Genomic DNA, 88314 nt, shown 5'->3' with positions numbered 1-88314 from the left:
CTGGGTTACAAATCGCCTGATCAATACGAAAAGCAGTTCAATCGCCTAGGGTATGTGCCCTAGGTTCCTTGTCCGAGAAACCCGGGGCACTCCACCTTGACCCTGTTTTCTCCGTCGACGTGGAGCTCGATTGCAGGCAGGCAGATGGCCGAGCGCCACGACGGCTATGCCTCGCGCGACGATGTGCTGGACTATCTGGCCGACTACGAGGCGCATTACGCGATCCCGGTCGAACGTCCCGTTCGGGTGGAATCCGTGCATCAGAGCGATGGCCGCCTTGTCGCGGCGGCCTCGGGTCGCCGCTGGTCGGCGCGCGCGATCGTCAGCGCCACCGGCACCTGGCGCAATCCCTTCGTGCCCCGGTATCCCGGCGCCGACGACTACACCGGCGAACAGATCCACTCCGCGCATTACCGCGCTCCGGACCGCTTTGCGGGCAAGAAGGTGCTGGTGGTGGGCGGCGGCAACTCGGGCGCGCAGATCCTCGCGGAGATCTCGCGGGTGGCCGACGCGCGCTGGGTCACCCAGCAACCGCCAGCGTTCCTGCCCGACGATGTCGACGGCCGCGTGCTGTTCGCCCGCGCGACCGAACGCTGGAGAGCGCAGCAGGCGGGCCGCGAGATCGAGGTGCCCGTGGGTGGGCTGGGGGACATCGTCATGGTGCCGCCGGTACGGGATGCACGCGAACGGGGCGTGCTCCACGCGGTCGCGCCCTTCGAGCGCTTCACCGCCACCGGCGTGATGTGGGCCGACGGCCGCGAGACACAGGTGGACGCCGTGATCTGGTGCACCGGATTCCGGCCTGCCCTGGACCATCTGCGACCGCTGGACGTCCTCGAGGCCGACGGTCGGGTACGTGTCGAGGGCACGCGCGCGGTGAAGTGCCCGCAGCTCTGGCTGGTCGGCTACGGCGACTGGACGGGGGCGGCATCGGCCACCCTGGTCGGCGTCACCCGCTCGGCCAGGGACACCGTGGCCGGCATCGGCGCTGCGCTCGATCCGACGGCTTCGACGCGGCACCACGCCCGGACGTGACCGGCCGAAGAGCAACGCGAACCCCGGAAGCGCGGACTGGCGTTCTGCATCACGGCGAGCCCGCCCCGCAGCTGCGCGCCTGCAACGCTGATCCGCTCGACGGCGGCCGCGAACGCGGGGACGGCCTGAGTGCGACATCAATCCGATTCGAGGACATCCATGGACGCGACCATCTACCACAACCCTGCCTGCGGCACTTCGCGCAACACGCTGGCACTGATCCGCCATGCAGGCATCGAGCCGACGGTGATCGAGTACCTGCGTGACCCGCCGTCGCGTCAACAACTCGCCGCGATGATTGTCGCCGCCGGCATCGGCGTGCGCGACGCGCTGTGCCGCAAGGGCACGCCCTACGACGCGCTCGGCCTGGACGATCCGGCGCTGGGCGATGACGCGCTGCTGGACGCGATGCTCGCGCAGCCGGTGCTGATCAACCGCCCGTTCGTGGTCACCGGCCAAGGCACGCGGCTGTGCCGGCCATCGGACGTCGTGCTGGAGATCCTGCCGCCGCTGACCCAGCCCTTCATCAAGGAAGACGGCGAGATCGTCCGGCCTGCCGGCTGACTGCAGCGTCGCCACAATAGGCGGCATGCAAGGCCTCGAGCACGCCGACGGCCGGCCCGTCGGCGAGGGAGTAATAGATCGACTGCGCTTCGCGCCGGGTGTGGACCAGCGTCATCTCCCGCAGTACGGCCAGGTGCTGGGACAGCGCGGATGCACCGAGACCGGTGATGGGCTGCAGTTCGCCCGCCGAGCGCTCCCCTTCCACCAGCTGGCACAACACCAGCAGACGCGCCGGGTGGGCCAGGGCCTTGAGCAGGCCCGCGGCCTCGCCGGCGTAGGCCGCCATGTCGTGCGCCGAAGCCGGGGCGCCGGGGGGCAGGATGGAGGACACGGGCATCGGCATCGGGCTCGCTTGACAGGGACGATGGGGGCTTCTTAATTTAGGACTTTCTAAATTACATGGAAAGCCCATGCTGGCGCCTCGGCCCCTGCCATTCGATGACGCGCGCGACGCGGCCGGCGGCGCCCCTGCCCGCGGATCCTCGCCGGAAGCCAATGGCATGCAGTGCCCGGGACTGCCGCGCGCCCTCGACCAGGACGCTAGCCGGTGACGTGGCTGCCTGCACTGATGGGCGGCGTGTTGATCGGACTCGCCGCGACCCTGCTGCTGTGGCTCAACGGACGCGTGGCCGGTGTGAGCGGGATCCTTGCCGGGGTCCTGTTTCCGCGTCGCGGCGAGGTGGCCTGGCGGATCGCGTTTCTTCTCGGGCTGGTGGCCGCAGGCGGCGTGGCGGTCATGCTGCTGCCGGGCATCGCCACCCCACGCAGCGGCTTTCCGCCACTGACGCTGGTGGCCGCGGGCCTGCTCGTCGGCTTCGGCACCAGCCTCGGGAGCGGCTGCACCAGCGGGCACGGTGTGTGCGGCTTGGGCCGCCTGGCGCCGCGTTCGCTGGCAGCGGTGCTGACCTTCATGGTCACCGCGATGGTGACGACCTGGGGGATGCGTCACCTCGGAGGCTGGGCATGAAGCGCATCATCGCCGCGGCGTTCGGCGCCGGCGCACTGTTCGGCACGGGCCTGGCGCTGTCGGGCATGACCGACGCGCGCCGGGTGCTCGACTTCCTCGATGTCACAGGGGACTTCGACCCCACGCTCGCCTTCGTGCTGGGCGGCGCCGTGATCACCACCCTGCTGTTGTTCCGTCCGGTGCTGCGGCGCGGCCGTCCGCTGTTCGCCGACGCATTCCGCCTTCCGGACCTGCGCCACATCGATGCGCGCCTGCTTGCCGGCGCGGCGCTGTTCGGCATCGGCTGGGGCCTGGCGGGCTATTGCCCCGGCCCGGCGTTGGTGGGTGTGGGCGTTGGTTCGATGGAGGCCGCCTGGTTTGTGCCGGCGATGGTCGCCGGGATCGTGCTGCACCGCTTGTCCCGCCGCGGCTGAGGGCACTCACAACAGCGGCCACGAAAAAGGCCTCGCGGGTGCGAGGCCTTCGGGCTTCATGGCGCGTAACGCACCACTTCAGAGTGCGGCTCCGCACCCGGACGGCACTGCTTGATCAGGCGAATGGATCCTGCAGCACCATCGTGTGCGCACGGTCGGGGCCGGTGCTGACGATGCTGATCGGGCAGCCGGCCAGTTCTTCCAGCGCGCGCAGGTAGGCGCGCGCCGCGGGGGGCAGCTTGTCCCACTCGGTGACGCCGTGGGTGTTCTCGTCCCAGCCCGGGAATTCCAGGTACACCGGCGTGCACTCGTCCCAGCCGGCGGCATCGAGCGGCGCGTACTCGGTGCGCTTGCCGCGGTATTCGTAGGCGATGCAGATCTTCAGCGTCTTCATGCCGTCGAGCACGTCGAGCTTGGTGATGCACAGGCCGGAGATGCCGTTGATAGCGACGGCGCGCTTGAGCGCGACGATGTCCATCCAGCCGCAGCGACGCGGACGGCCGGTGGACGCGCCGTATTCCTGACCGCGGTCGCGGATGCCCTGGCCGATCTCGTCGTCGAGCTCGGTCGGGAACGGACCACCGCCGACGCGCGTTGCATACGCCTTGGCGATGCCGAGCACGTAGTCGATCGCGTCCGCGCCCACGCCGGTGCCGGCGAGTGCGCCGCCGACGGTGGTGTTGGAGCTGGTGACGTAGGGGTAGGTGCCGTGGTCGATATCGAGCAGTGCGCCCTGCGCGCCTTCGAACAGCACGCGCTTGCCCTGCTTGCGCAGGTCGTGAAGGATGCCGGCCACGTCGGACTTCATCGGCTCGACGTAATCGCCGAACGCCAGCGCCTCGTCGTAGGTCCTCTGGAAATCCACCGCTTCGACGCCGAGGTACTTGGTCAGCACGAAGTTGTGGTAGTCGAGCGCGGTGCGCAGCAGTTCTTCGAGCTGCTTGGGGTAATGCAGGTCGGCCACGCGGATGCCGCGACGCGCCACCTTGTCTTCGTAGGCCGGGCCGATGCCGCGGCCGGTGGTGCCGATGGCCTTGCCGCCGGCGGCCTTCTCGCGGGCCTGATCGAGGGCGATGTGGTACGGCATGATCAGCGGCGTGGCCGGGCTGATCTTCAGCCGCGAACGCACTTCGACACCGGCGGCTTCGAGCTCGCCGATTTCCTTGATCAGCGCAGCCGGGCTGAGCACCACGCCGTTGCCGATCAGGCACAGTGCGTCGTCGCGCAGGATGCCGGAGGGGATGAGGTGGAGGACGGTCTTCTTGCCGGCGATCACCAGCGTATGGCCGGCATTGTGGCCGCCCTGGAAGCGCACGACGGCGCCGATGTCCTGCGTGAGCAGGTCGACGATCTTGCCCTTGCCCTCATCGCCCCACTGGGCGCCGATTACGACGACTGACTGACCCATCTTGTGACTCCTGATATCGCATTGCGGCCATCGGGGCCGCAGGAAGGGACCGGTCAACCTTGCGCGGGGATTGGCCGCTCCATCGGGGAGACGACCGCCTCGCAGGGCCGGACACGGAAAAAGCCGGCAGTCCCCTCATGCGAGATGGCCCGTCCGGCTTTTCCGCATTATCCGGATAAGGGGGGACGGGGGCCACCTGTTTCTGGGGCGCGTTCATGGGGATGGAGGGTCGATCGGTAGCGCCCCGACCCTCACCCGACGCGCAAAGCGCGTCGGCCTCTCCCGGAGGGAGAGGCCTTGGGTTCCGACGTGCGTGATGTTCCAGCGGACTCTGGATTCACGATTGCTGACGTATGCAGCCGCCTGTTGAGCCCCTCTCCCCTCGGGAGAGGGGTTGGGGTGAGGGCTGACGCGCGCGGGAAAGCTCGAATTCGCAGCCGGATTGCCGCCATTGGACTTCGCTTGGCCTACCGATCTACGAGGCCTCTATGCGACGGGCCTCTGTCCTTCCCGACATGGGTGCGCGTCGCCGCACCGAATATGCGCCGCTCGTTTCAGGCAAAGGCGCTGGGTCACGGCCTTCGCCGGGACGACGGTCGCGCGGCATGGATGGCCGACGACCAACCGGGTGGCCACAGGTCGTCGCGGCCAGCACAGAACCGCCCCATGTGGGTTCGTGACTCTAAGTAGAGCCCGCAGAGCGCAGAGCAAAACCAAGATCGATCCCAGCGTTCGCTGGGATGACGGTCAGGGGCGCCGACGACTGGTCGCCGCCGCTGTCTGCCGCGCGTCGCCCCAGCGAACGCTGGGGCCCATTTTGGTTTGGCTCCACGTGACGGTGGCGAGCGGAGGGCGGGTTTGGCTGGATCGCAGCGTTCGCTCGGCTCGGATGACGATTGACCCGACGCGGCCTCAGTGGAACGCGCTGAAGGCAGCTTCAGAAACAGAAGCAGAAGCACTCAGTGAATCGCTCTCGTGCCAGCTCAACCGCCGCATGGGGAATCCCGCCCCATCAACCCCGCACGAAATACAACGCAAGCAAGCCAACCGCCAACACGCCTGCGCCGATGCGGCGCAGGGTGGTGGTGGGCATCGTGAGCATCTGCTCGGCGTTGCGCTTCCAGAAGCCCGGGATGGCGAACAGGATCAGGCCTTCGAGTACGAACACCAGACACAGCGCCGCCCACAGATCCGACATCAGGCGCAGGCCATCAACGATCGCTGCGCATGTACTGCAGGAAGGGATCGTTGCGCTCGAGCACGATCACGCTGTCGCCCTTCTCGAACGCGGCGCGGTAGGCCTCGAGGCTGCGCTGGAACGCATAGAACGACGGATCGCGATTGGCCGCCTGGCCATAGATGCGCGCGGCCTCGGCGTCGCCTTCACCGCGCAGGGTCTGCGCGTCGCGCTCGGCTTCGGCGAGGATCACGGTCTGCTCGCGATCGGCCTGGCCGCGGATCGCGCGGGCGCGTTCCTCACCTTCGGCGCGCAGTCGCGTGGCCACTTCCTGGCGCTCGGCGCGCATGCGGTTGTAGACCTGCTGGATCACCTGGCTGTCGGTCGGCAGGTCGATCTGCTTCAGACGGATGTCGATGATGCGCATGCCCAGCGACTTGGCCGCCTCGTTGATGCCCGGCAGCTGGCGCTCGACGAACTCCGAACGGTTGCCCGAGACGAGTTCGGTCAGCGTGCTGGCGTTGATCTCGTTACGCAGCGAGTTCTTGATGATCGGCTCGAGGCGCAGATTGGCATCGGACTCGTTGCCGGACGTGGCGCGGTAGAACGCGGCGACGTCGCTGATGGCGACGATGGCCACGAAGTCCACGCTGACGTCCTTGCGCTCGGAGGTCAGCGAGCGCTCGGGCGAGAACGCGCTGGCGTTGAAGCGGCGGTCGAACACGCGCGCCGATTCGATCAGCGGCACCTTGAAATGCAGGCCCGGGCCGATGTCGGTCCGCGCCACGCGGCCGAGGTTGAGCACCAGGGCCACCTGGCCTTCACGGACTACGTAGACCGAGCCCATCAGGCCCAGCAGCACGATGATGATCAGGGGAATGACGAAATTGAGTCTCATCGGGTGGCTCCTTCACGCGACGGGCGCGGCAGCGTGCGCGCGGGCGCGGCCGGCGTCGCAGTGCTGTTGTTGCTGCGCGTCGCCTCGACGGACGGCGACAGCACTTCCGGCGGAATCAGCGAAGGCGCGGCTTGACCACCGGTGCCCTGCCCGGCCATCGGCACGTAGATCAGCTGGCGGCCGTCGCCACCGACGACGATGCGGTTGTCGGCCAGCACGCTCTGCACGGTTTCCAGCCACAGACGCTTGCGGGTGACCTCCTGCGCGCCGGCGTAGGCATCGACCAGCAGCGAGAAGCGGGTCGCGTCACCGGTGGCGCGGGCGATCTCGGCAGTCTTGTAGCCTTCGGCCTGCGAGCGGACACGCTCGGATTCACCGCGCGCCTCGGGCACGATCTTGGCGGCGTAGGCGCCGGCTTCCTTGACCAGCTGCTCGTTCATCTGCTGCGCGCTGTTGACGGCGTCGAAGGCGTCCTTGACCTCTTCCGGCGGACGCGCGTCCTGCAGGTTGAGTTCGTTGACGAACAGGCCCGTGCGGTAGCTGTCGAGCGAGGCCTGCAGGGAGGTCTGCGCCGCGGTCGAGATCGGGCCACGCGCATTGAGCGCGGCGTCGAGGTTGACGCGACCGATCTGCTCACGCACGGCGCTGAGCGCAGTCTGCTCGAGCATCTCGCGGGCATTGCGAGTGCCGAACAGGTACTGCACCGCATCACCGACGCGATACTGCACGTTGAACGACACGATGACGATGTTCTCGTCGCGGGTCAGTACCGGCACGGTGTTGCTGAAGGACTGGACCGTGGTCGCGTCGACCTTGGTCACGCGCTCGACCGGCCACGGCAGCTTGAAGTTCGGACCCGGCTGCATGACGCGGGCGACCTGGCCGAAGCGGAGCACCACGCCGCGCTGGGTTTCACCCACCAGCACGAAACAGTTGAGCAGCAGCACGATGACCACGACGACTGCGATCCAGCGCAGCGGATTGCCGCCACCGAAGCCGCCACCGAAAAGCCCGCGGAGCTGGTCGAGGATGCGGTCGAAACCACCACCGCCACCACCGCGCCCGCCACGGCCACCGCCGCCGGTCCGGCGTGGCGGCCACGGATTGCGCTCGCCCTGATTTCCGGAATCCTTGCGGTCCGGAGAATCCTTGTCCTTGTTGTTGCCGGGAATGTTCCAGGCCATGCCTGCTCCAGTTCTGGGCGCGCAGCCTGCGTCGGCAGCGGCGCGAGGGTCGCATAGTCTAACCGGCTCGCGCCTGTCGCAGGCCACGTACCGGAGGTCATGCCGGGAATACCTGTGGGGGCGGTTTCGGTTGCGATCGGGCTTTCCCTGGAAAGCCTGTTCGCGCGCCAGCGCGCCCCTACAGATCAATAGATGGTGTCGTCTTCGTCCGGAGGCAAGAGCGCGCGCAGCGGTTCGCCATCCGGCTGTGCAGCCAGGCGCGCCGCATCCGCATGGGCGAGGTCCACCTGCAGCAGCCAACCGGACTCGTCGAGCGTTTCCTCGCGCACGCCTTCCAGCGCATGCAGACGGGCATGCAGGCGACCGGATTCGGGCGGCAGGCGCACTTCGCCGGTCACGCGACGGATGCCGAGCCGGCGCGCCAGCGCTTCCGACAACAGGTCGAGGCCCAGTCCGTCGCGCGCGGAAATCCACACGCTCTCGCGCACGGCGTCATCCGCCAGCGCGCTGGGATCCTGGTCGTAGCGCGGCGTCGCGCCCTCGATGCGGTCGATCTTGTTGAACACCAGCAACTGCGGCAGGTCGCCGGCGCCGATCTCGGTCAGCACCGCATCGACCTGGGCGATACGCTCGTTCCGCAGCGGATCGGCGGCATCGATGATGTGCAGCAGCAGATCTGCCTCGCGCGCTTCGCTCAACGTGGAGCGGAAGGCGGCGACGAGCTCGTGCGGCAGATCGCGGACGAAGCCGACGGTATCGGCCAGCACCACGCTGCCGCCGGACAGGTCGACGCGGCGCACGGTGGGATCCAGCGTGGCGAACAACTGGTCGGCCGCGTAGGCATCGGCGCCCGACAGTGTGTTGAAGAGCGTCGACTTGCCGGCGTTGGTGTAGCCCACCAGCGCCACGCGTGGCATTTCGCTGCGGACGCGCGCGCGACGCATCTGGGTGCGCTGCACTTCCACCTTGTCCAGACGCGCCTGCAGCTGTTCGAGCCGCTTCTGCAGCAGCCGACGGTCGGTTTCGAGCTGGGTTTCACCCGGGCCGCGCAGGCCGATCGAACCACCGCGCTGACGTTCCAGATGGGTCCAGCCGCGCACCAGACGCGTGGCCATATGGCGCAGCTGCGCCAGTTCGACCTGCAGCTTGCCTTCGTGGCTGCGGGCGCGCTGGGCGAAGATGTCGAGGATCAGACCGGTGCGGTCGACCACGCGTCGCTCGAGAAATTTCTCGAGATTGCGTTCCTGGCCCGGCGTGAGCCGGTGGTTGACCAGCACCAGATCGGCGCCGGTCGCCTCGGCGGCGGCCTTGACCTCGTCGAGCTTGCCGCTGCCGAACAGCGTCGCGGCATTGGGCTTGTCGATGCGGGCCGGAATGACCGCGGCGACGCGGGCACCGGCCGAGCGGGCGAGTTCGGAAAATTCTTCCAGCGCGCCTTCGTCGGCCGGGCCATGCGAATGCGGCTGGATCAGCAGCGCGTTTTCACCCTTGCGGGAGCGTTCGAACAAAAGAGTTCACACCTCGGGTCAGTCGGTGGTCTCGGGCACTTCGTCCTCGCCTTCACCGGACTGGACGAATCCGCCGCCCGGCACGACGCGCACATTGCGGGCCGGCACCACGGTGGAGATGGCATGTTTGTAGACCATCTGGCTCACGGTATTGCGCAGCAACACCACGAACTGGTCGAACGATTCGACCGTGCCCTGCAGTTTGATGCCATTGACCAGGTAAATCGAGACGGGCACACGCTCGCGGCGCAGTGCGTTCAGGAAAGGATCCTGCAAGGATTGCCCCTTGGACATGGTGTTTCCCCAGCGTAGTTGTTGTTCTAATGACCTGTTGGCCGGGCCGTCACCCGCTCCCCGGACGACGACCGGCCGATGTTACACAACCGCGGTAGGTCTGGGCGGGAACGCAGAGGGCGATTGCTGTGCGGAATCGGGGATTCGTGATCGCAGCGAAGGAATGGCCTCGCCCTCGGAACGGCTTGAACAGCACTCCCCCGGACACGTGGGCGGGCTTGCGCCGAGGCCCATTGCTCATCCCAGAAACGCAGCGACCTCTGCGTCCAGCGCATCGCGCTGCGTCGCCGGGTCGAACCAGCGCGCTCCGCCGCGTCCACGCAGCCAGGTGAACTGCCGCTTCGCCAGTTGCCGCGTCGCGGCGATGGCGCGCTCGCGGAAGTCTTCAGCGCTGCCCTGCCCGTCCAGGAATTCCCAGGCCTGGCGATAGCCGACGGCGCGGATTGCAGGCAGTTCCAGCGGCGCGGGATGCGCCTGCAGCTGGGGCAAGGCGCGCAACGCCCGCACCTCATCGAGAAAACCGGCGACCAGCATCGCGTCGAAGCGGGTGGCGATACGCGCGTGGAGGGTTGCGCGCTCGGGCGGCGCGATCGCCAGTGCCAGCACCTGCGCGGGGAACGGCGGCGATTCGCTCGGGCGTTTCTGCCATTCGCTGATCGGAATGCCGGTCAGTCGATGGACTTCGAGCGCCCGCTGGATCCGTTGCGCATCACCTGACTTGATGCGCGCAGCGGCGTCCGGGTCGAGCATCGCCAGGCGCGCATGCAACGCGGGCCAGCCGATCTCCGCAGCCTCGGCGGCGATGGCCGCACGCGTTTCGGCATCGGCCTCGGGCATGGGCGACAGCCCGTCGAGCAAGGCGGCGAAGTACAGGCCGGTGCCGCCGGCCAGGATCGGCAGGCGCCCACGACGCAGGATGTCCTCGACCGCGGCGCGCGCGTCATGCGCGAATTCGGCAGCCGAGTACGTCTGCCACGGATCGCGCAGATCGAGCATGTGATGCGGCGCGCGTGCGCGTTCCCCTGCATCCGGCTTCGCCGCACCGATCTCGAGCCCGCGATAGACCAGCGCAGAATCGACGCTGACGATTTCTCCTCCGAACCGCTCTGCCCAGTCGAGCGCGAGCGCGGTCTTGCCGGAGGCGGTTGGCCCCATCACGGCGATGGCGCGGGGTTTTGGATCTGAAAGGATCTGATTTTTTGCGCTCATTGCGATCCAACTATCCCGTCATACCGATCCGCGACGTCACAGGCCGGACATGCGCCACGACATCGCGTCGCGCCGGTCATCCAGCGACTTCGTCTTCGGTCACATTGAAGGGAGAGACGCTGGGTCCCGGCTTTCGCCGGGACGACGATGCAGTGTGGGGGCTGCGTGTGCACCTCCCCCTTAGTACCCGGTCTCCTTGAGCGATAGCTGCACCTGCGCATGCGTAGCCTGCACCTCTGCCGGCGGCGCGCGGCCCAGCAGGCTTACCGCGACGATCGCGACTGTCGCCGACAGGAAGCCCGGAATGATTTCGTAGAGCTCGGAGTCCATGCGGTTGACCATGATCTCCTTCCAGAAGATCACCATCGCCGCGCCGGTCAGCATGCCGGCGATCGCGCCATTGGCGGTCATGCGCTTCCAGAACAGCGCCAGCAGCAGCACCGGGCCGAAGGCCGAGCCGAAGCCGGCCCACGCGTACGACACCAGGCCCAGGACGCGGCTGTCGGGATCGCGCGCCATGAAGATCGCGATCAACGCGACCAGCAGCACGCTCAAACGCCCCACCCAGACCAGTTCGCGCTGCGAGGCCTGCTTGCGGAAGAGGCCGCGATACAGATCCTCGGACAACACGCTGGAGCAGACCAGCAACTGGCTCGACAGCGTGCTCATCACCGCAGCCAGGATCGCCGCGAGAATGATGCCGGCGACCCAGGGATTGAAGAGCAACTCGACCAACGTGATGAAGACGCGTTCGGAGTTCTGCAGCACGGGCGCCGCGACCTCCGGATGGGCCTCGAAGTAGGCGATGCCGAAGAAGCCGACCGACATCGCGCCGATCATGCACAGCGTCATCCAGCTCATCGCGATACGGCGCGCGGTGGGAATCGTATGCACGCCCTGCGCCGCCATGAAGCGCACCAGGATGTGCGGCTGGCCGAAATAGCCGAGCGCCCACGCCAGCAGCGAGAGGATGCCGACGAGGCCCAATTCGCCGCCGCGGAACCAGTCAAGCTGCAAGGGATCGTGGGCGCGGATCAGATCCACGCTGGCGTCGAAACCGCCGGTGTGCATGAAGACCAGGACCGGCGCCAGCAACAACGCGAACAGCATCATCAGACCCTGCGCGACATCGGTCCAGCTCACGGCGAGGAAGCCGCCGATCAAGGTGTAGAGCACCGTGACCGACGCGCCCAGGAAGATCGCCTGCCAATAGGTCAGGCCGAACACACTCTCGAACAAGCGCGCGCCCGCGACCACGCCCGAAGCGCAGTAGATGGCAAAGAACACCAGGATCACCACTGCGGTGAACACGCGCAGGATGCGGCTGCGATCGTCGAAGCGATTGGTCAGGAAGTCGGGCAGCGTCAGCGCATTACCGGTGCGCTCGGTATAGACCCGCAGCGGACCGGCCACGAACCGCCAGTTGAGGTAGGCGCCCAGCAGCAGACCCACCGCGATCCACGCCTCGGACAGACCGCCCAGAAAGATCGCACCCGGCAGGCCCATCATCAGCCAGCCGCTCATGTCGGAAGCGCCGGCCGACAGCGCGGTCACGCCTGGTCCGAGGCTGCGACCACCGATGATGTAGTCATCGAAATTCTTGGTCCGGCGCCAGGCCACAACTCCGATCACCACCATCATCGCCAGGTACACCAGGAACATGACGATGGTCGGCGTATTGGATCTGAGCACGGAGCCTCCTGGGCGGGATCGCGACACGACAAACGCCGCGGCGGCTGCCGCAGCGGTGCGCCAGCCTAACGCACGGCTGCGCCGCGGTCAGCCTTGCGCACGCGGACGCAATCGACCATGGGAGCTGACGAGACGTGCTGATGCGGCAGGTCCCGCGCCGGGCGCTCAGGGATATAAGTGCACGCACTGGAAACCAGGCACGATCATCGGCATCCGCCGTCCCGCTACGGCAACCGGCGCCCTGCACCTGCCAGCGGGTCGCGAACCAGCCGCACTGCGATCAGGCGTCGTCGGGCCAGCTGATCGCGGGCTTCGGCGTGGCCGCTCGAGGCTTGGGCACCGCGTCCACTGCGGCCCAGATCTTCAAGGCATCGACCGTGTCCGCGACATCGTGCACGCGCAGGATGCGTGCGCCGTGCTGCGCAGCGATCAGGTGCGCGGCGACGGAGCCGGCCACGCGTTCGGCCGGCGCATCACGACCGGTCAATTCGCCGATGCTGCGCTTGCGCGAGAGACCGGCGAGCACCGGCACGCCGAGTTCGACGAAGCGCGACAACTGCGCCAGCAGCACCATGTTGTGTGCGGTGGTCTTGCCGAAGCCGAAACCCGGATCGACGATGATGCGCTTCTTGTCGATACCCGCCATTTCGGCGGAAAAAATCCGCTCGGCGAGGAAGCGGTGCACATCACCGACAACATCGTCGTATTCCGGTGCTGTCTGCATGTCACGCGGTTCGCCGAGCATGTGCATCAGCACCACCGGTACGCCCAGCGACGCCGCGGCCTCAAGCGCACCGTCTCGGCGCAGGCCGTAGACATCGTTGATCAGGCCCGCGCCCGCAGCGACGGCGGCGCGCATGACCTCGGGCTTGGAGGTGTCGACGCTGATCGGCAGCGACGTGCGCGCGACCAGTGCTTCGATCACCGGCAGCACGCGTCGCAGTTCTTCTTCCACCGACACCGCATCCGCACCGGGACGGGTGGATTCACCGCCGATGTCGAGCACATCGGCGCCCGCTTCCGCCAGCCGCAGGCCGTGCACGATCGCCGCCTCGGCATCATCGTGCGCGCCGCCATCGGAAAACGAATCCGGCGTGACGTTGACGATGCCCATCACGCGCGGGCGATCGAGCCGCAGGACGCGGCCGTTGCAGTCGAGCTGCGGCGCGGTGTCGAACATCATCGGTTTCTCCTGCACATGGCCGGTGCGCCCGTCATCATCCGACGACTCGTGCCGAACGCCACGTCCAGCGGAGCGCCGGGCCCGACGGGCGACAAGGGATCGCGGGCTTCCGGCTTCGGGTCGGACATCGTCTGCTCCAGATGGCGTTACGTCAGCGCAGACTCTGGCGACTCGTCGCGTGCACCGCAAGCAGGGGCATTACCGGCCTTGTGCGTGCGCGCGTTGGAAGTCCACCAGCGCATACATGCCCGCGCCCGATAGGATGCCATGCGTCCTGGCGAGGAACGCAGCTTGTTCCAAGCTGTCGCGACCTCTGGCACTGCCGAGCAATACGAGCCCATGCGCGACCGGCTTGCCGCAAGTCTTCCCGATTGACGGGAAGCAGGGTGCAGGGCCTCTGCCTTGTCAGTCGTCATGTGCTCCATCGACCGGGCACATCGTCTCGTGCACCAGTGAAGCGATATCGGGCGAGGCGTTTCGCTTCTCGCTGCCCGTTCCACGAGGCATAGGCGCTTGCGACGAAAGCCCTCGCCAAATGAAAAAGGCCAGGAATCCTCCTGGCCTTTTTCGTGAACGCTGCGACTGCGATCAGGCCTGTTCGGCCGGACCTCCGATCGGCGGCTGCAACGGGCGGTTGCCCGTGTCGCCGCTGTCGTCGTTCTTGTTGGCGTTCGACTTCGCCCAGCCCATCGGCGGCGGCGGATCGCGGCCTTCCATGATCGCGTCGATCTGCGGCACGTCGATGGTCTCGTACTCGAGCAGCAGCTTGGACATCGCGTGCAGCTTGTCGATGTTCGCGGTCAGCAATTCGGTCGTGCGCTCGTAGGCCTTGTCGAGGATCGTGCGCACGACCTCGTCGATGCGGCGCGCGGTGTCGTCGGAGACCGACTTGTGCTGGGTGACCGAACGGCCGAGGAACACCTCGTCGTCCTCTTCGCCATAGGCGATCGGGCCGAGTTCGTCGGACAGGCCCCACTTGGTGACCATGTTGCGGGCCATCTTGGTCGCGCGTTCGATATCGTTCGACGCGCCGGTGGTGACCTTGTCGCCGCCGAAGATCAACTCTTCCGCCACGCGGCCGCCATACAGCGAACACAGCTGCGATTCGATCGCCACGCGGTTCATCGAGTAGCGGTCGCCTTCCGGCAGGTACATCGTGACGCCGAGCGCGCGGCCGCGCGGAATGATCGTGACCTTGTAGACCGGATCGTGCTCGGGCACGAGACGACCGACGATCGCGTGGCCGGCCTCGTGATAGGCGGTCAGCGTCTTCTCGTCCTCGCTCATCGCCATCGAACGGCGCTCGGCGCCCATCAGGATCTTGTCGCGGGCGCGGTCGAAGTGGTCCATGCGGACCGCCTTGCCGTTCTCGCGCGCGGCGAACAGCGCCGCCTCGTTGACCAGATTCGCCAGGTCCGCGCCTGAGAAGCCGGGCGTACCACGGGCGACGACCAGCGGCTGCACGTCTTCGTCCAGCGGCACCTTGCGCATGTGCACCTTGAGGATCTGCTCGCGGCCCTTCACGTCCGGCAGTCCCACGACAACCTGGCGATCGAAACGGCCCGGACGCAGCAGCGCGGGATCGAGCACGTCGGGGCGGTTGGTCGCAGCGACGACGATCACGCCCTCGCCGCCCTCGAAGCCATCCATCTCGACCAGCAACTGGTTGAGCGTCTGCTCGCGCTCGTCATGCCCGCCGCCGAGACCGGCGCCGCGATGACGACCGACCGCATCGATCTCATCGATGAAGATGATGCACGGCGCCTGCTTCTTGGCCTGCTCGAACATGTCGCGCACGCGGCTGGCGCCGACGCCGACGAACATCTCGACGAAGTCGGAACCGGAAATCGAGAAGAACGGCACCTTGGCCTCGCCGGCGATCGCCTTGGCGAGCAGCGTCTTGCCTGTGCCCGGCGGGCCGACCATCAGCACGCCGCGCGGAATCTTGCCGCCCAGCTTCTGGAAGCGCGACGGATCGCGCAGGAACTCGACCAGTTCCGACACTTCTTCCTTGGCCTCGTCGCAACCGGCGACGTCGGCAAAGGTGATCTTGGTCTGCTCTTCGTTGAGCAGCTTGGCGCGGGACTTGCCGAAGGACATCGCGCCCTTGCCGCCGCCCTGCTGCATCTGCCGCATCATGAAGAACCAGAAGCCGATGATCAGCGCGACCGGCAGCAACTGGATCAGGATGTAACCCAGCGAAATGCCACTCGACGGCGGTGCCTGGTCGATCGCGACGTTGTGGTTCATCAGGTCGTCGATCATGCGATCGTCGCGACGCGGGGCGATGACCGTACCGCTCTGGCCGCCCTTGGTCTGGAACGTGATCGTGCGTTCGTCTTCGGCGATCTTCACCGCGCCGATCTGGTCACGACGGACCTGTTCCATGAACTGCGAGTACTGGACATCCTGCCCGCCTGCGCCGGTTCTGGGGCTGAAGCTCTGGAAGATCACCATCAATACGACGGCGACAACCACCCAGAGCAGCAGATTCTTGACCAGATCGTTCATGTGTCGGGGTTCTCGTGAAGAGTGCGGTGGAGCGCTTGATGCATCGGGGCCATGCTACTTCATCGTCGCCAGCTTGCCCTGCGCGAGGGCATAGACCTCTGGCGAACGCTGTCTGGAGGCCGCCGGCTTGCGGATCGAGAGCTTGGTGTAACGCCGTCTCAGGTTGCGAACGTAATCGTCGAACTCGGTGCCCTGGAACAGCTTGATCAGGAACGTGCCGCCGGTGCGGAGATGGTTGTCGGCGAAGTCCATCGCCAGCTCCGCCAGGTGCATCGCGCGGGGCTGGTCGACAGCATCGATACCACTCTTGTTGGGGGCCATGTCGGACAACACAAGGTCGACCTGCTGCCCGCCGAGGGAGGACTCGAGCATCGAGAGGACCGCATCTTCACGAAAATCCCCGTGAAGGAACTCCACCCCGGCGAGTGACGGCATGTCCAGGATGTCCAGTGCAATGACCCGGCCAGAGTCGCCCAGGGCCTGCCGCACCCACTGCGACCAGCCGCCCGGCGCAGCCCCCAGGTCCACCACGACCATGCCCGGCTTGAGCAGACGGTCGCGTTCGACCAGCTCCTCGAGCTTGTAGGCGGCGCGCGAACGCAGGCCATCCTTCTGGGCCTTCTTTACGAAGGGGTCGGAAAAATGTTCTTTCAGCCAGCGCTGACTGCTTTTGCTGCGGGAGGCCATCAAGGGCTCGGGGGCGGGACGGGTGCGTCCGGTGGCCATGATATCCTGCCGACCGCTTTCATTTCCCCGATCGGTTCATCCATGAGTAATGCCCTGACCGCTGCCCAGACCCGTTTTCTGCGCGGCCAGGCCCATGGCATCAAAGCCATGTTGCAGGTAGGCGGCAAAGGCATCACCGATGCGCTGATCGCCGAAGTCGATGCAGCGCTCGAGCACCACGAACTGATCAAGGTCAAGGTCGGCGCCTCGGACCGCGATGCACGCGACGCGATGATCGCCGACATCGCCGCACGCACCGAGGCGGCGCTCGTGCAGCGCATTGGCCACGTGGCCGTGCTGTACCGCCAGAGCAAGGACCGTCGCCAGATCGTGCTGCCGCGGTCCTGATTGCAGCGCGCGGCCGATGCAGCTCAATCTCGAATCTCCTGATTTCGACTACGTCCTGCGCGGCGCCGATGGGCGTGTGGCGCTGGTCAACGACCGTCGCCTGGCACGCAGCTTCATCGTCGCGCCGCACAGCCTCGTCGAGGACTGGCCGGTCACCGATGTGCGCAACCTCGATGTCGAGGCCCTCGCCCCGGTGCTCGCGCTCGAGCCGGAAGTGGTACTGCTCGGCACCGGTGAGACCCAGGGGTTCCCGCCGCCCGCGACCATGGCCGCGTGCCTGTCACGCGGGATCGGCCTCGAAGCGATGACCAACGCCGCCGCGGCGCGCACGTTCAATGTGTTGGCCGGAGAAGGCCGACGGGTGGTGGCGGCGTTTGTGCTGGCCGAACGCGACGCAGCGTCGGGCACGTAGGCGCGCGATCGCCCATTGCGGGATCGGAGCGGCACGCCGCAGCCTCTCCATCGGAACGCACCAGGGTGGTGTCCTATCCCGTAGAAGCCTTGGCCCGTCGTTCCGCGTTGGTTCGTCATTCCCGCGTAGGCGGGAATCCATCGACGTCAACCTATTGAAAGAAAAGTCCCGGGATCCCCGCCTGCGCGGGGAAGACGGTCAAGACGCTTTCGGGGCAGCACACTAGGACGCAGCCAGACATCTGCCATCATCCCAGCAAACGCAGGGATCTTGCTTTGCCGCGCCTCACGGCTTGCCAAGATCAGGTAAACGTCAAAATAGGCCCCAGCGTCCGCTGGGGCGACGGCCCAAGGGCCCCTGCGGCCTGACCGTCAACGCCCCCACCCAATCAGCGGGCAGGCAGATACGTCAGCGGATCGACCGGTTTGCCGTTGTAGCGGATCTCGAAGTGCAGCATGTCCCGGGCGGCGCCGGTGCGGCCGAGTTCGGCGATCTGCTGGCCGGCCCGGACGCGCTCGCCTTCATTGACCTTGCGGGTGCGGTTGTGCCCATAGGCGGTGAGCCACTGCTCGTCGTGCTTGACGATGATCAGCTCTCCGTAGCCGACCAGGCCCGCGCCGGAATACACCACCACGCCATCGGCCGCCGCATTGACCGCCTGACCCGGCGTGCCTGCAATCCCAATGCCCTGCTTGGTGGGGTCGTTGCCGACGTAGCGGTTCACGACCTGGCCGGCCGTTGGCCACTGCCACCGGAACGGGCTGCGCACCGGCGCAGCGGCGGGCGCCTGGGGCGTGGTCTGGGTGGGCCGGACGGCCGGGCGTTGCGCCGTGGCGGTGCCCGACGCGGCGGGCCGCGCCGGACTGGCGCTGGCACCGCCGGGATAGAGGCGCAGGCGCTGGCCGGGATAGATGGTGTAAGGCGGGCGGATATTGTTCCAGGTCGCCAGATCGAGCGCGCTGATGCCGTTGCTGGTGGCAAGCCTGTAGAGCGTGTCACCGCGCTGGACGGTCACTGTCTGGCCGGGCCGGGGCGTCGAAGCCGGCGTCGCACTGCCGCCCTCGCGCACCACCGTACTGGTGCCGCACGCCGACAACACGCACACCGCGAACAACACCACCAGCTTCCTCATCCACGCATCTCCAACCAGACCAGTCCAACGATTACCAGCCCAACCATCAACCAGCCGAGCCATTCGATATACCGCTTGAGCACGGGTTCGAGCTTGGGACCGCCCCACGCCATCAGACCGGCGACCAGAAAGAACCGCGCGCCCCGTCCTAGCAGCGAACCGGCCACGAACGGTAGCAGCCCGACTCCGAGCGAACCCGACGCGATCGTGAATACCTTGTACGGGATCGGCGTGAATCCCGCGATGAACACGAACAGCAGCCCGTGTGCGACGAACAACGCCTGGATGTTCTCGAATGCCGGCTGCCAGCCCATGCGCACGATCCACGGCCACACCAGATCCAGCGCGAAATGGCCGAGCAGATAGCCCAGCAGACCGCCGGCCACCGAGCCCAGCGTGCACAGCAGCGCGTAGCGCCACCACGACTTCGGCTTCGCCAGCGACATCGGCGCGAGCATGACATCGGGCGGAATCGGGAAGATGACGGATTCGGCGGCGCTCATCAGCGTGAGGTACCGCGGTGCGTGGCGGTGGCGCGCCCACGCGAGCACGGTGTCGTACATCCTTGCAAACAGCTGCATCAGTCGACGTATCCAGACAACAGGGGAACAAAGGCGACCGCAGCGACATCCCGCTGTTCAATCTGCCCGTCGGCATGCTTGCGCAGCACCAGCAGACGTTGCGATCCAGGTGCGCCCACCGGCGCCACCAGCGTGCCGCCTGCGGCCAACTGCTCGGTCAAGGCCTCGACCAGCGCGGGGCCAGCGGCGGTGACGATGATGGCGTCGAACGGACCGTTCTCCGGCCAGCCGATGCGACCGTCGTCATGCTTGCTGCGCACATTGAGGCCCAGCGAGCGGAAACGCTTGCGGGCGACGCGGAGCAGTTCACCGATGCGCTCGACGGTGTGCACTTCGATCCCGAGCGCGGCGAGGATCGTCGCCTGGTAGCCGGAGCCGGTCCCGACCTCAAGCACCTTGCCGGGCATACCGTTGGCCAGCAGCGCTTCGGTCATGCGCGCGACCACCCAGGGCTGCGAGATCGTCTGGCCGTGGCCGATCGGCAATGCGGTGTCCTCGTAGGCGCGCGTGGCGAGCGCTTCATCGACGAACAGGTGACGCGGCACGGTGCGGATGGCGTTGAGCACACGCTCGTCACTGATACCGCCGCCCGGATGGGCACCATCGCGCAGACGTTCGATCAGACGATCCCGCACGCGTTGCGAGGTCATGCCGACGCCCACCGCTTCGGGCTGCAGGCGCATCCGCGCTGTCACGCCTGACTCGCCTTGAGGTCCGCTTCGAGTCCGCCGACCCAACTGGCCACGTGTTCGAGCGCCTGGTAGCGCGTGAGATCGACGTGGATCGGCGTGATCGCGATGTGCTGCGTGCGCACTGCGTGGAAATCGGTGCCCGGACCGGCGTCCTGTTCGGGGCCGGCGGCGCCGATCCACCACCAGGTGCGGCCGCGCGGATCATCGATCGACGTGCACGGCTCGGCGCGATGGCGGTTGCCCAGACGCGTGACCTCGAAGCCGGCGAGTGCGTCCCACGGCACGTCCGGCACGTTGACGTTGAGGATGGTGTCGGCGGGCAGCGGGTCGGCCTTCAGGCGCGCGACGATCTCGACCGCGGCGCGCGCGGCGGTCTCGTAATGCTTGCCGTCGTGATCGCGCGTGACCAGTGACATCGCGACCGCCGGCAGACCGAGGAAGCGACCCTCCATCGCTGCGGCGACAGTGCCTGAATAGATCACGTCATCACCGAGATTGGCGGTGTTGTTGATGCCAGAAACGACAATGTCCGGTTCGAGTTCGAGCAGGCCGGTGATCGCCACATGCACGCAATCGGTCGGCGTGCCATGGACGCGCCACGTGGAGGCATCCACCTGCACCGTGCGCAGCGGCATGTCGAGCGTGAGCGAGTTGCTCGCGCCGGAACGATCGCGATCGGGCGCGACCACCAGCACCTCATGACCAGCGTCACGCAGACCCTGGGCGAGAATCCGGATGCCGGGGGCGTCGACGCCGTCGTCGTTGCTGACCAGTACGCGCATGGATCGTTCTAGAGGCTCCGAGCCGTCGGACAAGAGCGCCATGATACCGGATGCATCCGCGCCCCACCTCGGCCCCGATGCGTTGCAGCGAGGGGGCTGCGCTGCCGTACATGACATGCATCTCGGTTGCAACCGCTCCACGGTGTTGCGACACACGATGGCTGCGTCTCGACGTGCGCGCCGCTACGCTAGCGGCATGCATCGAGGACGCCACCGCCCGGATCCGCCTGCGCCGCCCACTGATGACGACGATGCGGCGCTGTTCCGCAATGCGATCGGCCCGGTCCGCGAACTGCCGGCCGCGCCATTACCGCCGCCGACGCCCAAGCCTCGCCCCTCGACGCGCATGGCCGAACGCGACGATGCGCAGGCGCGCAGCGAGTTCAGGCAACTGCTCGACGGCCCATTGCTGGGCGGCGGCGACACGATGCAGTACCGACGCGACGAGATCTCGCCACGCGTGCTGCGTCGCCTCGGACGCGGTGAGTACGCCGCGCAGGAAGAGCTCGACCTGCACCACAGCGATGCGCTCCAGGCCACCGCCCTGCTACGCCTGTTCCTGCGCGATGCGGTCGATGCCGGTATCGGCTGCGTGCGCGTAATCCACGGCAAGGGACTGAACTCCTCGCCCGATGCGCCAATTCTCAAGAACCTCGTCGACCGCCTGCTGCGCCAGCGCGCCGACGTGCTCGCCTTCCACAGCGCACCCGGCGGCCAGGGCGGCGCCGGCGCAGTGCTGGTGTTGTTGCGACCGCGGCATCGCTGAGCGCATCACACGCGGTGGAACGCAATACGTCGGGCATGAAGATCCCCGCAATGGCGCTGGATGTCGTCGCAATCCGCCTTCCGGCACTGTCGAGGTCTGAGGGACGCACCAGGTTTCTGCCCAGCTGGCCTGCGTCGGCCCTGGTATCGATCTGTCCGACGCCCGATGGTTTCCGCCCATATGCGCGCTGTTGATTCGCAGCGCGTGGCTGAGGCATCGCGCTGGTTTCGCTGCTGCGGTACCTGCGCGCGCGACGTATCGGCCTGGCCTGAATTGCGACTGCCCGTCTTCCGCGCGATGTTGCGCGGCGCACACGTCGTCGCGTCATGCTGGAACATCCGGGGCTTGCAACGGCTGCATCACCGCCTATTGCCAACCCGCGCGATACGGGGGCAGGGGCACACAGCACGGCGGCCGCAATGAAAACGGCCGCCGCTGCAAGTGCAGCGACGGCCGTCGGTGTTCACCCGGTACGCGCCCGGCTCAGTGCTTGACCCGCGTCCGCTTGGCGCCTTCGGCGCGCGGCACGACCTTGCGCGCAGCCTTGGGTTCGACCTTCTGCCCGGGCGGCGGTGGCAACGGCCGCTCCAGCGCCAGATCCAGCACCTCGTCGATGTACTTCACCGGCATGATCTTCATGCCGTCGGTGACGTTCCTCGGGATGTCGGCCAGATCCTTGCGATTCTCCTCGGGGATGATCACGGTCTTGATGCCGCCGCGCAGCGCGGCCAGCAGCTTTTCCTTGAGTCCGCCGATGGCCGTGACGCGGCCCCGCAAGGTGATCTCACCGGTCATCGCCACGTCCGCGCGCACCGGAATCTTGGTCAGCAGCGACACAAGCGTCGTCGCCATCGCGATGCCCGCGCTCGGCCCATCCTTGGGGGTCGCGCCATCGGGCACGTGCACGTGAATGTCGTGCTTCTGCAGCACCTCGAGTTCGACGCCGAGACGCTCGGCGCGCGATCGCACCACCGACATCGCCGCCGATGCCGACTCCTTCATCACATCACCCAGCTGACCGGTGAGGATGAGCTGGCCCTTGCCCGGCACCTGCGTGGCTTCGATCTGCAGCAGATCGCCGCCGACTTCCGTCCACGCCAGGCCGGTGACCAGACCGATTTCGTTGTCCTGCTCGGCGCGGCCGAAATCGAAGCGCTGCACGCCCAGGTACTTGTCGAGATTCTTCTCGGTGACCTTCACCGTCTTGACGCCCTTGACCTTGCCCACGGCAACCGGTCCGGCGAGTGCGATTTCCTTGACCACCTTGCGGCAGATCTTGGCGATTTCGCGCTCGAGGTTGCGCACGCCGGACTCGCGCGTGTAATAGCGCACGATGTCGCGCACCGCGCCTGCGGACACGGTCAATTCTTCAGCCTTCAGCCCGTTCGCCTTCAGCTGCTTGGGCAGCAGGTAGCGTGTGGCGATGTTGAGCTTCTCTTCCTCGGTGTAACCCGGAATCCGGATGACCTCCATGCGGTCGAGCAGCGGACCGGGGATGTTGAGCGAGTTGGACGTCGCCACGAACATCACTTCCGACAGGTCCATGTCGACCTCAAGGTAGTGATCGTTGAACGTGTGGTTCTGCTCCGGATCGAGCACCTCGAGCAACGCCGATGCCGGATCGCCGCGGAAATCCATCGACATCTTGTCGATCTCGTCGAGCAGGAACAGCGGGTTCTTGGTGCCGACCTTGTTCATGCTCTGCACGATGCGGCCCGGCATCGAACCGACGTACGTGCGGCGGTGACCGCGGATCTCGGCCTCGTCGCGCACGCCGCCCAGCGCCATGCGGGTGAACTTGCGGTTCGTCGCCTTCGCGATCGACTGGCCCAGCGAGGTCTTGCCCACGCCGGGCGGACCGACGAGGCACAGGATCGCGCCCTTCATCTGCTTCACGCGCGTCTGCACCGCGAGGTATTCAAGGATGCGTTCCTTGACCTTCTCCAGGCCGTAGTGATCGGCGTCGAGCACGTCCTGCGCGGCCTTCAGGTCCTTGCGCACCTTGCTACGCTTCTTCCACGGCACGCCGAGCAACCAGTCGAGGTAATTGCGCACGACCGACGCTTCGGCCGACATTGGCGGCATCTGCTTGAGCTTGTTGAACTCAGCCTTGGCCTTGGTCTCGACGGCCTTCGGCATGCCGGCCTCGGCAATCTTGCGCGCGAGCTCGTCGATGTCGCTGGGCGCATCGTCGATCTCGCCCAGCTCCTTCTGGATCGCCTTCATCTGTTCGTTGAGGTAGTACTCGCGCTGCGACTTCTCCATCTGCGACTTCACGCGGCCGCGGATGCGCTTCTCCATCTGCTGCACGTCGATCTCGCCGTCGACAAAGCCCACCAGCAGCTCCAGACGATCGGCGGTGTCGGTCGCTTCGAGCAGGCGCTGCTTGTCCGCGAGACGCACGCCCAAGTGCGCGGCGATGGTGTCGGCCAGGCGCGCGGAGTCGTCGATGCCGGCCAGTGTCTGCAGCAGCTCGGGCGGCAGCTTGCGGTTGGTCTTGACGTACTGCTCGAACAGGCTCATCAGCGAACGCGCAATGGCCTCGACCTCGCGCGGTTCGCGCGATTCGAGTGGCGGAATCGCCACGCCGCTGCCTGCCAGCGCACCCTCGTTCTCGCGGATGTCGCGCAACCTGACGCGCTCGGTGCCCTCGACGAGCACCTTGATCGTGCCGTCGGGGAGCTTGAGCAGTTGCAGCACCGTGGCTAGCGTGCCGACCTCGTAGAGGTCCTCGGCCACCGGGTCGTCGGTTTCGGCCGACTTCTGCGCGACCAGCAGGATGCGCTTGTCGGACTCCATCGCCAGATCGAGCGCGCGAATCGACTTGTCGCGGCCGACGAACAGCGGGATGACCATATGCGGGAACACCACGACATCGCGCAGCGGCAGAACCGGCAGTTCGTGGGTTTCGGGAGTGCTGCGTGGGGGCATCGTCGTTCCTCGGTGTGGCGCCGCCCGGTGGGACGGCCCTGGCGGCCGTGCGGCCACCCTGCCCCCGTTTATGGGGCGGGGCCGGCCGGGATGCAAGCGCGTTTGAAGCGCCAGAGACAGAAGCGCCGCGGGCCCGAAGGCACGCGGCGCGTCGTGAAGCGGTCTGCGTCTGGAAAACCCGGACTGGCACGCTGCCGGAACGTTTCGTTCCGGCGGTCGACTCAGTCGCCGGACGCGACCTTCTGCTCAGTGGCAGGGGTCTCGTAGATCAGATACGGCTCGGACTTGTGCTCGATGACCGACTCGTCGACGACCACCTTGCTGACGTTCTCCAGCGACGGCAGGTCGTACATCGTGTCGAGCAACACCGATTCGACAATCGTCCGCAGACCACGCGCGCCGGTCTTGCGCTTGATCGCCTTCTTGGCGATGGCGGCGAGCGCGTCCTGGCGGAACTCCAGTTCCACGCCTTCCATCTCGAACAGCTTCTTGAACTGCTTGCTGATCGCGTTCTTGGGCTCGGTCAGGATCTGGATCAGCGCGGCCTCGTCGAGCTCCTCGAGCGTCGCCACCACCGGCAGACGACCCACGAACTCCGGAATCAGGCCGAACTTGATCAGATCCTCCGGCTCGACGTCCGCCAGCACCTTGCCCACTTCCGCCTTGCGCTCGGAACTCTTGAGCTTGGCACCGAAACCGATGCCGCTGGCGTCGGTGCTACGCGCCTGGATCACCTTGTCGAGACCGGCGAACGCGCCGCCGACGATGAACAGGATGTTCTTGGTATCGACCTGCAGGAATTCCTGCTGCGGGTGCTTGCGTCCGCCCTGCGGCGGCACGCTGGCGACCGTGCCCTCGATGAGCTTGAGCAGCGCCTGCTGCACGCCTTCACCCGACACGTCACGCGTGATCGACGGGTTTTCGCTCTTGCGCGAGATCTTGTCGATCTCGTCGATGTAGACGATGCCCTGCTGCGCCTTCTCGGCGTCGTAGTCGCACTTCTGCAGCAGCTTCTGGATGATGTTCTCGACGTCCTCACCGACGTAGCCGGCCTCGGTCAGCGTCGTGGCGTCGGCCATCGTGAACGGCACATTGAGCAGGCGCGCCAGCGTCTCGGCCAGCAGCGTCTTGCCCGATCCGGTCGGACCGATCAACAGAATGTTCGACTTGGCCAGTTCGACCTCGTCGTTCTTGCTGCGGCTCTCGATGCGCTTGTAGTGGTTGTAGACCGCCACCGCCAGCGTCTTCTTGGCCCGGCGCTGACCGATCACATACTGGTCCAGCACTTCGAGGATCTCGCGCGGCTTGGGCAGCGAACTGCGTGCCGATTGCGCCTTCTCCTCGAGTTCCTCGCGAATGATGTCGTTGCACAGCTCGACGCACTCATCGCAGATGAACACGCTGGGGCCCGCAATCAGCTTGCGCACCTCATGCTGGCTCTTTCCACAGAAAGAACAGTAGAGGATTTTGTTGCTGTCGCCGGAACGACCCTGACGGTCTTCGCTCATGCCTTGGCCAAATCTGTATTGCGGTTTCGTTTCGAGAATAGCACAGCGTCCGGCGCCTCCAACGGGAGGCCGCCGTCACACGGATGCATGCTGGATCAAGCGTTTAGCAGCGCTCAGGCGGCCGTGATGGAGTCGTCGGGGCGGCGCTCGAGCACCTGATCGACAAGGCCGTACTCGCGCGCGGCCTGCGCACTCTTGAAGTTGTCGCGCTCGGTGTCGCGGGCGATCGTCTCGAGGGGCTGGCCCGTGTGGTGGGCCATGATCTCGTTCAGACGCTGCTTCATCGAAAGGATTTCGCGGGCGTGGATATCGATATCCGTCGCCTGGCCCTGGAAGCCGCCCAGCGGCTGGTGGATCATCACGCGCGAGTTCGGCAGCGCATAGCGCTTGCCCGCCGCGCCCGCCGACAACAGCAGCGCGCCCATGCTGGCCGCCTGGCCAATGCAGATCGTGCTCACGTCCGGCTTGATGAACTGCATGGTGTCGTAGATCGCCATGCCCGCGGTGACGATGCCGCCGGGCGAGTTGATGTACAGGTTGATGTCCTTCTCGGGGTTTTCGGCCTCGAGGAACAGCAACTGGGCGACGATCACGTTCGCCATGTGGTCGTCGATGCCGCCGACCAGGAAGATCACGCGCTCCTTCAACAGGCGCGAATAGATGTCGTACGCGCGCTCGCCGCGGCTGGTCTGCTCGACCACCATCGGCACCAGGTTGAGGGCTTTCGTCTCGATGCTCATCAATCAATTCCCGTCGGTGGAGCGTCCGGCCCACATGGACCGGACGGGGTGCGCGTGGCTCAGCCCTGCGGGCCGATCGCGTCCTGGAAGCTCAGCGACTGCTCGGTGTGCTGGGCGCGCTCGGCGATCCAGTCGATCACCTGCTCTTCCATCACACGGTTCTGCAGACCCGACATCAGCTGGGGGTCGTTGCGGTACATCTCAATGACCTGCTGCGGCTCTTCATAGGTCGAGGCGATCAGGCGCATCGTTTCGTTCACACGCTTGGGGTCGAGCTTGAGTTGGTTGCGACGGGCGACTTCGCCGACCAGCAGGCCGACGAGCACGCGCTTGCGCGCCGGCTCGAGGAAATCATTGTGTGCGTCGTCGGCAACGGTCGGGTTCTGCCCGTTCCGCCGCGCCTGCTCGACGGTCTGGCGCAGCACCGACTTCGCCTCGGACTCGACCAGCTTCGGCGGCAGTTCGACGTGCGCGAACGCCGCGACCAGCTGCTCGCCGACTTCGCGACGCAGACGGTTCATCAGCGCACCCTTGAGTTCGCGCTCCAGATTGCTGCGGATCTCGCTGCGGAACTGCGCCATCTCGCCGCTCTTCACGCCGAAGCTGCGGATGAAGACCTGGTCGACTTCGGGCAACTGTTGCTCAGAGACCTGCTCGATCTTGACGTGCACGGTGGCCTGCTTGCCGGCGAGCTGCGGCACGCGCCAATCGGCCGGGAAGCTGACCTCGATCGCCTTCTCTTCGCCTTTGGTCAGACCGGCCAGCGCGTCTTCGATCTCCGGGTACATCGCGCCCGAGCCCAGCACCGTGACACCGCGCTCGGCGCCTTCGGCCGGCAGACGCTCTTCGCCGATCTGCGACCAGGTTTCCACGTCGACCGCATCACCCTTCTGCGCGCCGCGCGTGACCGCGCTCCAGCTGCGGCGCTGCAGACGCAGGTTCTCGATCATGCGGTCGATGTCGTCTTCCGCCACCTCGGCGGTGTGGCGCACGACTTCGAGCTTCTCGAGCGCAACGTCGCCGAAATCCGGCACGATCTCGAAGGTCGCGGTAAACGCGAGTTCGCCCTCGCCCGCTTCACCTTCCGGCGCAATGCGCGGCTGACCGGCGATCTGCAGTGCGTTCTCGCGGATGGCCTGGTCGAAACCTTCACGCAGCAGGCGGTCGAGCTCTTCGGCTCGGACCTGTTCGCCGAAGCGCTGCTCGACGACCTTGGCCGGCACCTTGCCGGGGCGGAAGCCCTTGAGACGGGTGGTCCGCGCGATCTCGCGCAGACGGCCACCGACCTGCGACTCCAGGCGTTCGGACGGCACGCGGAACGTCATCTTGCGTTCCAGGCTACCCAGCGATTCGACCGAAACTTGCATATCCACTCCTGCGCTTGCGGACGGTGCCGCATGACATCTGACTGTTGGGAATTGGTTCTGAACTCTGCCGCCCGCCCGAATCCAGCTGACCGGACGACGGAACGGCGTAGTTTGGCGGATTCGGGGGCTGGCCGCCACCGCTCCGGGTGCACGCCCTCGGGGCACGGGGATCAGGGGGGATGCTGCGCGAGACCTGACGCAGTGCCCGCAGGCCGCATCGGCGGGCGGTGCGTGCGAACACCCGCCTCGCCCGGCGGCTTGCCGCAGCCGCCCTGCCTCGATGGTGCGAAAGGGGGGACTCGAACCCCCACGCCTTGCGGCACTGGTACCTAAAACCAGGGCGTCTACCAATTCCGCCACTTTCGCGTTGCGCCCGCCGATGGCGAACCGCGGCATGTTAGTCGATCACCCTGCCGTTTGGCAGCGATGCCGCGAGATGCCTCATGCGGGACCGACGCTATCGCGCGCGGGATGCATCGCCGCCGGCGCGCGAGCGCCGGAAACGAAAACGCCCGGCCGAGGCCGGGCGTTTCGTGGAACTGGTGGGCCGTCAAGGATTCGAACCTTGGACCTATTGATTAAGAGTCAACTGCTCTACCAACTGAGCTAACGGCCCGATGAAGCGGGCGCGCATTGTAATAAAACTTTGCGCGCTTGAGCAACACTTTTCGAGTGCGACCCGGTGAAGCAATGGGGTGGAAGACGGGATTTGAACCCGCGACCCCCGGAATCACAATCCGGTGCTCTAACCAACTGAGCTACATCCACCACAGCAAAATTGTCTCGTACCGCGGGACGTGGCGCGCCCGACAGGAATCGAACCTGTAACCCCCGACTTAGAAGGCCGAGTCAATCTGGCGCCACGTCAACCGGTTACGTCTCGGAATAGTCAGGTCGACAGTGCCGAGGGCGCGCATTGTAGCGCGGAATTTCAAAAAATTGTCAGGAGGTTTTGAGAATTTTTCGATGACCCTCCGGCACCCTCGTGTGACCTCAGATGTCGCGTATTCGACAGCCCCTGCATGTGCGGACGCTTCGTCCAACCCCCCCCCTTTCAGCGCGCAGCAGGCGCCATGGCCCGAACTGGCTGATGACCTCATGGCGATGACAGCAAAGTACAACCTCGCGCCGACGCAGCGCGCCGCCGTGGCGCTGGACACGGCGGCGACCTCGCCGCGCGCCGGCTGCGGTGGGCCTGATTCCGCCTTGGGCGAAGGAGCTCGGCGGTTATGCCACCTTCAACGCGCGTATCGAGACGATCACTACGAAGCCGGCGTTCCGGCACGCCTGGCGCAACCACCGGTGCCTGATCCCGATAGCGGGCTACTACGAGTGGGAGCAGTTGCCTGGCGGCGTCAAACAGCCCTATTTCATCGCCCGCGCAGACGGTCAACAGCTCTACGCGGCCCAGTGGGAGCCGCGCCACCCACTGCAGGAACCCACTGAAGACGGGAGCTGCACAGTGGTCGTCCAGGACGGCGTCGGGCCTGCGGGAGACGTGCACCCACGCATGCCGGTGTTCCTCGATCCAGAGCAGACCGAGGTATGGATGACCGCTTCCCCTGACGACGCGATGGCGATGCTGCTCTCTGCCGAGGTGCCGGAGCTGAAGTTGACCCGGGTGTCTCGGTCCGTGAACAACCCCCGCAATCAAGGCGGTCGGGAGTTTCTGGAGCCGGTGGACGAGAGCGAGGGCTGACGCAGCGCATTCAGACGAAGCACTTCCCGTCTCGAGCAGTATTACTACTCATCGCAAGAACTGAGACCGGCGCCGAGCACCGTGCGCCCGTCGTTGGAGCCGGCGAGCGCGAGAAATACGGATGTACAGTTTCGGCGAGGGTACGTGGTGTGAGGAGATGGCGCACGGCCGCGTGTCGAACGCGGCCATGCGCAGGGTATGACGAGAGCTAATGGAATCAGACTGCTTGGCAGGTGCCGTCACGGTTGCAGAGCTGCACGAAGTACCAATCGCCTGCGAAGCACTCCCACACTTCATACGTACCGCCCAAGCGTCGCTCGACGGTCGCAGTTTGGCCATCGAACGAACAGGCGATATTTGGCTGGGCCACCGCGCTACCAGCTGTGACGACAGCGGCTGCAAAGGCCACAGCTGCGAGTGTCTTCCTGATTCTGCGCTTCATTTCGCATTCTCCGTAAAGTCGAGACGAAGAGCGGTCCGCCTCATGCGTGAGACGAGCCGCGAGGACAATTCGAGGTTTAGATATCCTGCGCAGTACAGCGCACCTGCGACGAAGCAGACCCAACGACTTGCCCACCAAGGCTGTAGTTCACCGTCATGTTGATGAAGCCCTGCCGTGTCGGGCAATAGAACCGGCAGAAGCTCTTGTTGGTGCAGTTCGCCGGGAAAATAGCCCCGGTGTTGAACGTGTTCGCCGACCACGAGATCGTGTCGTAAGAAACACCCTGAGCATCCGAGAAACAGAAATTGCTGGGTTCGCACGCGATCGAAACCGACTGAGCGCTTGCGATCTTGGGGGCCATAGCCAGTGCGACGACGGCGAGTGCAGCGATTAGAGTTCCTTTCATTACGCATTCTCCTTTGCATTAGTCCAGCGGCAACATGCCGCGCGAAGAACGTACCAGTGCGGTTGCAGTGGAAACTTGAGCGGGTCCACAGAACGGCGTGAGAGCGCATTAACCCGAATGAAGTTCGAGAAGCAGCGTGCGCTGGGCGTAGACCGGCGATCGCGGCGACATCCTTGGGAGGTGTAGGGCCGCTGCGCGCGCACGTGCTGTGCACTCAGGGTAGCGAGTGCACCGTGGCCCTCAATGCGACTGCTGCTTGAATCGGCGTCAGGAAATTTCTACACCGTGAGATTGATCACCGGCAGCCGCGGCGCACCGCCTGTGATGCGGCCGCCTGTGAGATAGGCGTTGTTGCCTATTGGTACGTCCTGCCCGATCGCGCGCATGTCTCGTAGCCCTCGGGCGCCTCAAGCGTCGAGGTGACGTCGGAGTTATGGGCGGTAACCGTGGCGACGAGGGTTGTCTCGCTGGCCTGCAGGCCGCGGAAGCGCGACCAGGTGTTAACTCGCATCGGTCAGGTGCCTCTCGATGGATACGTTCTGCCAGATCTCGAGGCCGGCGTCCGCAGTGCCCGCGCGGCGTGCGCTGATGGTGACGCTGACGCCGAACCCCTTCCACGTCTCTGCGACGTCCTGCACTTCTATCAGTTGCAGCGGGGTGTAGAGGCCCGGGGCGCCGCCGGTGATCTCGCCCTGGACGAACGGCGGAATGCGCATGTCCACCAGCTCCTGCTCGCCGCGATCGCCGAGCACCACGCGCCCGCGCTCTGCGGCAACGGCCGCTTCTGTGATCAACTGGTCGACCACCTGCTCGGCGAAGGTCTCCCCTGCACTGCCGGCTCGCGTGATGCGGCCGAGGGCCCCCTGCTGCTCGCCGCTCACGATCACCGCGTCGAACAACGGTCGCGACTGCAGGCGCGCGGACTCGGCGGTCACCCAGCTGCCCGGCAGCACGATGTCGGCCACCGTCGAGTTCCACGCCCACGGGCTGGCCGGATAGCGCGAGCGCACGTGCAGATCAAGCTCGGACGGATGCGACTGGATCACCGCGCCTCGCGCCGCGGCAATCCGCTGCAGCACCGCCATCGGCGTGAGGTTCTGGTAGTACCAGGCACCGCCAGGCACCAACCAGTCCACACCGGCTCAATCGAGGGTGAAACCCGTGTTGGTCAGCTCGGCCTCGGCCAGTTGCCGCGCGGTGCGGATCTCGGACTCGGCCGCGCTGCGTTGCGGCGCATACGGGTCGTCGAGCACGGTAGTGCGCGATCGGCCGATCACCGTGACCCCACGGTTGGCGAACTCGCGACTGCCTTCACAGCCTTCGATGATCGCGGTCCAGACATATCCATTCATATTGACTTACACCTGCGCAGGCCCGTCGACGGTCGGTCGCAGCAGCGCGACATGGCCTGGATCGGCCAGTGTCATTCGCAGCGTCCAGTAAGCGCTTTCGACGTTGGAGGACAGGTCGACCGTGTCGGCCGCGATGGGCGTGCGATCCGGAAGCCGGACCACTGAAACAGAATTGAGCACGACGTGGACTCGAAGGGCGGGCGGTTGCGGGGGCGGCGCTGCTGGATTCTCGATCCAGGGCAGGTCGGTGATCGGGTCGCGGCCGGGGTAGCGGCCTTGCGGCCCCCAAGGGATCGAAGACCTGCAGCGCATCTGCCAGCCAGACCCTGACAAGCTGCCGCCGCGCCGTGACCGTCGAAGCACGGGCAAAGCGCATCGGCCTGCCGATCACCTACGACAGCCGGGGCGGTGTGATCACCACCGTCGACGCCCTCAACCGAGCCCTCGGCATCGGGTCGCCAGCGGCGAACGAGGGCATGCTCGGCGCGGACGCCCTGTAGGCACGCCATGGGAAGAGGAAGCCCCCCGCAAGCACGACCCATCGATCCCTGCGCACATCGACCAGACGCGGCTGACTGCCGGCATGCTGTGGGACAAGTCGGGCAGCGGTCGCTGGTACAGATCGCCGATGGCCGTCCTGCGGACAAGCCCGGCGGGGAGCCGGTGCCGCCCTACCCGACGAAGGCGAACGCCTGGCTGCGCTACCTGCGCCAGCTGTTCTCGTTCGGCATCGAGCGCGGCCTGTGCCGCACCAACGCAGCGCGCGGCGTGCGGCAGGTCAAGGAAGTGCGCAACGCCCGCATGCCGACGCCCGAGGCATTCCGCAAGATCTACGACTACGCGAAGGCCGGCAGCGAACTACAACCGCGGGAGAAGGGCCGACAGCCGCCATACCTCTGGGCGGCGATGGAGCTCGCCTTCCAGGCGTGCCTGCGCAGGATCGAGGTGATCACCCTTCACGACGGACAGGTGACCGAGGTGCTGGCTGACGCAAGCAGCGAAGCTGTCGAGCTGCTCAAGACGCGCCGGCGCAAGGGCAGCCGCGACAACCAGGTGCGCATCGGCAGCCGCATGCGCGAGGCGATCGCCGCGCTGCAGGCGCACCGCGCCACCATCTGGGCGCGCAAAGGGTTCGCCACGCCGATCCGGCCAGAACAGCGCGCGCTATTCGTCAGCGAGGACGGCACGCCGCTCACGCGCGACGGCTTCAAAAGCAGCTGGGGGAAGATGATGCGCGCCGCGCTGAAGGCCGGGATAATCGCGCCCGAAGACCGGTTCGCCATGCACGGCCTCAAGCACCGCGGCATCACGGATACGAAGGGCACCGGCGCGGACAAGAAACACGCAGCTGGCCACGTGACCGACTCGATGGCGAACCTGTACAACCACGATTTGCCGATGGTTGAGCCAGCAGATGACTAATTCCGCGGTATGAAGAACTAACGCCGCAGGATCACGCTGCAGCTTTATCGATCTCTTCGTACACCTGGTACATCTGGCGCGAAACCAGCCGAGCTCTCTCAATCTGAGTCAATGCTTCATTGAGCGAAACAGTTTGATCAAGGTCGTAATCTGCTTTTACGCGCAGCAAGCGAGCAGCGTCCAGAGCCCGGCACAGCTGAGACTTCGTTGCTGAATATGTCGCAAGCTTCGAACACACGCCCGAGACGTTCCATTCGAGAATTCGATGGTAGACGTCCTCATGGGTCACATGTTTCACGCCTGGTCTATAGCGAGCTGACTCAGGCAACATCGACGCAAAAGGCAACACATCGTGAAAACAGGAGTAGTAGGCTCTGCTAATCGAGGCACGAAGTTCTACTTCTTTTGCAGAATGATTCGCCGCTGCTTTAGCAAACTCACGCAAGTCTTCAGTGACTGTAGGCATTGGATCCTTCCTGCTCTACCTTTTCTGCCGGCCTAGCTTCCAGCTCGTCCCAGTCCGCGGCGAGAACAAGTCGCAACGAGCCGGATTCTTCGACTGGGAAACTGCGCTCGCCTAGTTCGCCGTAGAGGTCCCATTCGAGCTGCGCTGCAGTCTCCGGCGCCACGTGAACATGGAAAGTAACCAAAAGTGAGTCTTCACCACTTTCAAGCGCTATCACTGTTGGCTGAAGCGCCCGGACGCGCACTTTCCTATCGAAAAGAAAACGATTGGCACATGCCACGACCTCCGCAACCTCGACGTCATCTCGGCCTCGCTCTTGGAGTGGATACTGAGGCGTTGCGGTACTTGTAAGAAGCGGATCGCGCTCAATGCCTGCATTGCTCATACGATCAGCTAACTCCATCGCCGATCGAAAATAGCCCGAACAAGCCAGCATCACCTCGACGCCACGCATCGCTTCTGGACTAGAGACGATCGCATCGTGATGGCGTTTGAACTTCTCAAAAACCCACCGCGACTCCCCGCCAATCTGCATCACATTCATGCCGCGAAGCAGCGTCATGAAGTCGGCTGTGAGAGACAAGGCGCGGTCGTACAGCGCCACCGCGGAAGCGAAGTCTGACTTGTAGGCCGCGATATGAGCGCGAATCTCCAACGAACCGACCGTGGTCGCGTTGCTGAGATTCAGCGCTTCGCGCTCGAGCCTACGCAACTCAAATTCACTCGGCCAAGCTTGCTTGCGCAAATAGCTAATGGCCTGCGTGTAAAGCTCGTCGAACTTGGTCGCCGGTGCAGGCGCAGTCATGGGCAAGTTGCCAAGATCTAGGTATCCGTACCGAAGGCATGCGTCGCAGGATACTGGCAGCGACGAACTCAAACCGCAACAAGGCTGCACTAATTGTCAGGACAATAGTCAGGAGCAACAGCGAGAGCTATCGTAAGCCTTTGATTCAATGGCGCGCCCGACAGGAATCGAACCTGTAACCCCCGACTTAGAAGGTCGGTGCTCTATCCGGTTGAGCTACGGGCGCCAGTGCGTCGAATGATAAACGCGGCTGGTACCCGGTGGTCGGGGTAGAGGGATTCGAACCCCCGACATCCTGCTCCCAAAGCAGGCGCGCTACCAGACTGCGCTATACCCCGCCGGAACAAGCGGTCGAACCTGACCCCGACACGGCCAGGACCGTACGAAGGGCGCAATTGTACGACCGCCGCGCGTGCTGTCAATGCAGCGCAGCATACGGATGCACGTGTATCCTCCCTTCCGATCCGAATCCATGGACAGACAGGGGCTTAGACCATGCGCAGCGGCAATCCCGCACTGAAGGAATCCACCTTCCTCGATCTCGCCAGCGGCAGCGTCGTTTCACGCGACGGCCAGGCGATGACTCTCAACGGCACCGTCAACAAGACCGGCTTTCTGCTGCTGTTGACGATCCTCACCGCAGCGTTCGCCTGGTCGCAGGTCGAATTCGGACCCGATGGCCGTCCGCAGCCCGGTTTCGGCATCTACATGTGGGGCGGCCTGATCGGCGGCTTCATCCTGGCGATGGTCACCGTGTTCAAAAAAGAGTGGGCGCCGGTCACCGCGCCGGCCTATGCGCTGGTGGAAGGCTTCTTCCTCGGCGCGATTTCGGCCATGTACAACTTCATGTACGAAGGCATCGTGCTGCAGGCCGTGATGCTCACCTTCGGCACGCTGTTCGCGTTGCTGTTCGCCTACCGCACCGGCCTGATCAAGGCGACCGAGAACTTCAAGCTGGGCGTCGTGGCCGCGACTGGCGGCATCGCGCTGGTGTACCTGGCGACGATCGTGCTGGGCTTCTTCGGCGTGTCGATCCCGCTGATCCACGAATCGGGCCTGGTCGGCATCGGTTTCAGCCTGTTCGTGATCGTCATTGCCGCACTGAACCTGGTGCTGGATTTCGACTTCATCGAAACCGGCGTCGAACAGGGCGCACCGAAGTACATGGAGTGGTACGGCGCGTTCGGCCTGATGGTCACGCTGGTCTGGCTGTACATCGAGTTCCTGCGCCTGCTGTCGAAGTTGCAATCGCGCTGAGCCCGGGCGCGCAGCACGGAAAAAGGCGCCGAAAGGCGCCTTTTTCTTTGGTGCCAGGCGCAGGGCGCGCAGCCCGACTTCGAAGATGATCCCCGCGTTCGCGTCCTGATGTCGCTGCATGACACTCCGCACGCATGCGCCTTGTCGTCCGCTGCGCCGGCCATGAGAGCGGATTTTTTTTGCAGAAACGCGCTTGCGCGCGATGCGGCGGTACCGGTGTTTCATCGCGCGCAAGCGCGCGCCTCCAGCGCGGAACACCTCGCGGGGCTCACCCGCCGTCAACTTCGCGTCGTCGGCGCCTCTATTGCACCGACGTCCTTGCGGCCCGGCCACAGCATGAAACCGATCGCCACCGCGCCCAGCAGCCAGCAATAGTGCACGCTGCCGGCGAGCGCGAGCGGTGAGACCGACGCAAGCGAGGCGGCCAGCAGGATCTGCGCGCCGTAGGGCAGCACGCCCTGCGCGACGCAGGCAAAAATGTCCAGCAGACTGGCCGCGCGCCGCGGACTGATGCCGTGCTGGCCGGCAATGTCGCGTGCCACGCTGCCGCTGACGAGGATCGCGACGGTGTTGTTGGCAGTGAAGACATCCGCCGCACCTGAAAGGGCGGCGATGCTGAACTCGCCCGAGCGGCGTCCGCGGCGTCCGCGTGCGAGCTTCGCGATCAGGCCGGCCAGCCAGTCCAGCCCGCCACTGGCCTTGGTCAGCGCGCCGAGCCCGCCGATCAGCAAGGACAGCAGCAGGATTTCGATCATGCCCTCGAAACCGCTCCAGATGTCGCCCACGAACGGCACCACGCCATAGTCGTCGGCAAACGCCAGGCCGAAACCACCGGCCAGCACGATGCCCAGACCCAGCACGATGAGCACGTTGACGCCGGCCAGCGCGAGCGCCAGCACGATCACATACGGCAGCATCAGCCAGGCCGATCCGGTGGGCTCGGCATCGATCGGAGACGCGCTGCCCAGCGCGCCGAGCAGCACGAGGGTCGCCAGTCCGGCCGGCACCGCGATCCTGAAGTTCTCGCGGAACTTGTCGCGCATCTGCGCGCCCTGGGTGCGGGTCGCGGCGATCGTCGTATCGGAGATCACCGAGAGATTGTCGCCGAACATCGCGCCGCCAATGACCGCCCCGACCACCAGCGCACGGTCGAGGCCCGACGCCTCTGCAACGCCCAGCGCGATGGGCACGACCGATGCGATCGTGCCCATCGACGAGCCGATCGCCAGGGCAATCAGCCCGGACAGCAAAAACAGGCCGGGCAGGACCAGGGTCGCGGGGATCGCCGACAGGCCGATGGAGACCACGGCATCGACCGCGCCGATCGCGCTCGACACATACGCGAACGCGCCGGCCAGCAGGAAGATCAGGCACATCAGCACGATGTTCGGATCGCCCATGCCGCGCAGCAGGATGTCGCCGGCCTGCAGCCCGCGGCGATGCGCGATCCATGCGGCGAGTGCCAGCGCCGGCAGGATCGCGACCGGCGCGCGCAGCTGGTAGAAGCCCATCGGCTCGCCCTGGGCGGTGAAGTACAGCCCGGCGCCGAAGAACAGCGCGAGGAACAGCAGCAGCGGCGTCAGCGCCAGTGCGCCGGAGCGGTCGGTCATGCGGATGGAATCCGTGCGGCGAAAACGTCCGCGCATTGTGCGCAGGACGCGGCGCGCCCGTCATGACGACCGGCGGGATGACCTGCAACGAAAAACGGGACGCCGAAGCGTCCCGTGTGTGTGCTCGAAGCGCCGACGCGCGTCGGCGCGCGAACTGCCGCCGTTCTCAGAGGCGCGACGCGATGGCTTTCGCGAACGCCATCGTATTGCCGGTGCCGCCCAGATCCGGCGTCACGCCGTCCTTGGCATCGAGCGTGGCGACGATCGCCTTGCGCAGGCGCTCGGCTTGGTCCGGCAGCGCCAGATGGTCGAGCATCTGCGCAGCGGCGAGCAGCAGCGCGCAGGGATTGGCGACGCCCTTGCCGGCAATGTCGGGCGCCGAGCCGTGCACGGCTTCGAAGATCGCCGCGTCGGTACCGATGTTCGCGCCCGGGGCCAGCCCCAGGCCGCCGACGAGGCCGGCGCACAGGTCGGAGATGATGTCGCCAAACAGGTTCGTCGTCACGATGATGTCGAACTGCTCGGGACGCATCACCAGCTGCATGCAGGTGTTGTCGACGATCATCTCGTTGGCTTCGATGTCCGGGTACTCGGCCGCCACTTCGCGCGCGACCTTCAGGAACAGGCCCGAGGTGCTCTTGAGGATGTTCGCCTTGTGAACGATCGTGACCTTCTTGCGACCGGTCTTGCGCGCCAGCTCGAACGCGTAACGCACGATGCGGTCCGAACCCTTGCGGGTGATGCGCGTGATCGATACCGCGGTCTCGCCGTCGGCCGAGGTTTCCTGGCCTTCGCTGATGTACGAACCTTCGGTGTTCTCGCGAATCGTGATCAGGTTGACGCCATCCGCGAACCGCGAGCGCGTGTTCGGGAACGAGGTCGCCGGACGCACGTTGGCGTAGAGGTCGAACTGACGCCGCAGTTCCACGTTGATCGAGCTGAAGCCGCCGCCGACCGGCGTGGTCAGCGGGCTCTTGAGCGCGATCTTGTTGCGGCGGATCGATTCGAGCGTCGCAGCCGGCAGCAGTTCGCCGTGCTTTTCGAGCGCCATCAGGCCGGCGTCCGCGTCTTCGTAGCTGAGGCCGAGCTGCATCGCGTCGAGCACGTGCAGGGTCGCGTCCATGATTTCCGGGCCGATGCCGTCGCCGCGGATGACCGTGATCGTGTGGGTCATGTGAGGTGGGATTCCGTGCGCAGGGACGACGCGCGAGGCGCGGCGTCGGGTGAGGGGGAAACCCGCGCATTATGCCCGAGCCGCCCCATCCGACCCAAACGCCGCCTTCTCGCCGGCGTCGCGCTGGCGCACGGGCAGCGCCGCGCGTGCGTCGACGATCCCGCGTCAATCGTGCGGATGCACCGCCGGCGCGCCCGCCTCACCCTGCTCCAGACGATCGAGAAAATCGACCGCGCGACGCATGTGCGGAATCACGATACTGCCGCCAACCACGAGCCCCACCGAGAACGTCTCGAACAGTTCCTCACGCGTCGCGCCGGCCTCCTTGCATTGGGCCACGTGGTAACTGATGCAGTCGTCGCAGCGCAGCACCATCGAAGCGACGAGTCCCAGCAGTTCCTTGGTTTTCAGATCCAGCGCACCGGCCTGGTAGGTCTGCGTGTCGAGCGCGAAGAAGCGACGCACGACCTGGTTGGGTTCGGCAAGGATGCGTTCGTTCATGCGCTTGCGGTACGCGCTGAACTCGGCGACGCGATCGGTTTCGGTGTCCTCGCTCATGCGCCTGCGCCCTGGACCAGCGGCAGGAAACCACCCTTGCGGTGCAGCGCCATCATGTCGTCGTAGCCGCCCACATGGGTCTCGCCGACGAAGATCTGCGGCACGCTGGTGCGTCGCGCGCGGGCCATCATGCGCTCGCGCTCGGCGACGTCGAGATCGATACGCACCTCACGCCACTCGAGTCCCTGGTTCTTCAGGAAGGTCTTGGCCGCCATGCAGTAGCCGCAGATCGCGCTGGTGTACATGACGATCTCGGGCGCGGCGGCGGTGGATGCGGGGCTGGGGGAATCGGGGGTCACGGCGGTCTCCGGAAACTTGTCGGTCGATTGTCGGTCAGATGGGGCGACGACGCCGTGTTTTTTGCATCGCTCGGCGCAAATACCCGCCTTAACATGGCATTCACGCCTGCCCAGCATGCCCCCTGCATGCTGCACCTTCATCTTTTCGCGAAACCGCCGATGCGCCGAGCCCAGACCCTGCACCGCCCTGCCCGCCTCGCGCGACTGCCGATGATCACGGCACTGGTGCTGGCGACGGCCACGGCGGGTGCACCGGCCCAGGACACGCGGTTGCCGGACATCGGATCCTCGGCCGGGGCGGTGCTCAGTCCAGCGCGGCAGGCCGAATACGGCCAGATGCTGCTCGCCCAGTTGCGTCATTACGACTACGTTCTCGAGGATCCCCTGGTCGACAGCTGGCTGCGCAGCACCGGCAACCGCCTCGCGGCATCGAGCGACCAGCCGCAGCAGCCGTTCACGTTCTTCATGATGCGCGACCGCAGCATCAATGCCTTCGCCACGCTGGGTGGCTACATCGGCATGAACGCCGGGCTGGTGCTGGCCGCCGAGACCGAGGACGAGGTGGCCGCGGTGCTCGCGCACGAAGTGGCGCATGTCACCCAGGCCCACGTCCTGCGCGGTGTGGAGCGTGCGCAGCGCGACCAGGTGCCGATGCTGCTGGCGATGCTCGGCGCGATCGCGGTGGCGTCGCAGAGCGGCAGCAATTCCTCGGACGACGCGGCGATGGCCGTGATTGCCGGCGCACAGGGGCTCGCCCTGCAGCGCCAGATCGACTACACCCGCTCCAACGAATCGGAGGCCGACCGACTGGGCATCCGCACGCTGTCGCGCGCCGGCTACGACCCTGACAGCATGGCCACGATGTTCGAGCGCATGCAGGCGGTGTCACGCACCAACCAGGGCGGCGACCGCGAGCGGCTGCCCGATTACCTGCGTACCCACCCGGTCACCACCACGCGCATCAGCGAAGCGCGCGACCGCGCCGAACGGATGAGCCGGGACACCGTCCAGGTCACGACCTCGACGCCCGAAGGCACACGCACCGAGCGCGTGGCGGTCAATGCAGGCGCCCAGGCGCCGGCGCGCGGCTTCGGCAACCCGATGTTGCCGGCCGGACTGCACCTGCCGTCGGATGCGCTGTCGGGCATCGACGGCACCGCTTTCGGCTGGGCGCGCGAGCGGTTGCGGGTACTCAGCGCCAACACTCCTGCGCAGGCGGTGCGCGAATACGAGGCGATGCGCCGCAATGGCCCGTTGACCGACGCCCAGCGCTACGGGCTCGCCGTCGCGCGGCAGCGGCTGAACGAGTTCGACGCTGCAGGCAAGGCCTATGCAGAGCTGCTGGCCGAGTATCCCGGAGACGTCTGGCTCACCCTCGGCGTCGCCGAGATCGACGCGCGCGCCGGTCGTATCGCGGCGGCAGACCAGCGCTTCGAGCGTCTGCTCGACCGGATGCCGCGGCATCCGGCGGTGGTGTTGACCTACGCTGCCGCGCTGGCCGAACGCAATACCCCCGAAGCCGGCCTGCGGGCGCAAGCCATCCTGCGCCCGCTGCTCACCTCGTCCGGCGGCGATCCGGCGTTCCACCGCGCATTCGCGCGGGCCAGCGAAACCGCGGGAGATCCGGTGCGGGCCGGTGAGGCCTGGGCCGAGGCCGCCGTGCTCGGAGGCCGCCCCGAGCAAGCGTTGATCCAGCTCAATACGCTGAAAAAGCGCGAGGATCTGGACTATTACGCGCGCACACGGATCGACGCACGGATCGCGTCGATCACGCCCACCGTGCTCGAACTGCGGCGACAGGGCATCCGCGACGAGGATCTGCGGCGGCGTTGAACCCGCTCGAGCCGACGGTGATCGTCGACTGCCTGGCGCCTGCCGCTGACACCAGGTCTGGCTGCGGATGTTCCAGCCCGAGATCCAAGGCGCCGCCATTCGCCGCATCGAATGTCTTTGGTGCGACGGGCGTCGCCAGACCGCGTTTGGCACGGCGCCGTCACGAGCGTGATCCCGAGGCCTGCAGGTCCGGTGCTGCCGGGCCGCACCGTGTCGCCAAACCGTCACAAAACTGTCGTGTAATGGCGCCATCCCACCGGCGCTATGGACAGATCCATGCAGAAACGCATCCTCATCGTCGATGACGAACCAGCGATCCGTGACATGGTCGCCTTCGCGCTCCGCAAGGGGGAATTCGAGCCGATGCACGCCGGCGACGCGCGCGAGGCGCAGTCGGCGATCGTCGACCGCGTGCCGGACCTGATCCTGCTCGACTGGATGCTACCCGGGACCAGCGGCCTGGAACTGGCGCGCCGCTGGCGCAAGGACGCGCTGACGCGCGACATCCCGATCATCATGCTCACCGCCCGCGGCGAAGAGAACGATCGGGTCGGCGGGCTGGAAGCCGGCGTCGACGACTACGTGGTCAAGCCGTTCTCGGCCCGCGAACTGCTGGCCCGCATCCGCGCGGTCATGCGCCGCGCCCGTGACGACGACGAGGACGGCAGCGTCACCGTCGGCGCCCTGCGCATCGACGGCGCCGCCCATCGCGTGTTCGCCAGCGACGCGCCGGTGACGATCGGACCCACCGAGTACCGCCTTCTGCACTTCTTCATGACCCATCCCGAACGCGTCTACAGCCGCTCGCAGCTGCTCGACCACGTCTGGGGCGGCAGTGTCTACGTCGAGGAACGCACGGTCGACGTGCACATCCGCCGGCTACGCAAGACGCTCGAGCCGAGTGCACTGGATGGGATGGTGCAGACGGTGCGGGGGTCGGGGTATCGGTTCTCGGCGTCGGTCTGACGCGCCCGCGCACGAAGCGCTCGGCTCTTGATCTTCGCGACGGCGCAGCGCACAGCGCACACCCGGAGGGCGGCGGGCATGGATGCCCGCCGTTTTCCGACCGAGCCAGGATGGCGAGTCGGAAAATGCCGGAACGAACGAATGACTGGATTCGCTCCGTCGGGGCTGGCCCTTTTCTTTGGTTCGGTTTCTTTTGGGCCAGCAAAAGAAATGAACCCGCTCGCCGTAAGGCGAGTGGAAGCGTTTGATCTTTCTTGTATCGCCCTTGGCGAGAGGACGAAAAGCAACGTCAGACGCTTTCGTCCGCTGGCGCGGCCGAGTTCATTTCTTTTGGTTGACGCCCCACGCGCGTAGCGCGAACGGCGAAGCCGGCCCCGAAGGGGCGAGCATTGAAGATGCGAGTCAAAGAAACGGAACCAAAGAAAAACGTCTCCCCGACACGTCCGAAGCCCGCGGCTTGGGGTGCGCGGGGATTTTCCGACTTGCCATCCTGGCTCGGTCGGAAAACGCCACCCATCCATGGGCGGCGCCCTCCGGGTAAGCGTTGTTTTGCGGGGCGTTCTGTTTCAGGTAACGGCAACCGCCAGAGCCAGAGCCAGAGCCAGAGCAACAGCAACAGCAACAGCAACAGCAACAGCAAGACCAGAAGCACCCTCGACATCCAGATTTCTTACGCCAACCTGTCACCCCACATTGCCTAGACTCAACGACATGCCACCTCGTATCCACGTCGCCTGGACCCGCACACTGGTGCAGCTTGTTGCCGTGCTCGGCGTGGCGGCTGTACTGGGGGCACTGGCCGACCATATCTGGATGGCGCTGGCGGTCGCGGCGCTGGGTGTGCTGGCCTGGCACTACTGGAAACTCTATGACCTGCTGACGCGACTGACCTCGCGCAGCCGTGTGCCGCCGCCGCAGGGAGATGGCGTGTGGCAGGAGACCGATCGCATGCTGCACCGGGGACAACAGGACATGCGTGCGCGCAAACGCCGCCTGATCGCCATGCTGCGCGCCTATCGCGCCGTCGCGGCCGCGCTGCCGGATGCGGTGGTTGTGGTGGACCGCAACAGCCAGCGCGTGCAGTGGTTCAACCGCGCGGCGACCAGCCTGCTGGGGCTGCAGATGCCGCGCGATGTCGGCAAACCGGTCGGGGACAGGCTGCAGCCGCTGCCGGTCGCGCACTGGCTGGCGCAGGGCCGCCGCGCCGAGCCGATGCTCGACGTGCCCTCCCCGCATTCTTCGGGCACGCGGCTGGAATTGCGGTTGATTCCTTATTCCGACGATCTGTGGCTGCTGCTCGCCCGCGATGTCACCCGGATCATGAAGCTCGAGCAGATGCGCCGCGACTTCGTCGCCAATGTCTCGCATGAACTGCGCACGCCGTTGACGGTCGTGCACGGGTATCTGGACATGCTCGATCCGGCCGAACAGCCGGAATGGGCGCCGATGCTGGCCGAGATGCAGAACCAGTCGCAGCGCATGACCCAGCTGGTCGAGGACCTGCTAACCCTGTCGCGACTGGAGGCGCAGGAGGGCGTGGGCGACGAAACCGTGTCGATGGCATCCATGCTGGTGACGCTGCGGCGCGAACTCGAGGTCCTGAGCCAGGGCCGGCACACGATTACGCTCGAGGATGCCTCACCGACCGATCTTGTCGGTTCGACTCGCGAACTGCACAGTGCATTCTCCAACCTCGTCAGCAATGCGGTGCGCTACACGCCTGCCGGCGGCCGCATTACCATCCGCTACGCGCCGATTGCGGACGGCGGTGTGGCCCTGTCGGTCGAGGACACCGGCTACGGTATTCCCGCCGCGCACCTGCCGCGCATTACCGAGCGTTTCTATCGCGTATCGACGAGCCGTTCGCGCGAATCCGGCGGCACCGGCCTGGGCCTGGCCATCGTCAAGCACGTGCTGCACCTGCATCAGGCGCGGCTCGAGATCGAGAGCGAAGTGGGCGCCGGCAGCCGCTTCGCCTGTCATTTCACCGCCGAGCGCATCCGCGCCCGCGACGCCCAGTATTTTGGAGCCACCGCATGAGTGCCGCCCGTACACGCGTGCAGAAAGCCGCGAAGTCCCCCCAAGGCGCCCAGCCGGTCGAGATGCCGGGCGAGCCGGTCGATCCGCTGCGCGACCCGGCGCTGTATCTCAACCGCGAACTGTCGCAGCTGGACTTCAACTTCCGCGTGCTGGCGCAGGCGCAGGACGAATCGGTGCCGTTGCTCGAGCGCCTGAAGTATCTGTGCATCGCCTGCACCAACCTCGACGAATTCTTCGAGATCCGCGCCGCCACGATGCACCACGCGCAGGACTTCGGCGTACCACTGCCGCCCGACGGGCTGACGCCGGCCACCGTGCTCAAGCGCATCCACGAGCGCACCGCGCAACTGGTCGAAGCGCAGTACTCGTGCTGGAACCAGGTGTTGCGGCCGGCGATGTCCGAGGCCGGGGTGCGCGTGCTGGGTCGCGACCAGTGGACGGCGCGCCAGACCCGCTGGCTGCGTGCCTACTTCCGTGACGAAGTGATGCCGGTGCTGTCGCCGCTAGGGCTCGACCCCGCGCATCCGTTCCCGAAAATCCTCAACAAATCGCTCAACATCGTCGTCGTGCTCAAGGGCAAGGATGCGTTCGGACGCGTGGGCAACCTCGCCATCGTGCGTGCACCGCGCTCGCTGCCACGCATCATCCAGTTGCCCGAGAGCATTTCCGGGGGCGAGTACGACTTCGTGTTCCTGTCGTCGGTGCTGTCGGAGTTCGTGCACGAACTGTTCCCCGGCATGGACGTCAAGGGTGCCTACCAGTTCCGCGTGACCCGCAATTCGGAGCTGATCGTCGACGACGAGGAAGTCGAAAACCTTGCTCTGGCGCTGCGCGACGAGCTCGCCGGACGTGGCTATCTGCGGGCAATGCGGCTGGAGATTTCCGCCAAATGCCCGAAGCCGATCGTGCGCACGCTGCTGCAGAACTTCGACCTGCCCGAGAACGCGGTCTACCGCATCGACGGACCGGTGAATCTCAACCGCATCAGCCAGATCTTCGATCTGGTGCAGCGACCGGACCTCAAGTTCCCGACCTTCCAGCAGCGGATGCCCAAGGGCACCGATGCGATGTTCGAACTCATCGCCGACGGCGACATCCTGCTGCACCACCCCTTCGATTCGTTCGCGCCGGTGCTGGAGCTGATCAAGCAGGCGGCCGAAGACCCGAACGTGCTGGCGATCAAGCAGACGCTCTACCGCACGGGCAAGGACTCGGGGATCGTCGAGCACCTGATCCAGGCCGCGCGCAACGGCAAGGACGTGACCGTCGTCGTCGAACTGCGCGCGCGTTTCGACGAGGAAGCCAATCTGGGCCTGGCCGACCGGCTGCAGGAAGCCGGCGTGCAGGTGGTCTACGGCGTGGTCGGCTACAAGACCCACGCCAAGATGCTGCTGGTGGTGCGCCGGGAAGGCCGCAAGCTGCGCCGCTACGTGCACCTGGGCACGGGCAATTACCACGCCGGCACCGCGCGGGTGTACACCGACTTCGGCCTGCTGACGACCGATCCGGACATCAGCAACGACGTGCATCTGCTGTTCCAGCAGATGTCGGGTCTGGCGCCGGCGATCGGGCTCAAGCGACTCCTGCAGTCGCCCTTTACGCTGCACGCCGGCGTGATCGCGCGCATCGAACGCGAGACCGAGCACGCCAGGGCCGGCCGACCGGGTCGCATTGTCGCCAAGATGAACGCACTCAACGAGCCGCAGGTGATGCGCGCCTTGTACGTGGCCTCACAGGCCGGCGTGGAGATCGATCTGATCATCCGCGGCGCGTGCGCGCTCCGCCCCGGCGTACCGGGCGTGTCCGAGAACATCCGGGTACGTTCGATCGTCGGTCGCTTTCTCGAACATCACCGCGTCTACTGGTTCGCCAACGACGGCGACCCGGACCTGTTCTGCGCCAGCGCCGACTGGCTGGAGCGCAACCTGCTGCGGCGCGTGGAGACCGGGTTTCCGATTCTCGACCCGGACCTCGCGGTGCGCGTGCGCAGCGAATCGCTGGACAACTATCTGGCCGACAACCTCAACGCCTGGGAACTGCGCGAGGACGGCAGCTACAGCAAGATCGTGCCCGATGGCGACACGGCCCCGCATTCCGCCCAGGGCTGGCTGCTCACCCATCTGTGCGGCTGAGCACGCGGGTGTTGGGACCGGCATGCATTAACATGCCGGCTCCCCCAACGCTGCGGATGCGCCCTGCGCCGCGGCACCCAGGAATGCCATGACCGGTCATGACACGCTCGCGCTCGCCGAAGCACTGACGGCACCGCTCGAGGATGGCGAAATGCTCGCCGCGATCGACCTGGGCTCCAACAGTTTCCATATGGTCGTGGCCCGCTACACGCTGGGCCAGCTGCGCGTCGTCGATCGTTTGCGCGAGACCGTGCGCATGGCCGAAGGCCTCGATGGCCGCGGCGGCCTCACGCCCGATGTCCGTCAGCGTGCGCTGCAGTGCCTGTCGCGTTTTGGGCAGCGCATTCGTGACATCCCCCCGCAGCGCGTCCGCGCACTCGCCACCAACACCGTGCGCCGGCTGGCCGCGCCGCAGGCCTTCCTGGTGCCGGCCGAAACTGCGCTGGGCCACGCGATCGAGGTGATCTCGGGGCGCGAGGAAGCGCGTCTGATCTATCTCGGGGTCTCGCACGCGCAGCCCCCCAAGCCCGGCGAGCGCCGGCTGGTGATCGACATCGGCGGCGGTTCGACCGAATGCATCATCGGCAGCGGCTTCGATGCGCTGGAGCGCGAAAGCCTGCAGATCGGCTGCATCGCCAGCACGCGACGGTTCTTTCCCGGCGGCAAGCTGTCGAAGAAACGCTGGCGCGAAGCGCTGGCGGAAGTGTCGGCGGAGTTCCAGCAGTTCGCCAGCACCTACCGCACGCTCGGCTGGCAGGAAGTGGTGGGCGCCTCGGGTACCAACAAGGCGATCGGCGAGATCTGCGCGGCGATGAAACTGACCAAGGGCGCCGTGACCGCGCAGGCCCTGCCACTCGTGCGCGACACACTGCTGCAGGCGGGCCATATCGACGCGATCCAGCTGCCGGGCTTGTCCGACGACCGGCGACCGATCATCGCGGGCGGCGTGCTCGTGCTCGAAGCCGCGTTCCAGGTGCTGGGCATCGACCGCATGCAGGTCAGCAAGGCGGCGATGCGCGAAGGCGTGCTGCGCGACATGCTCGGCCGCGGCGGCAGCGACGATCCGCGCGGCAGCTCGATCGCCGCCCTGGAGCAGCGCTACGGCATCGACCAGGCGCAGGCTACGCGCGTGGAAGGTACCGCGCTGCGCCTGTTCGACCAGGTGGCGCGCAGCTGGAGCCTGGACGGCGACGATCTGCGCATGCTGGCCTGGGCCGCGCGCGTGCACGAACTGGGCCTGGTGATCGCCCACAGCCAGTACCACGTGCACGGCGCCTACGTGCTCGAGCATTCCGACATCGCCGGCTTCTCGCGGCAGGAACAGCAGTTTCTCTCGACCCTGGTGCGTTGCCAGCGGCGCAAGATCGGCAAGTCCGCATTCGACGCGTTGCCCGACCGCCTGCTGCTGCAGGCGCGACGCACCGCGGCCCTGCTGCGTCTGGCGGTGCTGCTGCACCGCAGCCACGAGGCCGACGAGATCCCGCGCCTGGACGCGAGCGCCGAGGGTCCACTGCTGCAGCTGCGTCTGCCGCGCCAATGGCTGGATGCACGCCCGCTGCTGCGCACCGATCTGGAAGGCGAGCCCGACGACATGGCCGCGCTCGGAATCACGTTGGCACTGACGGCGGATTGAATCGGCGCTGACGATCCGTGGACGCGCGCTCGCGCGCGATGCGGTGGGTCGGCCAAGCCCACTGCATGCAAGCGTGCGCCCACACGCTTCGCCACGCTGTCACCGAAGCGTCAAACCCCGGTCATCGCCACGGCATCGACGGTCCGCAAGCTGCGCACAACCAGCGACCGGACCGAACGATGCGCTACGCGATCGTCACCGATACGTACCCGCCCGATATCAACGGCGTGGCCCTGACGCTGCAATCCTATGTCCGTGGCCTGCGTGCACGCGGCCACGAGGTGGAGATCGTCCGGCCGACTCGCGCCGGTGAGCCGCCGGGCGCTGACGCGCAGTCACTCCGCATCCGCGGTCTGCGCGTGCCCCGCTATCCGGGCCTGCGCCTCGCATTGCCTGCCGGCCGGCGACTGCATACCCGCTGGCGCGCCGCCCGCCCTGACGCGCTGTACGTGGCGACCGAAGGCCCCCTGGGCTGGTCGGCGCTCAATGCCGCGCACACGCTCGGGATTCCGGTCGTCACCGCCCTGCACACCCGGTTCGATCTCTACATGGCCGCCTACGGCCTGCCCTGGCTGCAACCTGCGGCACTGTCCTGGATGCGTAGCTTCCATGCGCGCGCCGACGCGACGCTCGTCGCCACCCGCGCCCTGGCGCAGGAACTGCGCGAAGCCGGCATCGGCCACCCGGTGGTGCTGTCGCGCGCGGTCGACTGCGCGCAGTTCGATCCGGCGCGGCGCGACGCCGACCTGCGCAGGCAATGGGGTGTGGACGGAAACGGCCTGGTCGCGATCCATGTCGGCCGCATCGCCGCGGAAAAGAACCTCGGGCTCGCGGTGCGCGCATTCCGTGCGCTGCAGGTCGAGCACCCCGAAGCGCGCATGGTGTTCGTCGGCGACGGTCCCGAGCGCAGCGCGCTGCAGGCGGCCAATCCGGATTTCATCTTCAGCGGCGCGCAGCGCGGCGATGAACTCGGCCGGCATTTCGCCAGCGCCGACCTGTTCCTGTTCCCCAGTCGCAGCGAGACCTTCGGCAACGTCGTGCTCGAATCGATGGCCTGCGGTGTGCCGCAGGTCGCCTTCGACCACGGCGCGGCCACCGAACACCTGTGCGACGGCGCGCATGGCGCACGCATCGCCGGCGACGACGAGGATGCCTTCGTCGTCGCCGCCGTCGCGCTGGCGTGCGATCCGGTCGCGCGCCGCGCGATGGGCCTTGCCGGTCGCGACGCCATGCGCCGCCTGACGCCTGCGCACGTTGCCGACGATCTCGATGCACTGCTGGCCGGCCTGCGCGCAGGCACGGACGCGCGTCAACCGCCTTCCAGCCAGACCGATGCCGAGGATGCCGATGGACGCGCCGCCGCGTAGCCGACTGCTCCACCACGACACCGGCTGGTGCCTGCGCGCCAACCGCGCCTGCACCCGGCTGTGGATCCGCCGCTACTTCGCGACCGTCAGCCGCCTCGGCGACGGCGTGCTCTGGTATCTGCTGATGGCCGCGCTGGTGCTGGTCGACGGCTTCGACGGTCTCGTCGCCGCGACACACATGGCCGCGACCGGCGCGGTCGCACTGCTGCTCTACAAGTCCCTCAAGCGCTGGACCAAACGCCCCCGCCCCTTCGCCGCCGACGGCCGCATCCGCGCCTGGGTCGCACCGCTCGACGAGTTCAGTTTTCCATCCGGGCACACTCTGCACGCGGTGTCGTTCTCGATCGTCGCGGTCGCCTGGTATCCGATGCTCGCCGGGGTGCTGGTGCCGTTCGCGGCGAGTGTGGCGGTGTCGCGGGTGGTGCTGGGTTTGCACTATCCGAGTGATGTCTTAGCGGCGACGGCGATCGGGAGCGTGCTCGGCGCCACTTCGCTCTGGGCGGGTACCGTCATCTGATCCGACTTGATGTCGACAAAGCAACTTTCCGCTTTCCGCTTTTCCGCTTTTCGCTCTCCAGATCGCCGCCGGGCAGCCCGCAGACCCGTAGGGCGCCGCACATGGATGTGCGGCGTTTTTCGACCGAGCCAGGATGGCGAGTCGAAAAATCCCGGAACGAGTGACACGCCGGGTGAGCCCCGTCGGGGCTGGCCCTTTTCTTTGGTTCCGTTTCTTTTGGGCCAACAAAAGAAATGAACCCGCTCGCCGCAAGGCGAGTGGAAGCATTTCATCTTATGTATCGCCTCAGGCGAAGAGGCGGAGTAGCAACGTCAACCGCTTTTGTCCGCTGACGCGGCCGAGTTCATTTCTTTTGGTTGACGCCCACGCGCGCAGCGCGAACGGCAAAGCCGGCCCCGAAGATGCGAGTCAAAGAAACAGAACCAAAGAAAAACGTCTCCCCGATACGTCCACACCCCGCGGCGTCACGTGCACCGGGATTTTCCGACTCGGCATCCTGCCTCGGTCGGAAAACGCCGCCCATCCCTGGGCGGCGCCCTCCGGGTGGGTGTGCGCAGCGCGGCGGATCGAAGATCAAAAGCTCGGCTGTAAGCCCGCTTCGGAGTCAAAGCAGAATCGAAGATGTTGTCTTGCCCGCAGTGGAGTCGGCGACTACTTCTTTCCAGGCTCAGAAAAACTAACGGGACGACTCAAAAGACGACAACACCGCCCTCACCAACGCCGGCCGCCCCTGCCCCACCCAATCCCGATCATTGTCGACCTGCGCATCGACGCGCGCCGCCTCCAGCGCATCGACATCGAGATCGGCGATCGCCCAGACATCCGCGTCGCCGGTCTCGATCAGCACCCCACCGGACGGGAACCCCACATCCATTGGCGCGAACAGCCCCGCGCGACCCGTGTTGACGTCGAGGATCGGCGTCCATGGCGCGTCACCCGCCGTCACCGACTGGACGACGAAACAGCGGTTTTCCAGCGCGCGGGCCAGGCAGCCCACGCGCACGCGGGTCGCGCCGGCGGCGGTATCGGTGCAGCTGGGCACCAGCAGCAGGCGTGCGCCGGCTTCCCACTGCGTGCGCGCCGGCAACGGGAACTCGATGTCGTAGCAGATCGAGATACCGGCGCGTACGCCACCCAGATCGAAGACCTTCAGGGTATCGCCGGGATCGATCACGCCGGTTGCCTTCTCGAAGCCGGTCAGCTGCAGCTTGTCCTGCCAGCCGTGTCCGCCGTCCGGCGCAAACACATCACTGCGGTTGCGGTAGCGACCGCCGCCGATGTCGAGCAGAAACGAGCCGGCGACGATGTGCATGCCGGTGTCGCGGGCGAGGCCGGCGAAGAGGGTGCGCCAGTCTTCGCGGTAGCGCTGGACCGCCGCCATCGAGGCCAACGTGTCGCCGCGCACGCTGTCGTCGAAGGTCGCGGCCAGTTCCAGTGCGAGGTATTCCGGCAGCACCGCGACCTGCGCACCCAGCGCGGCGGCGTCACCGAGCAGGCGGCGCTGATGCGCGGCGAAGGCCTCGAAATCCGGCGGCATGCCGATCGCATAACGTGCGGCGGCGACCCTCATGCGCCGGCGTCCAGCGGACGGGTCCAGAACGTCATCGGGTGCGCCACTTCACCGACGTCGACCTCGTTCCAGCGCAGCAGCATCGTCATGCCCGGCTGCCGCACATAGCCGCGCTTGTGCCAGAACACCTCGTTGTCGTGATGCGCGCCGGGCCGACGCGGGTCATCCTCGGCGCGATCGACGGCAGCGAAGGCGGTCAGGTCGAAATCGCCCAGCGCGCGCGCATGCGCCTCGCGCAGATCGAAGAACTGGTGGCCGAGGCCGCGCCCGCGCCACTGCGGCAGCAACAGCGATTCGCCGAAATAGAACACGCGATCCACGGCGACATCCTGATCGACAAACGGCGCCTGGAACTCGGCCGTGTCGTCGGCCAGTGGCAGGCCGGTGGAGGCGCCCACCACCGTGTCGCCGTCGAAGGCCAGCACGAACACGCTGCGCGGCGAGCGCGCATACGCGGCCAGATACGCTCGCTCGTAATCCGCGTCGCCTGCATACAGATAGGGCCAGTCCCGGAAGACGGTCATGCGCAGCTGCGCGACCGCATCGAGCCAGGGGTGCATCGCGTCGCCCGACAGCGCGCGCACGGTGGGTGCTGAAGACGTCATGGCGGGAGTTTCGCATGCGCGCGGTCGGCGCTTCGTCTGCACCGCGCAACGCAGCATGGCCCCAGGCATGCCTGAGGCCACGTGCGCAAGACCGGGTGGATCAGCGCGGCAAGGGCGGCGGCGTCGCCGTCGGCGTGACCGCCACCTGGTACCAGTCCACCCGGCGGGTGACCAGCATGATCGCCGCGAGGATCACGAACAGCAGGCCCGCGCCCAGCACCAGCGCGTTGTCTTCCGAGATCAGCAATCCGAACAGCGCGGCGTAGAGCAGGCCGAGCCCGGCCGCGAAGCCCAGCCCGCGCAGCCGGCTGCGCAGCACCGCGGCCAGATACACGCCGATCAGGCCGATGCATGCACCGCTGGCAGCGAGATAGGCCCAGTCGAAGGCGATGTGTTCCGACAGGCCGAGCAGCAGCAGGAAGAAGATCGCCAGCGCCAGGCCCACCAATCCGTACTGGATGGGATGGATGCGCAGCCCGCGCAGCATCTCGAACATGAAGAACGCGGTGAAGGTGAGCAGCACGAAGACGATGCCGTACTTGCTGGCGCGATCCGCCCGGGTATAGGCGTCGACCGGGTCCACCAGCGAGATGCCGAGCACGTCGACGCCGGCATCGCCGTGACCCCGCAACAACGACGCGGTGTGGGATTCGGCGCGGGTGCCGTTGCGGTACTGCAGCTGCGCATCGCTGGCCAGTGACGAGACCGCCCACTCGGCATGGAACCCGCCCGTGCCGACCTCGCGGGCGCGCGGCAGGAACCGGCCATTGAACTGCGGGTGCGGCCACGGCGAATCCAGCGTCACGGTGTTCTCGTCGGCCAGCGGCACCACGGCCAGCGTCTCGGCGCCGCTCAGTTCGAAATCCAGCACCGTGCGCAGGCGCACCGGCGCACCGGCCAGGACCGGCTGCGCAAGCAGCGCATGCACGCCGCTGCCGCCCTCGCTGCCCGAGCCCTGGTGCAATGCGGTCCCGCTGCCGTCGATGCGCAGCCGCGGCGCGCCGCGCAGGCCGCGGACATCGGCGATCGTATAGCCGACCCACGGCGTCCCGATACGCCGAGGCGGCAGACCTTCGGCATCTTCGGGAATCCTGACATCGAAGTCTGCGGAGAGCTGCCCACCGAGCGCGTACATGCGTACGTCGTGCAGGCCGAGCTGGCGCAGATACGGCGCCATCGTGCCGGTCATCTCCATGGTCTTGGGAAAGAACGTCCACACGCCACTACGGTCACGCCAGACGCGGCCGGTCGACCGGCCCTGGTCGTCGGTCTGCTCGACCTCCACGCGTTCGGTATAGGGGACCACGAGTACCGGCGCGCTCAGCGTCTGCGCGCCCGCCTCGCTCGAGGCGATGCGCGAGACCGCCGCCGCACGATGCTGCTCACGGTCATGGATCACGGCGCGGATCAGCACCAGGGGTATCAGGATCGCCAGGCTCAGGCCGGCAATGATCAGTATCTTCAGCATCAGTCGCATCGCGACGCTCCGTGTTGGGATGCGCGCAGACTGCGCCGCGTGCGTGGTGGCACGCGGGCGGCTGTGTGAAGCGAAGAAGAAGTCTCAACCGATGGTGGGCAGCGGCAATTCGACGACTGCGCGCGTGCCACCGCCCTCGCGGTGTTCCAGGCGCACGCCGCCGCCGTGCAGCGTCGCAGCCTCGGCGGCGAACGCAAGTCCGAGGCCGCTGCTGCGGCTGCGGCCATTGGGCCGCGGCAACGAGAAGAAGCGCTCGAACACCCGCGGCAGTGCATAGTCCGGCACGCCGGGGCCCCGATCGGACACGCTGATCTGCAGCCGGGCGCCGTCGCTGAGCGCCTCGACCTCGACCACGCCACCGGCCGGCGAGAACGCGCAGGCATTGTCGACCAGGTTGGACAGCAGCTGCCGCAGCAGGAATGCATCGCCGCGGATGCGTAGCCCCGACGCATCCGCGGTGTGCAGCTGCACCTGCACGCCGCAATCCGCGAACGGCGCCACTGCAGCATCGATGAGGGTGGGCACGTCGATAGCGGTCGGCTGTTCGATCCGCTGGCGATGCTCGACCGCGGCCAGCGCCAGCAGCTTGTCGATCATCTGCGCCATGCGCTCGCTCTGTTCGCGCACGTTGGTTGCGAAGCGCAGGCGGTCGGCCTCGGGCAATGGCGATTCGAGCAGTTCCGACGCGCCGCGCACCGCCGCCAGCGGCGCTTTGAGTTCGTGGGTCAGCGCGTGCACGTAGCGCTCGACGTACTGCTTGCCTTCCAGCCGCTCGCGCATCGTTTCCAGCGCGCGGCCGAGATCGGCGAACTCGCCAGCGGCATCCGGCAGCGTCGCGCGCTCGCCTGCCGTGACCTTGTCGGCATAGCGCCGCAGGCCGCCAAGCTGGCGCGACAGCCACCAGGCGGCGAGCAATCCGACCGCCAGCGCACTGCCGAGCAGCACGAAGCCCCAACGCAGGATGGTGCGTTCGCTGCGGGCGATGAACGGCGCGATCGCGCTGTTGGGCTTGGCCACCGTCAGCACGCCGACGACGCGGTTGCCGTCGCGGATCGGCGCGGCGACATACATCACGGAAGAGCTGTCGTCGTCAGGATCACTGAGGGTGGACCGCGCGCCGTACTGGCCGCGCAGCGTCAGCAGCACATCGTTCCAGCGCGAATAGTCGCGGCCGAGATCGCGGCCGGCCGAATCGAACACCACGAGGCCTTCGGCATCGGTGACGTAGATGCGGTACTCGGCCTGCGCCTTGCGGAAGCCCCAGATGTTGGCACCGATGTCGCGCGCCCGCAGCGCGCGCACGCGGGCGGCGAAGCGACCGTCGTCGATGCGCCCGGCGAGAAAATCATCGGTGGCCAGCTCAGCGAGCACGTTGGCAGTGTCGGCCAGCGTGTCCTCCATCGCCTGCCGCACGCCGGGCTTGATCTCCTGAGTGAAAACGCGCATCAGCAGGAACGCCGCCAACGCGACGATCAGGAAATACCCGAGAAGGATGCGCAGCCCGATCCGCACCTCAGTCGATGTCCAGCGAATAGCCAATGCCGCGGTGCGTGCGCAGCGGGTCGATGGCGGGCGCGACCGCACGCAGCTTGCCGCGCAGGGTCTTGATGTGGGTGTCGACGGTGCGGTCGCCACTGTCCGGCGCATCGTCCCAGACCCGCTCCATCAGCTGCATCCGCGACAGCACCGCGCCCGGCCGCGCCAGCAGCGCTGCCAGCAATCCGTACTCGTAGCGGGTCAGATCCAGTGCGCTGTCGTGATAGCGGATCCGGCGGCCGTCGACGTCATGCTCGAACGCCCCGGTGCGCTTCGCTTCGGGGATTGCCGTCTCGGGCACACCACGGCGCACAACCACACGCACGCGGGCGACCAGCTCGCGCAACGAGAAAGGTTTGGCGATGTAGTCGTCCGCGCCGAGATCGAAGCCGAGCACGCGCTCCGACTCCGCCGCCTGCGCGGTCAGGAAGATCACCGGCAGCGGCGCGTGCCGGCGCAGTTCGCCGCACAGCGCGAAGCCGCTGATGTCCGGCAGGCCGACATCGAGGATCGCCAGATCGAATGCGGTCTCGAGCACGGCAGCCCGCGCCTGCTGCCCGTCGAGGCAATGGCGCACCGTGTGCCCGTCGGCCTGCAACGCATAGACCACGGTCTCGGCGATCGCGATTTCGTCCTCGACCAGCAGGATGGCGCTCATGGAATCCACGACGTCGGAAGTCGGCGAATCCTAACCTGTGGCGACGAATTGCCCTCGCGTGCGCGCCTCATCGTCCAGCCCTTTGCCCATGAAACGCCAGTCCGCTTGCGGTCCCGGATAAGCTGTCGCGATGAACTACCAACACGCCTTCCATGCCGGCAATCACGCCGATGTCCTCAAGCACATCGTGCTGCTCGCGATCTGCGATGCGCTGACGGCCAAGCCCGCCCCGTGTTTCGCGCTCGACACCCACGCGGGCGGCGGCGTCTATCGCCTGCGCGAGGAGCGGGCCCGACGCACGGGCGAAGCCGACGACGGCATCAGCCTGTTGCTGGCCACGGCGCCCAAGCAGCCGTTGATCGCGCGCTATCTCTCGGCGGTCAATGCCTGTCGGGCCGAGCACGGCGCCGATGCCTATCCCGGTTCGCCGTGGCTGCTGGCCCATGCGCTGCGCGAGCAGGACCGGATCGCCTGTTGCGAGACCGAACTCGCCGCGGCGGGCGCGCTGCGGCGCGCACTCGGCAGCGATCCGAGAGTCGCAATCCACAGCGGCGACGGCTATGCGGCGTTCAAGTCGCTGTTGCCACCGAAGATCGGCGATCAGCGCTTCAATCGCGGTCTGGTGCTGGTCGACCCGCCCTACGAAGCGCAGGCGGCCGAATTCGAGATCGCACTGAAGGCCATGCGCGAGGGTCTGACGCGCTGGCCACAGGGCATCCAGATGCTCTGGTATCCGATCAAGCAGCGCCGCACGCTGACGCCGTTCCTGCGCTCGGCCGCCAAATTGCAGACCAAATCCTCGCTGCTGGTCGAGCTGCTGGTCCGCGCAGACGATTCGCCGCTGCGCATGAACGGCAGTGGCCTGCTGATCCTTGACCCGCCTTGGCAGTTGGCCACCGCGCTCGCCCCCGCGCTCGACGCGCTGAAGAGCGCGATCGGCGAAGCCGGCGCCGACACCCGCCTGCACTGGCTGCGCGAACCGGCCTGACGACATACGTCAGGGCGCTCCTGAATGGGCGAACTTCGCGCAACGCGCGCTTTCCCTTCACGGTTCGTGAATAGCGCGTACGGGTAAGGTCACCCATACCCGTTCAGACCCGACTCTCGATGACTGCACGCAACAGACTCCCGCCTTGGCATGAGGAAATCCGCCTCGCCAATGGCCGCCAGGTGCTGATCCGCCCGATCCGTCCCGCCGATGCCGAACCGCTGCGTGCGTCGTTCGCGTTGCTCGAACCCGACGAAGTCCGCCAGCGGTTCCTGTACGCCAAGGCCGAACTGTCTCCGGAAACGGCGAATCGCCTGACCCAGCCCAATCCGAAGTCGGAATTCGTGCTGGTCGCAGCCGAGCCCTATACACCCGGAGACGCCCTGGTCGGCGCCGTGGCCCGCGCGGCTGTACTGCCGGGCACGCGCCAAGCCGAGTTCCACATCCTCGTCAGCCATTACGTGGCCGGCATGGGCCTGGGTCGGCACATGCTCCGGCGCCTCGTGCGCTGGGCCAAGGGCAAGCGTCTGGAGCGCATCTTCGGGGACGTGCTTGAGGAGAACGAGCCGATGCTTGCGCTCGCGAAGTCCTTGAGCTTCCAGCAGGAGGCCGTCGAGACACCCGGCATGGTTCGCGTGTCGCTCGAGCTCAAGCGTCAGGTCATCGACACCACGCCCAACGTACGGCTGGGCTGACCGCCTGATCCCCCCGCGCTGCTTTGCGGCGCGCTTTTGGCAGCGCCGTCGCAGTTCCTGCGACGCGCTCGTCTAGACTTCACCCCCTGATTCGCGCCGGCCCTTTGGCTTTCGGCGCTGCCGTTGTTTTTTGTTCCGCCATCCGGATCTCTCCATGCCGCACGCTGTCGCCGCTTCGCCTCCCCTGCCCACCGCCGGTCATGCACGTGCATGGTGGCGCGCGCCCGCCAGTCGCAGCGCCTTGGCGTGGGCGGTGTTGCAGGCGGCACGCGCGCACGACGGTCCCCTGCTGCTGGTTGCCCGTGACAACCATGGCGCGCAGCAGCTCGAACACGATCTGCGTACGCTCGGCGGGCCGGACGCCGATCTGCCGGTGGTGCCGTTTCCCGACTGGGAAACCCTGCCCTACGACCGCTTCAGCCCACACCCGGACATCGTCTCGCAGCGCCTCGCGGCCCTGCACCGCCTGCCGTCGCTGAAGAGTGGCATCGTCGTGGTGCCGGTGCAGACGCTGATGCAGCGCCTCGCCCCGGTGCGCCACATCGCCGGTGCCAGCTTCGACCTGGATGTCGGTCAGCGACTGGATCTCGACGCCGAAAAACGCCGGCTCGAGAGCGCCGGTTACGCGCACGTGCCGCAGGTCCACGATCCCGGCGACTTCGCCGTGCGGGGCGGCTTGCTCGACGTCTACCCGATGGGCGCGGATCAGCCCTATCGCATCGAGCTGTTCGACGACGCGATCGAAACCATTCGCGCGTTCGATCCCGAATCGCAGCGTTCGCTCGACAAGATCGCCGCGCTGCGCATGCTGCCCGGCCGCGAGGTCCCGCTGGACGACGCCGCGACCGCGCGCGCGATGGACACGCTGCGCGAGCGCTTCGACATCGACACCCGCCGCAGCGGTCTGTACCAGGACCTCAAGGCCGGCGCCGCGCCGGCCGGCATCGAGTACTACCTGCCGCTGTTCTTCGAAGCGCCGCGGCGCACCCTGCTCGACAAGGGCGAGGCGCCGCTGTCCACGGCGACGCTGTTCGACTACCTGCCGGCGAACACACTGCCGGTCATCGACACCGGGGCCTCGCCGGCCAGCGACCATTTCTGGACGCAGCAGGTCACGCACCGCTACGACCAGCTGCGTCACGACATCGAACGCCCGCTGCTGCCACCGGCCGAGCTTTGGCTCACACCCGATGCGCTGCGCGAACGCCTCAACCAGGGCGCCCGCGTCGAAGTCTGCGACGCCGAACATCCGCGCCACGCGCAGGCTTCCGTGCTCGGCGACCAGCCGGCCCCCGATCTGCCCCTGGCCGCACGCGACCACACGCCGGCCGATGCGCTGGTGCGCTTCCTCGGCAGCTATCCGGGCCGCGTGTTGATCGCCGCCGATTCGGCGGGCCGCCGCGAAGCGCTGCTGGAAATCCTGCACGCGGGCAAGTTGCGGCCGTCGGTCCTGCAGGACTTCCCGACGTTCATCGCCGATCGCGACGCGAAATTTGCAGTCGCGATCGCGCCGCTCGACAACGGCTTCGCCATCGATGCGCCGCAGCTGACGGTACTGACCGAGCGCCAGCTGTTTCCCGAGCGCGCCGCGCAACCGCGTCGCCGCAAACGTGCCGCGCGCGATCCGGAAAGCATCATCCGCGACCTCGGCGAACTCAGCGAAGGCGCGCCGATCGTGCACGAGGATCACGGCGTCGGCCGGTATCGCGGTCTCGTCGTGCTCGAAGCCGGCGGCCAGCCGGGCGAATACCTCGACATCGAGTACGCCAAGGGCGACCGCCTGTACGTACCGGTATCGCAGTTGCATCTGGTCAACCGCTATTCCGGCGCGTCGCCGGAAACCGCGCCGCTGCATTCGCTCGGCGGTGAAGCCTGGACCAAGGCGCGCAAGAAGGCCACCGACAAGGTCCGCGACGTGGCTGCGGAACTGCTGGAAATCCAGGCCAAGCGCCAGGCGCGCGCGGGCCTCGCCCTGGAAGTCGACCGTACGATGTACGAGCCGTTCGCGGCCGCGTTCCCGTTCGAGGAAACGCCGGATCAACACGCGGCCATCGAGGCGATGATCCGCGACCTCGGCTCCAGCCAGCCGATGGATCGCGTGGTCTGCGGCGACGTGGGCTTCGGCAAGACCGAAGTCGCCGTGCGCGCAGCCTTCGTCGCCGCCGCGGCCGGCAAGCAGGTCGCGGTGCTGGTGCCGACCACCCTGCTCGCCGAACAGCACTACCGCACGATGGCCGACCGCTTCGCCGACTGGCCGATCCGCGTCGAAGTGCTGTCGCGCTTCAAGAGCACCAAGGAGATCAAGACCGAGATCGGCAAGATCGCCGATGGCACGCTCGACATCATCGTCGGCACGCACCGGCTGCTGCAGCCGGACGTGAAGTTCAAGGATCTGGGCCTGGTCATCGTCGACGAGGAACAGCGTTTCGGCGTGCGCCAGAAGGAGGCGCTCAAGGCGCTGCGCGCCAACGTGCATCTGCTCACGCTCACCGCGACGCCGATCCCGCGCACGCTCAACATGGCGATGGCCGGCCTGCGCGATCTGTCGATCATCGCGACCCCGCCCGCGCATCGCCTCGCGGTGCAGACCTTCGTCGTGCCCTGGGACGACGCGCAGCTGCGCGAAGCCTTCCAGCGCGAACTCAGCCGCGGCGGCCAGGTGTATTTCCTGCACAACGATGTCGAGAGCATCGGCCGCATGCAGCGCGAGCTGGAAGAGCTCGTGCCCGAGGCGCGCATCGGCATCGCCCATGGCCAGATGCCCGAGCGCGAGCTCGAGAAGGTGATGCTCGATTTCAACAAGCAGCGCTTCAACGTGCTGCTGTGTTCGACGATCATCGAGTCGGGCATCGACATCCCCAATGCCAACACCATCATCATCAATCGCGCCGACAAGTTCGGCCTCGCGCAATTGCACCAGCTGCGCGGCCGCGTCGGTCGCTCGCACCATCGCGCGTATGCGTATCTGGTGATCCCCGACCAGCGCTCGATCAGCAGTGATGCGAAGAAGCGCCTGGAGGCCATCGCGTCGATGGACGAACTCGGCGCGGGCTTCACCCTGTCGACCCACGATCTGGAAATCCGCGGCGCCGGCGAACTGCTCGGGGAAGGCCAGAGCGGTCAGATGGCCGAGGTTGGCTTCAGCCTCTACACCGAGTTGCTGGAACGTGCGGTGCGCAGCATCAAGCAGGGCAAGCTGCCGGATGCAGACGACGTGGACGCGCGCGGCGCGGACATCGAGTTGCACGTGCCCGCGCTGATTCCCGAGGACTACCTGCCCGACGTGCACACGCGCCTGATGCTCTACAAGCGCATCAGCAGCGCGCGCGACATCGACAAGCTGCGCGAACTGCAGGTCGAGATGATCGACCGCTTCGGCCTGCTGCCCGATCCTGCGAAGCATCTGTTCCAGATCGCCGACCTCAAGCTGCAGGCGACCGCGCTCGGCATCCGCAAGCTGGACCTGGGCGACAAGGGCGGCCGCGTGCAGTTCGTCGAGAAGCCCAAGGTCGATCCGATGGCGGTGATCCGCCTGATCCAGGGGCAGCCGAAGCACTACAAGATGGATGGGCCCGACAAGCTGCGCATCACCCTGGAGTTGCCGGATGCGGAGACGCGGATCCAGGCTGCCCGCGGGTTGCTGATCGCGCTGGCGCCGTCGAGCGCTGCCTGATCGGCGCCGGATCTACTTCTGTAGGAGCGCGCTCGCGCGCGATCGGGCGTTATCGAAAATGCCGGATCGCGCGCAAGCGCGCTCCCGCAGTTTCGTGATCGAGCACTGCTGGCTGCGTGGCGCTCAGCGCGCCGGTTCTTCTGCTGCCGACGCGCGTACACTCTCGACGATCAGATCGGCGAGCCGAGCATAGTCGCCGCCGAAGTGATGACCACCAGGCAAGGTGCGCACCGTGACGTGGCCCGGCGGCAACGAGGCGCAGGTCGCGTCGCTGTCGCCCTCGCCTTCGATGCACAACGTACGGTCGGCCGACAGACGCAGCACTTCCGGCGCGATCTCCAGCGCATCGTCGTCGCCGGCCGACAGCCAGTTGCCGAGGTGAAACTCGAACGAGGCGCGCTTGCCCAGCCCCATCAACACGGTGTGCGCGACGGTCGCGCGCGTCGGGGCCGGCAAGCGGTTGACCGCGAACGGCAACACGTCCGCGCCCTGCGAGTAGCCGATCAGCAGTACCCGCGGGCGCTGCCAGCGCATGGCGTACGCACGCACCACGCGGTCGAGATCACGGGCCAGTCCGTCGGGCGTCCGCGCAGACCAGAAATAGCGCAGCGAATCGAAGCCGACGACCGGAATGCCGCGCGCGGCGAGCGCGGCAGCAACTTCGACATCGAGGCCCGCCCAGCCACCGTCGCCGCTGAGCAGTACGGCGAACACCGGTTGCGCCGTGCCGGTTGAGGGCACCTCGATCAGCGGCAGATCGCGGACGTCAGCCGGCGGCGGCGCAGGCAGCGTGCGTGCCGACGCCATGGCGAATGCGCGCACGGCGGCGGCGAGCGGTGGCAATGCAGTGCCGTGCGTACGCACCGCGGAACCACCGATGGATGAAACGAAGGCCTGAAGGATCGGCAACTCTCGAACGTCGCCCAGTGCCAACCACGGCGTCGCCAGCTTTGGAACCGCCCGGAGCGTCACCGTGCTCGGCACCGGCGTCGATGCATTGAACAACGTCCCCGCACCCTTGCATGGCGGCTTACCAAGCGCGAGCGGCGGCAAGGCACCGCGTGTGATCACGCCGGCGAAGACGCCGCGATCCGCCTGCGCGGCCATCGCATAGACGATCGCGGCACCCGCGCCCTGCCCCACCAGCACCGGCGGCCGGTAGTCCGGCAAGCGCGCGTAGCCCTGCAGCCAGTGCGACAGATTCTCGAGGTCGCCATCGGGAAATGCGCAGACGCCGGCGTCCTTGGCGAATGCGGCCTGCAGATGTTTCACGTCGATGGAGGCCACCAGCGCGCCTTCGCGCGCGAGCGCAGAAGCGGTCGCGGCGTCATGTCCTGTGCCGAGCAGCAGCACGGTATGCGTCGCCGGCTGCGCCGGGCGGGTCAGCGCGATGTCATGGAAGAAACCGTGACTGACCCGCTCCTGCGCAGCCGCAGGAAACCCGAACGACAACGCGCACACGCAGATCCACACCAGCCTCATTTCGACAGCACGCCGCGATAGCCACCGGCGATCAGCGCCGCGGCATCGGCCAGCACCAGCAACGGCGCCACGCCACCGGGCGTGGCCAGATAGCGCGCATTCCACTGCGGATCGAACTTGTCCTTGAACGCGCGCAGACCGCGGAAGTTGTAGAAGTGCTCGCCGCGTGCGAACAGCAGCCGGCCCATGCGATGCCAGTTAGGCGCCAGTGCATGCGCGGCCATGCCCGACAGCGGCGCCATGCCGAGACCGAACTGCACGTAGCCGGCGTCCGACAGGTACTGCAGCAAACGCGCGAACAGGAAGTCCATCGTGCCGGGCTGCGCATCGGGGAGATGCCGCATCAGGTCGATGCTGGCCTCGGCCTCGGCCTCGCCAGTCGCGGGATCGCCCGCAACGAGCAGGCTCGCGAAAGCGATGATCCGCTCGCCATCACGCACCACCGCCACAGGATTGCGCGCGATGTAGGCCGGATCGAACGCACCGATCGAGAAGCGCTTCTCTGCAGCGCGATGTTCGCCGAGCCAGGCATCGGACACCGCGCGCAGCGCCGGCAGCGCGGCCGGCACATCGACGGCGTCAATGATCGCGAAGGTCAGCCCTTCGCGCTCGGCGCGGTTCACCGCGGTGCGCAGATTGCCGCGGCGCTTGCCCTGCAGCGAAAAGCCTTTCAGCGGCACGCTTGCGTACTCGCCGAGCTTGAACAGCCGCAGGCCGGCGTCGAGATACAGCGGCAGCGCGTCCTGACCGACCTGGTAGAAACAGCCGCGCGCACCGGCATCGCGCGCGTGCTCGAGAAACAGCCAGACCAGCTCGGGCCAGGATTCGCGCGGGCCCACCGGATCGAACAGCGCGATCCACGAGCGGCCCTGGCGGCCGTACATCAGAAACGCATCACCGGCCTCCGAGAACAGCAGGTGCTTGTCACCGGTCAACACCAGACCCGCGTCGGCCTGCGACTGCGTGCGCAGAATCGCCTGCGCCTGCGCAAGCTGCGCGGCATCGGGCAAGGGCGGTGCGGGCATGCCCGGCCGCACCAGCTGGCGCAGCGCCAGCACCAGGGCGACCACCGCGACCGCCACCATCGCGCGCAGCGAACGCGGCGCCTCGCCCGACACCGCGAACTGCCACCACAACTGTTGGCCGTAGGCGACATCGCGATAGGCGAAGAACAGCAGACCCGTGACCACAACACAGATCACCGCCATCGCCAGCAGCCAGCCACCGGTGAACGGCACGGCGAGCAGCGACGCCCGACGCTTGAACGAACGCCGCGACGCCAGCAGTGCGAGCAGCAGCGCCGACAGCACGACGGCTTCGGTCAGTGCCAGTCCCTTGGGCAAGGCGAACAGCAGCGCGAGTGCGACCAGCACCACCGCGGCCCACCACGCCGCATCGAGCCGACGCAGCAACGCGCGGGCGACGAACAGCAGCAGCACGCCGATGATCGAACTCAGGAAATGCGCCGCCTCGACCAGCGGCAGCGGCAGCACCTGCAGGGCATGCAACGCGCGACCGGTCGCCGGCGTCGCACCGGAGACCAGCAGCATCACCGCCGCGACCAGCGTGGCTGCGGCGAGCACGCGCGGCGCGAGGCCGGACAGGAAACGTCGTGCCGGCGTCGCCAACTGCCCGGTTTCGTGGGCGATCAGCACGCCCAGCGCGATCACCAGCGGCAATACGTAATAGACGAGCCGGTACAGCACCAGCGCACCCGCGAGTTCGCCGGCCGGCACGCTGCTGCCGAGCGCGACCAGCATGACCGCCTCGAACACGCCCAGGCCGCCGGGCACATGGCTGATGACGCCGATGACCACGGCTGCCGCATAAAAGCCGAGGAAGGTCGCAAAGCCGACCGCGCCCTCGGGCAGCAGCAGCCACAGCACGGCCGCCGCAGCGGTGATGTCGAGCACCGACAGCGCCAGCTGCGTCCACGCGAGTCGCGGCGACGGCAACCGCAGGCGCCCGATGCGTGTCCGCACGTGACACAGCGCCAGCACCCCCAGCACCGCACCCATGGCCGACGCGCCACAAGCGGCGACTCCCCATGCGGGGAGAGGCAACAGCGGCGCGAGCGCGGCGGCATCCCACCACAGACCGGCGCCGCCGACTGCGCAGGCGCCGAGTCCGAACACCAGGGCATTGAAGACGATGGCTCGCGACACGGCCGCCGGCTCCACCCCGGCCGCGCCGTAGAGCCGCATCCGCACTGCGCCGCCGGTGAACACGCCCAGGCCGATGGTGTTGCTCAGCGCATAGGCGACGAAGGCGGTCTTGGCGATGGTGCGCGGCGGCACGCGGGCGCCGACATAGCGCAGCGCACTGGCGTCGTAGCCGACCAGCGCGGCGAAGCTGACGGCGGTCGCCAGGACCGCGAACGCGATCCGCACGCCGGGCGTGGCTTCCATCGCGGCGACGATGTCGTCATAACGCAACTCGTGCCAGAAACTGCGCAGCGTGAACACCAGTAGCGTGCCGATGCCCAGCACGCCGGCGACGATCACGATCCGACGCAAGGCGTCGGCATGCGCGAGCACGCGGGCAGTCACTGCCTGCAGCGAACGTCGGGACGATGACGCCATGCGAACCCTCGCCTGCACCCTCACACGATTGCGGGGCGCGATGGCGGCGGAGCATACACCCCGCCGCGCTGGCATCAGTGCAACCGCCTTGCGGCATTCAACGTGGAGATGGGCAAGGCAGGCATGCCTGCGGCGCAGCCTCGGCGTGGACGCACCCGCCGCACCGCATCACGCGCAAACGCACTCCCGCAGCGCCGCTACGGGTGAGCCATCAACCAGCGCGCCGCACCGATCCCGGCGCGAAGCCGCGTCCTACAACCGCGAGAACGACCACGACTGCATGCGCCCGTCGCGGTACGGCATCACCCCATGGAACGCGCGCGGATCCGCATCGAACACCAAGGGCAGGAACTGGCGATCGCCCTCCCACAGCGGCAGATCGAGGATGCGGTCGACGTCGATCCACTCCAGCGCGCCTTCGGGGTTCGAGGTCATCGGCGTGCCCTGCCAGGCTTCGATGACGAACAGGAAGCCCAGCCAGTCCTCGCCGTGCTTGCCGAAGCCCGGCCAGCTGATCGTGCCGCGCAGCGTCATCGCCTCGCAGGTGATGCCGGCCTCTTCCATGATCTCGCGGCGCATGCCGGCGACGACGTCCTCGTCCGGCTCGACCTTACCGCCAAGGCCGTTGTACTTGCCGAGGTGATGATCACCGGGCCGCGCATTGCGATGGATCATCAGCACCTGACGGCGATCGGGCGAGAGCACGTAGCCGAGGGTGGCGACGATCGGGGTATAGGGCATCGGTGCGGTCGAGTTTCGGCGAGGCCGGCGATTGTAGCGACACCGCGCCGCAGCCTTTCGTCCCTCCAGCGGGCGGTCGACGAATGCATGGCGGATTCCGCCCGGCTCCGCTGACTTTCAGGATCCGGCACGCACATGCCGTGATCGCCTTCCGGATAGATCGAAGACGTTGGAGTCCGGCCTTCCCCGGACGTGCGCGTTGCAAGCGCCTGCAGCGTAGGGCTGCGGGCGCGACAGGCGGCGGCGACGCCGCCGCTCTTGGCCTCATCTTCTGCGGGCAGCGTGATGGCAGGCTGTCAGTGCGCGGCCATCGGGTCAGGGGCGATCAGGCAGCAGTCGCACGATCAGCGCTTCGTAGAGATCAGGCAGCGCTTGGAGATCGGAGACGCGGACGTGTTCGTCGATCTGGTGGATGCTGGCATTGACCGGCCCGATCTCGATGCACTGCGCGCCCAGTGGCGCGATGAAGCGCGCATCCGAGGTGCCGCCGCCGGTGCTTTCTTCGGGCGGCGCGCCGGCGAACGCCGTCAACACGTCGCGCGCCGCCGCGCGCAGCGGGCCCTCCGGCGTATAGAACGGCTCGCCGCTGCGGTGCCAGGCCAGCGTGTAGTCGAGCCCGTGGCGATCCAGCAACGCCGCGATCTCGGCCTCCAGCGTCGGCGCATCCCAGTGCGGCGTGTAGCGCAGGTTGAACTGCACGGTCGCGGTACCGGGAATCACGTTGGTCGCGCCGGTGCCGGCGGCGATGTTGCTGATCTGCAGGCTGGTCGGCGGGAACGATTCGAAACCCTCGTCCCAGCGGCGCGCGACGAGTTCGGCGAGCGCCGGCGCGGCGTCGTGGATGGGGTTGCGCGCCTTGTCCGGATAGGCGACATGGCCCTGCACACCGCGCACGGTCAGCGTCGCCGACAGGCTGCCGCGGCGGCCCACGCGCAGCAGATCGCCGAGGACCGCGGTCGACGAGGGTTCGCCGGTGATGCACCAGTCGATGCGCGTACCGCGCTCGGCAAACGTGCGCGCGACGCGGCGCACACCGTCGATCGCCTCGCCTTCCTCGTCCGAGGTCAGCAACACGGCGAGCGTGCCGGTGTGGTCGGGGTACGCGGCGACGAATCGTTCGGCCGCGACGACGAACGCCGCGACGCCGCTTTTCATGTCCGCCGCGCCGCGGCCGTAGAGCACGCCGTCGCGGATCTCCGGCGCGAAGGGATTCGACGCCCACGCCTCGACCGGGCCACTCGGCACGACATCCGTGTGGCCGAGCAGCACCAGCACCGGCGCGCCCTGCCCGTGCGTGGCCCAGAGATTGTCGACGGCGCCGTAGCGCAGCGACTCGATCGAAAAACCCGCTGCCTGCAGACGCGCGGCGATCAGCGCCTGGCAGCCGGCGTCGTCGGGTGTGATCGACTGGCGTGCGATCAGGTCGCGGGTGAGATCGAGGACGTCGGACATGGAACTCTCGTGTAGGAGCGCGCTCGCGCGCGAAGAGGCTTTGCCGGGAACGCACCATCGCGCGCAAGCGCGCTCCTACAGGGCGGCTCTGCCGCGCGCCATCTGCATCAGTCGATACCGAAGCGCTTCTTGAAGCCGTTGTCGGAAAATCCCTGGCTGATCTCGCCGTCGTCGGTGACCACCAGCGGACGCCGGATCAGCTGCGGATACTCGCGCAGCAGCAGCTTCCACTCGGCATCGCTGGCCGCGGCCTTGCGGTTGTCCGGCAGCTGGCGCCAGGTCGTCGAGGACTTGTTGACCATCGCCTCGAAACCACCGAGCTTGCCGGCCCAGTCGACCAGCGTCTCCGGCGTCGGCTTGGCATCGCGGTAGTCGACGAACGTGTGCGCGACGCTAAAGCGGTCGAGCCACTTGGTCGCTTTTTTGCAGGTGTCGCAGTTCTTGAGGCCGTAGACGGTCGTCATGGGACATCCAGATGGTCTTGAAGCCGCGCCCGCTTAAGAGCGGGCGGGTGAGCCGCATTCGCGCGATGCTCGGCGGGACAGCTCAGTCCGCCAGGCCGCGCAGCAGATCGTTGACACTGGTCTTGCTGCGGGTCTTCTCGTCGACCTGCTTGACGATCACCGCGCAATACAACGAGTGCGAACCGTCCTTCGCCGGCAGCTGGCCGGAGACGACGACGCTGCCCGGCGGCACGTAGCCGTAGCTGACGTCGCCGGTCGCGCGGTTGTAGATGCGGGTCGACTGGCCGAGGAACACGCCCATGCCGATGACGCTGTGGTGGCCGACGACGACGCCTTCGACGACTTCCGAACGCGCGCCGATGAAGCAGTGATCCTCGATGATCGTCGGGCTGGCCTGCAGCGGCTCCAGCACGCCGCCGATGCCGGCGCCGCCGGACAGGTGCACGTGCTTGCCGATCTGCGCGCAGGAGCCGACGGTCGCCCAGGTGTCGACCATCGTGCCTTCACCGACATACGCACCGATGTTGACGAAGCTCGGCATCAGCACGACGTCGCGGCCGAAATAGGTGCCGCGGCGCACGGCGGCACCCGGCACCACGCGCACGCCGGCGGCCTTGAACTTCGCTTCATCAAAGCCGGCAAAGCGCGCTTCGACCTTGTCCCAGAACGGCGCCGGCTGCGCGTCGACGAGCGCCATGTCGTTGGTGCGGAAATACAGCAGCACCGCTTTCTTCAGCCATTCGTTGACCTGCCAGCCGCCGTTGCCGTCGGGTTCGGCGACGCGCAACTCGCCCGATTCCAGGCCCTGCATCGCCTGCTCGACCGCCGGTTTGACGGCATCGCAGATCTCGGCGGCGGTCAGTTCGGCGCGGCGCGCGAACGCATCCTCGATGGTGGTCTGCAGGGCTTGGGTCATGACGGGACTTCGTGGGGAAAACGGGGCGTTATCGTGCCACGTCGCCGTCGATCGAGGCGAGCAGCGCGGTTCGCAGCGCGTCCTGCGAATCTTCGTCGAGCAGACGGCCGGCGCTGTCGCTCAGCCGGAACACGTCCTCGACCCGCTCGCCGAACGTCGCCACGCGCGCGTCGTGCACGCGCACGCCATGCGCGCGCAGCACGTGGGCGACATTGGCCAACAAGCCGGGTCGGTCCGTGCAGACCAGGCTGAAGACGGTATGCCGGGCATCGGCACTGGCATTGAACTCGATGCGCGGTGGCACCCGGAAATGCCGCAGATGCCGCGGCTGTGCGCGGCGCGCGGGCTGCAGATCCAGCGCACCGGTGAGCGCCGTGGTGAGCGTGCGCTCGATGGCGGCAAGCTCGAGGTGTTGCCGCGTGTCAGCCGGCAGCACCTGGAACAGGTCGAAGATCGTGCCATTCGGTCCGTCGAGCGCACGTGCCTGCTGGATCACCAGGCCAAGACGGTCGAGCGTGATAACGATGGCCGAAAACAAACCGTCGCGATCCGGCGAATGCACGAAGACTTCCAGCGCCTGCGCGCCTGCGGCGAGCCGGCGCACGCGCACGACGACATCGCCGTCGACGGTGTCGCGCAGACCCAGCGCCTGCCAGACCACCTGGTCGGCGCGGCCGCGCAGGAAACTCTCTTGCGGAATCCGCGTGAACAACGCGTCGGCTTCGGTGTCGCCCACGCCATGCGCCGACAGCAGGCCGCGCGCGCGATCGCGCGCCTCGGCGATGCGCTCGACCGCCGCCACCGGATTCTCCAGTCCACGCCGCAACGCAAGACGCGTGGCACTGCGCAGATCCGTCAGCAGCCGGTCCTTCCACGCGTTCCACAGCTTCGGCGAGGTGCCTGCGATGTCGGCGCAGGTCAGCAGATAGAGATAATCGAGCCGTTCGCGGTCGGCGACTTCCGCCGCGAACTTGTGGATCACCGCCGGATCGGAAATATCGAGCTTCTGCGCGCTGGTGGACATCAGCAGATGGCGCCTGACCAGCCATTCGACGAGCGCAGTGTCGGGCTCGCCGAGGCCGTGGCCCTCGCAGAATTCCCTCGCATCGACTGCGCCGAGTTCGGAGTGGTCGCCGCCGCGTCCCTTGGCGATGTCATGGAACAGACCGGCGATCAGCAGCAGTTCGGGCTTGCGCAGCTGCGGCCAGACCTCGTGCGCGCTGGAGAAGCGTTCGTCCGGCGCCTCGGACGCGAAACTCGCGATGTTGCGCAGCACCGCAAGTGTGTGCTGATCGACCGTGTAGACGTGGAACAGGTCGAACTGCATCCGACCGGTGACGTTGGCGAACTCGGGAATCCACACACCCAGCACGCCCAGCCGCGCCATGCGTTCGAGCGTGCGCACCGGAATCGGCCCGCGCAGCAGGTCCAGGAACTGCTCGCGCAATTCGGTCGACGCGGTGCGCCAGGACGGCAGCGCATGGAGCGACTCGGCCAGCGCGCGCGCGGTCTGCGAATGCAGGCCCCGGAGCTCCTGGTGATCCGCCCACATTCCGAACAGGTCGAACACGCGGGCGATGTCGCCGCCCGGCCAGACGTCGTCGCGCGCGACCAGATAACCACGCTGGCTGCCGAACTCGGCATCGAGCGGCTGCAGCGTGCCCTCGCCTTCGATCTGCTCCTCGAACCGCTGCAGCAGGCGTTCGCTGATCCGCTGCACCACCGAGGCGCTGCGGTAGAACTCCTGCATCATCTTTTCGACTAGCCGATTCTCAACCGGCGCATCGTCCGCGGCCTCGACGTGATGCAAGCGCGCGGCGAGCGCCTTCTGGTAGTCGAAACGCAGGCGTTCCTCGGCCTTGCCGGCGACCAGATGCAGGCCGAAACGCAGGCGCGACAGCGTGCGCCGTTCTCGTTCCAGCGTGGCGTGTTCGTCGACGCCGAGCTGGCCCAACGCGATCAGCTCTTCGGTGCCGTAAACGCCGAGCACGCGCCGCGCCATCCAGCGCAGGTTGTGCACGTCGCGCAGGCCGCCAGGCCCGTCCTTGATGTTGGGTTCGAGATTGTCGGCCGTGTCACCGAAGCGCGCGTGGCGCATCTCGAGTTCGCGGCGCTTGGCGTGGAAGAAATCGTCTGCCGGCCAGACCCTGGTATCGGCGATCGCGTCCATCAACGCGCGGACCTCGCCGATATTGGCCAGCAGCGGCCGCGCTTCCAGCAGCGCCGTCAGCACGGTCACATCGTCGGCGGCGCGCGTGCACTCCTCGAAGCTGCGCACCGCATGGCCGACCGGCAGGCCGAAGTCCCACAGCAGCGCGAGCATGCGGCCCAGCGCTTCGGCGTGCTCGGTCTGCGCCTGCGATGTGGCGATGACCAGCAGATCGATATCGGAATGCGGAAACAGCTCGCCACGGCCATATCCACCGACCGCGAACAGCGCCAAGGGCGCATCGCCCGGAATGCAGCGCGCCCAGGCCTTGCGCACCCAGCCATCGACCGCATTGGCCCGCGCGGCGAGCAAACGGTCGATGTGCTGGCCGGCATCGAAGCCCTGGGCCAGGCGCGCGTCATGCGCAGCAAGCGCGGCACGCGCCTCCGCCACCCATGTCATGTCGTCGCTGTCGGCGCCGGGGACCTGGGGGGCGGTGCGCTCGGCCACGTCAGAGGAACGCGTCGTTGTCGTCGCCGGGGATACGGGTCAGCACGTCCACGCCATCGGCGGTGACGGCCACCGTGTGCTCCCACTGCGCCGACAGTTTCCGGTCCTTGGTGACGACGGTCCAGCCATCGGGGAGCACCTTGGTGAAGCGCGTGCCCTCGTTGATCATCGGCTCGATCGTGAAGGTCATGCCTTCCTTGAGGACCACGCCAGCGCCGGGCGTGCCGTAGTGCAGCACCTGCGGCTCGTCGTGGTAGACCTTGCCGATGCCGTGGCCGCAGTACTCGCGCACGACACTGAAACGCTGGCCTTCCGCGTACCTCTGGATCGCGTGACCGACATCGCCGAGTGTCGCGCCCGGCTTCACCTCACGGATGCCGCGCCACATCGCCTCGCGCGTCACCTCGACCAGGCGCCGCGCCATCACTGACGGCGTGCCGACGAAGTACATCCGGCTGGTATCACCATGCCAGCCGTCCTTAATGACGGTGACATCGATATTGATGATGTCGCCGTCCTTGAGGACCTTGGCGTCGTTCGGGATGCCGTGACAGATGACGTTGTTGGCCGAAATGCACGTCGTCTTGGGATAGCCCTTGTAGCCGACGTTCGCAGGAATCGCGCCCTGGACCCGGATGATGTGGTCGTAGCAGATGCGGTCCAGTTCCTCGGTCGTCACGCCCGGCTTCACATGCGGAGCGACGATCTGCAGCACCTCGGCGGCCAGGCGACCGGCCACGCGCATCTTCTCGATTTCTTCGGGCGTCTTGGTGTGGATACTCATGGCGCTATTATCGCCGAATTGAGCCCACCAGGGGGCGACTGAGCGGTCAACATCCGCGAACTCCAGTGGAAGCTCGCTCGCCGCAACCGGGACGCCTTCGTATGAGCCTGCGTCGGCAGGCGCAAATCGCGCCGGACTACCGTGCGCATTTACTGCATGAATCTCCGGGTGTGCGCGTCCATGGGCGCGGTGGACGCGAGCCTGCGGTCCGCCATACGGAATCCGCTTGCTGACGCCAGCCGCTCGCCCCATGTCGCATGCACGCTGTCGCGAAGCGAAAATCCGGGCCACGTCCGCATGCCCCCCAGCATCTGGGGCCTGTCGCACCCGCCGGCGATGACTGCTACACTTCCGCTGCTGTGCGGGGTGACCCGCCGCCGATGCCGGGCGTCACCGGTAAATTCACACCTGCTGCAATGTCCCGTGCCGGGGTGCCTCGAATGAGGTTCGGTCACGGAGGCGGCAGGGAGGCCCAACCCCGGAACCATCGCCCCGCCCCGTGCGGTGCAACCGCCCATACCCGACCGTGGCGGCCGGTTCCAATGCCAGGAGTTTCACAATGCCCCAGATCACCATGCGCCAGATGCTGGAAGCCGGCGTCCATTTCGGCCACCAGACGCGCTACTGGAATCCCAAGATGTCGCCGTACATCTTCGGTGCCCGCGGCAAGATCCACATCATCAACCTTGAGAAGACCGTTCCGCTGTTCAACGACGCGATGAACTTCATCTCGGGTATCGCGCAGAAGCGCGGCATGATCCTGTTCATCGGCACCAAGCGCAGCGCGCGCGAAGCGATCAAGGAAGAAGCCGAGCGTTGCGGCATGCCGTTCATGACCCAGCGCTGGCTCGGCGGCACGCTGACCAACTTCGCCACGGTGAAGAAGTCGGTGTCGCGCCTGAAGGAACTGGAAGCGGCCGAAACCGACGGCACGTTCGAGAAGCTGGTCAAGCACGAAGTGCTGGGCCTGCGTCGCGAGCGCGACAAGCTGGAAGCCTCGCTGGGCGGCATCAAGGATATGAACCGCCTGCCCGACGCGCTGTTCGTCATCGACATCGGCCATGAAGACATCGCCATCAAGGAAGCCAAGAAGCTCGGCATTCCGGTGATCGCGGTCGTCGACACGAACTACGATCCGGCCCTGGTCGACTACGCCATCCCGGGTAACGACGACGCCATCCGCGCCGTGCAGCTGTACGCGAACGCCGCCGCCGACGCCGTGCTGGAAGGCAAGGCAGCCACCCCGAGCGCGGCGACCGTGCGCGAGGAAGAGTTCGTTGAAGGCGGCGAGAAGCCGGCCCGCGCACCGCGTGGCAAGAAGGCCGAAGACGCCGCCCCGGCCGCCGCACCTGCAGCACCTGCGGCCGAGTAACCGCCGCGACATGCGGCCGTCCCATGCTGGACGGCCGCGCATCACGCCCTGCGCGGGGTACCGCGCAGTCGGCGTCGATCCGTGAGGCGGGCATTGCCCGCACGACATTCCCCGAATTCAGAGGTCTCCAATGGAAATCACCGCATCCCTTGTCAAGGAACTGCGCGAGCGCACCGGCGCCGGCATGATGGAGTGCAAGAAGGCGCTCAGCGAAACCGCAGGCAACATCGACGCGGCCGCAGAGGCGCTGCGCAAGTCCGGCCTGGCCAAGGCCGACAAGAAGGCCGACCGCGTCGCCGCCGAAGGCCGCATCGCTGCTGCCCAGAACGACAGCGTCGCCGTGCTGGTCGAGATCAACTCCGAGACCGACTTCGTCGCCAAGGATGACAACTTCCTGCGCTTCACTGACGTGGTCGCCCAGACCGCTCTGGCCTCCGGCGCCGCCGATGCCGACGCGCTGAAGGCTGCGAAGGTCGAGTCCGGCGACACGATCGAGGAAACCCGCGCTGCGGTCATTTCCAAGGTCGGCGAGAACGTGCAGATCCGCCGCCTGGTCCGCGTCGAGAGCGCGAACAATGTTGCGGCCTACGTGCACGGCGGCCGTATCGGCGTGCTGGTCGAGCTCAAGGGCGGCGATGTCGACCTGGCGCGTGGCTTGGCGATGCATGTCGCCGCGATGAATCCGCCCTACAACAAGGCGAGCGACGTCCCGACCGATTTCGTCGAGAAGGAAAAGGAAATCGAGCTGGCCAAGATGTCCGAGAAGGACAAGAGCAAGCCGGCCGACATCCTCGAGAAGATCATCAGCGGCAAGATGAGCAAGATCGTCAACGAGGTCACGCTTTACGGCCAGCCCTACGTGCTCGACACCGACAAGACCGTCGAAGCCGTGCTGAAGGCCGCAGGCGCCGAAGTCGTTGGCTTCCAGCGCCTGGCCGTCGGCGAAGGCATCGAGAAGGTGGTCGAAGATTACGCTGCTGAAGTGATGAAGCAGGCCGGTCTGGCCTGATTCGTTTGCGCACATCGACGCTGCGGCGTCGATGGTGTGACTCGATCGAAGCAACGCGCCTGCAAGGGCGCGTTGCTTTTTTTTCATCTGCTGAAGCGGGGAATCACAGTCGCCCTCGTGAGGCGTTCACCAGTGGGCCGGGTGCAGAGGGCGTGCTGACCGATCGTCCGGGTGCCCCGAAACGCCCTCGCCTTGTGGATGTCGGTGACCACAATGCCGGCGCGAGCCCGGCTCCGGGAAGATCGGACATGGCGCGTCCAGCAGAAAATCTCGCGCCGACCTTGCGGGCGCCAACGCCTGACCCGCATACGAAAACGCCCGGCCAAGCCGGGCGTTTTCAATCACTCTGCGGCAGTGCGCGTCACTCCAGATCCCGAACCCCGAGCTCCTGCAGCGCGTTGCGCATCAACGCGGCGGCAGGCTCGCTCAACGTCTCGTTGTCCAGCGCGTAGCGGATCGTCGCCTCGATCAATCCCAGATGCGTCCCGCAATCGAAGCGGACGCCCTTGAAGCGATATGCATGCACCGGCTGTTCTGCGAGCAGCGCCGCGATCGCATCGGTCAGCTGAATTTCGCCGCCCGCCCCCGGCTTCGTGTTCTCAAGCAGTTCGAAGACGCGCCCATCGAGTACGTATCGGCCGACCACCGCCAATGTACTCGGTGCCTCCTCAGGCTTGGGCTTCTCGACCATGGCATTGATTCGGCCATGCCGCCCTTCGAACGCTTCGGTGGCGACGATGCCGTAGCTGGCAGTCTGTTCGCGCGCGACATCCTGCACGGCAATCATGCTCGCGCCGGTCGCCTCATGCGCATCGGCCATCTGCCGCAGCGCACCGGCGCCATTGCGGTTCCACAGCAGGTCGTCAGGCAGCATGACTGCGAAGGGCTCATCACCAATGACAGCGCGCGCGCACAACACCGCGTGACCCAGGCCACGCGCCTCGGGCTGGGTCACGAAGATCGCCTGGACGCCGTCGGGCAGCGGACGGCGGACCTTCTCCAGCAGTTCGTGCTTGCCGGCCGCCTCCAGACGGTCCTCGAGCTCGTAGGCCTTGTCGAAGTAATCGCCGATCGCGTGCTTGTAGCGATTGGTCACGAATACCAGCGTGTCGCAGCCGGCCTCGATCGCTTCGTCCACTGCGTACTGGATCAGGGGCCGATCGACGATCGGCAGCATTTCCTTGGGAACCGTCTTGGTCGCGGGCAGGAAGCGCGTCCCGAGCCCTGCAACGGGAAACACCGCCTTGCGGATCCTCTGCGTCATAGTTGTCTCGCGTGTCGTGGGGGGAACGCGACGATCGTCGCACCTCCATTGTGTGTTGCCCGCGATTGCTGCGGTGCGAACTCGGGCACCGCCTCGCGCAGCGCCGATGCCAGCAGCTCGAGGTCGTAACGTGCCACGCCGTCGGTGAGCTTCAACAACGCCGCAGCGAGCCTCTCGGCATGCACGGTGCGCGCTTCGGCGAGCAGGATCTTGGGGTGCGTGGTCGGTCGGTACCGCTCGTCTGCGTGGAACAGGGTTTCGTGCAGCTTTTCGCCCGGCCGCAAGCCGGAATAGACGATCGCGACATCCTGATCCGGATGCTTCCCGGCCAGGCGGATCATCTGTTCCGCCAGCAACCGGATCGAGACAGGCTCACCCATGTCGAGGGTGTACACCGCCTGCGCCGAGCCGATCGCCACTGACTGCATGATCAGCTGACAGGCCTCGGGAATCGTCATGAAGTACCGGGTGACCTCGGGATCGGTCACGGTCACCGGTCCACCGCGACGGATCTGCTCCCGGAACAGCGGTACCACACTGCCCGCCGAATCGAGCACGTTGCCGAATCGCACGGTGATGAAGTCGGTGGACGAGGCGCCCGCCAGGTCTTGGCAGACCATCTCGGCCAGCCGCTTGGTGGCGCCGAGCACGTTGACGGGATCGACCGCCTTGTCGGTGGAGATCAGCACGAACGTACCGACCTTGTGCGCGATGGACGCATTCGCCACCGTCCGTGTCGAGAGCACGTTGTTGCGTACGCCTTCGCGCAGCTGCACTTCAAGGACGGGGACCTGCTTGTAGGCCGCAGCATGGAAGACCGCATCGGGCGCAGCGCGCTGCATCGCGTGTTCGATCACTGCCGTATCACCGCAGTCGCCGAGCACCGGTACCAGCGAAATGCGCGGAAAATCCCGGCGCAGCTCGCCCTCGATCCGGGTCAGTGCAAGTTCGTCCATCTCGACCAGCGCGATCTGCGCGGTACCGTTGCGCGCACACTGGCGACACAGTTCCGAGCCAATCGACCCACCCGCGCCCGTGATGAGCACGCTACGGCCCCGCAGCCATGCACGGATGGCCTTCCAGTCCGGCGTGACCGGCTTGCGCCCGAGCAGATCCTCGATCGCAACCTCTTTGAGTTCGCCAGGCAGCGAACGCCCTTCAAGCAGGTCGTCGAGTTTAGGAACCGTGCGAAAGGGCAGCCCGGTCCGCTCACATGCCTCGACGACCTTGCGCATCGCCACCGCCTCAGCGGAAGGCATTGCAATGACCAGAAGCTCGGCGGCGGTTTCCGGCCCCACCTGTTCGACATCGCGGATACGGCCCAACACGGGCACGCCCTGCAGCTGACTTCCTCGCAGTTTGGGCGCATCGTCAAGAAAACCGACAGGATGGTATGCACCCGTGCGGCGCAGATCCCGCACCAGGGTTTCGCCGGCCTGCCCTGCGCCGAGAATCAGGACGCGGACGGCGGACTGGCTGGTCCGCGTCATGCCGTGGTCCTTCCATGCCCGGTACAGCAACCTGGGCATGCCCAGCAGCGCCGCCAGCAGCAGCGGATAGGTGATCAGGACGGTACGCGGAACGAGATCAAGCCGGTTGTAGACGAACAGCACAAGCATGACGGTCAGCAAGCCCAGGACCGACGCCTTCACGATGTTCATCAGGTCCGGGACGCTGGCGAACCGCCACACGCCCCGGTAGAGGCCTACCCGCCAGAAGATCAGGCCCTGCGCCATCAGGATCAGTGCGATTTCGGCCGACCAGAGCGCGAACGTCGGCGCGCTCTCCATGACCGAGTGTCGGAACTGGTGCAGGCCGACCCAGCACAGCCAGACCATGGCCAGATCGTGCAGTACAACGGCCACACGCGGCGTCAGAACGCCGATTCTCGCCTTGAGGTCAATCATCCAGTCGCTTCCCTACGACAGACGCATGCGGCGTACATGCCGGATACGGTGAATGAGCCAAATGGTGACACCCAGGAGATACCACGTGGCGAAGGCTCCGATGATAGCGGGTTGCGGCGCACCCGCCATCGAGATGGCGACGAACGTCGACAGCAATGTCCAGGCAGCATAGCCACCGGTGACCACGGCATGGGCATGCCCCGCCTGCACGCACCGCTGATACATATGCTGTATGTGCGGCGTCCACCACCGTTCACCCCGAATGATGCGGGACAGCAATGTCAATGCCGCGTCAATCAGGAAGGTGCTGATGGGTAGCAGCCACAGCAATGCATGGACCGGGTCCGTCGAGGGCATCAACGCGATCAGACATGCCGCCACATAGCCCAGTGCGCCGCTACCGACATCCCCTAAGAAGATCCGCGCGGCCGGAAAGTTGAACGGCAGGAAGCCTGCGCACGCAGCTGCGGCAATGGTCGCCAGCAAGGCGCCATCCCCATGAATGCCCAAAAGCAGGAATCCCAGCGCGACCAGGATCAACTGGACGACGGCCAGCCCATTGATCCCGTCCATAAAGTTCCAGACGTTGACCAGTCCCAGCGCGAGAGCGAACACCATCAACGCACGCCACACGGGGTCCCCCGCCCAAGCGACGCCGGCCGCCAACAGCGCGGCAGCCAGGATATGCACGGCCAGCCGCCCCCAGGGGGACAGGGGCCGGTGGTCGTCCACCCAGCCGATCGCAGCTACCAGGGCGAGACCGCAGGCCCCAAGCAGGACGACCGACGATGATGGGGTGCTCGCCAGGCCCAACCAGAGCATCGCAGGCGCGACGACCGCGACGATTGCGACGCCGCCCCCTCTGGGGGTCGCCACTACATGGCTACGCCGCTCGCCCGGCATATCCACCAACTGACGGGACATGGCGTAGCGGCGCGCCAGCGCCGTCAGCACCGAAGCGGCCAGGCACACGGCGACGCACAGCGCCAGCACAAACGGGAGCGATGCAGGCACTCAGACCACGGCGTAGTTGAGCAGCGGCTTGATGGTGCCCCACTCCTTGCAGCTAGGGCACTGCCAGTGATGGCTGCGCGCGCCGAAACCGCACTGTTTGCAGCGATAGCTGGGGTTGCGCACCAGCAGCTGCTCGGTGATCAGGCGCAATTCCTGGAGCGTGCCTGCGTGATCGACGCCGTCCGCCAGGGTCAGATCGATCAACGCGGCCTCGCCGCGAACCGACGGGCGGTCCTTCAGCTGGCGCGTGAGGTAGGCGCGCGCCGCACGTACGCCCTCTTCCTGCTCGACCAGACGCGTCAGCGCCAGTACCGGCGCGACGCCCTTGTAGTGCTCGGTCATCTGGGACAGGAAATTCCGCGCGCCCGGCACGTCGCCCACACGTTCATAGGCAGCCAGCAACGGCGCGAGGATCTCGGGCAGAAAATCGGTGTCGTGACGCGCGGCGCGTTCGAACGCGCGGATCGCCGCGGCATCATTGCCGGCGTCGATTTCAAGACGACCTTCGAGAATGCCTGCGCGCACCGAACCAGAGTCCGCGGCGTAGGCGCGCTGTACCGCGCTGCGTGCGCCGTCAACGTCGCCGGCCGAACGCAGGCGGTCCGCGAGCTCGCACTCGAACTGCGAGATCAGCTTGCCCATCGGCTCGCCAGTCGCCGCCTCATAGCGCGTGGCGTTTTCGATCGCCTTCTGCCAGTCGCGCTCGGACTGGTAGATGCCGATCAGATGCCGCAATGCCTGCGGTGCCCGCTGATCGATCTGCGCCAGATCGGCGAACACCGTTTCTGCGCGATCGAGCAGGCCGGACTTCATGTAGTCCTCACCCAGCGCAAGCAGCGCCTGGACCTTCTGCTGGTCGTTGAGGTCGGGGCGCTGCACCAGCCCCTGATGCAGGCGGATCGCACGATCGACTTCGCCGCGACGCCGGAACAGATGTCCGAGCGCGACCTGGGTTTCGAATGTGTCCTTGTCCAACTCCGCGATATGCAGGAACAGTTCGATGGCCTTGTCGGGCTGCTCGTTGAGCAAATAGTTCAGGCCGCGGAAATACGTCATCGACAGGCGGCTGACCTGGGTGTCGCTGTGACGCTCGCCGCCGCGACGACCGATCACCCAGCCACTGAGGGCCGCAATCGGCAGCAACAGGAAGAACCAGAACCATTCGGTCACAAACGCCATGGATCACGCTCCATCGATGGATCGGCCGCGTACGCGCGACCCGGGCCGGCGATGGACATCAAGGCGCAGTGCGCGCCCCGCCGACGGTGCGTCGACGATCCTACCCGCTTGCCGATCCTGCACGCCAACCGTGCGGCGATCCGCACCGGGCGTGGAAAAGAAAATGGGACCGCGGTGGGCGGTCAGTCTTCGGCCGGCATCGGCTGTACGTCGCTGACGCGATCGCGCAGTTCCTTGCCCGGCTTGAAATGCGGCACATGCTTGCCCGGAAGCGCGACGGCATCGCCGGTCTTCGGATTGCGTCCGGTGCGCGGCGGACGGAAATGCAGCGAGAAGCTGCCGAAACCACGGACCTCGATCCGATCGCCGGCTGCCAGTGCGCCGCCCATCATTTCGAGCATGGCCTTGACCGCTAGGTCGACGTCCTCGCCCTTGAGATGCGCCTGGCGCTGGGTCAGCAGTTCGATGAGTTCCGACTTCGTCATGTCTCGTTCTTGCAAATGCGACAACGCCGGCCCGGGACGAGCCCGGACCGGCGCCGCATCGGCTTACTCGCCCTTGTTGCCCAGCTGTTCGCGCAGCAGCGCACCCAGCTTCGTGGTGCCGCTCGACGCTTCCGATGCCTGCTTGTTGTACTCGGCCAGGGTCTCGGCGGTTTCCGCCTCGTCCTTCGCCTTGATCGACAGCTGCAGGACGCGGGTCTTGCGATCGACGCCGAAGTACTTGGCTTCGATCTCCTGACCGACCTTCAGATGCTGGCTGGCGTCGTCGACGCGCTGGTCGCTGATGTCACGTGCCTGCACATAGCCTTCCACGCCCTCACCCAGATCGATCACTGCGCCCTTGGCGTCGACTTCCTTGACGGTACCGATGACCTTCGAACCGCGCGGCGTGGTCGCCATGAACTGACCCATCGGATCCTGCTCAAGCTGCTTGACGCCCAGCGAGATGCGCTCGCGCTCCGGATCGACCGCCAGCACGACGGCCTCGACGGTGTCGCCCTTCTTGAATGCACGTGCCACGTCTTCGCCGGTGGAGTTCCACGCGATGTCCGACAGGTGGATCAGGCCGTCGATACCGCCGTCCAGGCCGATGAAGATGCCAAAGTCGGTGATCGACTTGATCTGGCCGTCGACCTTGTCGCCCTTCTTGTGGATGGCCGCGAAGGTTTCCCACGGGTTCGACGTGACCTGCTTGATGCCGAGCGAGATGCGGCGACGCTCCTCGTCGACGTCGAGCACCATGACCTCGAGTTCGTCACCGACCTGCACCACCTTGGACGGGTTGACGTTCTTGTTGGTCCAGTCCATTTCGGACACGTGCACCAGACCTTCGACGCCCGGCTCGATCTCGACGAACGCGCCGTAATCGGTGACGTTGGAGACCTTGCCGAACACGCGGGTGTTGGACGGGTAACGGCGGGCGATGTTGTCCCACGGATCCTCGCCCAGCTGCTTCAGGCCGAGGCTGACGCGGTTGCGCTCGCGGTCGTACTTCAGCACGCGTACGTCGAGCTCTGCGCCCACTTCCACGACTTCGGACGGATGGCGCACGCGCTTCCAGGCCATGTCGGTGATGTGCAGCAGGCCGTCGATGCCGCCGAGGTCCACGAACGCGCCGTAATCGGTCAGGTTCTTGACGACGCCCTTGAGCACCGCGCCCTCGACCAGCTTCTCCATCAGCTGCTCGCGCTCTTCCGAGTGCTCGCTCTCGACCACTGCGCGGCGCGAGACGACAACGTTGTTGCGCTTGCGGTCCAGCTTGATCAGCTTGAACTCGAGTTCCTTGCCTTCCAGGTACACCGGGTCGCGCACCGGGCGCACGTCCACCAGCGAACCCGGCAGGAACGCGCGGACGTCCTTGATGTCGACGGTGAAGCCGCCCTTGACCTTGCCACTGATGCGGCCGGTGATGGTCTCGTTCTTCTCGAGGGCTTCCTCGAGTTCGTCCCACACCATCGAGCGCTTGGCCTTCTCGCGCGACAGCACGGTCTCGCCGAAGCCGTTCTCGAGGGAATCCAGCGCCACCTTGACGGAGTCGCCGATGGCGATGTCGATCTCGCCGGCGTCGTTACGGAACTGCTCGATCGGCACGATGCCTTCCGACTTCAGGCCGGCGTTGATCACCACCACGTCGGTGCGCACGTCGACGACGATGCCGGTGACGATGGAGCCTGGCTTGAGCTTGGCCAGATTGGTCTGACTGGCTTCGAACAGTTCTGCGAATGATTCGGTCATTGGTAAATACCTGGTTGACTCAGACTGCGTGGCGGCGCCTTGTCAGCGCGGAGTGCCGGCAGTCCACCCGTTGGTCGGCCGTCGCGGGATTGCAGGGCCGTGAGTGTTGAGGTGAACGGACCGCCGGCTGGAAGGATCTCCGGACGGCGACATGGGTGCAGCGGTACAGCGATGAAACGTCACACTTTCCAAGAACGCCGAAGCAGCCCGAAACGGACCACCCCGGCTTGCAACAAACGCCCGACCCCGGATCGGATCAGGCGTTGCGTGCAGGCAGTAATGAGAGCACCCGTTCGACGACAGCTTCGATGCCCTGACCAGTGGTGTCGATGCGGACGGCGTCTTCGGCCGGCCGCAACGGCGCCACCGCACGGTTGGCATCGCGGGCGTCGCGGGCGAGGATCTCGCGCAGCAGACCGTCCATTGTCACCGAAACCCCCTTGTTCTTCAACTGTTTATAGCGACGGTCCGCCCGCTCCTCCGCGCTCGCGGTGAGGAACACCTTCCAGCCTGCGTCGGGGAAGATCACCGTGCCCATGTCACGACCGTCGGCGACGAGGCCCGGGGCGACCCTGAATGCCCGTTGCCGGTCCTTGAGTGCAGCGCGGACCTCGGGAATCGCAGCGATAGCCGAGGCAGCCGCGCCGGCGGTTTCGGTCCGGAGTTCATCCGTGGCGTCGTGGCCGTTGACGAGCACGCGCAGCTCCTCGCCCCCTTCATCGAAGCCGATGGTCGTATCGAAGGTGCAGCGCACCAGCGCGCCGGCATCGTCGAGATCGAGGTCCGCCCAGCCGGCCGCGACACCCACCGCGCGATAGAGCGCGCCTGAATCCAGATAATGCCAACCCAGCCGCTGCGCCACCGCACGGCTGATCGTGCCCTTGCCGGAACCCGAAGGCCCGTCGATCGTCAAAACCGGCACCGTCGCCGTCATCTGCATCTCCTGCGCCGGGGGCCATGTTCGCGAGCGAACGCCCAAGCGCTTGAATCGTGTGGGAAAGAGCAGCTAGAATAGCCGGCTTGCTGTTTGTATCCCATCCCAGAGGTTCACCATGAAGGTCCTGTCGTCCCTGAAGTCGGCGAAGACCCGCCACCGCGATTGCAAGGTTGTGCGTCGCCGCGGCAAGGTCTTCGTGATCTGCAAGTCCAACCCGCGCTTCAAGGCGCGTCAGCGCTAAGACGCGCTGCTGCCGCGCATGCGGCATGCACGCGAGAAAGGCCGCAGCGATGCGGCCTTTCTTCGTTTGCGGCGCTTCTCGTACCGCGTCGGCATCGTCGTCGCGCGAATTCTGATAAACAGGCGCGTGCGCCCTGTCGGCGCCCTCACCTCCATCGCTGTCCTGCCCAGGAGTCACCGCCATGTCGCGTTCCTTCGCTTCGATCCTCGCAGGCGCCGCGCTGAGCTGCGCGCTGCTCGCCAGCCTGCCTGCGTCCGCTGACACGTTGCTTGTCGACCGCACCAAGCAGGCCACTGGCGCCAGCGTGCCCTCGCGCGGCATGTCGATGGCCGATGTCGAAGCCCGCTTCGGCGTGCCGAGCGAGCGCTTGGACCCGCGGGGCGGCCAGAAGCGCCAGTGGCCGACGATCAATCGCTGGGTCTATCCGACCTTCACCGTCTATTTCGAGCGTAACCGGGTCATCGACACCGTGGCCAACCGCGCCACAGCGTCGGAGATCGGCCCCAAGCCCGCCATCCGTTGAGTCCATGACCGAACACGCATTGCGCTTCCCCGCGGAGTGGGAACCCCAGTCCGCGATCCTGATCGCCTGGCCGAACGAAGACACCGACTGGGCCGCGCGCCTGGGCGAGGTCGAAGACACGTACATCGCGCTGGTCGCGGCGATCACACGCTTCCAGCCGGTCGTGATCTGCGTGCCGGACGAGGATATCCAGAGTTACGCCTACGTGCGCCTGGCGTCGAACCGCATCGACATGGCGCGCGTGCGTTTCGTCGAGGCAGCGTACGACGACACCTGGCTGCGAGATTCCGGCCCGATCTCGCTGCGCCGTGGCGATGACGCGTTCCTGCTCAACGATTTCCGCTTCACCGGCTGGGGCGGCAAATTCGACGCCAGCCAGGACGACCTGCTGGTCGGTCACCTGCATGCTGCCGGGGTGTTCGCCGACGACGCGCGGCGACGCGAGATCGACTTCGCGCTCGAAGGCGGCGCGATTGAAACCGACGGTGCGGGCACGCTGCTGACGACCTGGCGCTGCCTGCACGAGCGGCATCCGGACGCATCGCGTGAAGTGTTGACCGCGAAGCTGTCCGACTGGCTCGCGCAGGATCGCGTGCTGTGGCTGGACCACGGCTATCTCGAAGGCGACGACACCGACGCGCATATCGACACCCTCGCCCGCTTCGCGCCGGGTGATGCGATCGTGTTCCAGGCCTGCGACGACGACACCGATCCGCACTACGCCGAGCTCCAGGCGATGGCCGATGAAATCGCCGCGCTGCGCACCCGCGAGGGCGCGCCGTATCGGCTGTTCCCGCTGCCGTGGGCGCAGCCGGTGCTCGACAATGGGCGTCGTCTCGCCGCGAGCTATGCGAATTACTTGATCCTCAACGGCGCGGTGTTGATGCCGGCCTATGGCGATCCGGCAGACGACGCCGCGGCGGCCGTGCTCGCGCAAGCGCATCCTGGCCGCGAAATCGTGCAGGTGCCGTGCCGCCCGCTGATCTGGCAGAACGGCAGTCTGCACTGCATCACCATGCAGTTGCCCGCCGGCCTGCTGCGGGACGCGCTGCCCGGCTGACGCTGGAAAAACGCCCGGCGTCGCGAGTCGGACCTCGGGTGTCAGCTCCGTCCATTCAGTGCCCGTCAGCGACTCCGGCGCGAGCTCCTGGCCCGAGGGCTGGCGTCGTACACGATGGATTGCATCGCGTGCGACGCCGCGTGGATCACCTCGTTTATCTGCCCGCACGCAGCGGCGCGTTAGCATTGTCGCAATCCTCCGAGGGTTCGAATCCATGTCCCGCAAGACCACGTTGCCTGTCGCGCTGATCCAGGAGCGCGCCGTCATCGACCAGGGCGCCGGCAATGCCGACGCCAACCTGTCGGTCATCGAAGCGCGCGTCGCCGAGGCCGCAAAACAGGGGGCGAGGCTTGTGCTGCTGCAGGAGCTGCACAACGGTGCCTACTTCTGCCAGCACGAATCCGTCGACGAATTCGATCTTGCAGAACCCATCCCCGGCCCGAGCACCGAGCGTCTCGCCGCGCTGGCGAAGCAGCACAAGGTGGTGCTGGTCAGCTCGCTGTTCGAGCGCCGCGCAGCGGGGCTGTACCACAACACCGGCGTGGTCTTCGACGCAGACGGCAGCACGGCGGGCAAGTACCGCAAGATGCACATCCCCGACGACCCTGGCTTCTACGAGAAGTTCTACTTCACGCCGGGCGACATCGGCTTCAAGCCGATCGACACCTCGGTCGGCCGGCTCGGCCTGCTGGTCTGCTGGGACCAGTGGTATCCCGAAGCTGCGCGGCTGATGGCGCTGGCAGGCGCGGACCTGCTGTTGTATCCGACCGCGATTGGCTGGGATCCGACCGACGTCGATGACGAGAAAAAGCGCCAGCGCGATGCCTGGATCCTCAGCCATCGCGGTCACGCGGTCGCGAACGGATTGCCGGTGCTGTCATGCAATCGCGTCGGCCACGAGCCGTCACCGATCGGCGCGTCAGGCATCGACTTCTGGGGCAACAGCCATGTGCTCGGCCCGCAGGGCGAGTTCCTCGCCGAGGCAGGGACCGACCCGACCATACTGAGCTGCGAAGTGGATCTGGGCCGCAGCGAACATGTGCGTCGCATCTGGCCGTTCCTGCGCGACCGTCGCATCGACGCCTATGGCGATCTGCTCAAGCGCTACATCGACTGACCCATGCCCCTCGAACTCCGCGACGCGGTCGAAACCGATTTCGACGCCATCACCGTGCTCTACGCCCGCGAAGTCGCGGACGGCGTGGCGACCTACGAATACGACGCGCCCGATGTCGACGAGATGCGACGCCGCTGGTCGACGATCACGTCGGCCGGCTATCCGTACATCGTTGCGATCCACGATGGCGTGTTCGCCGGCTATGCCTACGCCGGCGGATTCCGCACCCGCATCGGCTACCGTTTCACCGTCGAGAGTTCGGTCTATGTGGAGCATGCACAGCATGGCCACGGCATCGGACGCGTACTGATGGAACGGCTCATCGAGCTGTGCACGCAGCGTGGCTACCGGCAGATGATGGCGGTGATCGGCCCGCCGCTCGATGGCCCTTCGGTGCAGTTCCACCAGCGGCTCGGTTTCGAGACCGTCGGCGTGCTGCCCGCCTCGGGCCGCAAGCACGGACGCTGGCTCGACACCATCCTGATGCAGCGCGCCCTCGGCGACGGCGCCGCCACTCCTCCCGAAGACGAATGACCCGATGACCGAACCGATGACCGGCGCGACGACGCCTACTGGTGCCACGTCCTGGCAGTCGCAGCCGCATGCGATCGTCGAGCGAGACGGGGTGCGCTACACCCTGCTCGGTACCGCACATGTGTCGCGGGTCAGCGTGGAGGCGGTCGAGGATGCGATCGGCAGCGGCGCGTTCGAGGCGGTCGCAGTGGAACTCGACGCGCAGCGCTTGCAGGCGATCAGCGATCCAGATGCACTCGCCAAGCTCAATCTCGTCGATGTGATCCGCAAGGGGCGCGTGGCGCTGTTCGCCGCGAATCTCGCGCTGGCCGCCTACCAGCGCCGCCTTGCCGAGCAACTTGGGATCGAACCCGGCGCTGAGCTCAAGCGGGCAGTCGCACTGGCGAACGAACGCGATCTTCCGGTTGCGCTGATCGACCGCGATGTCGGCCTGACATTCAAGCGTGCGTCGAAAAAGCTGGGCTTCTTCGGCCGATTGAAGCTGGTCGGCAGCCTGCTCGGCGGACTGATGGCATCCGACGAGCTCGGCGAAGACGAGATCGAGAAGCTCAAACAGGGCGACATGCTCGAATCGAGCTTCGGCGAATTCGCCAAGAGCAGCCCGCAGCTCTACGAGGCCATCATCGCCGAGCGCGATCGCTACATGGCCGCGAAGCTGCGCGAGCAGGCCGGGGATGCGCGCGAAGTGCTGGCCGTGGTCGGCGCCGGCCATCTCGCCGGTCTGGCGCGCCATCTCGCCGATGACGCGCAGGATCCGGAAGTGACCACCACCGAGCTCGAACATGCGCCCAAGGGCCAGAGCATGCGCTGGGTTATGACCGCGATCACGCTGGCGATCGTGGCGATGATCGGCTGGGGCTATTACCAGGGCGGCGCCGAACTCGGCCGCCAGCTGGTGAAGGAATGGATCGTCATCACCGCCGGCTTCGCCGCACTCGGCGCACTGGCGGCGCTGTCGCATCCGCTCGGCATCCTCGGCGCCGCGATCATGGCGCCGCTGAAGCCGATCCGTCCGCCCGGGATCAACCCCGGACTGGTCAGCGGATTGATCGAGGCCTACATACGCAAGCCCGCGTACAACGATTTCCTTTCGCTGCGCGACGATGCCGGCACAGTGCGAGGCTGGTACCGCAACCGCGTCTCGCGCACGCTGTTGAGCTTCCTGCTCGCCAACGTCGGGTCGAGCATCGGGGTGTGGGTGGCGGGTTTGCGGATCGCCGGCAAGGTGCTTAGCTGACGCGCCTTCTCGCGCCTCAGTCACGGCGGACGGTGTCGCTCTCCGCTCTAGCGCAACACTTGCGCTCTGCCCCGCCGCCTTGCAGCCCTGCTTTTCGCTGTTGGATTTCGCTTTGGCTTTTGGTTTTTGGCTTTTGGCTTCGACTGTCGCTGTTGCTTGTGCCGTTGAATTGGCTCTTGATCTCAATCGAGCCGTAGAGCGAGCTGAGCATCGCAGGGCGGCGGGGTCGAAGAGCAGCCCATGTCTGAGCGCAGCGAGTTTGGGCTGCGTGCCCCGTCGACCGAGAAGTGCAAGGGACCGGCACGGCGCAGCCGTGTCGGATCGCGTCCGGCGAAGACGGTTTTGCTTACTTTTGCCAAGACAAAAGTAAGCCGCGCGACAGCGCGGAAGCCCTG

Annotated in this window: 82 protein-coding genes and 5 tRNA genes; 29 read left to right on the top strand and 58 right to left on the bottom strand. The window is 66.6% G+C overall.

Annotated features, from left to right (window positions below; genetic code table 11):
* Positions 1-96 precede the first annotated feature (96 nt).
* Positions 97-1035 carry an ArsO family NAD(P)H-dependent flavin-containing monooxygenase gene (locus J2X52_RS14965; RefSeq protein WP_310155037.1) on the top strand — a complete coding sequence of 313 codons (939 nt, stop codon included), beginning with the start codon at positions 97-99 and terminating at the stop codon, positions 1033-1035.
* Positions 1036-1194: 159 nt separating this feature from the next.
* Positions 1195-1599, top strand: coding sequence for an arsenate reductase (glutaredoxin) (gene arsC, locus J2X52_RS14960; RefSeq protein ID WP_310155034.1), 405 nt, complete (start codon positions 1195-1197; stop codon positions 1597-1599).
* On the opposite strand, the gene J2X52_RS14955 is transcribed toward arsC, so the two are convergent.
* Positions 1562-1885, bottom strand: coding sequence for a metalloregulator ArsR/SmtB family transcription factor (locus tag J2X52_RS14955; RefSeq protein ID WP_310155031.1), 324 nt, complete (start codon positions 1883-1885; stop codon positions 1562-1564). The two genes, arsC and J2X52_RS14955, sit on opposite strands and share 38 nt — an antisense overlap.
* A 282-nt stretch (positions 1886-2167) precedes the next feature.
* On the opposite strand from J2X52_RS14955, the gene J2X52_RS14950 reads away from it, so the two are divergent.
* The gene (locus J2X52_RS14950) at positions 2168-2566 is read left to right on the top strand and encodes a YeeE/YedE family protein (protein WP_310155059.1); all 399 of its coding nucleotides are present in this window, start codon (positions 2168-2170) and stop codon (positions 2564-2566) included.
* Positions 2563-2979, top strand: a complete 417-nt coding sequence (locus tag J2X52_RS14945; protein ID WP_310155028.1) for a DUF6691 family protein — start codon at positions 2563-2565, stop codon at positions 2977-2979. The genes J2X52_RS14950 and J2X52_RS14945 overlap by 4 nt, the downstream gene beginning before the upstream one ends.
* Positions 2980-3094: 115 nt before the next feature.
* Here J2X52_RS14945 and J2X52_RS14940 read toward each other — a convergent pair whose 3' ends face one another.
* The 12 genes from J2X52_RS14940 to rlmE form a co-directional block, all read right to left on the bottom strand.
* Positions 3095-4387 carry an adenylosuccinate synthase gene (locus J2X52_RS14940; protein WP_310155025.1) on the bottom strand — a complete coding sequence of 431 codons (1293 nt, stop codon included), beginning with the start codon at positions 4385-4387 and terminating at the stop codon, positions 3095-3097.
* 1012 nt (positions 4388-5399) lie between these two features.
* The gene (locus J2X52_RS14935) at positions 5400-5594 is read right to left on the bottom strand and encodes a DUF2065 family protein (protein ID WP_310155056.1); all 195 of its coding nucleotides are present in this window, start codon (positions 5592-5594) and stop codon (positions 5400-5402) included.
* 4 nt (positions 5595-5598) lie between these two features.
* Positions 5599-6462: a protease modulator HflC gene (hflC, locus tag J2X52_RS14930; RefSeq protein WP_310155022.1), complete on the bottom strand. Its 864-nt coding sequence runs from the start codon at positions 6460-6462 to the stop codon at positions 5599-5601.
* The gene (hflK, locus tag J2X52_RS14925; protein ID WP_310155018.1) at positions 6459-7646 is read right to left on the bottom strand and encodes an FtsH protease activity modulator HflK; all 1188 of its coding nucleotides are present in this window, start codon (positions 7644-7646) and stop codon (positions 6459-6461) included. Before hflK ends, hflC begins: the two co-directional genes overlap by 4 nt.
* Before the next feature lie 185 nt (positions 7647-7831).
* Positions 7832-9154: a ribosome rescue GTPase HflX gene (gene hflX, locus J2X52_RS14920; RefSeq protein ID WP_310155015.1), complete on the bottom strand. Its 1323-nt coding sequence runs from the start codon at positions 9152-9154 to the stop codon at positions 7832-7834.
* 18 nt (positions 9155-9172) lie between these two features.
* On the bottom strand, positions 9173-9448 hold the full coding sequence (gene hfq / locus J2X52_RS14915) for an RNA chaperone Hfq (protein WP_310155012.1): 276 nt from the start codon (positions 9446-9448) through the stop codon (positions 9173-9175).
* A 237-nt stretch (positions 9449-9685) separates the two neighbouring features.
* A complete protein-coding gene (miaA, locus tag J2X52_RS14910) occupies positions 9686-10639 on the bottom strand; it encodes a tRNA (adenosine(37)-N6)-dimethylallyltransferase MiaA (protein WP_310155053.1) in 954 nt (317 codons plus the stop codon).
* Positions 10640-10837: 198 nt separating this feature from the next.
* A complete protein-coding gene (gene putP, locus J2X52_RS14905) occupies positions 10838-12349 on the bottom strand; it encodes a sodium/proline symporter PutP (RefSeq protein ID WP_310155009.1) in 1512 nt (503 codons plus the stop codon).
* A 280-nt stretch (positions 12350-12629) separates the two neighbouring features.
* Positions 12630-13529 (bottom strand): dihydropteroate synthase, encoded by a 900-nt coding sequence (gene folP, locus J2X52_RS14900; protein WP_310155050.1) that lies wholly within the window; start codon positions 13527-13529, stop codon positions 12630-12632.
* Positions 13529-13660, bottom strand: a complete 132-nt coding sequence (locus tag J2X52_RS14895) for a hypothetical protein (RefSeq protein WP_310155006.1) — start codon at positions 13658-13660, stop codon at positions 13529-13531. The genes folP and J2X52_RS14895 overlap by 1 nt, the downstream gene beginning before the upstream one ends.
* 460 nt (positions 13661-14120) lie before the next feature.
* Complete coding sequence (gene ftsH, locus J2X52_RS14890) at positions 14121-16043, bottom strand: ATP-dependent zinc metalloprotease FtsH (RefSeq protein ID WP_310155003.1); 1923 nt, start codon at positions 16041-16043, stop codon at positions 14121-14123.
* A gap of 54 nt (positions 16044-16097) precedes the next feature.
* Entirely contained in the window at positions 16098-16730 is a 633-nt protein-coding gene (rlmE, locus tag J2X52_RS14885; protein ID WP_310155047.1) for a 23S rRNA (uridine(2552)-2'-O)-methyltransferase RlmE, read from the bottom strand.
* A gap of 81 nt (positions 16731-16811) precedes the next feature.
* Between rlmE and yhbY the strand changes: the two genes are divergently transcribed.
* A complete protein-coding gene (gene yhbY, locus J2X52_RS14880) occupies positions 16812-17117 on the top strand; it encodes a ribosome assembly RNA-binding protein YhbY (RefSeq protein WP_310155001.1) in 306 nt (101 codons plus the stop codon).
* 16 nt (positions 17118-17133) lie between these two features.
* Positions 17134-17529, top strand: coding sequence for an Mth938-like domain-containing protein (locus tag J2X52_RS14875; RefSeq protein ID WP_310154998.1), 396 nt, complete (start codon positions 17134-17136; stop codon positions 17527-17529).
* Between the two features lie 388 nt (positions 17530-17917).
* Here J2X52_RS14875 and J2X52_RS14870 read toward each other — a convergent pair whose 3' ends face one another.
* From J2X52_RS14870 to surE, 4 genes are read right to left on the bottom strand one after another with little or no spacing between them, the layout of a single operon-like run.
* Positions 17918-18661, bottom strand: a complete 744-nt coding sequence (locus tag J2X52_RS14870) for a peptidoglycan DD-metalloendopeptidase family protein (protein WP_310154995.1) — start codon at positions 18659-18661, stop codon at positions 17918-17920.
* Positions 18658-19242 (bottom strand): VTT domain-containing protein, encoded by a 585-nt coding sequence (locus J2X52_RS14865; protein ID WP_310154993.1) that lies wholly within the window; start codon positions 19240-19242, stop codon positions 18658-18660. Before J2X52_RS14865 ends, J2X52_RS14870 begins: the two co-directional genes overlap by 4 nt.
* A complete protein-coding gene (locus J2X52_RS14860) occupies positions 19242-19937 on the bottom strand; it encodes a protein-L-isoaspartate(D-aspartate) O-methyltransferase (protein WP_310154990.1) in 696 nt (231 codons plus the stop codon). The genes J2X52_RS14865 and J2X52_RS14860 overlap by 1 nt, the downstream gene beginning before the upstream one ends.
* The gene (gene surE, locus J2X52_RS14855; RefSeq protein WP_310154987.1) at positions 19934-20716 is read right to left on the bottom strand and encodes a 5'/3'-nucleotidase SurE; all 783 of its coding nucleotides are present in this window, start codon (positions 20714-20716) and stop codon (positions 19934-19936) included. The genes J2X52_RS14860 and surE overlap by 4 nt, the downstream gene beginning before the upstream one ends.
* 196 nt (positions 20717-20912) lie before the next feature.
* Between surE and J2X52_RS14850 the strand changes: the two genes are divergently transcribed.
* Complete coding sequence (locus J2X52_RS14850) at positions 20913-21482, top strand: Smr/MutS family protein (protein ID WP_310154984.1); 570 nt, start codon at positions 20913-20915, stop codon at positions 21480-21482.
* A 483-nt stretch (positions 21483-21965) separates the two neighbouring features.
* Here the strand turns inward: J2X52_RS14850 and lon are convergent, their stop codons facing one another.
* The 7 genes from lon to J2X52_RS14815 form a co-directional block, all read right to left on the bottom strand.
* Entirely contained in the window at positions 21966-24413 is a 2448-nt protein-coding gene (gene lon, locus J2X52_RS14845; protein ID WP_310154982.1) for an endopeptidase La, read from the bottom strand.
* A gap of 221 nt (positions 24414-24634) precedes the next feature.
* Positions 24635-25921 carry an ATP-dependent Clp protease ATP-binding subunit ClpX gene (gene clpX / locus J2X52_RS14840; RefSeq protein WP_310154978.1) on the bottom strand — a complete coding sequence of 429 codons (1287 nt, stop codon included), beginning with the start codon at positions 25919-25921 and terminating at the stop codon, positions 24635-24637.
* Positions 25922-26034: 113 nt separating this feature from the next.
* On the bottom strand, positions 26035-26661 hold the full coding sequence (gene clpP, locus J2X52_RS14835; protein ID WP_232115775.1) for an ATP-dependent Clp endopeptidase proteolytic subunit ClpP: 627 nt from the start codon (positions 26659-26661) through the stop codon (positions 26035-26037).
* 59 nt (positions 26662-26720) lie between these two features.
* Positions 26721-28028 carry a trigger factor gene (tig, locus tag J2X52_RS14830; RefSeq protein ID WP_310154974.1) on the bottom strand — a complete coding sequence of 436 codons (1308 nt, stop codon included), beginning with the start codon at positions 28026-28028 and terminating at the stop codon, positions 26721-26723.
* Between the two features lie 281 nt (positions 28029-28309).
* A tRNA-Leu gene (locus J2X52_RS14825) sits at positions 28310-28394 on the bottom strand.
* Between the two features lie 174 nt (positions 28395-28568).
* A tRNA-Lys gene (locus J2X52_RS14820) sits at positions 28569-28644 on the bottom strand.
* Positions 28645-28719: 75 nt separating this feature from the next.
* Positions 28720-28796, bottom strand: a tRNA-His gene (locus tag J2X52_RS14815).
* A 421-nt stretch (positions 28797-29217) separates the two neighbouring features.
* Here J2X52_RS14815 and J2X52_RS14810 point away from each other — a divergent pair.
* A complete protein-coding gene (locus tag J2X52_RS14810) occupies positions 29218-29727 on the top strand; it encodes an SOS response-associated peptidase (protein ID WP_310154969.1) in 510 nt (169 codons plus the stop codon).
* Between the two features lie 518 nt (positions 29728-30245).
* Here the strand turns inward: J2X52_RS14810 and J2X52_RS14805 are convergent.
* The 4 genes from J2X52_RS14805 to J2X52_RS14790 form a co-directional block, all read right to left on the bottom strand.
* Complete coding sequence (locus J2X52_RS14805) at positions 30246-30575, bottom strand: hypothetical protein (protein WP_310154966.1); 330 nt, start codon at positions 30573-30575, stop codon at positions 30246-30248.
* A 500-nt stretch (positions 30576-31075) separates the two neighbouring features.
* Positions 31076-31711 (bottom strand): hypothetical protein, encoded by a 636-nt coding sequence (locus tag J2X52_RS14800; RefSeq protein ID WP_310154962.1) that lies wholly within the window; start codon positions 31709-31711, stop codon positions 31076-31078.
* A 6-nt stretch (positions 31712-31717) separates the two neighbouring features.
* The gene (locus J2X52_RS14795) at positions 31718-31927 is read right to left on the bottom strand and encodes a hypothetical protein (protein ID WP_310154959.1); all 210 of its coding nucleotides are present in this window, start codon (positions 31925-31927) and stop codon (positions 31718-31720) included.
* Positions 31928-31933: 6 nt separating this feature from the next.
* Entirely contained in the window at positions 31934-32107 is a 174-nt protein-coding gene (locus J2X52_RS14790; protein WP_310154955.1) for a hypothetical protein, read from the bottom strand.
* A gap of 167 nt (positions 32108-32274) precedes the next feature.
* On the opposite strand from J2X52_RS14790, the gene J2X52_RS14785 reads away from it, so the two are divergent.
* On the top strand, positions 32275-32427 hold the full coding sequence (locus J2X52_RS14785; RefSeq protein ID WP_310154953.1) for a hypothetical protein: 153 nt from the start codon (positions 32275-32277) through the stop codon (positions 32425-32427).
* 268 nt (positions 32428-32695) lie between these two features.
* Positions 32696-33349 (top strand): tyrosine-type recombinase/integrase, encoded by a 654-nt coding sequence (locus J2X52_RS14780; RefSeq protein ID WP_310154950.1) that lies wholly within the window; start codon positions 32696-32698, stop codon positions 33347-33349.
* A 31-nt stretch (positions 33350-33380) separates the two neighbouring features.
* On the opposite strand, the gene J2X52_RS14775 is transcribed toward J2X52_RS14780, so the two are convergent.
* The 4 genes from J2X52_RS14775 to J2X52_RS14760 all read right to left on the bottom strand — a co-directional run bounded on the left by J2X52_RS14775 (position 33381) and on the right by J2X52_RS14760 (position 34958).
* Positions 33381-33815, bottom strand: a complete 435-nt coding sequence (locus J2X52_RS14775; protein ID WP_310154947.1) for a hypothetical protein — start codon at positions 33813-33815, stop codon at positions 33381-33383.
* Positions 33799-34620, bottom strand: coding sequence for a hypothetical protein (locus tag J2X52_RS14770; protein WP_310154946.1), 822 nt, complete (start codon positions 34618-34620; stop codon positions 33799-33801). The genes J2X52_RS14775 and J2X52_RS14770 overlap by 17 nt, the downstream gene beginning before the upstream one ends.
* Before the next feature lie 149 nt (positions 34621-34769).
* Positions 34770-34846, bottom strand: a tRNA-Arg gene (locus J2X52_RS14765).
* Between the two features lie 35 nt (positions 34847-34881).
* Positions 34882-34958: transfer RNA gene (locus tag J2X52_RS14760), tRNA-Pro, on the bottom strand.
* Between the two features lie 157 nt (positions 34959-35115).
* On the opposite strand from J2X52_RS14760, the gene J2X52_RS14755 reads away from it, so the two are divergent.
* Positions 35116-35877, top strand: coding sequence for a Bax inhibitor-1/YccA family protein (locus J2X52_RS14755; protein ID WP_310154943.1), 762 nt, complete (start codon positions 35116-35118; stop codon positions 35875-35877).
* A gap of 278 nt (positions 35878-36155) precedes the next feature.
* Here J2X52_RS14755 and J2X52_RS14750 read toward each other — a convergent pair whose 3' ends face one another.
* The 4 genes from J2X52_RS14750 to grxC form a co-directional block, all read right to left on the bottom strand.
* Positions 36156-37487, bottom strand: a complete 1332-nt coding sequence (locus J2X52_RS14750) for a Na+/H+ antiporter NhaC family protein (RefSeq protein WP_310154940.1) — start codon at positions 37485-37487, stop codon at positions 36156-36158.
* 166 nt (positions 37488-37653) lie between these two features.
* On the bottom strand, positions 37654-38661 hold the full coding sequence (locus J2X52_RS14745; protein WP_310154937.1) for an isocitrate dehydrogenase: 1008 nt from the start codon (positions 38659-38661) through the stop codon (positions 37654-37656).
* Positions 38662-38826: 165 nt separating this feature from the next.
* Complete coding sequence (locus tag J2X52_RS14740) at positions 38827-39219, bottom strand: carboxymuconolactone decarboxylase family protein (RefSeq protein ID WP_310154932.1); 393 nt, start codon at positions 39217-39219, stop codon at positions 38827-38829.
* Positions 39216-39464, bottom strand: a complete 249-nt coding sequence (grxC, locus tag J2X52_RS14735) for a glutaredoxin 3 (RefSeq protein WP_310155044.1) — start codon at positions 39462-39464, stop codon at positions 39216-39218. Before grxC ends, J2X52_RS14740 begins: the two co-directional genes overlap by 4 nt.
* A gap of 213 nt (positions 39465-39677) precedes the next feature.
* On the opposite strand from grxC, the gene J2X52_RS14730 reads away from it, so the two are divergent.
* Both J2X52_RS14730 and phoB read left to right on the top strand, forming a co-directional pair.
* Entirely contained in the window at positions 39678-41351 is a 1674-nt protein-coding gene (locus J2X52_RS14730) for a M48 family metalloprotease (RefSeq protein ID WP_310154929.1), read from the top strand.
* A 276-nt stretch (positions 41352-41627) separates the two neighbouring features.
* A complete protein-coding gene (phoB, locus tag J2X52_RS14725; RefSeq protein ID WP_232138165.1) occupies positions 41628-42317 on the top strand; it encodes a phosphate regulon transcriptional regulator PhoB in 690 nt (229 codons plus the stop codon).
* Positions 42318-42606: 289 nt separating this feature from the next.
* Here phoB and J2X52_RS14720 read toward each other — a convergent pair whose 3' ends face one another.
* Positions 42607-42969: a hypothetical protein gene (locus tag J2X52_RS14720; protein ID WP_310154926.1), complete on the bottom strand. Its 363-nt coding sequence runs from the start codon at positions 42967-42969 to the stop codon at positions 42607-42609.
* A 59-nt stretch (positions 42970-43028) separates the two neighbouring features.
* Between J2X52_RS14720 and phoR the strand changes: the two genes are divergently transcribed.
* The 5 genes from phoR (at position 43029) to J2X52_RS14695 (ending at position 50006) form a co-directional block, all read left to right on the top strand.
* Positions 43029-44357: a phosphate regulon sensor histidine kinase PhoR gene (gene phoR / locus J2X52_RS14715; protein WP_310154924.1), complete on the top strand. Its 1329-nt coding sequence runs from the start codon at positions 43029-43031 to the stop codon at positions 44355-44357.
* Between the two features lie 62 nt (positions 44358-44419).
* Positions 44420-46489, top strand: a complete 2070-nt coding sequence (ppk1, locus tag J2X52_RS14710; RefSeq protein WP_310155041.1) for a polyphosphate kinase 1 — start codon at positions 44420-44422, stop codon at positions 46487-46489.
* Positions 46490-46577: 88 nt separating this feature from the next.
* Complete coding sequence (gene ppx, locus J2X52_RS14705; protein ID WP_310154921.1) at positions 46578-48122, top strand: exopolyphosphatase; 1545 nt, start codon at positions 46578-46580, stop codon at positions 48120-48122.
* A gap of 179 nt (positions 48123-48301) precedes the next feature.
* The gene (locus J2X52_RS14700) at positions 48302-49489 is read left to right on the top strand and encodes a glycosyltransferase family 1 protein (protein ID WP_310154918.1); all 1188 of its coding nucleotides are present in this window, start codon (positions 48302-48304) and stop codon (positions 49487-49489) included.
* On the top strand, positions 49470-50006 hold the full coding sequence (locus tag J2X52_RS14695; protein WP_310154915.1) for a phosphatase PAP2 family protein: 537 nt from the start codon (positions 49470-49472) through the stop codon (positions 50004-50006). Before J2X52_RS14700 ends, J2X52_RS14695 begins: the two co-directional genes overlap by 20 nt.
* Before the next feature lie 676 nt (positions 50007-50682).
* Here J2X52_RS14695 and J2X52_RS14690 read toward each other — a convergent pair.
* From J2X52_RS14690 to creB, 5 genes are all read right to left on the bottom strand, one after another.
* Positions 50683-51576: a carbon-nitrogen hydrolase family protein gene (locus tag J2X52_RS14690; protein WP_310154912.1), complete on the bottom strand. Its 894-nt coding sequence runs from the start codon at positions 51574-51576 to the stop codon at positions 50683-50685.
* Positions 51573-52181, bottom strand: coding sequence for a GNAT family N-acetyltransferase (locus J2X52_RS14685; RefSeq protein ID WP_310154909.1), 609 nt, complete (start codon positions 52179-52181; stop codon positions 51573-51575). Before J2X52_RS14685 ends, J2X52_RS14690 begins: the two co-directional genes overlap by 4 nt.
* Positions 52182-52281: 100 nt before the next feature.
* Positions 52282-53658: a cell envelope integrity protein CreD gene (gene creD / locus J2X52_RS14680; RefSeq protein ID WP_310154906.1), complete on the bottom strand. Its 1377-nt coding sequence runs from the start codon at positions 53656-53658 to the stop codon at positions 52282-52284.
* 84 nt (positions 53659-53742) lie between these two features.
* The gene (creC, locus tag J2X52_RS14675) at positions 53743-55170 is read right to left on the bottom strand and encodes a two-component system sensor histidine kinase CreC (RefSeq protein ID WP_310154901.1); all 1428 of its coding nucleotides are present in this window, start codon (positions 55168-55170) and stop codon (positions 53743-53745) included.
* A 1-nt stretch (position 55171) separates the two neighbouring features.
* On the bottom strand, positions 55172-55852 hold the full coding sequence (gene creB, locus J2X52_RS14670) for a two-component system response regulator CreB (RefSeq protein WP_310154895.1): 681 nt from the start codon (positions 55850-55852) through the stop codon (positions 55172-55174).
* Between the two features lie 130 nt (positions 55853-55982).
* Between creB and rlmJ the strand changes: the two genes are divergently transcribed.
* From rlmJ to mfd, 3 genes are all read left to right on the top strand, one after another.
* Entirely contained in the window at positions 55983-56840 is an 858-nt protein-coding gene (rlmJ, locus tag J2X52_RS14665; protein WP_310154892.1) for a 23S rRNA (adenine(2030)-N(6))-methyltransferase RlmJ, read from the top strand.
* 119 nt (positions 56841-56959) lie between these two features.
* Entirely contained in the window at positions 56960-57535 is a 576-nt protein-coding gene (locus J2X52_RS14660; protein ID WP_310154890.1) for a GNAT family N-acetyltransferase, read from the top strand.
* A gap of 154 nt (positions 57536-57689) precedes the next feature.
* On the top strand, positions 57690-61208 hold the full coding sequence (mfd, locus tag J2X52_RS14655; RefSeq protein ID WP_310154887.1) for a transcription-repair coupling factor: 3519 nt from the start codon (positions 57690-57692) through the stop codon (positions 61206-61208).
* A gap of 123 nt (positions 61209-61331) precedes the next feature.
* Here the strand turns inward: mfd and J2X52_RS14650 are convergent, their stop codons facing one another.
* From J2X52_RS14650 to map, 8 genes are all read right to left on the bottom strand, one after another.
* Positions 61332-62690 (bottom strand): AcvB/VirJ family lysyl-phosphatidylglycerol hydrolase, encoded by a 1359-nt coding sequence (locus J2X52_RS14650; protein ID WP_310154885.1) that lies wholly within the window; start codon positions 62688-62690, stop codon positions 61332-61334.
* A complete protein-coding gene (mprF, locus tag J2X52_RS14645; protein WP_310154882.1) occupies positions 62687-65272 on the bottom strand; it encodes a bifunctional lysylphosphatidylglycerol flippase/synthetase MprF in 2586 nt (861 codons plus the stop codon). The genes J2X52_RS14650 and mprF overlap by 4 nt, the downstream gene beginning before the upstream one ends.
* Before the next feature lie 252 nt (positions 65273-65524).
* Positions 65525-66013 carry an 8-oxo-dGTP diphosphatase gene (locus J2X52_RS14640; RefSeq protein WP_310154879.1) on the bottom strand — a complete coding sequence of 163 codons (489 nt, stop codon included), beginning with the start codon at positions 66011-66013 and terminating at the stop codon, positions 65525-65527.
* Positions 66014-66328: 315 nt separating this feature from the next.
* Positions 66329-67465, bottom strand: coding sequence for a succinyl-diaminopimelate desuccinylase (gene dapE / locus J2X52_RS14635; RefSeq protein WP_310154877.1), 1137 nt, complete (start codon positions 67463-67465; stop codon positions 66329-66331).
* A gap of 107 nt (positions 67466-67572) precedes the next feature.
* Positions 67573-67929 (bottom strand): Spx/MgsR family RNA polymerase-binding regulatory protein, encoded by a 357-nt coding sequence (locus J2X52_RS14630; RefSeq protein ID WP_310154874.1) that lies wholly within the window; start codon positions 67927-67929, stop codon positions 67573-67575.
* Positions 67930-68011: 82 nt separating this feature from the next.
* Positions 68012-68845 (bottom strand): 2,3,4,5-tetrahydropyridine-2,6-dicarboxylate N-succinyltransferase, encoded by an 834-nt coding sequence (gene dapD / locus J2X52_RS14625; RefSeq protein WP_310154871.1) that lies wholly within the window; start codon positions 68843-68845, stop codon positions 68012-68014.
* A 28-nt stretch (positions 68846-68873) separates the two neighbouring features.
* Complete coding sequence (gene glnD / locus J2X52_RS14620) at positions 68874-71456, bottom strand: [protein-PII] uridylyltransferase (RefSeq protein ID WP_310155038.1); 2583 nt, start codon at positions 71454-71456, stop codon at positions 68874-68876.
* Positions 71457-71505: 49 nt separating this feature from the next.
* On the bottom strand, positions 71506-72288 hold the full coding sequence (map, locus tag J2X52_RS14615; RefSeq protein WP_310154869.1) for a type I methionyl aminopeptidase: 783 nt from the start codon (positions 72286-72288) through the stop codon (positions 71506-71508).
* Positions 72289-72847: 559 nt separating this feature from the next.
* Here map and rpsB point away from each other — a divergent pair.
* Both rpsB and tsf read left to right on the top strand, forming a co-directional pair.
* Positions 72848-73660, top strand: a complete 813-nt coding sequence (gene rpsB, locus J2X52_RS14610; protein ID WP_310154867.1) for a 30S ribosomal protein S2 — start codon at positions 72848-72850, stop codon at positions 73658-73660.
* Between the two features lie 130 nt (positions 73661-73790).
* Positions 73791-74669 carry a translation elongation factor Ts gene (tsf, locus tag J2X52_RS14605; protein ID WP_310154865.1) on the top strand — a complete coding sequence of 293 codons (879 nt, stop codon included), beginning with the start codon at positions 73791-73793 and terminating at the stop codon, positions 74667-74669.
* 361 nt (positions 74670-75030) lie between these two features.
* Here the strand turns inward: tsf and galU are convergent, their stop codons facing one another.
* The 7 genes from galU to cmk all read right to left on the bottom strand — a co-directional run bounded on the left by galU (position 75031) and on the right by cmk (position 83204).
* Positions 75031-75933, bottom strand: a complete 903-nt coding sequence (gene galU, locus J2X52_RS14600; RefSeq protein ID WP_310154863.1) for a UTP--glucose-1-phosphate uridylyltransferase GalU — start codon at positions 75931-75933, stop codon at positions 75031-75033.
* Entirely contained in the window at positions 75930-77840 is a 1911-nt protein-coding gene (locus tag J2X52_RS14595) for a nucleoside-diphosphate sugar epimerase/dehydratase (RefSeq protein WP_310154860.1), read from the bottom strand. The genes galU and J2X52_RS14595 overlap by 4 nt, the downstream gene beginning before the upstream one ends.
* Before the next feature lie 12 nt (positions 77841-77852).
* Positions 77853-78854, bottom strand: coding sequence for a lipopolysaccharide biosynthesis protein (locus J2X52_RS14590; protein WP_310154858.1), 1002 nt, complete (start codon positions 78852-78854; stop codon positions 77853-77855).
* On the bottom strand, positions 78855-80033 hold the full coding sequence (gene lapB, locus J2X52_RS14585; RefSeq protein ID WP_310154855.1) for a lipopolysaccharide assembly protein LapB: 1179 nt from the start codon (positions 80031-80033) through the stop codon (positions 78855-78857). It abuts the gene before it with no gap.
* Positions 80034-80215: 182 nt separating this feature from the next.
* Positions 80216-80518, bottom strand: coding sequence for an integration host factor subunit beta (locus J2X52_RS14580; RefSeq protein ID WP_096009334.1), 303 nt, complete (start codon positions 80516-80518; stop codon positions 80216-80218).
* 63 nt (positions 80519-80581) lie between these two features.
* Positions 80582-82270: a 30S ribosomal protein S1 gene (rpsA, locus tag J2X52_RS14575; protein ID WP_310154851.1), complete on the bottom strand. Its 1689-nt coding sequence runs from the start codon at positions 82268-82270 to the stop codon at positions 80582-80584.
* A 256-nt stretch (positions 82271-82526) separates the two neighbouring features.
* Positions 82527-83204, bottom strand: coding sequence for a (d)CMP kinase (gene cmk / locus J2X52_RS14570; protein WP_310154848.1), 678 nt, complete (start codon positions 83202-83204; stop codon positions 82527-82529).
* 118 nt (positions 83205-83322) lie between these two features.
* On the opposite strand from cmk, the gene ykgO reads away from it, so the two are divergent.
* The 6 genes from ykgO to J2X52_RS14540 all read left to right on the top strand — a co-directional run bounded on the left by ykgO (position 83323) and on the right by J2X52_RS14540 (position 87919).
* Complete coding sequence (ykgO, locus tag J2X52_RS14565) at positions 83323-83448, top strand: type B 50S ribosomal protein L36 (protein ID WP_005913193.1); 126 nt, start codon at positions 83323-83325, stop codon at positions 83446-83448.
* Positions 83449-83629: 181 nt separating this feature from the next.
* Entirely contained in the window at positions 83630-83971 is a 342-nt protein-coding gene (locus J2X52_RS14560; RefSeq protein WP_310154844.1) for a hypothetical protein, read from the top strand.
* A 4-nt stretch (positions 83972-83975) separates the two neighbouring features.
* Entirely contained in the window at positions 83976-85031 is a 1056-nt protein-coding gene (locus J2X52_RS14555) for an agmatine deiminase family protein (RefSeq protein WP_310154841.1), read from the top strand.
* A gap of 214 nt (positions 85032-85245) precedes the next feature.
* Complete coding sequence (locus J2X52_RS14550) at positions 85246-86148, top strand: carbon-nitrogen hydrolase (RefSeq protein WP_310154838.1); 903 nt, start codon at positions 85246-85248, stop codon at positions 86146-86148.
* A gap of 3 nt (positions 86149-86151) precedes the next feature.
* Positions 86152-86682 (top strand): N-acetyltransferase family protein, encoded by a 531-nt coding sequence (locus J2X52_RS14545; protein WP_310154836.1) that lies wholly within the window; start codon positions 86152-86154, stop codon positions 86680-86682.
* Between the two features lie 4 nt (positions 86683-86686).
* The gene (locus J2X52_RS14540) at positions 86687-87919 is read left to right on the top strand and encodes a TraB/GumN family protein (protein ID WP_310154832.1); all 1233 of its coding nucleotides are present in this window, start codon (positions 86687-86689) and stop codon (positions 87917-87919) included.
* A 182-nt stretch (positions 87920-88101) separates the two neighbouring features.
* Here the strand turns inward: J2X52_RS14540 and J2X52_RS14535 are convergent.
* Positions 88102-88314: hypothetical protein (locus J2X52_RS14535; protein WP_310154829.1), on the bottom strand; the 213-nt coding region annotated here is incomplete at its 5' end.

The organism is Luteimonas sp. 3794, assembly GCF_031456825.1.
Classification (GTDB): domain Bacteria; phylum Pseudomonadota; class Gammaproteobacteria; order Xanthomonadales; family Xanthomonadaceae; genus Luteimonas.
This window is presented reverse-complemented; position numbering and strand designations above follow the sequence as displayed.

Excerpts from the sequence above, each read along its gene's own strand:
- J2X52_RS14870 (WP_310154995.1), bottom strand. The coding sequence starts at position 18,661 with ATGAGGAAGCTGGTGGTGTTGTTCGCGGTGTGCGTGTTGTCGGCGTGC.
- ftsH (WP_310155003.1), bottom strand. The coding sequence starts at position 16,043 with ATGAACGATCTGGTCAAGAATCTGCTGCTCTGGGTGGTTGTCGCCGTC.
- J2X52_RS14560 (WP_310154844.1), top strand. The coding sequence starts at position 83,630 with ATGTCGCGTTCCTTCGCTTCGATCCTCGCAGGCGCCGCGCTGAGCTGC.
- J2X52_RS14545 (WP_310154836.1), top strand. The coding sequence starts at position 86,152 with ATGCCCCTCGAACTCCGCGACGCGGTCGAAACCGATTTCGACGCCATC.
- ppx (WP_310154921.1), top strand. The coding sequence starts at position 46,578 with ATGACCGGTCATGACACGCTCGCGCTCGCCGAAGCACTGACGGCACCG.
- rlmE (WP_310155047.1), bottom strand. The coding sequence starts at position 16,730 with ATGGCCTCCCGCAGCAAAAGCAGTCAGCGCTGGCTGAAAGAACATTTT.
- J2X52_RS14795 (WP_310154959.1), bottom strand. The coding sequence starts at position 31,927 with ATGAATGGATATGTCTGGACCGCGATCATCGAAGGCTGTGAAGGCAGT.
- grxC (WP_310155044.1), bottom strand. The coding sequence starts at position 39,464 with ATGTACACCAGCGCGATCTGCGGCTACTGCATGGCGGCCAAGACCTTC.
- J2X52_RS14640 (WP_310154879.1), bottom strand. The coding sequence starts at position 66,013 with ATGCCCTATACCCCGATCGTCGCCACCCTCGGCTACGTGCTCTCGCCC.
- J2X52_RS14950 (WP_310155059.1), top strand. The coding sequence starts at position 2,168 with ATGGGCGGCGTGTTGATCGGACTCGCCGCGACCCTGCTGCTGTGGCTC.
- J2X52_RS14955 (WP_310155031.1), bottom strand. The coding sequence starts at position 1,885 with ATGGCGGCCTACGCCGGCGAGGCCGCGGGCCTGCTCAAGGCCCTGGCC.
- yhbY (WP_310155001.1), top strand. The coding sequence starts at position 16,812 with ATGAGTAATGCCCTGACCGCTGCCCAGACCCGTTTTCTGCGCGGCCAG.
- J2X52_RS14740 (WP_310154932.1), bottom strand. The coding sequence starts at position 39,219 with ATGAGCGAGGACACCGAAACCGATCGCGTCGCCGAGTTCAGCGCGTAC.
- clpP (WP_232115775.1), bottom strand. The coding sequence starts at position 26,661 with ATGAGCATCGAGACGAAAGCCCTCAACCTGGTGCCGATGGTGGTCGAG.
- J2X52_RS14875 (WP_310154998.1), top strand. The coding sequence starts at position 17,134 with ATGCAGCTCAATCTCGAATCTCCTGATTTCGACTACGTCCTGCGCGGC.
- mfd (WP_310154887.1), top strand. The coding sequence starts at position 57,690 with ATGCCGCACGCTGTCGCCGCTTCGCCTCCCCTGCCCACCGCCGGTCAT.
- J2X52_RS14550 (WP_310154838.1), top strand. The coding sequence starts at position 85,246 with ATGTCCCGCAAGACCACGTTGCCTGTCGCGCTGATCCAGGAGCGCGCC.
- hflK (WP_310155018.1), bottom strand. The coding sequence starts at position 7,646 with ATGGCCTGGAACATTCCCGGCAACAACAAGGACAAGGATTCTCCGGAC.
- hflC (WP_310155022.1), bottom strand. The coding sequence starts at position 6,462 with ATGAGACTCAATTTCGTCATTCCCCTGATCATCATCGTGCTGCTGGGC.
- J2X52_RS14685 (WP_310154909.1), bottom strand. The coding sequence starts at position 52,181 with ATGACGTCTTCAGCACCCACCGTGCGCGCGCTGTCGGGCGACGCGATG.
- hfq (WP_310155012.1), bottom strand. The coding sequence starts at position 9,448 with ATGTCCAAGGGGCAATCCTTGCAGGATCCTTTCCTGAACGCACTGCGC.
- rpsB (WP_310154867.1), top strand. The coding sequence starts at position 72,848 with ATGCCCCAGATCACCATGCGCCAGATGCTGGAAGCCGGCGTCCATTTC.
- J2X52_RS14745 (WP_310154937.1), bottom strand. The coding sequence starts at position 38,661 with ATGACCCACACGATCACGGTCATCCGCGGCGACGGCATCGGCCCGGAA.
- J2X52_RS14580 (WP_096009334.1), bottom strand. The coding sequence starts at position 80,518 with ATGACGAAGTCGGAACTCATCGAACTGCTGACCCAGCGCCAGGCGCAT.
- J2X52_RS14945 (WP_310155028.1), top strand. The coding sequence starts at position 2,563 with ATGAAGCGCATCATCGCCGCGGCGTTCGGCGCCGGCGCACTGTTCGGC.
- J2X52_RS14555 (WP_310154841.1), top strand. The coding sequence starts at position 83,976 with ATGACCGAACACGCATTGCGCTTCCCCGCGGAGTGGGAACCCCAGTCC.
- surE (WP_310154987.1), bottom strand. The coding sequence starts at position 20,716 with ATGCGCGTACTGGTCAGCAACGACGACGGCGTCGACGCCCCCGGCATC.
- galU (WP_310154863.1), bottom strand. The coding sequence starts at position 75,933 with ATGACGCAGAGGATCCGCAAGGCGGTGTTTCCCGTTGCAGGGCTCGGG.
- J2X52_RS14895 (WP_310155006.1), bottom strand. The coding sequence starts at position 13,660 with ATGTCCGACCCGAAGCCGGAAGCCCGCGATCCCTTGTCGCCCGTCGGG.
- J2X52_RS14755 (WP_310154943.1), top strand. The coding sequence starts at position 35,116 with ATGCGCAGCGGCAATCCCGCACTGAAGGAATCCACCTTCCTCGATCTC.
- J2X52_RS14775 (WP_310154947.1), bottom strand. The coding sequence starts at position 33,815 with ATGCCTACAGTCACTGAAGACTTGCGTGAGTTTGCTAAAGCAGCGGCG.
- J2X52_RS14690 (WP_310154912.1), bottom strand. The coding sequence starts at position 51,576 with ATGAGGGTCGCCGCCGCACGTTATGCGATCGGCATGCCGCCGGATTTC.
- J2X52_RS14695 (WP_310154915.1), top strand. The coding sequence starts at position 49,470 with ATGGACGCGCCGCCGCGTAGCCGACTGCTCCACCACGACACCGGCTGG.
- phoB (WP_232138165.1), top strand. The coding sequence starts at position 41,628 with ATGCAGAAACGCATCCTCATCGTCGATGACGAACCAGCGATCCGTGAC.
- creB (WP_310154895.1), bottom strand. The coding sequence starts at position 55,852 with ATGAGCGCCATCCTGCTGGTCGAGGACGAAATCGCGATCGCCGAGACC.
- cmk (WP_310154848.1), bottom strand. The coding sequence starts at position 83,204 with ATGACGGCGACGGTGCCGGTTTTGACGATCGACGGGCCTTCGGGTTCC.
- J2X52_RS14850 (WP_310154984.1), top strand. The coding sequence starts at position 20,913 with ATGCATCGAGGACGCCACCGCCCGGATCCGCCTGCGCCGCCCACTGAT.
- mprF (WP_310154882.1), bottom strand. The coding sequence starts at position 65,272 with ATGGCGTCATCGTCCCGACGTTCGCTGCAGGCAGTGACTGCCCGCGTG.
- rlmJ (WP_310154892.1), top strand. The coding sequence starts at position 55,983 with ATGAACTACCAACACGCCTTCCATGCCGGCAATCACGCCGATGTCCTC.
- lon (WP_310154982.1), bottom strand. The coding sequence starts at position 24,413 with ATGCCCCCACGCAGCACTCCCGAAACCCACGAACTGCCGGTTCTGCCG.
- J2X52_RS14805 (WP_310154966.1), bottom strand. The coding sequence starts at position 30,575 with ATGAAAGGAACTCTAATCGCTGCACTCGCCGTCGTCGCACTGGCTATG.
- J2X52_RS14750 (WP_310154940.1), bottom strand. The coding sequence starts at position 37,487 with ATGACCGACCGCTCCGGCGCACTGGCGCTGACGCCGCTGCTGCTGTTC.
- J2X52_RS14865 (WP_310154993.1), bottom strand. The coding sequence starts at position 19,242 with ATGCAGCTGTTTGCAAGGATGTACGACACCGTGCTCGCGTGGGCGCGC.
- rpsA (WP_310154851.1), bottom strand. The coding sequence starts at position 82,270 with ATGACCGAATCATTCGCAGAACTGTTCGAAGCCAGTCAGACCAATCTG.
- J2X52_RS14730 (WP_310154929.1), top strand. The coding sequence starts at position 39,678 with ATGCGCCGAGCCCAGACCCTGCACCGCCCTGCCCGCCTCGCGCGACTG.
- lapB (WP_310154855.1), bottom strand. The coding sequence starts at position 80,033 with ATGGCGTTTGTGACCGAATGGTTCTGGTTCTTCCTGTTGCTGCCGATT.
- J2X52_RS14700 (WP_310154918.1), top strand. The coding sequence starts at position 48,302 with ATGCGCTACGCGATCGTCACCGATACGTACCCGCCCGATATCAACGGC.
- phoR (WP_310154924.1), top strand. The coding sequence starts at position 43,029 with ATGCCACCTCGTATCCACGTCGCCTGGACCCGCACACTGGTGCAGCTT.
- glnD (WP_310155038.1), bottom strand. The coding sequence starts at position 71,456 with ATGACATGGGTGGCGGAGGCGCGTGCCGCGCTTGCTGCGCATGACGCG.
- arsC (WP_310155034.1), top strand. The coding sequence starts at position 1,195 with ATGGACGCGACCATCTACCACAACCCTGCCTGCGGCACTTCGCGCAAC.
- J2X52_RS14540 (WP_310154832.1), top strand. The coding sequence starts at position 86,687 with ATGACCGAACCGATGACCGGCGCGACGACGCCTACTGGTGCCACGTCC.
- ykgO (WP_005913193.1), top strand. The coding sequence starts at position 83,323 with ATGAAGGTCCTGTCGTCCCTGAAGTCGGCGAAGACCCGCCACCGCGAT.
- J2X52_RS14940 (WP_310155025.1), bottom strand. The coding sequence starts at position 4,387 with ATGGGTCAGTCAGTCGTCGTAATCGGCGCCCAGTGGGGCGATGAGGGC.
- J2X52_RS14595 (WP_310154860.1), bottom strand. The coding sequence starts at position 77,840 with ATGATTGACCTCAAGGCGAGAATCGGCGTTCTGACGCCGCGTGTGGCC.
- map (WP_310154869.1), bottom strand. The coding sequence starts at position 72,288 with ATGAGTATCCACACCAAGACGCCCGAAGAAATCGAGAAGATGCGCGTG.
- J2X52_RS14770 (WP_310154946.1), bottom strand. The coding sequence starts at position 34,620 with ATGACTGCGCCTGCACCGGCGACCAAGTTCGACGAGCTTTACACGCAG.
- J2X52_RS14660 (WP_310154890.1), top strand. The coding sequence starts at position 56,960 with ATGACTGCACGCAACAGACTCCCGCCTTGGCATGAGGAAATCCGCCTC.
- ppk1 (WP_310155041.1), top strand. The coding sequence starts at position 44,420 with ATGCCGGGCGAGCCGGTCGATCCGCTGCGCGACCCGGCGCTGTATCTC.
- tsf (WP_310154865.1), top strand. The coding sequence starts at position 73,791 with ATGGAAATCACCGCATCCCTTGTCAAGGAACTGCGCGAGCGCACCGGC.
- tig (WP_310154974.1), bottom strand. The coding sequence starts at position 28,028 with ATGCAAGTTTCGGTCGAATCGCTGGGTAGCCTGGAACGCAAGATGACG.
- J2X52_RS14650 (WP_310154885.1), bottom strand. The coding sequence starts at position 62,690 with ATGAGGCTGGTGTGGATCTGCGTGTGCGCGTTGTCGTTCGGGTTTCCT.
- J2X52_RS14630 (WP_310154874.1), bottom strand. The coding sequence starts at position 67,929 with ATGACGACCGTCTACGGCCTCAAGAACTGCGACACCTGCAAAAAAGCG.
- dapD (WP_310154871.1), bottom strand. The coding sequence starts at position 68,845 with ATGACCCAAGCCCTGCAGACCACCATCGAGGATGCGTTCGCGCGCCGC.
- creD (WP_310154906.1), bottom strand. The coding sequence starts at position 53,658 with ATGCGACTGATGCTGAAGATACTGATCATTGCCGGCCTGAGCCTGGCG.
- clpX (WP_310154978.1), bottom strand. The coding sequence starts at position 25,921 with ATGAGCGAAGACCGTCAGGGTCGTTCCGGCGACAGCAACAAAATCCTC.
- folP (WP_310155050.1), bottom strand. The coding sequence starts at position 13,529 with ATGTTCGACACCGCGCCGCAGCTCGACTGCAACGGCCGCGTCCTGCGG.
- dapE (WP_310154877.1), bottom strand. The coding sequence starts at position 67,465 with ATGTCCGACGTCCTCGATCTCACCCGCGACCTGATCGCACGCCAGTCG.